Source organism: Chryseobacterium panacisoli, from assembly GCF_008274625.1.
In the GTDB taxonomy this organism is placed as follows: domain Bacteria; phylum Bacteroidota; class Bacteroidia; order Flavobacteriales; family Weeksellaceae; genus Chryseobacterium; species Chryseobacterium panacisoli.
Genome location: NZ_VTRU01000008.1, coordinates 1 through 115343 on the forward strand (window position 1 = coordinate 1; position 115343 = coordinate 115343).

113 protein-coding genes and 1 tRNA gene (1 of these 114 running past the window's edge) are annotated in these 115343 nt (G+C 36.0%); 69 read left to right on the top strand and 45 right to left on the bottom strand.

All coding sequences use genetic code 11. The annotated features are described in order from the left end of the window. The first annotated feature begins 666 nt into the window (after positions 1 to 666). The 5 genes from FW781_RS20895 (at position 667) to FW781_RS20915 (ending at position 7012) form a co-directional block, all read left to right on the top strand. Positions 667 to 1833, top strand: coding sequence for a T9SS type A sorting domain-containing protein (locus FW781_RS20895; RefSeq protein WP_149389199.1), 1167 nt, complete (start codon positions 667 to 669; stop codon positions 1831 to 1833). A 126-nt stretch (positions 1834 to 1959) separates the two neighbouring features. Then, on the top strand, positions 1960 to 4611 hold the full coding sequence (locus tag FW781_RS20900) for a 4-alpha-glucanotransferase (RefSeq protein WP_149389200.1): 2652 nt from the start codon (positions 1960 to 1962) through the stop codon (positions 4609 to 4611). Positions 4612 to 4750: 139 nt separating this feature from the next. Next, the gene (locus tag FW781_RS20905) at positions 4751 to 5737 is read left to right on the top strand and encodes a hypothetical protein (protein WP_149389201.1); all 987 of its coding nucleotides are present in this window, start codon (positions 4751 to 4753) and stop codon (positions 5735 to 5737) included. A gap of 188 nt (positions 5738 to 5925) precedes the next feature. Beyond that, positions 5926 to 6375 carry a hypothetical protein gene (locus FW781_RS20910; RefSeq protein ID WP_149389202.1) on the top strand — a complete coding sequence of 150 codons (450 nt, stop codon included), beginning with the start codon at positions 5926 to 5928 and terminating at the stop codon, positions 6373 to 6375. 127 nt (positions 6376 to 6502) lie between these two features. Continuing rightward, the gene (locus FW781_RS20915) at positions 6503 to 7012 is read left to right on the top strand and encodes a ferritin (protein ID WP_047374012.1); all 510 of its coding nucleotides are present in this window, start codon (positions 6503 to 6505) and stop codon (positions 7010 to 7012) included. Between the two features lie 70 nt (positions 7013 to 7082). Here FW781_RS20915 and FW781_RS20920 read toward each other — a convergent pair whose 3' ends face one another. Then, the gene (locus FW781_RS20920) at positions 7083 to 10223 is read right to left on the bottom strand and encodes a UvrD-helicase domain-containing protein (protein ID WP_149389203.1); all 3141 of its coding nucleotides are present in this window, start codon (positions 10221 to 10223) and stop codon (positions 7083 to 7085) included. Between the two features lie 182 nt (positions 10224 to 10405). Between FW781_RS20920 and FW781_RS20925 the strand changes: the two genes are divergently transcribed. The 4 genes from FW781_RS20925 to FW781_RS20940 all read left to right on the top strand — a co-directional run bounded on the left by FW781_RS20925 (position 10406) and on the right by FW781_RS20940 (position 13637). Next, complete coding sequence (locus tag FW781_RS20925) at positions 10406 to 11152, top strand: hypothetical protein (RefSeq protein WP_149389204.1); 747 nt, start codon at positions 10406 to 10408, stop codon at positions 11150 to 11152. Then, complete coding sequence (locus FW781_RS20930) at positions 11153 to 11971, top strand: carboxypeptidase-like regulatory domain-containing protein (protein ID WP_149389205.1); 819 nt, start codon at positions 11153 to 11155, stop codon at positions 11969 to 11971. Between the two features lie 15 nt (positions 11972 to 11986). Next, positions 11987 to 12790, top strand: coding sequence for a carboxypeptidase-like regulatory domain-containing protein (locus FW781_RS20935; protein WP_228720249.1), 804 nt, complete (start codon positions 11987 to 11989; stop codon positions 12788 to 12790). A gap of 112 nt (positions 12791 to 12902) precedes the next feature. Further along, a complete protein-coding gene (locus FW781_RS20940) occupies positions 12903 to 13637 on the top strand; it encodes an SIMPL domain-containing protein (protein WP_149389206.1) in 735 nt (244 codons plus the stop codon). A 109-nt stretch (positions 13638 to 13746) separates the two neighbouring features. Here the strand turns inward: FW781_RS20940 and FW781_RS20945 are convergent, their stop codons facing one another. The 7 genes from FW781_RS20945 to FW781_RS20975 form a co-directional block, all read right to left on the bottom strand. Beyond that, positions 13747 to 14259 (bottom strand): GNAT family N-acetyltransferase, encoded by a 513-nt coding sequence (locus FW781_RS20945; protein ID WP_149389207.1) that lies wholly within the window; start codon positions 14257 to 14259, stop codon positions 13747 to 13749. A gap of 3 nt (positions 14260 to 14262) precedes the next feature. After that, positions 14263 to 14484, bottom strand: a complete 222-nt coding sequence (locus FW781_RS20950) for a PspC family transcriptional regulator (RefSeq protein WP_149389208.1) — start codon at positions 14482 to 14484, stop codon at positions 14263 to 14265. A gap of 96 nt (positions 14485 to 14580) precedes the next feature. Further along, positions 14581 to 15837: a DUF2851 family protein gene (locus FW781_RS20955; protein ID WP_149389209.1), complete on the bottom strand. Its 1257-nt coding sequence runs from the start codon at positions 15835 to 15837 to the stop codon at positions 14581 to 14583. Between the two features lie 193 nt (positions 15838 to 16030). Then, a complete protein-coding gene (locus FW781_RS20960; RefSeq protein WP_149389210.1) occupies positions 16031 to 16474 on the bottom strand; it encodes a DoxX family protein in 444 nt (147 codons plus the stop codon). A 52-nt stretch (positions 16475 to 16526) separates the two neighbouring features. Next, complete coding sequence (locus FW781_RS20965) at positions 16527 to 17108, bottom strand: Crp/Fnr family transcriptional regulator (protein ID WP_149389211.1); 582 nt, start codon at positions 17106 to 17108, stop codon at positions 16527 to 16529. Positions 17109 to 17191: 83 nt separating this feature from the next. Then, entirely contained in the window at positions 17192 to 18340 is a 1149-nt protein-coding gene (gene bshA, locus FW781_RS20970; RefSeq protein ID WP_047382874.1) for an N-acetyl-alpha-D-glucosaminyl L-malate synthase BshA, read from the bottom strand. Positions 18341 to 18344: 4 nt separating this feature from the next. After that, positions 18345 to 20063, bottom strand: a complete 1719-nt coding sequence (locus FW781_RS20975) for a glycoside hydrolase family 3 protein (protein ID WP_149389212.1) — start codon at positions 20061 to 20063, stop codon at positions 18345 to 18347. Positions 20064 to 20179: 116 nt separating this feature from the next. Between FW781_RS20975 and FW781_RS20980 the strand changes: the two genes are divergently transcribed. After that, positions 20180 to 20728: a hypothetical protein gene (locus FW781_RS20980; protein ID WP_149389213.1), complete on the top strand. Its 549-nt coding sequence runs from the start codon at positions 20180 to 20182 to the stop codon at positions 20726 to 20728. 426 nt (positions 20729 to 21154) lie between these two features. Here the strand turns inward: FW781_RS20980 and ribA are convergent, their stop codons facing one another. The 8 genes from ribA to FW781_RS21020 form a co-directional block, all read right to left on the bottom strand. Next, positions 21155 to 21751, bottom strand: coding sequence for a GTP cyclohydrolase II (ribA, locus tag FW781_RS20985; RefSeq protein WP_034695719.1), 597 nt, complete (start codon positions 21749 to 21751; stop codon positions 21155 to 21157). Positions 21752 to 21768: 17 nt separating this feature from the next. Further along, a complete protein-coding gene (locus tag FW781_RS20990; protein WP_047373996.1) occupies positions 21769 to 22227 on the bottom strand; it encodes a hypothetical protein in 459 nt (152 codons plus the stop codon). Then, the gene (locus FW781_RS20995; RefSeq protein ID WP_149389214.1) at positions 22224 to 22838 is read right to left on the bottom strand and encodes a DUF4254 domain-containing protein; all 615 of its coding nucleotides are present in this window, start codon (positions 22836 to 22838) and stop codon (positions 22224 to 22226) included. The genes FW781_RS20990 and FW781_RS20995 overlap by 4 nt, the downstream gene beginning before the upstream one ends. 15 nt (positions 22839 to 22853) lie before the next feature. Continuing rightward, positions 22854 to 23066 (bottom strand): twin-arginine translocase TatA/TatE family subunit, encoded by a 213-nt coding sequence (locus FW781_RS21000; RefSeq protein ID WP_047373994.1) that lies wholly within the window; start codon positions 23064 to 23066, stop codon positions 22854 to 22856. 31 nt (positions 23067 to 23097) lie between these two features. Next, positions 23098 to 24660, bottom strand: a complete 1563-nt coding sequence (locus FW781_RS21005; RefSeq protein WP_149389215.1) for a murein hydrolase activator EnvC family protein — start codon at positions 24658 to 24660, stop codon at positions 23098 to 23100. After that, complete coding sequence (locus FW781_RS21010) at positions 24657 to 25508, bottom strand: DUF4292 domain-containing protein (protein WP_149389216.1); 852 nt, start codon at positions 25506 to 25508, stop codon at positions 24657 to 24659. The genes FW781_RS21005 and FW781_RS21010 overlap by 4 nt, the downstream gene beginning before the upstream one ends. Positions 25509 to 25614: 106 nt before the next feature. Continuing rightward, complete coding sequence (locus tag FW781_RS21015) at positions 25615 to 26631, bottom strand: sugar phosphate nucleotidyltransferase (protein WP_149389217.1); 1017 nt, start codon at positions 26629 to 26631, stop codon at positions 25615 to 25617. A 135-nt stretch (positions 26632 to 26766) separates the two neighbouring features. Beyond that, positions 26767 to 28221 (bottom strand): lipopolysaccharide biosynthesis protein, encoded by a 1455-nt coding sequence (locus FW781_RS21020; RefSeq protein WP_149389218.1) that lies wholly within the window; start codon positions 28219 to 28221, stop codon positions 26767 to 26769. A 100-nt stretch (positions 28222 to 28321) separates the two neighbouring features. Here FW781_RS21020 and FW781_RS21025 point away from each other — a divergent pair, with 100 nt between their 5' ends. Continuing rightward, positions 28322 to 29659, top strand: coding sequence for a dihydroorotase (locus tag FW781_RS21025; protein ID WP_149389219.1), 1338 nt, complete (start codon positions 28322 to 28324; stop codon positions 29657 to 29659). A gap of 196 nt (positions 29660 to 29855) precedes the next feature. Here FW781_RS21025 and FW781_RS21030 read toward each other — a convergent pair whose 3' ends face one another. The 3 genes from FW781_RS21030 to FW781_RS21040 form a co-directional block, all read right to left on the bottom strand. Next, positions 29856 to 32153: a GH92 family glycosyl hydrolase gene (locus FW781_RS21030; RefSeq protein ID WP_149389220.1), complete on the bottom strand. Its 2298-nt coding sequence runs from the start codon at positions 32151 to 32153 to the stop codon at positions 29856 to 29858. A gap of 77 nt (positions 32154 to 32230) precedes the next feature. Continuing rightward, positions 32231 to 32914 carry a response regulator transcription factor gene (locus tag FW781_RS21035; RefSeq protein WP_149389221.1) on the bottom strand — a complete coding sequence of 228 codons (684 nt, stop codon included), beginning with the start codon at positions 32912 to 32914 and terminating at the stop codon, positions 32231 to 32233. Positions 32915 to 32916: 2 nt separating this feature from the next. Continuing rightward, positions 32917 to 34200 carry a sensor histidine kinase gene (locus FW781_RS21040; protein WP_317133411.1) on the bottom strand — a complete coding sequence of 428 codons (1284 nt, stop codon included), beginning with the start codon at positions 34198 to 34200 and terminating at the stop codon, positions 32917 to 32919. A 137-nt stretch (positions 34201 to 34337) separates the two neighbouring features. Between FW781_RS21040 and FW781_RS21045 the strand changes: the two genes are divergently transcribed. The 9 genes from FW781_RS21045 (at position 34338) to FW781_RS21085 (ending at position 42892) form a co-directional block, all read left to right on the top strand. Further along, positions 34338 to 34748: a DUF1573 domain-containing protein gene (locus FW781_RS21045; protein WP_149389222.1), complete on the top strand. Its 411-nt coding sequence runs from the start codon at positions 34338 to 34340 to the stop codon at positions 34746 to 34748. 313 nt (positions 34749 to 35061) lie between these two features. Then, positions 35062 to 35943 carry an SDR family oxidoreductase gene (locus FW781_RS21050; protein ID WP_047382900.1) on the top strand — a complete coding sequence of 294 codons (882 nt, stop codon included), beginning with the start codon at positions 35062 to 35064 and terminating at the stop codon, positions 35941 to 35943. A gap of 85 nt (positions 35944 to 36028) precedes the next feature. Continuing rightward, positions 36029 to 37969 carry a M1 family metallopeptidase gene (locus tag FW781_RS21055; RefSeq protein WP_149389223.1) on the top strand — a complete coding sequence of 647 codons (1941 nt, stop codon included), beginning with the start codon at positions 36029 to 36031 and terminating at the stop codon, positions 37967 to 37969. A gap of 374 nt (positions 37970 to 38343) precedes the next feature. Continuing rightward, positions 38344 to 39231, top strand: coding sequence for a DUF2589 domain-containing protein (locus tag FW781_RS21060; RefSeq protein ID WP_172625775.1), 888 nt, complete (start codon positions 38344 to 38346; stop codon positions 39229 to 39231). A gap of 15 nt (positions 39232 to 39246) precedes the next feature. Continuing rightward, positions 39247 to 39945 carry a hypothetical protein gene (locus tag FW781_RS21065; protein WP_149389225.1) on the top strand — a complete coding sequence of 233 codons (699 nt, stop codon included), beginning with the start codon at positions 39247 to 39249 and terminating at the stop codon, positions 39943 to 39945. Beyond that, positions 39945 to 40523 (top strand): hypothetical protein, encoded by a 579-nt coding sequence (locus tag FW781_RS21070; RefSeq protein WP_149389226.1) that lies wholly within the window; start codon positions 39945 to 39947, stop codon positions 40521 to 40523. Before FW781_RS21065 ends, FW781_RS21070 begins: the two co-directional genes overlap by 1 nt. A 12-nt stretch (positions 40524 to 40535) precedes the next feature. Beyond that, positions 40536 to 41798 carry a S8 family peptidase gene (locus FW781_RS21075; RefSeq protein ID WP_149389227.1) on the top strand — a complete coding sequence of 421 codons (1263 nt, stop codon included), beginning with the start codon at positions 40536 to 40538 and terminating at the stop codon, positions 41796 to 41798. After that, positions 41795 to 41998 (top strand): hypothetical protein, encoded by a 204-nt coding sequence (locus FW781_RS21080; protein WP_149389228.1) that lies wholly within the window; start codon positions 41795 to 41797, stop codon positions 41996 to 41998. The genes FW781_RS21075 and FW781_RS21080 overlap by 4 nt, the downstream gene beginning before the upstream one ends. Before the next feature lie 66 nt (positions 41999 to 42064). Continuing rightward, the gene (locus tag FW781_RS21085) at positions 42065 to 42892 is read left to right on the top strand and encodes an endonuclease/exonuclease/phosphatase family protein (RefSeq protein WP_172625776.1); all 828 of its coding nucleotides are present in this window, start codon (positions 42065 to 42067) and stop codon (positions 42890 to 42892) included. A 4-nt stretch (positions 42893 to 42896) separates the two neighbouring features. On the opposite strand, the gene FW781_RS21090 is transcribed toward FW781_RS21085, so the two are convergent. Together FW781_RS21090 and FW781_RS21095 are read right to left on the bottom strand one after the other, a co-directional pair. Then, positions 42897 to 43583, bottom strand: coding sequence for a response regulator transcription factor (locus FW781_RS21090; protein ID WP_149389229.1), 687 nt, complete (start codon positions 43581 to 43583; stop codon positions 42897 to 42899). After that, positions 43573 to 44895: a sensor histidine kinase gene (locus FW781_RS21095; RefSeq protein ID WP_149389230.1), complete on the bottom strand. Its 1323-nt coding sequence runs from the start codon at positions 44893 to 44895 to the stop codon at positions 43573 to 43575. Before FW781_RS21095 ends, FW781_RS21090 begins: the two co-directional genes overlap by 11 nt. Positions 44896 to 45010: 115 nt before the next feature. On the opposite strand from FW781_RS21095, the gene FW781_RS21100 reads away from it, so the two are divergent. The 3 genes from FW781_RS21100 (at position 45011) to FW781_RS21110 (ending at position 50361) form a co-directional block, all read left to right on the top strand. Continuing rightward, complete coding sequence (locus FW781_RS21100) at positions 45011 to 45844, top strand: GLPGLI family protein (protein WP_149389231.1); 834 nt, start codon at positions 45011 to 45013, stop codon at positions 45842 to 45844. 175 nt (positions 45845 to 46019) lie between these two features. Next, on the top strand, positions 46020 to 48389 hold the full coding sequence (locus FW781_RS21105) for an outer membrane beta-barrel family protein (RefSeq protein ID WP_149389232.1): 2370 nt from the start codon (positions 46020 to 46022) through the stop codon (positions 48387 to 48389). Positions 48390 to 48495: 106 nt separating this feature from the next. Further along, positions 48496 to 50361 carry a M1 family metallopeptidase gene (locus FW781_RS21110; protein ID WP_149389233.1) on the top strand — a complete coding sequence of 622 codons (1866 nt, stop codon included), beginning with the start codon at positions 48496 to 48498 and terminating at the stop codon, positions 50359 to 50361. Between the two features lie 35 nt (positions 50362 to 50396). Here FW781_RS21110 and FW781_RS21115 read toward each other — a convergent pair whose 3' ends face one another. From FW781_RS21115 to clpB, 9 genes are all read right to left on the bottom strand, one after another. Continuing rightward, positions 50397 to 51809 (bottom strand): phosphatase PAP2 family protein, encoded by a 1413-nt coding sequence (locus FW781_RS21115; RefSeq protein ID WP_149389234.1) that lies wholly within the window; start codon positions 51807 to 51809, stop codon positions 50397 to 50399. 106 nt (positions 51810 to 51915) lie between these two features. Continuing rightward, on the bottom strand, positions 51916 to 52929 hold the full coding sequence (locus FW781_RS21120; RefSeq protein ID WP_149389235.1) for a zinc metalloprotease: 1014 nt from the start codon (positions 52927 to 52929) through the stop codon (positions 51916 to 51918). 508 nt (positions 52930 to 53437) lie between these two features. Then, a complete protein-coding gene (locus FW781_RS21125) occupies positions 53438 to 54451 on the bottom strand; it encodes a zinc metalloprotease (protein ID WP_149389236.1) in 1014 nt (337 codons plus the stop codon). Positions 54452 to 54698: 247 nt separating this feature from the next. Then, on the bottom strand, positions 54699 to 55340 hold the full coding sequence (locus tag FW781_RS21130) for a response regulator transcription factor (RefSeq protein WP_149389237.1): 642 nt from the start codon (positions 55338 to 55340) through the stop codon (positions 54699 to 54701). Next, positions 55337 to 56008, bottom strand: a complete 672-nt coding sequence (locus tag FW781_RS21135) for a sensor histidine kinase (protein ID WP_228720250.1) — start codon at positions 56006 to 56008, stop codon at positions 55337 to 55339. The genes FW781_RS21130 and FW781_RS21135 overlap by 4 nt, the downstream gene beginning before the upstream one ends. Before the next feature lie 92 nt (positions 56009 to 56100). Then, on the bottom strand, positions 56101 to 56745 hold the full coding sequence (locus FW781_RS21140) for a hypothetical protein (RefSeq protein WP_149389239.1): 645 nt from the start codon (positions 56743 to 56745) through the stop codon (positions 56101 to 56103). Between the two features lie 26 nt (positions 56746 to 56771). After that, complete coding sequence (locus FW781_RS21145) at positions 56772 to 57302, bottom strand: hypothetical protein (protein WP_149389240.1); 531 nt, start codon at positions 57300 to 57302, stop codon at positions 56772 to 56774. A 208-nt stretch (positions 57303 to 57510) separates the two neighbouring features. After that, positions 57511 to 57663 carry a hypothetical protein gene (locus FW781_RS22560; RefSeq protein WP_172625777.1) on the bottom strand — a complete coding sequence of 51 codons (153 nt, stop codon included), beginning with the start codon at positions 57661 to 57663 and terminating at the stop codon, positions 57511 to 57513. A gap of 140 nt (positions 57664 to 57803) precedes the next feature. After that, positions 57804 to 60398 carry an ATP-dependent chaperone ClpB gene (gene clpB / locus FW781_RS21150; protein WP_149389241.1) on the bottom strand — a complete coding sequence of 865 codons (2595 nt, stop codon included), beginning with the start codon at positions 60396 to 60398 and terminating at the stop codon, positions 57804 to 57806. A gap of 369 nt (positions 60399 to 60767) precedes the next feature. Between clpB and FW781_RS21155 the strand changes: the two genes are divergently transcribed. The 22 genes from FW781_RS21155 (at position 60768) to FW781_RS22570 (ending at position 78943) form a co-directional block, all read left to right on the top strand. Further along, positions 60768 to 61346: a TetR/AcrR family transcriptional regulator gene (locus tag FW781_RS21155; protein ID WP_149389242.1), complete on the top strand. Its 579-nt coding sequence runs from the start codon at positions 60768 to 60770 to the stop codon at positions 61344 to 61346. 173 nt (positions 61347 to 61519) lie between these two features. Further along, a complete protein-coding gene (locus tag FW781_RS21160; RefSeq protein ID WP_149389243.1) occupies positions 61520 to 62836 on the top strand; it encodes a phenylacetate--CoA ligase family protein in 1317 nt (438 codons plus the stop codon). Continuing rightward, the gene (locus FW781_RS21165; RefSeq protein WP_149389244.1) at positions 62836 to 63921 is read left to right on the top strand and encodes a 2Fe-2S iron-sulfur cluster-binding protein; all 1086 of its coding nucleotides are present in this window, start codon (positions 62836 to 62838) and stop codon (positions 63919 to 63921) included. Before FW781_RS21160 ends, FW781_RS21165 begins: the two co-directional genes overlap by 1 nt. Positions 63922 to 64033: 112 nt before the next feature. Further along, on the top strand, positions 64034 to 64972 hold the full coding sequence (gene paaA, locus FW781_RS21170) for a 1,2-phenylacetyl-CoA epoxidase subunit PaaA (RefSeq protein WP_149389245.1): 939 nt from the start codon (positions 64034 to 64036) through the stop codon (positions 64970 to 64972). 183 nt (positions 64973 to 65155) lie between these two features. Next, a complete protein-coding gene (paaB, locus tag FW781_RS21175) occupies positions 65156 to 65437 on the top strand; it encodes a 1,2-phenylacetyl-CoA epoxidase subunit PaaB (protein WP_039364405.1) in 282 nt (93 codons plus the stop codon). 93 nt (positions 65438 to 65530) lie between these two features. Further along, positions 65531 to 66280, top strand: coding sequence for a 1,2-phenylacetyl-CoA epoxidase subunit PaaC (paaC, locus tag FW781_RS21180; RefSeq protein ID WP_149389246.1), 750 nt, complete (start codon positions 65531 to 65533; stop codon positions 66278 to 66280). Between the two features lie 10 nt (positions 66281 to 66290). Further along, complete coding sequence (locus FW781_RS21185; RefSeq protein WP_149389247.1) at positions 66291 to 66971, top strand: hypothetical protein; 681 nt, start codon at positions 66291 to 66293, stop codon at positions 66969 to 66971. Next, entirely contained in the window at positions 66968 to 67432 is a 465-nt protein-coding gene (paaD, locus tag FW781_RS21190; RefSeq protein ID WP_172625778.1) for a 1,2-phenylacetyl-CoA epoxidase subunit PaaD, read from the top strand. The genes FW781_RS21185 and paaD overlap by 4 nt, the downstream gene beginning before the upstream one ends. A gap of 154 nt (positions 67433 to 67586) precedes the next feature. Then, positions 67587 to 68387, top strand: a complete 801-nt coding sequence (locus FW781_RS21195) for an enoyl-CoA hydratase/isomerase family protein (RefSeq protein WP_149389249.1) — start codon at positions 67587 to 67589, stop codon at positions 68385 to 68387. Positions 68388 to 68466: 79 nt separating this feature from the next. Beyond that, a complete protein-coding gene (locus FW781_RS21200; RefSeq protein ID WP_149389250.1) occupies positions 68467 to 69600 on the top strand; it encodes a 3-hydroxyacyl-CoA dehydrogenase NAD-binding domain-containing protein in 1134 nt (377 codons plus the stop codon). A gap of 1 nt (position 69601) precedes the next feature. Continuing rightward, complete coding sequence (locus FW781_RS21205) at positions 69602 to 70069, top strand: hypothetical protein (RefSeq protein ID WP_149389251.1); 468 nt, start codon at positions 69602 to 69604, stop codon at positions 70067 to 70069. A gap of 15 nt (positions 70070 to 70084) precedes the next feature. Continuing rightward, positions 70085 to 70393: a hypothetical protein gene (locus FW781_RS21210; protein ID WP_149389252.1), complete on the top strand. Its 309-nt coding sequence runs from the start codon at positions 70085 to 70087 to the stop codon at positions 70391 to 70393. 9 nt (positions 70394 to 70402) lie between these two features. After that, positions 70403 to 70816 (top strand): PaaI family thioesterase, encoded by a 414-nt coding sequence (locus FW781_RS21215; RefSeq protein ID WP_047373927.1) that lies wholly within the window; start codon positions 70403 to 70405, stop codon positions 70814 to 70816. A 31-nt stretch (positions 70817 to 70847) separates the two neighbouring features. Continuing rightward, on the top strand, positions 70848 to 71549 hold the full coding sequence (locus tag FW781_RS21220) for a DUF6624 domain-containing protein (protein WP_149389253.1): 702 nt from the start codon (positions 70848 to 70850) through the stop codon (positions 71547 to 71549). Positions 71550 to 71609: 60 nt separating this feature from the next. Next, the gene (gene pcaF, locus FW781_RS21225; protein ID WP_149389254.1) at positions 71610 to 72815 is read left to right on the top strand and encodes a 3-oxoadipyl-CoA thiolase; all 1206 of its coding nucleotides are present in this window, start codon (positions 71610 to 71612) and stop codon (positions 72813 to 72815) included. 95 nt (positions 72816 to 72910) lie between these two features. Continuing rightward, entirely contained in the window at positions 72911 to 73504 is a 594-nt protein-coding gene (locus tag FW781_RS21230) for an acyltransferase (RefSeq protein WP_077413742.1), read from the top strand. Positions 73505 to 73578: 74 nt separating this feature from the next. Further along, positions 73579 to 74148, top strand: a complete 570-nt coding sequence (locus FW781_RS21235; protein WP_149389255.1) for a transposase — start codon at positions 73579 to 73581, stop codon at positions 74146 to 74148. 37 nt (positions 74149 to 74185) lie between these two features. Continuing rightward, positions 74186 to 75013: an alpha/beta hydrolase gene (locus FW781_RS21240; protein ID WP_149389256.1), complete on the top strand. Its 828-nt coding sequence runs from the start codon at positions 74186 to 74188 to the stop codon at positions 75011 to 75013. Positions 75014 to 75076: 63 nt separating this feature from the next. After that, positions 75077 to 75298 carry a hypothetical protein gene (locus tag FW781_RS22565; RefSeq protein WP_172625779.1) on the top strand — a complete coding sequence of 74 codons (222 nt, stop codon included), beginning with the start codon at positions 75077 to 75079 and terminating at the stop codon, positions 75296 to 75298. Positions 75299 to 75306: 8 nt separating this feature from the next. Continuing rightward, complete coding sequence (paaZ, locus tag FW781_RS21245; protein ID WP_149389257.1) at positions 75307 to 77802, top strand: phenylacetic acid degradation bifunctional protein PaaZ; 2496 nt, start codon at positions 75307 to 75309, stop codon at positions 77800 to 77802. Between the two features lie 118 nt (positions 77803 to 77920). Next, positions 77921 to 78646 carry an XAC2610-related protein gene (locus tag FW781_RS21250; protein ID WP_149389258.1) on the top strand — a complete coding sequence of 242 codons (726 nt, stop codon included), beginning with the start codon at positions 77921 to 77923 and terminating at the stop codon, positions 78644 to 78646. 135 nt (positions 78647 to 78781) lie between these two features. Then, positions 78782 to 78943 carry a bacteriocin-like protein gene (locus tag FW781_RS22570; protein ID WP_156118866.1) on the top strand — a complete coding sequence of 54 codons (162 nt, stop codon included), beginning with the start codon at positions 78782 to 78784 and terminating at the stop codon, positions 78941 to 78943. A gap of 61 nt (positions 78944 to 79004) precedes the next feature. On the opposite strand, the gene FW781_RS21255 is transcribed toward FW781_RS22570, so the two are convergent. After that, positions 79005 to 79682, bottom strand: coding sequence for a CPBP family intramembrane glutamic endopeptidase (locus tag FW781_RS21255; protein WP_149389259.1), 678 nt, complete (start codon positions 79680 to 79682; stop codon positions 79005 to 79007). 233 nt (positions 79683 to 79915) lie between these two features. Here FW781_RS21255 and FW781_RS21260 point away from each other — a divergent pair, with 233 nt between their 5' ends. Together FW781_RS21260 and FW781_RS21265 are read left to right on the top strand one after the other, a co-directional pair. Then, positions 79916 to 80692 (top strand): DUF4241 domain-containing protein, encoded by a 777-nt coding sequence (locus tag FW781_RS21260; RefSeq protein WP_149389260.1) that lies wholly within the window; start codon positions 79916 to 79918, stop codon positions 80690 to 80692. Positions 80693 to 80694: 2 nt separating this feature from the next. Continuing rightward, on the top strand, positions 80695 to 81390 hold the full coding sequence (locus tag FW781_RS21265) for an SMUG2 DNA glycosylase family protein (RefSeq protein ID WP_149389261.1): 696 nt from the start codon (positions 80695 to 80697) through the stop codon (positions 81388 to 81390). Positions 81391 to 81464: 74 nt separating this feature from the next. On the opposite strand, the gene FW781_RS21270 is transcribed toward FW781_RS21265, so the two are convergent. Further along, complete coding sequence (locus FW781_RS21270; RefSeq protein WP_149389262.1) at positions 81465 to 82286, bottom strand: T9SS type A sorting domain-containing protein; 822 nt, start codon at positions 82284 to 82286, stop codon at positions 81465 to 81467. Positions 82287 to 82321: 35 nt separating this feature from the next. After that, positions 82322 to 82873: a phage tail protein gene (locus FW781_RS21275; RefSeq protein ID WP_149389263.1), complete on the bottom strand. Its 552-nt coding sequence runs from the start codon at positions 82871 to 82873 to the stop codon at positions 82322 to 82324. 253 nt (positions 82874 to 83126) lie between these two features. Between FW781_RS21275 and FW781_RS21280 the strand changes: the two genes are divergently transcribed. The 3 genes from FW781_RS21280 to FW781_RS21290 all read left to right on the top strand — a co-directional run bounded on the left by FW781_RS21280 (position 83127) and on the right by FW781_RS21290 (position 88768). After that, positions 83127 to 83891, top strand: a complete 765-nt coding sequence (locus tag FW781_RS21280; protein ID WP_149389264.1) for an enoyl-CoA hydratase/isomerase family protein — start codon at positions 83127 to 83129, stop codon at positions 83889 to 83891. Between the two features lie 408 nt (positions 83892 to 84299). Next, on the top strand, positions 84300 to 87251 hold the full coding sequence (locus FW781_RS21285) for a SusC/RagA family TonB-linked outer membrane protein (protein ID WP_228720251.1): 2952 nt from the start codon (positions 84300 to 84302) through the stop codon (positions 87249 to 87251). 11 nt (positions 87252 to 87262) lie between these two features. Beyond that, positions 87263 to 88768, top strand: a complete 1506-nt coding sequence (locus FW781_RS21290; RefSeq protein WP_149389266.1) for a RagB/SusD family nutrient uptake outer membrane protein — start codon at positions 87263 to 87265, stop codon at positions 88766 to 88768. A gap of 87 nt (positions 88769 to 88855) precedes the next feature. Here FW781_RS21290 and FW781_RS21295 read toward each other — a convergent pair whose 3' ends face one another. Beyond that, entirely contained in the window at positions 88856 to 89371 is a 516-nt protein-coding gene (locus FW781_RS21295; RefSeq protein WP_149389267.1) for a hypothetical protein, read from the bottom strand. A gap of 136 nt (positions 89372 to 89507) precedes the next feature. On the opposite strand from FW781_RS21295, the gene FW781_RS21300 reads away from it, so the two are divergent. The 12 genes from FW781_RS21300 (at position 89508) to FW781_RS21350 (ending at position 95835) form a co-directional block, all read left to right on the top strand. Then, positions 89508 to 90125, top strand: coding sequence for a hypothetical protein (locus FW781_RS21300; protein WP_149389268.1), 618 nt, complete (start codon positions 89508 to 89510; stop codon positions 90123 to 90125). Between the two features lie 4 nt (positions 90126 to 90129). Further along, positions 90130 to 90744: a hypothetical protein gene (locus FW781_RS21305; protein WP_149389269.1), complete on the top strand. Its 615-nt coding sequence runs from the start codon at positions 90130 to 90132 to the stop codon at positions 90742 to 90744. A 5-nt stretch (positions 90745 to 90749) separates the two neighbouring features. After that, entirely contained in the window at positions 90750 to 91040 is a 291-nt protein-coding gene (locus FW781_RS21310) for a winged helix-turn-helix domain-containing protein (RefSeq protein ID WP_077413729.1), read from the top strand. Positions 91041 to 91104: 64 nt separating this feature from the next. Further along, the gene (locus tag FW781_RS21315) at positions 91105 to 91395 is read left to right on the top strand and encodes a DUF3810 domain-containing protein (protein ID WP_149389270.1); all 291 of its coding nucleotides are present in this window, start codon (positions 91105 to 91107) and stop codon (positions 91393 to 91395) included. Between the two features lie 25 nt (positions 91396 to 91420). Beyond that, positions 91421 to 91720 carry a hypothetical protein gene (locus tag FW781_RS21320; RefSeq protein WP_228720252.1) on the top strand — a complete coding sequence of 100 codons (300 nt, stop codon included), beginning with the start codon at positions 91421 to 91423 and terminating at the stop codon, positions 91718 to 91720. A gap of 12 nt (positions 91721 to 91732) precedes the next feature. Beyond that, the gene (locus FW781_RS21325) at positions 91733 to 92218 is read left to right on the top strand and encodes a Coq4 family protein (RefSeq protein WP_149389271.1); all 486 of its coding nucleotides are present in this window, start codon (positions 91733 to 91735) and stop codon (positions 92216 to 92218) included. An 11-nt stretch (positions 92219 to 92229) separates the two neighbouring features. Continuing rightward, positions 92230 to 92547, top strand: a complete 318-nt coding sequence (locus FW781_RS21330) for a hypothetical protein (protein WP_149389272.1) — start codon at positions 92230 to 92232, stop codon at positions 92545 to 92547. Positions 92548 to 92584: 37 nt separating this feature from the next. Beyond that, on the top strand, positions 92585 to 92941 hold the full coding sequence (locus FW781_RS22710) for a hypothetical protein (protein WP_228720253.1): 357 nt from the start codon (positions 92585 to 92587) through the stop codon (positions 92939 to 92941). A gap of 24 nt (positions 92942 to 92965) precedes the next feature. Beyond that, positions 92966 to 93955: a DUF4153 domain-containing protein gene (locus FW781_RS21335; protein ID WP_228720254.1), complete on the top strand. Its 990-nt coding sequence runs from the start codon at positions 92966 to 92968 to the stop codon at positions 93953 to 93955. Positions 93956 to 93961: 6 nt separating this feature from the next. After that, entirely contained in the window at positions 93962 to 94648 is a 687-nt protein-coding gene (locus FW781_RS21340) for a DUF1361 domain-containing protein (RefSeq protein ID WP_149389273.1), read from the top strand. 75 nt (positions 94649 to 94723) lie between these two features. After that, positions 94724 to 95263: a hypothetical protein gene (locus FW781_RS21345; protein WP_149389274.1), complete on the top strand. Its 540-nt coding sequence runs from the start codon at positions 94724 to 94726 to the stop codon at positions 95261 to 95263. 59 nt (positions 95264 to 95322) lie between these two features. Next, complete coding sequence (locus tag FW781_RS21350) at positions 95323 to 95835, top strand: hypothetical protein (protein ID WP_047383035.1); 513 nt, start codon at positions 95323 to 95325, stop codon at positions 95833 to 95835. Positions 95836 to 95917: 82 nt separating this feature from the next. Here FW781_RS21350 and FW781_RS21355 read toward each other — a convergent pair whose 3' ends face one another. The 4 genes from FW781_RS21355 to FW781_RS21370 all read right to left on the bottom strand — a co-directional run bounded on the left by FW781_RS21355 (position 95918) and on the right by FW781_RS21370 (position 99317). Further along, the gene (locus FW781_RS21355) at positions 95918 to 97576 is read right to left on the bottom strand and encodes a S8/S53 family peptidase (protein WP_149389275.1); all 1659 of its coding nucleotides are present in this window, start codon (positions 97574 to 97576) and stop codon (positions 95918 to 95920) included. A 220-nt stretch (positions 97577 to 97796) separates the two neighbouring features. Then, positions 97797 to 98393: a hypothetical protein gene (locus tag FW781_RS21360; RefSeq protein WP_149389276.1), complete on the bottom strand. Its 597-nt coding sequence runs from the start codon at positions 98391 to 98393 to the stop codon at positions 97797 to 97799. 10 nt (positions 98394 to 98403) lie between these two features. Next, positions 98404 to 98853, bottom strand: a complete 450-nt coding sequence (dtd, locus tag FW781_RS21365; RefSeq protein WP_149389277.1) for a D-aminoacyl-tRNA deacylase — start codon at positions 98851 to 98853, stop codon at positions 98404 to 98406. 8 nt (positions 98854 to 98861) lie between these two features. Next, the gene (locus FW781_RS21370; protein WP_149389278.1) at positions 98862 to 99317 is read right to left on the bottom strand and encodes a hypothetical protein; all 456 of its coding nucleotides are present in this window, start codon (positions 99315 to 99317) and stop codon (positions 98862 to 98864) included. A 109-nt stretch (positions 99318 to 99426) separates the two neighbouring features. On the opposite strand from FW781_RS21370, the gene greA reads away from it, so the two are divergent. From greA to FW781_RS21405, 7 genes are all read left to right on the top strand, one after another. After that, positions 99427 to 99897: a transcription elongation factor GreA gene (gene greA / locus FW781_RS21375; RefSeq protein WP_047420150.1), complete on the top strand. Its 471-nt coding sequence runs from the start codon at positions 99427 to 99429 to the stop codon at positions 99895 to 99897. Between the two features lie 56 nt (positions 99898 to 99953). Further along, on the top strand, positions 99954 to 100343 hold the full coding sequence (locus tag FW781_RS21380; protein ID WP_034695857.1) for an HIT family protein: 390 nt from the start codon (positions 99954 to 99956) through the stop codon (positions 100341 to 100343). A gap of 68 nt (positions 100344 to 100411) precedes the next feature. Further along, positions 100412 to 101599, top strand: coding sequence for an ATP-dependent Clp protease ATP-binding subunit ClpX (gene clpX / locus FW781_RS21385; RefSeq protein WP_149389279.1), 1188 nt, complete (start codon positions 100412 to 100414; stop codon positions 101597 to 101599). A gap of 74 nt (positions 101600 to 101673) precedes the next feature. After that, positions 101674 to 103650: a T9SS type A sorting domain-containing protein gene (locus tag FW781_RS21390; RefSeq protein WP_149389280.1), complete on the top strand. Its 1977-nt coding sequence runs from the start codon at positions 101674 to 101676 to the stop codon at positions 103648 to 103650. A gap of 5 nt (positions 103651 to 103655) precedes the next feature. Next, positions 103656 to 103871 carry a signal peptidase gene (locus FW781_RS21395; protein WP_149389281.1) on the top strand — a complete coding sequence of 72 codons (216 nt, stop codon included), beginning with the start codon at positions 103656 to 103658 and terminating at the stop codon, positions 103869 to 103871. Between the two features lie 61 nt (positions 103872 to 103932). Then, positions 103933 to 105225 (top strand): TlpA family protein disulfide reductase, encoded by a 1293-nt coding sequence (locus tag FW781_RS21400; protein WP_149389282.1) that lies wholly within the window; start codon positions 103933 to 103935, stop codon positions 105223 to 105225. A gap of 44 nt (positions 105226 to 105269) precedes the next feature. Beyond that, positions 105270 to 105343: transfer RNA gene (locus tag FW781_RS21405), tRNA-Met, on the top strand. Between the two features lie 405 nt (positions 105344 to 105748). Here FW781_RS21405 and FW781_RS21410 read toward each other — a convergent pair. From FW781_RS21410 to FW781_RS21440, 7 genes are all read right to left on the bottom strand, one after another. Then, positions 105749 to 107047, bottom strand: coding sequence for an HlyD family secretion protein (locus tag FW781_RS21410; RefSeq protein WP_149389283.1), 1299 nt, complete (start codon positions 107045 to 107047; stop codon positions 105749 to 105751). Between the two features lie 45 nt (positions 107048 to 107092). Continuing rightward, positions 107093 to 107287 carry a bacteriocin-like protein gene (locus FW781_RS21415; RefSeq protein WP_149389284.1) on the bottom strand — a complete coding sequence of 65 codons (195 nt, stop codon included), beginning with the start codon at positions 107285 to 107287 and terminating at the stop codon, positions 107093 to 107095. Between the two features lie 60 nt (positions 107288 to 107347). Continuing rightward, positions 107348 to 109543: a peptidase domain-containing ABC transporter gene (locus tag FW781_RS21420; RefSeq protein ID WP_149389285.1), complete on the bottom strand. Its 2196-nt coding sequence runs from the start codon at positions 109541 to 109543 to the stop codon at positions 107348 to 107350. Positions 109544 to 109731: 188 nt separating this feature from the next. Continuing rightward, a complete protein-coding gene (locus tag FW781_RS21425; RefSeq protein WP_149389286.1) occupies positions 109732 to 111246 on the bottom strand; it encodes a vitamin K epoxide reductase family protein in 1515 nt (504 codons plus the stop codon). Positions 111247 to 111975: 729 nt separating this feature from the next. After that, a complete protein-coding gene (locus tag FW781_RS21430) occupies positions 111976 to 112932 on the bottom strand; it encodes a DUF3810 domain-containing protein (protein ID WP_228720255.1) in 957 nt (318 codons plus the stop codon). 94 nt (positions 112933 to 113026) lie between these two features. Beyond that, on the bottom strand, positions 113027 to 114796 hold the full coding sequence (locus tag FW781_RS21435; RefSeq protein ID WP_149389288.1) for an MFS transporter: 1770 nt from the start codon (positions 114794 to 114796) through the stop codon (positions 113027 to 113029). 40 nt (positions 114797 to 114836) lie between these two features. Then, a protein-coding gene (locus FW781_RS21440) for a lysophospholipid acyltransferase family protein (protein ID WP_172625780.1) crosses the window boundary here: on the bottom strand, positions 114837 to 115343 show its 3' portion. Its footprint extends 222 nt past the window's final position; only the last 507 of its 729 coding nucleotides appear in the window; the start codon falls outside the window, past its right edge; it ends in the stop codon at positions 114837 to 114839.

The window sequence follows — 115343 nt, forward strand, 5'->3', positions numbered from 1 at the left end:
AGGAGTCTCAACAATACCTTTTAAATTTTATAAAGATGCATCAACTCTAAGTTTGGGCTGAAGCCATATGGAAATATTGCTTTTACATGAGAACGGGCTAAAGCCCGCTCCTATTGAATAAATATTGGTTTAACCGCAGAGGACACGGATTTTCGCAGATGATCATGGAGAGCTTTTGATGAAAAAAGGATAAAATCATTTCTATTGAATATAATGAACCTGTTTTAAGCAGAACTCAAGAAAACGCAACCCGAACCCCGAATCTCGGATCCCACCACTCATAATTCATAACGCATCATTCATAATCCGTCTTGCCCCCTAGCCCCGATAGTAATGGTTACCCCGCAGCTTGCGTAGGAGAGTTGCAGGGTTGGAGAGTTGGAGAGCTTTAGCGTGAGGAGTATGAATGATAGCGGGAAAAGGCTCCTGAAAATATAACAGATCATGAGTTACTTATTACTCATCAATTATCATTTATAATTTGAACTATTAATTATTTTTTATTTATTGCGCTGATTAACAGGATGAAGGGATGACTGATAATATCCGGATATTCATTAATTTATTATCAACTTTATTCAAATACCCGGGATTTTTGTTTTTTTAACTTGAAAATTGTGTAACTTAGTATTATCAAAATGATTTACGAATCTAAAAATATATAATATGAAAAAACATTTATTCCCTCTATTTTTATTGCTATTCGGTGTGAATGCACAAGCACAGCAGGATTTCTTTGCGATTGCTGGAAAAGAGACTCAGAGTATTACTTTCAATGATTTCCGCACCATTGATGCGGCTAATGGAACTTCCGGAGAGAAAGTTTTTACAGCCGATTCTTCAGCAAAAGTATTTTCCCAAACCAGGAGAGGCATTGTAGCTGAAGATAAAAATTCTTACAGTAATTCTCAAGCCATAACCCTGGCTGCCCTGGCTTATGATTCTTCGAATAATAATCTGGTGTATATGCCTATGTTTTCGTCTAATATCTATGTTTTAAATCCACAAACTAAGGAAATTACATTGGTAGAAAATACTGTGGCAAGAGTATCGTCATGTGATATCAATTCTCATGTTACAAGAATGGCAACAGGGTATAATGGAAGTATTTATGCCATGAATAATGCGGGAACGCAGTTTCTGGAAATCAGTAAAAAAGGTGGACAATATATAGTCAATGATCTTGGAATTGTCAAGGATGATCCGTCTAACGGTAGAAATTCATTTACAGCTATGGAAACCGGATTTGGTGGAGATATGATTGCTGATGCAGATAATAATTTCTATGTTTTCGCAGCTTCAGGAAATGTTTTCAAGGTTCTGACAAAAGATTTAAAAGCCAGATTCGTAGGTAAAATTACCGGAATTCCTGAGAATTATTCTGTCAACGGGTCCGCTGTAAATGCTCTTGGAAAAGTGGTGATTGCCAGTGCAAAAGGAGCTGCCCTATATGAGGTAGATCTCACAACTTTACAAGCTAAGCAGCTTCCGGGAGAACAGGGGCTGCATATTTATGATCTGGCGAGTAAATATTTTGTGAATGATAAAGCTTCCGGCATCAAGGCTATGACGGATAATCTGGACATTTATCCTACAAAGGTAGATGAGCACTATATCAACGTTCATGCTAATAAGAATCTGAAAGGTAATATTAAACTGAATATCTTTGATATGTCCGGCAAAAATGTAATGACTCAGGAGTTGTCTGTAAAAGATGCTTCATTGGATGAGAAAGTATATCTTAAAGGATTGGTGAGTGGGGCTTATATTGTAAATATTACGGATGAATCCGGAAAAGCGATATTTAATAAGAAGATTCTCGTAACAAGATAATTGCAAAATATAAGTAAGAATATAAAGACCTTTTCAAATCAATTTGAAAAGGTTTTTTAATGATTATTTGATATTCAATAAGTTTTATTTTTCGATATTAAAATGTACTTTTATAAAAAAATATAGATGAAACTATACTTTAATGTAGGATATATTGTAAAGGCTGGAGAAAATTTGCAGTTGGTAATTGGTGAGGAAGGAACTGCAGTACATGTCCATACTATGTTTTATGCTGAGAATGGATTGTGGAAATGTGAAGTTGACAATTTCTCAAAATCAATTTCGTATCAATACCGGGTAGTCAGTGAAAAAGGCAATGTCTTAAGAGAGGAATTTGTTTCACACCATCTTAGTTTTCCTCATAATTATAAGGAGTTTATAGTTTTTGATGAATGGAATAACAAAAACTTTCCTGAAAACTATTTAAACAATAAAATTCTTTACAATAAACTGCATGATTTTGTACCCGAAAAAATAACGGTTTTAAAAAAGCATACCCATTTATTCAGAATAGAAGCTCCTATTTATAATCCGGACTGGAGAATTGTACTCTTTGGAAGCACGGCATCCTTAGGAAACTGGAGCTATGAAAAAGTTATTCACCTGCATCAGACAGATTTCGGAATGTGGGAAGCTTCTGTAGAAATTCCGGAGGATGAATTTATCCAGTTCAAATATTGTATTTACGATACCAAAGAAAACAGAGTCATTGATGTGGAAACCGGAGAAAACAGATTTACGGTTGCTAATCTATTAGATGATGTTCTGCAGATTGTTTCCAATCATTATTTTAGATTTAAGGGATATCAGATGTACCATGATGCCGGAGTTGCTGTTCCCGTATTCTCATTGAGAAGCGAAGGCGGTTTCGGTGTAGGGGAATTTGCGGATATTAAAAAATTGGCTGATTGGACAAAAGAAACGAATCTTGGTATTATTCAGATTCTTCCGATCAATGATACAACTGCGAATTATTCCTGGACAGATTCCTATCCTTATGCAGCGGTATCCGTTTATGCGCTGCATCCACAATATATATCATTAGAAAAGCTTGAATATTCTTTACCTAAAGAATTAGTTGAGTTGTATTTAGCTGAAAAAGAGAAGTTAAACACCCTGGATCTGATCGATTATGAAAAAATGATCGAAGGTAAATGGAAATATCTTACCGCCATTTTCTATGCAGAAAAAGATAAAATTTATAAAGACAGAAACTTCAAAAAATTCATCAAGGATAATGAACATTGGCTTATTCCTTATTCTGCATTCTGCGTATTGAGGGATAAATATAAAACACCCAATTTCAACGAGTGGAAAACCCACAAAAAATATATTGCAGGAAAAATCTTACAGTTCTTTACAACGAAAAACAAAGATTATGACCTCTCTATGCTTCATGCCTGGGTACAGTATCAATTGCATGTCCAGTTGAAAGATGCCGTTGATTATGCCCATAACCTGGGAATTTCGTTGAAGGGAGATCTTCCGATTGGAATTTACAGATATTCCGTAGAAGCCTGGACAGAACCGGAATTATTCGGGATGGATTTTCAGGCAGGTGCTCCACCTGATCAGTTTACAGAACTCGGACAGAACTGGGAATTTCCGACCTACAATTGGGAAGCTATGAAAGCTGATGATTACAGATGGTGGAAAAACAGGTTCAAAGCACTGGAACAGTATTTTGATGCGATGCGAATTGATCACATTCTTGGTTTCTTCAGAATATGGAGAATGCCTGTTTCTGCCGTACAGGGGATTTTAGGGTACTTTTATCCGGCTGTTCCCATCGTTGTGGAGGAATTTAAAGCATGGCAGATTCCGTTTAATTTCGAAAGGTATTGTAAGCCTTTTATCAACAATCAGGTCTTATGGGAATATTTTGGAAAAGACAGCGGAAAAGCTCTTGAATTTATGAACCGTAATGCAGACGGAACCTATGTATTAAAAGAAGAATTCGACTCCCAGAGAAAACTGGTTAATTTCTTTAAGAAGAAATCATATGGTCCGCTTGAAGAACAATTGATTTCCCTGTGTGCCAATGTTTTGTTTTTAACAGAAGAGAGAAACGGGAAAACAGTTTATCATCCAAGGTTCAATGTGTACAATACAGAGTCTTACAAACATCTTCCCGAATTGGAGCAGAAAAGTATTTATGATCTGTATCACGATTATTTCTTCAGAAGACAGGATCATCTCTGGTCTGAAAAAGCAATGGAAAAACTTCCTGTTATCCTCAATGCTACCAAAATGCTGATCTGCGGAGAAGACCTGGGGATGGTTCCTGCATGTGTGCCGGTTGTAATGGACGAATTAGCCATTATTGCTTTGAAGGTACAGAGAATGCCTTCTGAAAATATTCCGTTCTATAATCCTAAGAATGCAAACTATATGAATGTAGTGACAGCATCTTCACACGACAGCTCAACCTTGAGACAATGGTGGAAAGAAGATCCTGCTCTTACACAAAAATACTTCAACCAGCAGCTCATACAGTATGGCAAGGCCCCAGCAGATCTGAGCCCTCATCTTGCAGAGATCATTATGAAGCAGCATTTATATAACGATGCTATGCTGGCTATTTTCCCGATTCAGGAATTCCTGGCAACAGATGCAGAACTTACCAATGAGAAAATAGATAATGAAAGAATCAACAATCCTGCAGTTTTCCCACATTACTGGCGTTACAGGATGCACATAAAGCTGGAAGACCTTAAAAAGAAAGAATCTTTTAATGAAAAGATTGCTTTTTGGATAAAAGATAGTGGTAGAATGTAAATTTAACACCTGATTATCAATTAGTTAAAAATAATTTAAAAGAAGTTTGATCTTATGATTTAACTTCTTTTTTTTATTTGTATCAAAAAGATAGAATTAAGATATTCTGCTATATATTAACCAATTAACGACTATAGAGATGAAAAAAATATTTTTAGGATTAGCTTTTGGGTTGGGCGTTTTGACGTCAGCTCAGCAGTATCCGAACAATGGTTGGGGCAATGATGGTTATTATCAGAATGGAGATGGGTATTACAGCGATGAAGATGACAGAAATTATTTCCCTGACGATTATTATTACAATTATCCTCAGGATTATTATCCAAGTGATTACTATCAAAGCTATTATAACGACTACAGAGGAAGTATCATTAATATCGACTGGAACGGATTTTTCGTACAGAACAGATTAAGTCGCTGGCAGATAGATCAGATCATGAGACTTAATAATCTGTATGCAAGTTTTACAGCTTGGAATAATTTCTACCGATATAATCCGGACAGATGGTATTATGATAGATTTTATGCTATGGAAAGGATATTAGGACCAAGAGTATTTGTTGTTTTCCAAAATAACTATTACAGAGGTTCCAGTCCGATTGTATATTTCCAGAATTACAGAAGATCATACTATGTACCGAGATATACTGTAATGCCAAGATATAGAAATGTCAATATCAATATTTACAGAGTAGACAGATCAAGATTCCGTAGAATGGATAACCCTACTTTTGATATTGTCAGAAGAGACAACAGGGGTGGTAATGGTTTCAAAAATACGAGAACCTCAGAAAATTCAGGTTTCCGTGATAATAACGGAGGTTTTAGAAACAGCAATGGAGGGAATAGAGGAAGTGCTGACAATAACGGAGGTTTCAGAACTAATAACAGCGGAGGATTCAGAGGAAATTCTGATAATGGAGGAACCCGAGGAAATGCCGATAATAACGGAGGATTCAGAAGTAATAACGGAGGCGGCTTCAGAGGAAACAGTGAAGTGAGAAGAGAAGCACCTAAAAGAGAAGATAATGGCGGATTCAGAGGAAATGGAGGAAGCTCCAGACAAAGATCTGAAAGTTCTAACCGTGGTAATGGAGGCTTTAGAGGCAGCTTAGTAAAGAATTAATTTTCATATATTATATTTAAGTGGTGTGAAGGGCAGGTTTTTTATAATCTGTCCTTTTTTTGTTTGTTTGGTGATTTATTTTTGTTAAAATTTAACATTATTTATGAATTTGTTAATTTAACTTCTGTTTTAATTAATAATCAAAAAGGTATAATAACAAAATAACAATTAATTAAATTTTAAAAAAGATGAAAAAATTAGTTTTAGCAATAGCATTTATCGGAATGGGAAGTTTTGCAATGGCACAACAGACTACAACTCCACAAGACAGACAGGCAAGAGCCGTGGAAATGAAACAGAAAATGGAGCAGAAACAGCAGGAACGCCTTGCAGAAATGAAAAAAGGCCTTAATCTGAACGAGTCTCAGGTAGCGCAGATAAAGGACCTTCAGGACAAAAGAAATGCTGAAAGAAAAGCTGAGTTTGAGAAAAATAAAGGAGATAGACAGGTTAAAATGCAGGAGATGATGGCCAAGAAAGCTCAAATGGATGCTGACATGAAAAAAATTTTAAACCCTGAACAATACGATAAATGGCAGGCTGACAGAAAAGCAAAAGCAGAAAAAGTGAAGATGGCAATGAAAGAAAGAAGAATGATGAAAAAGCCTATGAATACAGGAGCTGCTGATGTAAAATAACAGCTTGTAATTTTAGTTTTTTAATGTGTTAAGGATGGATGTTTTTCCATCCTTTTTGTATTAATTTTATTTAAAACCTTTGATTTCGGGCTTTTATTCCCTATTTTTGACTATAAATTTAATACTTATGGTTAGCGAAAAAATTGCAAAATTAATTAACGAACAAATTGCCCACGAACAATACGCCGCTCAATATTATCTTTCAATGTCTGCATGGTTTTCCGGAAAAGATCTGGATGGAATTGCCAACTATTTCAGAGTACAGAGCAAAGAAGAATTAATGCACGCAGATAAAATGTTTGATTATTTGAATGATGTAGGCGGGGAAATTATCATCGGAGAAATTCCAAAACCTCCACATGAGTTCGAAAATGCAACAGATATTTTTGAAAAAGCATTGGCACATGAGAAAATAGTTACTAAAAGTATTTTCAATATTGTAAAAAATGCCAACGATGAAGGAGATTTTGCAACAACGTCATTCCTGCAGTGGTTTATCAACGAGCAGGTAGAAGAAGAAGCCAGCGCATCTCAGTACGTAACGAAAATCAAAATGGTATGCGATAACCCATCAGCACTATACCTTTTTGACCAGGAATTATCTCAGAGAGTATTTGTTCCTGCGACAACAGCTTAAGACCGAAACTTCTCAAAATATAAAACCGCTATCCAATAGAATAGCGGTTTTTATTTTTGATCTGAAAAATTTAAAGATAAATAATCTGAGTTTTAAGAACCTTTTTCCCCAGATGTTCAAGAATATTCTTATAGCCTTCTACCTGTGCTTCGTCTTTGGTTTTCTGTTCACCAGTTTTAAAATCAACGATGATATAACCTTCCTCTCCTTTTAAAATACGGTCAGGCCTGAATATATGACTTTCCCCATTTTCAGAGATCATAATGTCTTTCTCGTTGATCACTTCCCATTTTTCATCAAAGAATTCCGCATAAGTTTTCACAATCTCCTCTAATGTAAGCTGTATTTCATTTTTTTCCTCCAGCGTAATCTGGCCTTCCAGCGCATAGCCTTCCAGCACTTTTGAAATATCTTTTTCAGTATTGATCTTTGACAAAAGCTCATGAACAAATAACCCGATCCTTACCTTCTCATTTCGCACCTGGTAATTTTTAGATGGAGTAGCAATCTTAATAGAAGTACTTTTTTCGTTGACATTCTTAAGATCCTGAATATTCTGTGTTTTAAATAATGAAGTTTTATCTTTCGAGTTTTTTTTCAGCATTTCAGGATTCACTTCATACACATCAAACTCATCAGCCTGTTCCGGATTTTTTGTTTGAAGGAATTCAAGAAGCTCAAGGTTATTTGAGGTTTTATTGGCCTTCTGAATATAGAAAAACAGCTGCTCAACAGGTCTTGTGGTGGCAACATATTGCAGACATAGCCTGTCAATCATATTCTTATAAGAATTTTTGCTGTTGAAAAACAGGATTTCCTCATCATAAACTTCCAGATTCTTATTAAACTGGTTGATGTTCACGGATTTTAAGGCTTCATTTTCATTCGTATCAAACCAGTTGGTAAATTCACTATCCCGGTTTTTGTTGATCATAGGAATAAAAACAATGGGGAACTCCAGCCCTTTAGATTTGTGGATGGTCATGATCTGGATTGCATCAATGTTGTCCGAAGCCTGAATGGTGTAAGAAGAAGCTTCCTCATCCCAGTATTTCAAAAACTCTTTCGTACTGGCACCCGCATTCTGGGTAAAGTTGAAAAGCATTTCCAGGAAGTTCAGTAAAAAGTCGGTCTCTTTGTTCTCAACTGAAAATTCGTTGATGTAATATTCTATGAAATTATACAGATTAAATCTCGGAAAATTATCCTGCTTAAGCTGCAGCGAGTATTTATCCTGAATTAACTGAAGTATTTCTTCATGCCCCTCAATGTCCAGAATTTCTTTCATTTCCAAGGTGAAATCAGGCATATGAATTTTTCCCAGTGTATTCAGATGATACATCATCATAATCAGGCAATGTTTATTCTTAGGATTAAGTTCCCATCGCAGAAATTCAATCACAGCTTTTAACGTATTGGAAAGTTCCAGCGTAAGGCCTTTATCGGAAATTGTTTTAATATTCGTTTCCTCACCGCGATATTTAACTTTTAAATTTCCCAGTTTCTGAGAATAGCTGAAAATATCAAAATTTCCACGGCAAAGGATAGTGATGTCAGAAAACTTAAAGCCATTGTCCAGACATTCCTGAATATCTTTCCGCATTCTTTCTGAAGTATCGTTGTAGAACTCTTCATTTGTAAGATTGTCGATCAGGTTTACCTTTACACGCCCGTCAATTTTTGATTTTGGACTTTGTTCAGCATCTTCCCCGAAAATATTCTGATGTTCTTCCAAAAGTCCTTCAGAATGAAAACGGTACAGCTCATTGTTAAAATGTACAATATTTCTGGCACTTCTCCAGTTGTCCTTTAATACAAGAAGCTCAGCTTCCTTTGGTGAAAATTCTTTTTTGTTGATAATATCCAGCATCAGTTTACTTTCTCCGCCACGGAATCTGTAAATACTTTGCTTGGGATCACCTACCAATGTAAACGAAGTATGTTCCGTAGAAACACTATGATCTCTCAATGGAACAAAATTTTGCCACTGCAGTTCTGACGTGTCCTGAAACTCATCAAAGAAATAATGCTGAAACTGTGCGCCTACCTTTTCGTAAATAAAAGCAGAAGGTTCATTTTTAAGATTTTCGTTGATCAGGATATTGAATTTAGAAAGAAGAACAAGATCATTTTCCTCTTCAATTTTTTGAAGTTCATCCTGAATATCTTTGTTTACCTTTAAAGGCAGAAGAGCAGATAATACTTTCTCTTTCTTTTGAGTCTCAATGTACAGAAGAATCAGTTTCATTCTGTTATCAAGAAGCTGGTCAAGAATCTCAAAAATTTCAGATTCTTTATGCTTTGATTTTGAAGAGGCTCCCTTTCTGTAATTGTTGATAACAGATTCTTCCTGTGTAGTAGGAAAAGGAAAACCGGCTCTTTTCTGCTGGTAAAAATCTATAACCTTAGTAAAGAAACCTCCGATTCCGTTTTTACCCTGTGCAAAATCTTCAATATCAATATTTCTGGATTTAAATAATTCAATAGAACCGGCTGCAAGTTCTGCAGACTGTTTTTTATTGAGAACAATTTCTTTACGAAGCGTATTTTTTATATTTTCATAATTGGCATCGTCAAAACTCTTATTGCTTTTCAGATGCTCATAGTGAATATCCTTTACAAATTCTTTTGCCGAATCATAAAGATTTTTATTAAGATTAATTCTTTCATTGTTTTCAAGACTATAATCTACATAGTCCATGAAAGAATTGGAAATCGTTTCATTTTCCCCGATCTGGTCCAGCATTTTATCAACCGCTTCTATCAAAAAAGGTTCAGCTTCAATTTCAAGATTAAAATTTTTAGCCAGTCCCAATTCATAAGAAAAGCTTCTTACCAGCCTTGAATTAAAACGGTCAATAGTTCCGATATTCAATGTGGAATAATTGTGGAGAACATAATCCAGCAGTTTCTTAGAACGGTGATGAAGTTCATCAATTGTAATTTTTAGTCCCTGTTCTTCAAATGCTTTCTGAATATTTTTCAGATCTGTATTCTCTGCATAGTCTTTATCAGAGAAATTTCCTAACCATGATAAAATTCTTTCCTTCATCTCGTTGGCTGCCTTATTGGTAAAAGTCAGAGCGAGAATATTCCTGATCGACTGCTGTTGATTAGGATAGCGGAGACAGATCATCAGAAGCCTTTGTACCAGGGCATATGTTTTACCGGATCCGGCAGAAGCATTGATGACTGTGTAAGAATTTTGCATTGTAAAAAGAGAATTGAGACTGCAAGTTAGCTAAAATTTAAAAGAAACTTTAACAATTTAATCGGGCTATTTAACAGTTTGTAAGGCAAAAATCAAAAAGAAATATTAAAACGCGTTAACTGTGGTTAAACTTATGGTATACATTAAAAATAATTTTAGCTTTGCTCTATAAAAAACAGCCAGTGAAACTCAAACTATTCTTTTTTTTATCCTTTATTTTTTTTATCCATACCCATGCCCAAAGTTATATATTCGGAAAAATTACTTCTGAAAACGGTGCTGAAATGGAAGATGTGAATGTCATCAATATCCGGACTGATGAAATAGTCGTTTCCAACAGAGACGGCCATTTTATGATTTCCGGAAGACAAGGAGATGAATTACGTTTTATAAAAGCAGGATATGAAAGACTCATGAGAAAAGTTTCTCAGGAAAATGTACAGTCTCCTATGAATATAAGCCTTGTTCGCCAAACCATTCAGATTCCTGAAGTGGAAGTAAAGCAAGGCCTTACCGGAAACCTGAAAATAGATTCAAAGCTCTACAACAAGCCTAAAAAGGTTGAAAAGCTACTCAAAGATATGGACAAATATATGGCTCAGAAATCTGACCCAAGAATATTAGCAGCAAAACCCGGAGAGTTTGTACAGCCTAAAGGGCAGGGGTTCTCTATAGGAAAAGTGAAAGACAAATGGGATGATGTAGATTTGATGCAGTATATCAGAGCAAGTCTTGGAGATGATTATTTTACCAATCTTAAGATTGAAAAGCCATTGATAGACCATTTTATTTACTATGTTTTTGCAGGCGGTTTTGAAAGGAAGAAAATACTGAAGTACGGTTTCTGCAGTGATGCAGACCTGAACAGATTTCAACGTTTTGTTCTGACAAGAATTTCATCCTATCGAGCTCCACAAACTAAAAGATAGATGGATAGGATATATACCGGGAGGGTTTTATTTCTTGTGCTTTTTTGTATCGCTTCTGGATTGTGGGCACAGCAAAAGATATCGGGAAAAGTGATTACAGGAAACGAACTGGACTTAACTCCTGTGCTCATTGTCAATATTTCACAAGGTAAAAGCATGTTAAGTGATATGTCCGGGAAATTTGAAATTGAAGCAAAAGAAAACGATGAGATCAGGTTCGTCAAAGAAGGATATTACCGCGTGGATAAGAAAATTACCAGCGAAGAAATGAATTCTCCATTGAATATCATTCTCAAAAGAATGGAAATCCAGATTTCTGAAGTGAAGATTACCTACAGACCTACAGGAAATTTAGCGAAAGATAATCAGCATCTGAATGAATCCAGAAAGCTTCAGTCGTTAAAATCAGATATGGAGGAGTATATGAAAAGTCCGCTTAATCAACCTTTGCCTAATAATACTGTTTCAAAAACTTTTACAGGACATGATTATAATGCGGGGCAGGTAAACCTGTTTGGTGTATTTAATGCTGTATCAGGTTTGGTGAAGAAGGTAACAAAACCTAAAATTACCAAAGCAAACTATAATGAAACCCAGGATTTCCTTAAAAGAATAAGAAATCAGATCAACCTGAATTTTCTGAAAAAATACGGTATGGACGAGGAGCAGATAGATGCCTTTCTCCTTTATGCAGAAAAAACACGTTCACTGGCAAAAAGGTACAGGAAGGATTTTCAGATAAGTGTGGTAGAATATGAGCTTAAAACAGCATTTGCGGAATATAGTAAAACAAATAAACTGGAAGGAACTAAAGAATAATAAAAGTTGGGACATATGACTGAAAATATTGAATCATTGAGGCAGAGAAAATTTCTTCTTTTCCTTATGCTTCTGTGCAGTACTTTTATTTTTTCTCAACAGACCGTAACGGGACGGGTAGTGGATGATAGCGGGGAGAACTTAAGTAAAGTGATCATTATTAATATGTCTTCCGATAAAAAAGTATATTCTGATTCAGAGGGTGTGTTTTCTATAGAAGCCAATCCTAATGATGAACTGAGATTTGTAAAAGAAGACTTCAACAGAACATCCAGAAGAGTTCTTGCCAATGGTGTCAATTTGCCGCTGTTTATTACTCTTTATCAGATTCCGAGAGATGTGGGAGAAGTAAAGATCGTAAAAAAACTCACGGGAGATCTGGAAACAGACTCACGGATTGTGGCAAAAGTAGATAAAGGAGAACAGGTGAGAGATGCTGTGGGACTTCCGCAGCCGGTTGGAAAAATGAGAGAAAAGCCGGCCGAAGTGAAAAGCGTTCTTTTGCCAATACTCTTAGGAAATCTGAATGTTCAGGGAGTTTATGATCTGATAAGCGGTAAAGCCAGAAGACAGAAAAGACAATATAAATATGATGACCTTCAGGAACATGTTGCCTGGGTTCGGGATAGGATAGATGATGATTATTTTGTAAAAGCCGGAATTCCGGCCGACAGAATTTCAGAATTTATTCAGTTTTCATTCTTAGCGAAGCCTCAGGTACGAACGTATGTGAAAGCAAAAAATCTTTCAGGCGTAATGTTGAGGCTTGAAGAAACGGCACCTCTTTTTATAGAGAGGCTGAAACAGAATCAAAAATAGTTGTGTGAATCTTCAGGTTTTTTAATTTTTTAAATGTTAAAAAAATCTTAAAATATTGGAATGGTAATTGATACAATTTTAAGTGTAACAACAACCCAAATTCACAAGTTTTATGAATAAAAATATTTTTGCAGTAGCTATAGCCGCGCTGGGCTTTATAATCGGGCTCGGATTTTTAGGAAATGCCATTAAAAACAGAAATAAATCTGAAAATACAATTTCCGTCACAGGGCTAGGTACAAAGCAGTTTACGTCAGACCTGATCACCTGGTCCGGAAGTTTTTCTAAAAATAATGCTGATCTGAAATCGGCTTATGATGAGCTGGCGACCGACAGAAAAGTAATCAATGATTACCTGGTTTCAAAAGGGATACAACAGAAGGAGATTGTATTTTCTTCCGTGGACATCCAAAAACAGTTCAGAAGTTATAATGATGCCAACGGAAATTATGTGCAGGGAGAATTCTCTGGTTATAACCTTACCCAAAAAGTCTCTATTGAAAGTAAAGAAGTAAGCAAAATAGAAAACCTATCCAGAAATATTACGGAAATTATCAATCGCGGAATTGAATTCACTTCTTCCTCACCTGCTTATTTTTATACTAAACTGGCAACCGTGAAGCAGGAAATGATTGCCAGTGCAACAAAAGATGCCAAAGAACGTGCTGAGAAAATTGCAGAAAACTCTGGAAGTAGCTTGGGAAACCTGAAAAAAGCAACAATGGGAGTTATCCAGATTACAGCCCCCAATTCTAATGAAGACTATTCCTATGGAGGAACTTTCAATACTTCATCCAAAGAAAAAGAAGCCAGTATCACCATAAAACTTGAGTACGAAGTGAATTAGAAGAACCATTGTCTAAATTTTACAAAACCACAGAGAATTAAATGTTTAAAACTTTTGTGATTAAAAAATAAACAATAAACGCCGGAAACAATTCCGGCGTTTTATATTTTTAGTGATAAATAATATTGTAAATTTCTTTTTTTGCTTCCTCTACATTTTCAGGAGTATAATTGGCCAGCAGCCATAAATTCAAAGACTTTTTTCCTTCTCCATAACTCGGCTGAATATGCGTATCATCAATCAGACTGAAATTATTTCTCTGATAAAAAGAGTAACGTCTTGCTGCATCTTCACTCAAATCTGAAGGTTCAATTTCTAAAATAACACCCGGATAGTTTTCTGAAATATGATTGATAATATGAGAACCCAGCTTCTTACTTCTGAATGCTTCAAATACTTCAAAATGCTCTACAAAAACAAAAGTGCTAAGTTCCCACAAGATGAGGTAGCCAATAGCTTCCGATTCATGGATGACAGACATGAATTTTACATGCGGATTTGAAAATAAGCCCTCAAACTGTTCTTTATCTCTTTGTTCGTCCGGAGGAAAAGTGGTTGTATAAGAAGTATAGATGTCTTTAATTCTATGATCTTCAGCAGAAGTAATCGGTAAAAATTCCATAATTTATAAATCAAAGACACTAGGTCTTCTGGTGATGAAAATATCTTTAATCCAAAGCGTGAATGCCAATCCCAGATAGATCAGAAAGAAAAAACCCACTGTGGCAAAAGTAGAGTAAATGAAGAAAACTCTCAGTTTAGATACAGGAATTCCCAGCTTGGCACCCGTTCTTGTCAGTACACCAAACCACTCTCTTTCCATTTTATGACGGATATTACTCAGCATTTCCAGATTGTTATTTAAAAGTTTAAATCCAATACTGCAAGTTAAGGAATTTTTTTGATAAGGTTTTGTATAATACCCTCTATCTGCTACAGAGAATTATTCTTTTAAAAGTTTGAATCCAATGCCGCACGCTAAGCAATTTTTTGCTTCACAATAGTTTTTATGATGATAGATCAGGCTCTGGCTTTCCAAAGCATTGGTAATCTTCAGTCCAAGTTTTTCCCAGCCTGTAACGATGGTGTTTTTTTCGGGAGAGACGGTTCTGTACAGTTCAATAATTTCATCTGCAATCTCTTCACGATGGTATTTGTGATAAGTATATTTTAAAGGAAGAACAGTATTTAAAATAAGAAGATTAATGAAATCTTTGCTCAGTGTTTTAGGCTGTACTTTTGAAATATTTCCGAAATTAAAATGAAAATCCCAGTATTCAGAAGCTTTTATAGTTCTAAATAAATTATACAGCTGATCCCCATTCCTGGCTTCCATAATCTTAGAGAATAGATTCTGATGTTTGTATAGGTCGGCCAACTGAGACAATCTTATTGTAGGGAAATTGGGAGGTCTTAACCTTAAAAACTTAGGATGAAACTTTAGATCCGAAATCGAAAACTTGGCTTTAATGAAATCAAATTCTCTTTTCCATATTTTCATCTGTCCGTCTTTTGGATCCTCGAGCCATCCCGATATTCCGAAAAATAAAGCTTCCAGCTGAAGAGAATTCTGGCGGATTTTATTAATAATGCTGTAATCCACACTTTCAGCAATCTGCCGGAAAATATGGGCGTTTACTTTTAATCCGAATGAATAAGCAAAACTGTGAAATAGAACGGCTTCAAAATTATTTTTATAGTGAATTAAATTCTGTTCAAGTTCCAGAGATTTCTCATCTAGCTTTTTAAGGATATTCTCTTCGTGGAAGTGAACAGGTACTTTTTTTGGATCAAAGATTTTTTCACAGGGAATAAATTCATTTCCATTAATGAGCTTTTCATATTTCAAGATGATATTTTCATCGATATGATTTTTCAGTTCCAACGTTGGAACATGCTTTCCTGTAAGTTCTTGAATTTCTATGTCATGCTGAAGTACAACATGCAGAATGATGTTCTGATAATTGGGATCCTGAGAATGATTGTGGAAAATCCAGTCTGAGGAACGAACATGCAGCTCTATATTTCCTGCGAGAAGCAAACCGTTGATTTTGATTTTGGCATCCAGAAAATCGGGGCCGGCATTTTTATTCCATTTTCCGAAATGGATGATCTCAACGGAATTCCCTTCAATATCCTTGAAGTCAAAATTTTTAAAAACCTTATAGTTCCAAAGATATTGAAGTAGTTTTTCCGTCATAAGTGTGACGATAAATATAATGTAAATATTATGCTTTCGTCAGCTCCTTATTAAAGTTTTCTATAGCCGTTCTATACATTTATTGATTTATAGAAAAAAATATTTTCTAAGCGGGATTTATGGAGAATGCTGTTAAGTTTTTTTATTTTGCTGTGTATTTCTGTCCATATTCAATAGAAACATTGTTCAGCCGTTATTTTTTAGAAATCAATTGATTTGCAGAATACTTTCCACTTCCGTTTAATCCTAAAGCAATACATAATCCAATCACCAATAGATGATATTCGTAGCCTTCGCCTTTCTGGGTTCCGAACCAGTTCATAAAGAAACCATTTTCTAAATGAGCTATGAAGATAATATTAAGGAACAAGACGCCAAAAGCTACGGACCATAATCTTGAAGCCAAGCCCATAATTAAAGAGACAGATCCCCAAAATTCTGTTAGAATTACCATTACTGAAATAATCCAAGGCAGATGCATATATTCTGTCAGGTGTTCAACTTCTTTACTGAATCCGGGTCCGCCAAACCAGCCAAACATTTTTTGAGCTCCATGCGGAAACATTATTAATCCAAGTGTGAGTCTAATCACAAATCCTGTCCAATCGTCGTTGGTGTTAAAAATTTTATTTTTCATTTCATAAAATTGAGGATAACAGCCAACAAAAAAATTAAAGTAGTTGAAGAAATTACTTTTGGATCAGTTTTTTTCTGAGCATACTTAGAAATACAGGTGTGATACCAAGATATGAAGCTATATGTTTTTGTGGAATTCTCTGTAGAAATGTGGAGTGCTTCCCAATAAATTCCAGATATCGTTGTTCAGCTGTTTGTGACAGATTTTGATTAATTCTTTGTTGCTGTGATACATATGCATTCTGTATGAGCAGCCTGAAATAGCGTTCCAGTTTTGGAACTTCAAGATATAGTTTATCTAAATCTATTTTTGTGATCTGGAGGATTTCAGTATTTTCTAATGCAATAATATTATAAAAAGAAGGTGTTTCTGTTAAAAAACTTAATAAATCCCCGGTCCACCAATCTTCTATGGCAAACGTTAGGGTATGCTCAAATCCATTTTCATCAATTGAATAAGTTCTCAGGCACCCGCTGATGATAAAACTTTCTGTTCTGCAGGTTTCACCGCTCCTCAATAAGAATTCTTTCTTTTTCAGGTTTTTAGGTGTGAATAAAGAATCAATTAATTCAATTTCTTCAATATTGAGTTTTATATATTTTGAGAAATGTTCAATTAATTTATTTGACTCCACGACATCAATAGTTTAGGTATCATTAAAAAATTGCCACAAATATTTCTTAAATATTGTGGCTATTGATAATATAACGACTCTCTTTATACTTTTGAAAATTCCTTATTAAAGTTTTCTATAGTCGTTCTATACATTTTCTCATAGATCGGAAGAATGTTTTTCAAATCGAATTTTATAGCCTGATCTTTTGCGTTTTGTTTCATTTTGGTCAAAAGTTCGTCATTGCTTAACAGCTTGATGGTGTAGTTGCTCATGGCCTCCACATTTCCGATTTCAGCAAGATATCCAGTCTCACCCTGAATATTCACTTCAGGAATTCCTCCTGCATTGGAACTGATCACCGGAGTATAAGCTGCCATGGCTTCCAAAGCTGCCAAACCGAAACTTTCCTGCTCGGAAGGAAGAAGAAATACATCAGAAAGCTGTAAGATTTTATAGAGATCATTCACCTTTCCTAAAAGACGGATTTTGGAAATAAGATCCGGATTTTCTTCTAAAAACTGATTGACTTTTTCCATATCAGGACCTTCACCAATGATGATCAGTTTGGATTTTACCTTTTTCTCCACATTCTTAAAGATCTGAAGTACTTCGTCCACACGTTTTACAGGACGAAGGTTGGATACATGGATCAGGATCTTTTCATCAGGATTGGCAAATTGTGTTCTCTGGCACTCAGAGCAGTCATCAAATTCAGAATTGTCAATAAAATTGGTAATCACCTGAATTTCTTTTTTGATGTTAAAGAACTGAAGGGTATCTTTTTTCAGACTTTCAGAAACTGAAGTAATAGCATCTGACTGGTTGATGGAAAATTCTACAGCATGTTTATAACTCGGGTGCTGGCCTACAAGGGTAATATCTGTACCGTGCAGAGTCGTCACCAGTGGAATATCATTATTGTCTTCCTGAAGCATTTGCTTTGCTGTAAAAGCTGCATACGCATACGGAATGGCATAATGTGCATGAAGAAGATCCAGTTTATAAAGATTGACAACCCTGTAGATCATCGAGCTTAAGGCAATATCATAAGGCTGATACTGGAAAAGCGGATAGGTCTGAACATTTACCCTGTGGAAGAAAATATTCGGGTTGGTGATGTCTAATCTTGCTGGAAGTGCAGAACTGATGAAATGTACTTCATATCCTTTATTGGCAAGAGACATTCCTAATTCTGTTGCTACAATTCCGCTTCCTCCATATGTTGGATAGCAAAGTATGCCTATTTTCATTAGATTATTGTTGTTTTGATGTTGTATTATTTGCTGAGGTAACCGCATTAAGATCAATCCCCATTCCTGGTTTCAGCTGATCATTCACCAGTACAGGAAGTTTTCCCCATATTTTTGTTTTTCCGTTCAGAGCATCTGCTGCGGCATTCATAGAGTCATCATTGTTTTCATAAGAAACCAGAACTGTTGAAACTTTTGAAATATCAATATCCTTTAATGCGTAAGCACTTCCGAATACATTCAGTATTACATTTTGATTTTTCGTAAGATCAGAAAGCACCTGCTTAGATTCTGCTGAAATTTTATAAGGCTTATAAGCGGTAGAATTATCTTTATGGAAACCTACGATTACCGTTGATCCGGCTGGAATCGTATTAATTTCTCCCGCTTTTTTAATGATTATATTATTACCCAATCTGTTGGCAAAAGTCTGATAAGGAGCTTCTTCCAAAGGGACATAGTACATCTGCTTTCCTGTAAGAGGAAGTAATTTCTTTTCGTCTTTTAATAAAGTCAATGCATTAGAATAAAGATTCTGTACCAAAGTAATATGAGAATTATTATTCAGGTCAGTATTAATATTTTCCGGATTTTTTGGAGTGTATTGAGTCAGTCCAAGGAAATATTTTGTCAATAAGATTTTTTTCACACTTTCCTCTACTCTGGACTGAGGAATTTCTCCTTTATCAATAGCTTTCTGAATCAGTTTTTTACCTTCAGAAACGCCTTGAGAGAAAAGCATAATGTCATTTCCAGCTTTAAATGCCATAGCATCCAGTTCACCTGGTTTGTACTTATTTGCTACAGCGCCCATGTTTAAGGCATCGGTAATGATTAAACCTTTATAACCTAGTTTATCTTTCAATAATCCTGTAATGATATTTTTAGAAACAGAAGCAGGGATGCCTTTTCCTGATTCTAAGCTTGGAACATATAAATGGGCAACCATTACTCCGCCGATTCCTTTATTCATCAATGCTTTGAACGGTGCCAGTTCTATTGTATTAAGCCTTTCCATTGAGTGGGAAACTACAGGAAGGTCAAGGTGTGAGTCTGTGCTGGTATCTCCGTGTCCAGGGAAATGTTTAATCGCTGCTAAGATATTGTTGTCCTGAAGACCATTAGAATAGGATAGGGCAGAGCTGATTACATTATCTACTTCAGAACCAAAACTTCTGTTGCCAATGATTGGATTATTAGGATTGGTATTCACATCTACTACAGGTGCGAAATCCCAGTTGATTCCCATTCTATGACAGTCTTCAGCAATCTTTGCGGCCATCTGATACACGAGATTTTTATCCTGGATAGCGCCCAATGTCATTGCCCATGGAAATTTGTGAGCCGCCGCGATTCTCTGATAAAGACCCCATTCAGCATCCATACCAATCATTAAAGGAACTTTAGATTTTTGCTGAAATTCATTGACCAGATTGATTTCTCTTGCAGCATCATCCTGCATCAGAATCAGACCGCCTATTTTATCATTGGCAACAATATTTCTTACCTGGCTGATATAGTCTTCACCTTTATTGGTATAAAGTGCCACAATAAAAAGCTGTCCTAGTTTTTCATCCTGAGAAAGATTTTTATAGGTTTTGTCAACCCATTGGTGAGCCTTTTTCAAATCTTCCTTAGAAGCATTTTTAGGCTGATATTGGGCGTTCACCTTAGGACTTATCAATGCGACAATAAAGAGTGAAGTATATAATAATTTCTTCATGACTTTTTGAATAAGAACAAAAATACAATTAAAAAAATGAGGAAAACAAAGTTTTTGAGATTTTTGGTATATGATTTGAATACGCAATATAAATAATAACTAAACTTTAATAAGAAATGAAAAAAATACTTCTCTTTTTATTCCTGGGTGCTGTAAGTTTTACTGCTTATAGCTGTGATAATGATGATGACACTGTAGTACAGGGAACAGATTATGATACTATAAACCAGTCATTTGATATAAGTCCTAGTTTTACTAGGGTTGATGATAATCTTTACAGATGGACTGATGATTTTAACAGCCCATTAGTACAGTCTGATATGGTCCTTATTTATATGCAGGTTGGAACTGACGGAGGTTCTCCTATCTGGAAACTTCTTCCCTATACTCGTTATGTAGGTAATGCGAATAATGATGCTGTAGATTATATTTATGAATTCAGTAAATTTGCTGCTACTATTAATATTAATTCTAGTGCTGGATTTAGTTTAACAGCTAATCCGTCTTACTATCAGAATAAAAATTTCAGAGTTCTTATTCTTCCAGCTAACGGAACAGGTACTGGTGGCGCAAAAGCAGCTAAAGGTAGTGCAGTAGATTACAACGATTACAAGAGTGTAATTAAATATTACAATATTGACGAGTCTAAAATCAAGACTAAATAATTTAGAATATCTTTTCAGTTTTTTATAATTAAAAAAGCTCCGGGAGAAATCTCGGGGCTTTTGATTTATTACTGGTTTTATAAATGATTTTATAGGGTGCTGTAATTTGAGCAGTATCTTATAATAAGTATGGTAATTATATACAATTTTACATTAATCCTGCTATCTTATTATTATGACTCTTTCATTCTGAATGTAACGCAGTGAAATGAAGAATCCAGGCTTTACATGAGATTCTTCCTTCGTCAGAATGACAATGGTGTAAAATTATATGTATTCGCCATAAGTATAAGTAGTGTCAGGTATTGTTAAATTAAAGACGTATTTGAGCGTTTTACATGTGAAATTTGCAGTCTGAACCTAAATGACAGTATTCGCAGGTAGTAAAATAAAAAAGCTTCAGAAATTCTGAAGCTTTTGTTTTATTTAGTTATCATTGTCATCAAGAAGATGTCCAAAGAAATCTTTTTTGGTTTGCAGATATCCTTTGCTTATTTCGTTTGCAGGAATCTGTAGCGGTACTCTTGAATTAAGGTGAATATTGCTGTCTACAACATATTTTACCTTTTCAGGGTTATTCGTCAGAAGGTTGATGTCTTTTACATCCAGCAGATTAAGGATTTCAATGGCTACGCCAAAGTTTCTGTCGTCTGCAGGAAGTCCCAGTTCAAGATTGGCCTGTACGGTGTCCAACCCTTTTTCCTGTAGGGAATATGCCTTCAGCTTATTGATGATCCCGATGTTTCTTCCTTCCTGACGAAGGTAGATGATAATTCCACCGTTTTCATGGATATATTTCATTGCAGCATCTAATTGCTGGCCGCATTCACATTTTTTTGAATGGAAAACTTCTCCGGTAATACATTCTGAATGGAAACGAACATTGACAGGCTTTGAAAAATCTGTATTTTCAGCAACGATGGCCATATGAGGCATCCAGTCATTTTCGTTTTCGGAGAAAGCTATCATTCGGAAAGTACCGTGCTCTGTAGGAACATTGGCTTCCGCCTGAATTTTAATCATTGATAGTTCAATTAGTTTTAACTTCCTGGCAAAGCATCTTCAATAACAGAGATATTGGTTTTTAAACGAACCAGATATCTGTTGAGAACTTCATCGTCATCTCTGTCAAGATTCTGTCTTAGCTTTTGAATTTTTTTGTATGATTTTTCAAAGCTTTTAAGGGCTCTGCTCTTACCGGCAGAATTACTGGCATCAATAGCATATAAATAATTCTGAAGACTGTATTTCAAACTGGTAACCTCATCGTTCAACCCATTGTTTTTAAACTTGGGAAAAGTGGAGATCATATTTGAAATTTCAGAAGCATTTACATTTTCTTTAATATTGATATTAAAATTCTTCTTTGAGCCTCTGTCGGAATCAGAACCTTTGGTATCACTATAAAAATTATTTGACAACGGGGAAAGGTTTAGCTTTTCCGTTGCGCAGGAAGATGTTAATATGATAAGTACTCCAAGAAAAATTAGTCGTTTCATTTCTGTTGCCCTTTTTGATAAAGGATTGGGTTAAGACTTTCATCGTTATACATTTTCATTTGTTTGTATACTTTCATCTTAACGTTACCGTTCTCAATATCAGCAAGCAACTGATTAATAGAAGTTGACAGATCCTCTTTCTGAGTAAGCAGAACATCCAGTTTAGCCTGGCAGTTGTTTCTGTGTTCTTCAGAAGCAGATTCTCTATTCGCTTCTAACGACATATGATAAACCTTTAATGCAAGAATTGATAATCTGTCTACTGCCCAAGCGGGAGTTTCTGTATTTATTTTTGCTTCAGATTTAGGAGTTATATTTTCAAACTTAGTAAGGAACCAGCTGTCAATATATTCTACCAGATCAGTTCTTTTCTGATTGGAAGCGTCTATTGTTCTCTTGAGTTGAAGAGCTTCAGCCGGATCAATATTTTCATCTCTAATTATATCTTCCAGATGCCATTGAACGGTATCAATCCAGTTCTTTGCATACAAAATCCGTTCCAAAGTATCTTTTTCGAACGGGTTATTAATTAGAGTGTTAACGTCATCAGACACGTGATAGTCTTCAATAGCTTGATTGAAGACTTTCCATGCAGTCTCAGTAAATTTCATTAATTCTAAGGAATTTTAGTTGCTTGGAGAATTATTATCGTTCGAAGTTGGTTTTTTTTCAGAACCAGGTTTGTCTTCTTCTTTTACCGCATCTTTAAATTCCTTGATTCCTGAACCTACTCCTCTCATTAATTCCGGAATTTTCTTTCCTCCAAAAAGTAATACTAAAAGTATTGCTACGATAAGGATATGTTGCCAAGATAAGGCAAGTATTGTTAGTGTATTCATCTCGTAAAATTTTTGCAAAGTTACACTTTTTTTAATATGAAATCCAACCTAATGGATCAACTGGTGTACTTCCGTTCCATACTTGGAAATCAAGGGTATAAGCGCCATCAAAATCCTGAGCTATAGTACCTATTGCAGTTCCTGATGAAACCTGCTGTCCTTTGGAAACATTTGCATTGGATAAGTTGGAATAGATAGTAAAATATCCTCCGTGTTTGATAATTACGGTCTTGGTACCATCACTGCTTGCGACCACCGAAGATACAGTTCCCGGGAATACAGATTTAGCACGCGTACCTGAAGGCACGGAAATTTTAATACCGGTATTGTCTTCAGAGATATTTTTGAAAACCGGGTGCTGCTGTCTTCCGAAACGGTGGGTGATTTGTCCGGCTCTGTCTGCAGGATAACCAAGTCTTCCTCTGTTGTCTGCAAAGCTGTTTCCGGTAGCCGTGGAAACTCCGTAGCTAGTCATAGCTTTTGATTCAGCTGCTTTTTTATCTTCTTCTTTTCTCTTGGCAAGGGCTGCTTCTGCGGCTCTTGCGGCTGTCAATTTATCTGCAGCGTCTTTAGCTCTTGCATTGGCTTCGTCTGAGGCTTTTTTAGCCGCTATTCTTCTGGATTCATCTCTTGCATTGGCTTCAGCTTTAGCAGCATCTTCACTACGTTTTCTTTCTTCTTCAGCTCTTTTTGCTGCCAGATCTGCGGCTCTTTTAGCTTCAGCTTCAGCAAGTCTTCTTTCTCTTTCAAGGGCTTCTGCTCTTGCTTTAGCTTCCGCTTCAATTCTTGCTTTTTCTCTTTCAGCAGCTAGTTTAGCCAAACGTATTTTTTCTGCCTCTGCTTTTCTTCTTGCTTCTTCCTCTGCTTTAGCTATTCTGATTTCCTCTGCAATAATGGCTCTGATCTGTCCTTCCAATGCTTTAGACTGAACTTGTTTTTGCTTAAGCTCAGCTGTCAGTTTGGATTCGTTTTTCTTGAAATCAGTGACCAATTGCTCTTTTTGGGCTCTTTCAGCATTGATTGTTGCCAAATCCTTCTGTTGGTTTACCAGAAGATTCGCTTTCTCTTTTACAGAGTTTTGTCTTTGTGCAATTGTTTTCTTGATCAGGTTGGCTGCATTGGTAATTTCAGCTGCTTTTTTATCCTGGTAATCTGAGTATTGTTTCAGGTATTGTACTCTACGTATACCTTCTCCTAAATTCTTGGCAGAAAGTATAAAAGTTACTTTATTCTGTACGCCTTTATTTTTATAAGCATTCACCAAAACCTCAGCATAGTTTTTTCTCAGTACCGCCAGTTCTTTGTTCTGACGGTTGATTTCAAGCTGACGTAAATAGATATCATCCTCAATGAATCTTTTTTCTTTCTGGGTATTATTATAAACCTTTTCTCTTAAAACCAATTTTTGGTTCACACTAGAAAGATAGGCTATAGAAAGCTTAGATTCACTTCTGGTTTTGGCTAAATCGGAATTTATTTGTGCAATTTGTTTTTTAAGTTCGGCATTCTGCTTCTGCAGCTGTTCTTTGTTCTGTTGTCCCTGGTGCAGTCCAAACATCAAAACACCTATTAAAAAGCTAAATTTTCTAATCATTTAATCTCAATTTTCTTATAACTGGATGGTACAGAATAAGGTGTTTCCATCCTCGAAAAGTCAAATTTCGTATTTTCCATTAAGATTTGACTAGATTTTGAACCTTTTATAATTATTTTAACATTTTTTGGAAGGCGGATTCCTTCATATTCATTCCAGTCACTATAAGAAACATCAAGTTCGTCTGAAGACAGAATATCTTTTAAATTGACAGACAATAAATCGTAATTCGTATCGTATTGAAGTGCAATTTTATATTCCCTGTTTTTTTCATCAGTCGTAATTTTCTGATTGATATTAGAAACCATTTTGAAGCCTTGTGCATTTTGTGTCAGGTCAAATTGCCTGTCATTTATTTTGACAAAAGTTCTTCCCAAAAGGATTTTCTCCAAAGATTTATAATCAATGAAATTAACATTCAGTAAGTTATTAAGATAATCAAAGTCGGAATCAATATAGGTTTTGTTAATCTTATCCTGACCTTTTATTCCTTCAGGAGTAGCAATACCTCTAGCCGCATTGATGAATAATGCTCTGAGATTCATCCACACCTTTTTATCATTTTCAATATAAACAGTGGCATCCAGGGTAGGGACATAACTTCCTGTTTCTACCCGAACTTTGCTGTCGATCTTGATCTGCTCAAATTTGGGTGGAATCAATACATGTTCGAAAAAAGTGAGTTTGTCTCTCACCGGTTGGTTGGCATCTTTTGGAGCTCCATTGTCTTTATCCGCTGTTGTAGTAATACTGTCCCGTGTCTGATCTGTATCATTTTGAACCTTGGTACGGGTCTTACAGGATGATAAGACAAGAAGCAATAAAAGAAGGGGAATCCAGTTTTTCATGTATTTATCTTTAATTAAAAATACGGTGCAATATTAACGCCAAACCACACAAAACATTTTGTGTGGCCTGATGATATCTTGTTTAAATTAAATAATTTCTATTCTTTTACTTAGATAGAAAATCTAAAACGGAATAGTCTCCCAAAGAAATTTCTCTGGCCACTCCGAAATATTGTGCAGAGTTACCGATCATAGAATTGGAAAGGTTTCCGTGATTGATTCTGGTGTTTTCCTGAATCAGGGAGTTCTCAATATTAGAATTAACAACTGTTGTATTGTTTCCTAATGAAACTCCGGGTCCTACTTTTGAATTGGAGATTTTTACATTTTCACCAATAAAGCACGGCTGAATAATCAGAGAATTTTCAATCACAGCAGAAGCAGGGTGGTTCATCATCTCCACTCTTTCATATTCAAGGATTTTGCTGTTGGTTTCTACAGTGGCATTTTTGTTACCACAGTCCATCCAGTCGTTTACTTTTCCAAGGGTAAACTTAGCCCCTTTAGATCTAAGGTTTTCAAGAGCTGTTGTCAATTGATACTCACCTCCGTTTTTAATATCATTGTCCATGATATAGTTGATCTCTTCCATCAGTTTTTCAGCACTGTTGAAATAATAAATGCCAATGATGGCAAGATCTGAAACATAAGTAGTCGGTTTTTCAACAAAATCTGTGATAAAACCGTAATTATCTAATTTTACAACTCCGAAAGCAGATGGATCTTCCACGCTTTTTACCCAGATCACTCCATCAGAATTTTTGTCTAACTGGAAGTCTGCACGGAAAAGGGTATCTGCAAAAGCAATAACGATATCTCCCTGCATAGATTGCTCAGCACATTTGATGGCATGAGCAGTACCAAGAGGGTCGTTCTGATAATATATACTTCCTTTTGCTCCCAGCTTTTCAGCAATCTGAATAAGGGATCTTTCGATCTCAGGACCAAAATCTCCGATGATAAAAGCTACCTCTTCAATATTTTCTCCTGCAACTTTAGCAATATCTTCCACCAATCTCTGTACGATAGGTTTTCCTGCAATAGGAATAAGCGGTTTTGGAACTGTCAGTGTATGGGGACGTAATCTGGAACCACGTCCAGCCATAGGAACAATAATTTTCATAAATTATATAAAAAATTTTTTATAGTTATTTTAATAATTTGGCTAAAGATAATAATTAAAACCTTTGTTGGTATATGATTTATATCTTTTTAATATTTGAATAGGCTTGTTTACTATCAAAATAAAGACCAAAGTTTAAGATCTTTTGATGATTTTGGATACTATTGCTTTTTCCTTAAAGATTACCAAAGCCAGAAATAAGATGAGGAATAGGTTGCCAACAAGATAATTGGTTCTGAAATAATAGAAGGAAACCAATGAACAACCAATGGTGAAACCGAGATAAACCAATATTTTTCCTGTATTATAATGAATAGGGTACTGCTTTTGTCCCCATACATAGGAAATGATCATCATAGACATGAATGTAATGAGTGCTGCCATGGCACTTGCCCAGTATCCATACTGAGGAATGAATAAGAAATTGATAAGAATGGTAATACATGCTCCAATAACTGAGATATATAAGCCCACCCTTGTCTGGTCTGATAACTTATACCATATGGAAAGGTTAAGATAGATTCCCAAGAATAAAGCTCCAAGCATTATAAAAGGAATGATTTCGATTCCCTCATAGTAGAGCGGGTTTCTCAAGTATTTTTCCGAAATCCATTGAAGATTTACCATAAGTCCCATATAAATGATGCAGCTGCAGACAACAAAAACATCCATCAGTACAGCATAGGTCTTGTGAGAATCTTTGTTCTTGAAACTTGAAAAAAAGTAAGGTTCAATACCCAGTTGGTAGGCCTGCCTGAAGACAGTAATAAAGGTGGCAATCTTGTAAACCGCTCCATACACCCCAATCTGATGGCGTGCTTCTTCTTCAGGAAGGAGATATTTCAAGAATTGTCTGTCCAATGTCTGATTCACAATGCCTGCCAATCCTGCAATCATTACCGGCCAGGAATAGTTCATAATTCTTTTCCATAGTCCGAAATCGAATTTGGAAATGCTGAAACTGAAGAATTCCTTTCCTACAATCAAAAGAGTGATAATACTTTGGATGAGGTTAGCAACGAAGACATAGCCAACACCGAAGTCAGGATTATATTTCAATCCCAATACCCCTTCAGGGTGTTTAGGAAGCCATCTGATGAAGAATAAAACCAGTAAAAAGTAAACCAAGGAACCTGCTACTTTAGAAAACATGTATTTGAAAGGTTTGCCTTGTAACCTTAATATAGCAGATGGAATGGTAGAAAACGCATCCAATGAGAGAATGAATAAAAATATGATTAGATAATTGACCTGATCTGGGGTTTCAAAGGCTTCCGCAAGCTGGAATCTGAATACATATCCCAGAATTAGGTAAATTAATCCCATGCTGATGATACTCATTGAGCAGGTCGAAATCAATGTTTTTTTGTCAATGTTGTCCTCTTGTGCAAATCGGAAAAAAGACGTTTCCATTCCATGTGTAAGCAATACCGTAATTACCCCTGCAATAGAATACCAGTCTACAAATGGTGATGAAGCAGCCGGACCAAAGGCCTTTGTTACTATGGGTGCGATGATGAATGGGAATATACGGACCAATACGGAGCTAAGTCCATATACCGCTGTCTGCCCTAATAGTTTCTTATACAAAGTCGAAATTTTTTACAAATGTAAAACTTTAAGTATTCGTTTGGTGATTTTGAGGTGAATTAAAACATAAAATCTTAATTTTACGGGGAAATAAATTGAAATGAAAGTTCTTATAAAAAATGTAAATATCGTCAACGAAGGAAAAGTCTTTGAAAGCGATATCCTAATAGAAAATGACTTAATCTCCAGGATCGCTGCAGGTATTTCAGATGAGGCAGATCTGATTATTGACGGTTCAGGAAAGTATCTTCTTCCGGGGGTAATCGATGATCAGGTGCATTTCCGTGATCCGGGACTTACGCATAAAGGCGATATTGAAAGTGAATCAAGGGCGGCCATTGCCGGTGGAGTAACCAGCTTTATCGATCAGCCCAATACGGTGCCGAATGCTGTTACCCAGGAGCTGTTAGCAGATAAATATGAGATTGCTTCCCAAAAAGCTTATGCCAACTATGGTTTTATGATGGGAGGAACCAACGATAATCTGGAGGAGGTTTTGAAAACAAACCCAAGAAATGTTCCCGGAATCAAATTATTCTTAGGTTCATCTACAGGAAATATGTTGGTGGATAATCCGGAAACCCTGGAAAATATTTTCAGCAATACCCAAATGCTGATTGCTGTTCACTGCGAAGATGAGGCTACCATCAGAGCCAATACTCAAAAATACATGGATGAGTATGGTGAAGATATTCCTGTAAAATTCCATCACTTGATCAGAAGCGAAGAAGCATGTTATATCTCTTCTTCCAAAGCTATTGAACTTGCCGAAAAAACAGGAGCCAGACTTCACGTTTTCCACCTTTCGACAGCAAAGGAAATGGAACTTTTCAGAAATGATATTCCTTTAAAAGATAAAAAGATTACTGCTGAGGTATGTGTTCATCACCTTACTTTTACCAATGAGGATTATGAAACAAAAGGCGGACTTATCAAATGGAATCCGGCTGTAAAAACTCAAAAAGACAAAGATGCCCTTTGGGAAGCACTGTTAGATGACAGAATTGATGTTATCGCTACGGATCACGCTCCACATACTGCAGAAGAAAAAAATAATGTGTATACTAAATGTCCTTCAGGAGCACCTTTGGTGCAGCATTCCTTAGTCGTGATGCTGGAAAACTTTAAAAACGGTAAAATCTCTATAGAGAAAATCGTTGAAAAGATGTCTCACAATCCTGCCATCCTTTTCAAAGTTGAAAAAAGAGGTTTTGTAAAGGAAGGATATAAAGCGGATTTGGTTTTAGTTGATTTAAATGAAAACTGGACGGTTTCTAAAGATAATCTGCTGTACAAATGCGGTTGGAGCCCATTAGAAGGAATGAATTTCCACTCTAAAGTAACCCATACTTTTGTCAATGGACATCTTGTGTATGATAATGGTACGATTGCAGAAGAGAAATTTGGAGAGAGATTGCTTTTTGAAGCAAGAGATTAATAAGATATAATCGAAGCATGTAGTTTCAGATTAATCTGAGATTGTCGTGATAATTCAATAGGAGCGGGCTTTAGCCCGCTCTCTTTATTTTTGGTCTTCCATTGGCTTTAGCCAAAACTTATTCTTAGTTCTCGAAGATTATACAAATCTCACGTATATTTATATTTAATCAGCTGCTCGATCTGCAAAATCTTCTTTATTTTTTCGCTTTACTTCCCATATAAAAAGTAAGCTTCCCTCCATCCATAATCTCAGAATGCTTCAGCGTAAAATTCTTGATCTCCTTTCCATTCAAAAGAACCTTTTGAACATATACGTTTTTCGGGCTTTGATTGATCGCTTCAATTTCAAAAGTTTTTCCGTTTTCCAGATTCAGTATTGCCTTATCAATTGCCGGACTTCCTATTGAATAATCTTCAGAACCCGGAGCTACAGGATAAAATCCTAATGTACTTAAAATATACCAGGCACTCATTTGGCCTGCATCATCATTTCCACCCAGTCCGTCCGGTGTTGCTTTATACTGCATTTCCAGAATACGTCGGATCTGTGCCTGTGCTTTCCATGGCTGTCCTGCCCAGTTATAAAAATAAACAACATGATGCGCCGGTTCGTTTCCGTGAACATATCCACCAATGATTCCTTCCCGTGTAATATCTTCAGTGTCTGCAAAGAATTCATCAGGTAAATGCATGGTGAACAGTTCATCCAGCTTTGAGGCAAATTTTTTCTTTCCACCCATCATGGTGATCAGTTCATCAGGATTTTGCGGAACAAAAAAACTGTAGTTCCATGAATTTCCTTCAATAAAGCCTTGTCCGTGGGTGCTTAATACATCAAAATCTTTCTTAAAGCTTCCATCTGCCAGACGCGGACGCATAAATCCTATGGTTTTGTCGAAATTATTTTTCCAGTTTTCAGATCGCTTGATAAACTGATTGTAGATTTCTGTTTTGTTTAAATGTTTTGCGAGCTGAGCAATGGCCCAGTCATCATAGGCATATTCCAGCGTATTGGAAACTGAGGTTCCGCTTTTCTCGGCCGGAATATATCCAAGATCAATATACTGCCCAATGCCTTCGTAATTTTTTTTATTAGCTGTTTCTATACAGGCTTTTAATGCTTCTTCAGGATCTCCCTCATAATTTCCTTTAATAATAGCATCAGCCACTACACTTACACTGTGATAACCGCTCATACACCAGTTGTCATTGGCATAATGGGACCAGATGGGCAGCATTTTCATAGAAAACTGATTATAATGAGCCATCATAGATTTTACCATGTCACTATTTCGTTTGGGCTGAATAATATTAAAAAATGGATGAAGAGTACGGTAAGTATCCCATAGAGAGAAGGTAGTATAGTTCGTAAAGCCCTCTGCTTTATGAATATTCTGATCCAGCCCTTTATATTCTCCGTTAACATCCATATAAGTAGTTGGATTGATAAAGGTATGATACATGGCTGTATAGAAGTTGGTTTTTTCCGTATCAGAACCGCTGATGACAATCTTATTTAATTCCTTATTCCAGTTGTCCTGGGCTTGAATTTTAGCCTGATCAAAAGTTATATTTCCGGCTTCTTTTTCCAGGTTTTCCAAAGCATTGGTCTGGCTTACCGGAGAAATAGCAAGTTTTACTTCAATTGCTTCATTTTCATTGGTATCAAAATCAAAAAACATTTTCAGGTTCTTACCTGCAATCTCAGGGAAATTCTGGTTCTGGTCAAATTTTCTCCAAAATCCCTTATAAACCTGCTTCTCATCATAGTTTTTCTGGCCATAAGATTTGAAAGGTTTTGAAAACTTCATCGCAAAATAAACCGTTCTGGTTCTGGCCCAGCCATTAGTCTGGCGATACCCGGTGATGGTATTTCCGTTTTCTACACGCACGTATGTCCATACATTTTTTCCGTCATAATTATAAATACCTGCCATCAGATCCAGAATAATGTGAGACTGGTCAGACTTTGGAAAAGTATAGCGGTGGATTCCCACTCTTGGAGTGGCTGTGAGCTCTGCCAGAATATTGTGATCATCCAGTTTCACTTTGTAATATCCGGCTTCTGCTGTTTCGTTTTGGTGAGAAAATCTGCTTCTATAACCACTTTCAGGATGTGAAGCTGCTCCGGGATTCAGTTGAAGCTTTCCTACAGTAGGCATCACCAGAAAATCTCCGAGATCAGAATGTCCTGTTCCGCTGAAGTGGGTAGAACTGAACCCTACAATGGTTTTATCTTCATAGCGGTAGCCTGCGCAGTATTTATAAACCTCACCATTGTATTTTCCGTTAAGCTCATAAGAAATGGTATCTGTCTCAGGACTTAGCTGTACCGCACCAAAGGGAACTGTAGCTCCGGGATAAGTATGGCCCATCTTTTCGGTGCCAATCAGCGGATTGACGTATTGTATTAATTTTTCAAATTTTTGGGCATGAAAGTTTGCACTTAAAAATAATAGAGAAAGAAAAACAAGGGATTTGCGATTTTTCATTAATGACAATTTTTCAAAGTTTAAAATTAATTAAAATCATCATTTGCTGTTGTGTTTTAGATGAATTCGGGTATTATTTATTCTTTTTCAGAAAAACGGAAACCTATTCCGTGAAGGTTTTCTATTAAAACATTCCGTTCTTCGGAAAGCACCTTTCGCAACCGGGAAATAAATACGTCAAGACTTCGTCCCATAAAGTAGTCATCATCGCCCCAGATTGCCTTCAAAATGTCTTGTCTTTTTACAACCAGATTCTTATGGCAGATAAAATACAAAAGCAGCTCAGATTCTCTTTGGGTAAGAGTAATGCTGTTTTCTATGCCCTGCAGTGTATAGTTTTTAGGATCAAAATCATACTTTCCGACTTTATATTTTAGAGGAGAAGTATCTGTTTTTTTTGCGCGTTTCAGGAAAACTTCAATTTTCAGCATCAGTTCTTCAATACTGAATGGCTTTACCAGATAATCATCGGCACCTATTTTAAGCCCTTTGATTCTGTCTTCTTTTAATGCTTTTGCAGAAATGAAAATAATAGGAATCTCAGAATTTTTACTGCGGATCTGCTGGGCTACTTCAAATCCGTTCATGCCGGGCATCATAATATCCAGCAGACAAATATCAAAATTTTGACTGTTAAATGCTTCCAGCGCAGATTCACCGTCTGAATAGCAGCTGATATCATAATAACTCTCCAGACTGTCTTCTACCAGGAAAGCTATTGTTTTGTCATCTTCGGCATATAAAATTTTAGATTTCTCCATACTTACACATAATTATTTGAAAACGGAAAAAATAGGGTAGTCGTAATTCCTTTATCTTCATTATTATCCACAGAAATTTTCCAGTGATGCTGCTGAACGACTTTTTTTACATAGAATAATCCCAGCCCAAAACCATTCACTTCCTCGCTTCTTTTGGTGTGTACCCTGTAAAATTTTTCAAAAATATGAGGAATATTTTTAGCAGGAATACCCATTCCGTTGTCTTTGAACTTTAAATATAAGCCTTTTGAATCTTTATAAGCTGAAATTTTAATCGCGGGCTTTGTTTCACAATACTTGATGGAGTTATCCAAAAGGTTGTAGATGATGTTGGTAAAATGAAACTCATCGGCCATTACCGAAGCGCTGTTTTCAATATCTATTTCAATGCTGAGGTCTTTATTCTTGTGTTGTATACTGTCTGCAATCTCCTGAATAAAGGGAAGCAACAGTATTTTTTGAGGTTTTAATGATAATCCGGCTGCGTCATTCTTAGCAATATTCAATATTTTTTCAATATGATTATTAAGCTTGTGACTTTGATTGATAATGATGGATGTATAGGTCTGCAGTTTAGAGTTTTCCTGTACCATATCCTGTTTATTGAGTGCCTCTGAGGCTAAAAGTATCGAAGACAGCGGAGTTTTAAACTCATGAGTCATATTGTTGATAAAGTCACGCTGCAGCTCCGAAAATTTCTTCTGCTGAATAATGGTATAAATAGAATACACATACACCAGAAGGATGATGATCAGGGCAAATGTAAGAAGATACCAGAACCTTAAAGAGCTGATAAGGTAAGTTGTTTTATCAGGAAAACGGATGGAAAAATAATAGATCAGATTTTTGTGTTTCGGAAAATTAATCACTTTGTTACTGGGACTTTCCTGGTGTGAAGTCATATACTTTCCGTACACCATTTTGTCACTGTGACAGTTGTATAAAGCATACACATAATCTGTATTGATCTGGAAGCGGGTAAATTCTGTTTTCAGATAATATTCCAGAACTACAGGATGAAATTCATTATTAATATTAACTACATAATAATCATTGGCAATATTCTGTACAGGATTTTCGGTATAGGATGTTTTCCCTCCGGAGAGTTTTTCTGCAACTTCCATTAAGGCAATATTGACCTTCTGATTGAATTTTTTATCTTCAAGATTATAAGCCTGACGGGTCCACAGCAGCTGTGCTATTAAAATCCCGATAATAGCAACAAATCCCAGCGTTATTATAATATTGAGCCTTTTTATTTTCATTTCCTGAACAATATTATCCAAAAATATCTATTTATCTTTTATTATTAACAACTCGTTAACAAATGTTTGACAGCGGTTAACAAGTTGTAATCACGGTCTGTTTTACATTTGCTATACCGAAAGAAAATAATCAGTTTCAAATATTAAAATTTATACTCATGAAAAAATTAAAAATTACAGCTCTGTTAGCAGTGTTAGCTTTCTCTCCGTTTTATGCGAATGTACTTACTGCAGATACTCCCTCTATTGTAAAAATGGTAGCAGATGCAATTAAATGGAAATCAGAATCTATAGATGTAGGAAATATTCCTCAGGGAAAACCAAAATTGATCAGATTTGAATTTACCAATACAAGTTCAAAACCAATCATTATTCAGAATGTAGCCCCTTCGTGTGGATGTACTACAGCTGATTATACAAAAACGCCTATCCAGCCAGGAAAAAAAGGATTTGTAGAAGCTAGCTATAACGCAGCGGCAGCAGGTCCGTTTATGAAGACTGTAAACGTTACTACAAGTGACAGTAAAACTCCTAAGACGCTTTCTTTCAAAGGAGTAGTGGCTTCTTAATATTCATTTTTTTTAAAGATAAAAATAGTCTGGTAAGTAATTATCAGGCTATTTTCTTTTTAAAACTATAAAAAAGTTGTGTAAGCCACACAAAACTACAAAAGTCACAAAACTGAGGTGTACTTATTATGGATAAAGTTTGGTTCTAAAAAAAATAAGTGTTTAAAACTCTTGTGCCTTTTGTGGTTAAAAAACCATTAATGTAAAAGTTTAGACGGCTTCTATATAAAGAATAATTATTTGTAGCATTATTTATCAATCTATTTTAAAGGATTGCATTTTAATATTTATTATTTTTAAGAAAAAATATTTTATGAGTCTATATACACAACCTATGCTGCGCGAAGGTGCACTAAAAGATAAAGTAGCAATTGTAACAGGAGGCGGAAGCGGTCTTGGAAAAGCAATGACTAAATACTTTCTTGAACTGGGCGCTAAAGTAGTGATTACTTCCAGAAATCTGGAAAAATTACAAACTACAGCAAAGGAACTGGAAGACGAAACAGGCGGTAAAGTTCTTTGCGTAGCTTGTGATGTAAGAAACTGGGATGAGGTGGAAGCAATGAAAGAAGCTACCTTAAAAGAATTCGGGAAGATTGATATTTTATTAAATAACGCTGCCGGAAATTTTATTTCTCCAACAGAAAAACTGACTCATTCCGCTTTTGATTCTATTCTGGATATTGTTTTAAAAGGAACAAAAAACTGTACACTTTCCGTAGGAAAACACTGGATAGATTCTAAAACCCCAGGGACTGTACTGAATATTGTCACAACATACGCATGGACAGGTTCTGCTTATGTAGTCCCGTCTGCCTGTGCAAAAGCAGGAGTTTTGGCGATGACCAGATCACTGGCTGTAGAATGGGCAAAATATGGAATCCGTTTCAATGCGATTGCTCCAGGGCCTTTCCCTACAAAAGGAGCTTGGGACAGACTTCTTCCGGGAGATCTTCAGGAGAAATTCGATATGAAGAAAAAAGTTCCGTTGAGAAGAGTAGGAGAACACCAGGAGCTTGCCAATCTTGCTGCTTATCTGGTTTCTGATTATTCAGCGTATATGAATGGTGAAGTAGTAACGATTGATGGAGGAGAATGGCTTCAGGGAGCCGGAGAATTTAATATGCTTGAAGAAATTCCTCGTGAAATGTGGGATGCTTTAGAAGCCATGATTAAAGCAAAAAAATCAAATTAAATTAAACTTATATTAAAAAAGCTCCCGGATGTGTAACAATTCCGGGAGTTTTTTTTACCTATACAGTAAAATAATACCTTTTCAAATGAATTTTAAACTTCCAACCCTTGTTTCCACTGTTGCTGTTATCCTGTTTTCAGGCTCTTTACACGCGCAGGAAACCAAAAAATATGATTATGTAGAAGCATTTAAACCGTTTTTCTATCCGCAGACAGGTACAGCAACCCGTTCTGCAAGTGGACAGCCGGGACATGCGTATTGGCAGAATTCAGCAGATTATCATTTGAACGTCAGCCTGAATGAAGATAAAAAAGAGATTACCGGCACAGCAGAAATTACCTATACCAACAACAGCCCGGACAAATTGGGTTTTCTTTGGCTGCAGCTTGATCAGAATTTGTTTGCTAAAGATTCCAGAGGAAATGGAGTGGTTCCACTTTCGGGAAGCAGAAATGGAGCTCATGGTGAAGAATTCAATGGAGGATATAAAATTAAATCAGTAAAGCTTGACGGTAAAAAAGAAGTACAATATACCATTACCGATACAAGAATGCAGATTGATCTTCCCAAAGAACTGAAAGCTAATGGAGGGGTGGCCAAAATAGAAATTGAATACTCCTTTGTCTCTCCTGATTATGGGTCAGACAGAATGGGAATACAGGATACTAAAAACGGTAAAATTTTTACCATGGCACAATGGTATCCAAGAATGTGTGTCTATGATGATGTTCTGGGATGGAACACACTTCCTTATATTGGAGCTTCGGAGTTTTATTTGGAATATGGGAATATTACAGCCAATATTACGGTTCCTGCCAATCATTATGTAGTAGCATCCGGAGAGCTTCTGAATGAGAAAGAAGTATACAGCAAAGAAGAAATCAACAGATGGAATGAGGCAAGAAACAGTGATAAAACAGTGATGATTCGTCCTGAATCTGAAATCGGTAAAAATAAAGCTTCCGGTACAAAAACCTGGAAGTATAAAATTACACAGGCCAGAGATTTTGCCTGGGCTTCTTCTGCCGGATTTATTTTAGATGCTGCAAGAATTAACCTGCCTAGTGGAAAAAAATCATTGGCTATTTCGGCTTATCCTGCAGAAAGTGCTGGTGAAAAAGCTTGGGGAAGATCTACAGAATATACAAAGGCTGCTATAGAACATTATTCAAAAAAATGGTATGAATACACATATCCGGCAGCTACCAATGTAGCAGGAAATGAAGGCGGAATGGAATACCCGGGAATCGTTTTTTGTCATATGGATTCCAAAGGAGAAGATCTTTGGGGCGTTACAGATCATGAGTTTGGGCACAACTGGTTTCCTATGATCGTTGGATCTAATGAGAGGTTATTTGCCTGGATGGATGAAGGTTTTAATACGTTCATTAACGGACTTTCAACTGAAGCTTTTAATAAAGGTGAATATTATCGTAAACCGAACCTGGCACGTTCAGGAACATATTTGTTAACAGACAGTCTGGAACCTGTAATGGTAGGACCGGATAATATGAAAGAAAGAAGTATTGGTGCTTTGGCTTACTATAAGCCGGGAACAGGATTAGATGTTTTAAGAGAAACTATTCTCGGACCTGAAAAATTTGATAAAGCATTCAGAACATATATTGACCGTTGGGCTTTTAAACATCCTACACCATGGGACTTCTTCCATACCATGGAAAATGTTTCAGGAGAAGAACTGAACTGGTTCTGGAGAGGATGGTTCTTTAATAAATGGAAAATTGATCAGGCCGTTAAAAATGTAAAATACATTAATGGTGACTTTAAAAACGGAGTTCAGATTACCGTTGAAAACCTTGGCCAGCTGCCGATGCCTACAACTGTTCAGCTGAAATTCAAAGATGGAACGGCGCAAACAGAGAAAATTCCTGTTGAGGTTTGGAAAAGAAATGCAGAATGGACATTCAAAGTAGATTCTACAAAAGAAATAGATGAGGTGAAGTTGGATCCGAATTCAGTAGTTCCTGATGTCAATCTGGAAAACAATAGCAAAAAACCGGCATAGAAATATTGGATTTATATCTGTAATTTAGATGTAACGCAAAGATCTGACATCCGATGTTTAATTTTTAAGGGAGCAAAGATGGAATCAATGAAATTGATTCTTTCTAAGCGTAAGCATATTCATGTAGCTTCATCAGCAACTTTGGTGCTTTCTTGGCCTACTTAAAAATTAAGAAGAATTCATATAGCCTTTGCGTTTATGACAGATAAACAGCCACAAAATATACCTGTTACAAAAGCCTGAGCTTACCATCGTAAGCTCAGGCTTTTATTTTTTAGGGTGTTTTTCCGGGGTAAGTAGAGGTGTTCTCCTGCAATATTGTGATGGCCAGTGATATAATTTTGTCCTACAATATTAATCAAAACAAAAACAACATGGAAACATTAAAATCAGTGCTTGAAGCAAGCCACGCCAAAAAAACAAAAAATGAGTTAATCGACCTCTTGTCAGGAGTTGAAAAAGTTCTTACTCCGGCAGTCTATGAAAAAGTATCAGGAATTGAGATTTCAGAATTAAACACATTGACCAACAAAGAATTGCTGAATATCGTTGAAGACTTCAAAAAGAATTACGATGCAAAGTGGGAAAAATCATTTTCAGGAGTATCTTCAGAGATCATGAAGCTTATTGCGGGTAAAATAGCTGCTGATGAAGAGATCTTCAAAACTTCAGACGCTGCCAGTGCGGATTTTGCTGCTGAATTGGGAAGTATTGACTTTGCTACCATCATTGGCGGTCCTTTGGATGCTTGTGTAAAAGCGCAGTCTAACGCTTCTATTGCCACCGTTAATTTCATCAATGAAGTAGGTTTCGAGCTTACGGATCCTAACAACCCGAATAGCGCGAAAAAACTGAGAATGGCGGAATTCAAATACACGAAAAACATTCCCAACCCGGATTTTGATCCGGATAAACCGGTAGATAATACCAATCCTAAAACAATTCCAGATCCGGTAGAACTTACCGTTCCTTTCATTGCATTGCTCAATGTTCCAAGTTTCAGAATTGAAACGTGTGAAGTAGATTTCAATGTTAAGCTTAACTCTACCTACACAAAAGATGTAAGTGATGAATTTGGAATCAATGCAGGAGTTTCTGGTGGATGGGGACCTGTAAAATTCAAAGTGGATGTGTCTTATAAAAGAACTTCCAGTACGGGAATCAAAGTGGAAAAAGAATATTCTTTGGGTGTAAAAGTACGTGCAACCAATGACGAAATGCCTGCAGGATTAGAAAAAGTTCTTGGACTTCTTTCACAATAATAAATTTTACGAAAGATGATAAAATTATCAGATTACCTGGATTATCTCAACAACGAGATAATTCAGGCTCGTAAAAAAGCAGACGAAAATGCGGTTCTTATTGCAAAAGAATATGCCCGTCATGAATATCTTAAATATTTTAAGGTTCCACGATATGCGCTGCCCAGTGTAAAGATGGATATTCCGATCAAGATTACAGATATAGATTCAGACTCCAAATATAATTTCAAACTAAATCAGGATCAGTTTGTTACAGAAATGAATGAGAGAATCCGTCTGGTGAATAAAGAGAAAAAACTGAATATTTCTGAAATCAGTATAAGACAGCTCCAGACCGAAGAGTTCAAAACGCTGTTCAGTAAACTGGAAAAAAACGATCAGAAATTTGGGAAACTTCCGGCCAATGAAGTCCTGAAGCTGGATCTTAGAAATAAAGTACAGCTTCTTAATACCGGAATCTTTCGGCCTCAGAATGGAACAACAGAGGAAGAAACTGATGAGTTGAAAGAAATTTTTTTAAAGGTTCTGCTGAACAAATATACGTTGGTCAATGCAAAGCTGAATAATATTTACATAGATCCCAATACCAGTGCAGCGGAAGATAAAGATAAGCTGTTCATCAATCTTCATGTAGAAATGGAGGAAGAGGGAATCAGGATTGTGTCTTACAAAGATAAAGACGGTAACGAAATAGAACAGATAACTTTTGAGTAATGCAGGAACTTATTCACTTTACAGTACAGAAAATTAAGGAACTTCTGGAGCACTTCAATGAAGTTCAGGGTTTATACCTGTCAAAATCATTTGACTTTGACGCCCGGTTTGATGTGTTCCTTAATGAGATTCTGGAATATTTCCGTACCAAAGGAAACACCAGCCACGAATCTGAAGTGTTGAAGATTATGAATATGATTGCAACAGTCAAGAGAGGGTTTAATCCCATAAAAATGGAGAAAATTGTAACCGGAAGACGAGAACTTCTCGGGGGATTTTCATTCAATGGGATGGAAGGGATTTATGATATTCTGATGGAAATATATACTAAGGAAAACAAAAAACTTGATGATGCAGAAGAACTTATTTCAGGGATCATTGTCTCGTTATACCAAAATGGGATTTTGGATGATGAAAAGCTGAAAGAAATGAATTCTGTCCCCAAAATTGAAAGTTTCTGGAACTCACTGGTTGAGCAGAACACTGCCATATCCGGGATTAATAAAAAACTCAGACTATCCATTATTCCTGAGGATATTTTTCTTATTCTGGAAAAGGTATTTCTGAAATTAATTTAAAAAAATATCATTATGGAAACCGGAAGATATATCGTTCTGCTGCAGGATCAGCAGAAAACGGCACTTAAAAAAATAGAGAAAGAGCTGGAAGTGAATATTACTTCTTCAGAACTTCTTTCCAAAGAAAACCGTTCTTATGAAATCATTGATGAGGACAACGGTGTACTTTACAAAAACCTGGGAATTCTTGTGGTGGAAAATATGGATGAAGATCAGTTGAAAAGTGCCGTGAAAAATGAATCAAATCCTATTATTTATTACGAAAAAGAAAGGGAATTTTTTCCTGCAGATGAATTGCAGCTGATTAGTGAACTTAAAAAACAATCTGCCGGACTCGCAGAAAAAATTTCAGAACTTGAAAAATACATCACCAGTAAACCTTTACCTCAGCAGTCATTTGTTGAAATGGAATGGGGATTAAAAGCGATTGGATTGGAAAATACCCTCTATACAGGAAAAGGAATTGATGTCTGCATTCTGGATACAGGTCTTGAAACTTCCCATCCCGATTTTTCCTCAGAAGAAATTGAAGGAAAATCTTTCATAGATGGGCAAGACTGGAACAGAGATCCCAACGGACATGGTACACACTGCGCAGGAGTTGCTACAGGAAATATCAGAAGTGACAATGGAAACCGTTATGGAATCGCCAGAGACTGCAATCTCAAAATAGCGAAAGTACTTGCAGATAACGGAAGAGGTACTACCAGCAGTGTGATAGACGCTATAGACTGGGCAATTACGAAAAAATTCAGAATACTGTCTCTTTCGCTGGCATCTCCGGTGAAACTGGATGATCAGCCTTCTGTTCTATTTGAAACCATTGGAGAGCGGGCACTGGAAAATAACTGTCTTATAATAGCGGCCGCAGGAAATGACAGCAACAGGCCGCAGATTCCGCAACCTGTTTCAATGCCGGCCAACTCAAAATCTATTATGGCGGTTGGAGCTGTTGACAGTCAAATGAAGATCGCCAGATTTTCAAACGCAGGTATTAACCCATCTACAGGAGGGAGTATCAATGTCTGTGCACCTGGTGTAGATATTATAAGTGCCTATCCTAAAAACGCAAAGAACAAAAAGAATTTATATTACAGCATGAGTGGTACAAGTATGGCAGCACCCCATGTTTCAGGGCTTGCAGCTTTATACATGGAACAGTTTCCGGGTAAATCAGCAAAAGAAATCTGGGAGCTTATTGAGAACAAAGCAAGGCCTATTGAAGGCCTAAAATACAGAGATATAGGAAACGGTTTAATACAAGTATACATATGATTACTTATTTGGCAGTTGTAAAGAAAGATATAAATGTTAAAAAGCTGGAAACTCTTCTTAAAAGCAAAGGGATTAAACTGGCGGCTCACTATAAAACCATAGGCGTTGTAAAACTTGAAAGTAACAGACCGGTTTCAGAATCTGAATTTCAGGAATATTTTATATCTATAGAAGAAGAAAAAGATAATTTAACAATATAATCACATCAATAAAGCTTTTCTGTCACAGAGAAGTTTTATTTTTGTCTCTTACTGATAAAATAACATATGAATTTCAGATTTTCAATGGTGTTTCTAATGCTTTTTGCATTAGGATTTTCACAGGACCTTACCGTAATGAGTTTCAATATCAGACTGAGTGTAGAGTCAGATAAAGATAATGCCTGGCCAAAAAGAAAGCAGGATGTTGCAGATTTACTTACCTATTATCATCCTGATTATTTCGGAGTACAGGAAGCACTTCCGGAACAGATGAAAGATATTAAAACAGGATTAAAGAACTATGATTACATAGGAGTAGGAAGAGACGATGGCAAAGAAAAGGGAGAGTTTTCTGCTATTTTTTATGATACCAACAAACTTGGAGTCGTAAAATCAGGGACATTCTGGCTGTCTGAAACTCCGGAAAAACCTTCAAAAGGATGGGATGCCGCACTGAACAGAATCTGTACCTATGCTGTATTTAAAGATAAAAAATCAAAGAAAGAATTTTTGGCGATGAATCTTCATTTCGATCATGTAGGAAATGTAGCAAGGGTAAAATCTTCAGAACTCATTCTGAAAAAAATAAAAGAACTGAATCCAAAGAATCTTCCGGTAGCGTTAAGCGGAGATTTTAATCTGACAGATGATTCGGAACCCATTAAAATTCTTTCACAGAATATGAAAGACACTTTCTATCATTCCGAAACTAAACATTACGGTCCGGTAGGAACTTTCACGGGCTTCAATGTAAATGAAGTTCCAAAAGACAGAATCGATTATATTTTTACACAAGGTTTCAAAATAAGATCTCACCGACATATCAATGACAGAAGAGAAAATCTTTTGTATCCTTCAGACCATTTCCCGGTGATTGTAAACCTTTCCCTATAAAAAATCAGTTGGTTGGAAAATCGACTTCAAATCCAATTCCTCTCAGGGATTGGATTTTTATTTCAGGATCACTGTTGAAATATTTACGGAGTCTGCTGATGAATACATCAAGACTTCTCCCGGTAAAGTAATCATTCGTTTCCCAGAGATTATCCAGAATATTATCCCTTGTAATGATAGTACGATTATGCTTCAGAAGATACAGCAGCAGTTCCTGTTCCCGTATAGTTAGCCGGTTGTTTCCGTTAGGATGTGACAGCAGCAGTTTGGTGGTATCCAATGAAAATGCTCCGATTTTTATTTGATTTTCTGTAGTGGCCGGAAGAGTTCTCTTCAGAATGTTTTTAATTCGTAGAACAAGTTCTTCAGGATCACAGGGTTTGGGGATATAATCATCGGCACCTATTTTCAAGCCGGTAAGCCGGTCTATTTTTTGATTTTTAGCTGTTAAAAATAACAATGGAAAATTACTTTTTTCCTTGATGATCATTTTAGCCAGTGAAAAGCCGTCTATATTGGGCATCATCACATCCAGAATTCCTATCTGAAAAGGAAAATCATTATGAAGTAACGGCGCAACATCTTCAGGGTTCTGAAACCAGCTGACTTCAAAATTTTCCAATTCAAGATACTGCTTCAGGATCATTCCGAAATCCGGATCGTCTTCTGCCAGAAGGATTTTAGTTTTCATAAGGAATTGATATTTTAAAAGTACTACCCAAATTAAGCTGGCTGGATACCTCTGTTTTGCCACCATAATTGGCAATGATTTTTTTTACGAAATAAAGTCCCAGTCCAAGCCCTTTACTGTTATGAATATTGTTATTCTGTATTCTGTAGAATTTTTCAAAAATGTTATTCAGTTCTTTCGTTTCCATGCCCTGGCCGTTGTCAGAAACTTCGATTTCCAATTGTTGGGAGCTGTTACTGATATTTATTTTTACAACAGATGCCCCATATTTAACACTGTTTTCACAAAGGTTTTTAATGACTGTTTCCATCAGGTTTCTATCATAAGGAAGCTTCTGAGAGATGGTGTTTTCAAGGTTAAAATCAATACCAGGATAAGTAACTGCGAGATCCTGAATAAAAAAGTTCCAGTCCTCAGGCTGTATTTCAATCATTTCATCTGGTGTTTCATCTTTATGAAGCTGAAACATCAGACTTTCAAGCCGGGAAATCTGACGGTCAATAAGAGGAAGTGTTTCCGGATTCCATTCTTTTTTTAATGCTTTGGAAGCTATTTTTAAAGTAGCAATCGGAGTTTTAAACTCATGTGAAATGTTATCCACAATGGTGTGGAGAACTTCTACCTGCTTCTGCTGCTGGATCAGATTTCTGATTGTGAAAATATAAAGCAGAAGAACTCCGGAAAGAAGTATAACACAACAAATGATCAGTAAAGTAAGCTCTTTGAAAACAATACTTTTTATATTTTTAATCTCGAAATCTGTCTGGGTTTTGACAAGAAAGGTATTTCTTTTTTCAACCTGACCTATATCCGAATCATCTCTTTTGGTGGTTGAGGTTTCCCAGCTTCCATTACTTGCAATACGCGGATTTCTGATCTTATCTTTTGTTTCAAAAATAACAATAGGTTCAGTGATCACTTTAGTGCTGTCCGGAAGATGAACAATAGAAAGGTATCTTATTCTTGCAGAAATTTCATACCCGTCTTTTTGGTTGCGGCTGTCGATATAATGAATCAGCCTTTCTCTGGCGGACTTTCTGTTTTCTATGAAATAATTTAAAAAATCCTTTTTATTGATTTCCTTATTATGATATTGTATAATGATTTCCTGAAGAGAATCATCATTCCTTTCTTTGGCTTCTTGGATATCCTCAAGATTGTCTGTGTAATTGGTAAGCCCATCATTCACAGATCTGTAAATATCCCTTTCTTTTACCTGATAGGTCTTGTACATAAAGTAAACCTGGATTCCCAGTAAAAGTAGGAACAAAGCTGCAAAAACCGAAATCAGAATTTTACTCTTGGCTATCATTAAAACAAAGATAAAACTTTAACATTTTACTGAAATAGTATTTTGGTCATTAACCTTTTATTAACCTGGAAATTAGTGTGTTTTTTGGTAATTTTAGAAAATTAATAACCATTTAATGAAAAAGATACTTATTCTTCTTATTCTGATGCTTGGGATGCACATTAATGCCCAAACCCATCGCTTTATATATGAACTTCAGTACAGATTTGAACCTAACGGGACCAATTATGATAAAGAAGAAATGGTGTTGGATATCAATCCTGATGAAGTGAAGTTTTATGAATTTGAATTTTTAGCAAGTGACTCTCTGAATATTCTTCACGGAGGAATTTCTTCCCAACATACCAGCCAGTCCGGACAATCTATTATCCGAAAAAGAAATTCCAATAAAAATAAAAACTTTGTTCAAATCATGATGATGCCTTATTATTATGTTTTTGAAACCGAAGATAATATTCAGTGGAAAATAGAGACTGATACTAAAAAGATCAATAATTATAATTTACAAAAAGCAACTGCTGTATTTGGAGGAAGAAGCTGGACCGCTTGGTTTACGCCGGATATCAACATTCCTGAAGGGCCTTATAAATTCAGAGGATTGCCGGGATTGGTTCTGTATGTGGAAGATGATAAGAAAGATTTTATATATTCTTTCTCCCGAAATAAAAATCTGCCAAAAACATACGATACAAAAAGCTTTCTCGAAAGACATTATTCACTGGATCCTATTGTCATCGACTTAAAGAAATGGATAAAACTGAACCTGGAGTTTTATAATGATCCATATGCCAGAATGAGAACCGAATTTCAACCGGACTGGAATGTCCGCATTAATGGACAGCAAATCAAAAGTAAAGAGGAGTTTGCGGGTTTAACTAAACAAACGCAAATAGACATCAAAAAATATTATAATCCGATTGAACTGGATAAAGCGATTCCTTATCCTTAAAAAATATACTCTATTGATTTTAAACCTGAATTACCGAATTCAGGTTTTCTTATTTTAAAGAAAAGACATTAACCTATCATTAACCCATCATTAACCGAAATTCTCCTTTTCAATATAGAATTTTGTACCCATAGAACAGAACAGAAGTTTTGTTTGAAAGGATAAAAAAATAGCCATGTATAAAATTCTTTTTTTTCTGTGTTTTCCAGTCTTAATTCTTGCCCAGAAACAAAAACTTGGAGGAACAGTTACGAACACTGAAAATGAAAAGCTTTCATCGGTAATAGTAGAACTGTATAATTCTCAGAATGAATTAATCAAAGAATTAAAAACAGATGAGAACGGGAAGTTTATACTGGAGGACATCGCAGAACAGAATGTAAAACTGGTTGTTAAAAATCAGGGATACTCTTTATTTGAGACAAAGCTTGATCTGAAAGAATCTGAACTTCTGAATATTATCCTTAAAAAAGAATCTCAGGAAATAGAAGGAGTTGTAATGACGAAACGTAAGCCTTTGGTGAAAAGAAAAGTAGACCGCCTGGAATTTAATGTGGAAAACAGCAATATTTCATCACTCAATGCCTGGGAAATTCTAAAGAATACACCAAGTGTTACCATCAATAATAGTGTGTTGAGCGTAAAAGGAAGCACCGGAATTCTGGTGACTATTAATGATAAAAAAGTAATGCTGACAGGAGATGAACTCAAAAACCTTCTGGAAAATACGCAGGGAGATGATGTGAAGTCAGTAGAAGTGATTACCAATCCGCCTGCAAAATATGAGGCCTCCGGAAGTGCAGTCCTGAATATCATTCTGAAAAAGAATAAAATTGAAGGCTACCGCGGGATTCTCTCATCCAAATATGTACAGACACAATATGCGAAAGGCGTTTTTGGTCTTTCCCAATATTATAAAAAAGATAAACTTTCCATTATGGGAAGCTATTATAGAGGGCTCGGAACGTACTACCGGGAAGGAACAGACTATGTCAACTATCCGGAAAGCCAGACCCGATGGATCAGTACGATGAACAGGAAGGATAAAAACTATAACCAGAATACCCTGAATTTTAATGCGGAATATGAATTGGACAGTCTGACCAATGTAAGCCTCAACTACTCAGGGTATTTTTCTCCAAAATCCTTCGGAACCTATAATGTTCCTACACTCATCTATAATAATCAGGATATCGCAGAGTCTAATTACACCACGATCAACGATCACCGCTCACGTTCCATTAATAACTCTGTAAGTTTTCAGATAGACAGAAAGCTGAATAAGAAAAGCAGTCTTTCATGGATCAACTATTTTACCGGAAACAACGCAGATAAATACCAGAATGTAATCACTGATCTGAACTTTGCAGGCCAGCCTTCAAAAGAAGATAACTTTCTTACAAAGAACAAGGCCGATGTTCAGCTGTATTCCACCCAATTCGATTATCAATGGAAAAATGATAAACTGGAGCTGGAGTCCGGGGCAAAATATAGTTTTGTAAAGACCACCAGTACACTTGATTTTTCTGATAACGAAGATGGAATACTGCAATACCGTCCGGAAAAGAGCAGTATCTTTGATTATAAAGAACATAATTTCGCCCTGTATTCTTCATTAGCCTACAATATTGGAAAATGGAATTTCAAAGGAGGACTCCGGGCAGAGATGACAGATCTTGAAGGCGTGGTCTCTGAACCTTATGAATTGAATAAAAGCAATTACTGGAAATTCTTTCCCACTTTCTACGCACAATATACCACAGAAAATAAACAGGAATTCGGTTTCTCTTATGGTAAAAGAATCAGCAGGCCTTCCTATTCATGGTTGAATCCTGCAAAGTCTTATTATAATCTGTTTTCATATTATCAGGGTGATCCAAAGCTAAAAGCAACCATCACTCATAATCTTAATCTTACCTATTCCTGGAAAGACTGGAATCTGGATCTGTATTACCGGAAAGAAATATATCCGTCTATGGAAATTTCATATCAGGAACCAAGCACCAACAGCCTCATTTATTACTTTACCAATATTGAAAAAGGAGAAGCTTTCGGATTGAGTCTGTACAAAAACTTTCAGGTCAAACCATGGTGGAATATCATCATGTCTGAAAACCTTGAACACAATGAAAATTATTTCAAAGGGACTGACGGAATGCTGTATAAAAATAAAGTCTGGAACTGGGTATCCAATATCTCAACAAGTTTTACTCTTGATAAAAACAGCGATTGGAAAATGGAAATGGGACACCGTTACTATTCTCCCGGAATACAGGGGACTTTTACGATTTCTGCTGTCTGGTCAGCCTATTTTGTAATGAACAGAAAGTTCTTGAATAAAAAACTGGAGGCAAGTCTTATATTCACTGATATTTTCAGAACAACAGGCCAGAAAGTAAGTACAAAATACGCCAATCAGGATAATTATTTTCTCGACTATACGGATGCTCAGGGCATTTCCTTTTCACTGAAATTCAACTTTGGAAATCAGTCTGTGAAAAATGCAAAAACAATAAAGAAAACTGCCGAACAAGATAGGCTGTAGAATAATATGGTGTAAAAATCATTACAATAAGATATTATTATAAAAGAAATAATCTCCTGATGTCACATTTTCGCTATTTTTGATACCTATCTTTAAAAAGGTCATTATGAAGAAAATTTTTTCCGGAATGCTGATGGTTGTTTCCTTACTGCAATTGTCTGCACAGGAACTGTATATGCCAAGGAATATTAAAAAAGCGTATGAAAATGGGACCCGTGATATCTCCGGAGCACCAGGTAAAAACTATTGGCAGAATAAAGGAGTATATAATGTGGATGTAAAGGTGGATGCCAATACAAAAATGGTTTCCGGAAAAGAAACAATTGTCTATACGAACAATAGCCCGGATAGTCTGAATGAGCTGGCCATTCGTTTTGTGAATAACCTTCATAAACCACAGTCGCCAAGATCAGGATTTGTGTCTAAAGATTTTCTGTCCTCAGGACTTAAGATCAAATCTTTCGTTGTAAACGGTGAAAAATATGATGTCAACAGTGACGATTGGAGTACGGTTGAAAAAGTAAAATTAAAAACGGCTTTAAAATCTAAATCAAAATCTGAAGTAAAAATTGAATGGGAATATCTGCTTTCTGTGCAAAGTGGGAGAGAAGGACAGATAGATCCTGAAACATTCTATGTAGCCTATTCTTTTCCAAGAATTTCCGTGTATGATGATTATAACGGATGGGATATGCTTCCACACTCAGACCGACAGGAGTTTTATAACGACTTCAATGACTATAGTTTTGCCATCACTGCACCAAAAAATTTTGTAGTCTGGGCAACAGGAGATTTCCTGAATCCGGAAGCTGTACTGCAGCCGGAATATTTAAAAAGATATAAAGCTTCACTAAAAAGCGATAAAGTAATACATGTTGCCACAGAACAGGAAATGAAGTCGGGTAAAGTAACCAAACCCAATAAATGGAATGTCTGGAAGTTTAAAGCCAGCCATATCACAGATTTCTGTTTTGCAATGAGCAACCATTATGTATGGGATGCAGCAAGTGTTCAGCTGAAATCAAAAAGAGCAAGTGTTCAGGCAGGTTATAAAAATGGTGCTAAAGATTTTGAACACTATGTAGACTGGATGCGTTATAATCTTGATTGGTTCTCTAAAAACTGGCCGGGAGTAGAATATCCTTATAACGTAATGACTGCTATTCAGGGTTATGCAGACATGGAATATCCAATGATGATCAACGATACCAGTATTCCTGATGATCTTCAGGATGCAAGGCTGACAGCGGACCATGAAATTGCTCACACCTATTTCCCTTTTTATATGGGAATCAACGAGACGAGATATGCATTTATGGATGAAGGCTGGGCAACTACCCTTGAATATCTTATAGGAATTGATGAAAATGGAGAAGCAGCAGCCAAAGAATTTTATAAAAACTTCCGCGTCAAAAGATGGATCAATGATCCGTCTGCAGAACAGGATCAACCGGTTATTACCATGAGTACACAGGTGAGTGGTTCTGGATACGGAAACAATTCTTATGTAAAAGCTTCTTTGTCTTATCTGGCTCTTAAAGATTATTTAGGAGACGAACTGTTCAAAAAAGCATTACATCATTATATGGATAACTGGAATGGAAAGCATCCGGTTCCATGGGATTACTTCAACTCTATGAATACAGGATCAGGAAAAAATCTGAACTGGTTCTTTCAAAATTGGTTTTATACCAATAATTATATCGATTTAAAAGTAACAGGGTCATCTCAGATTAATGATATGCTTACAATAAATGTAGCAAATGTAGGTGGGTTTGCCATTCCTTTTGATGCTCTATTGACGTATGAAGACGGAACTACAGAGAAACTGCATTTCTCTCCTTCTGTTTGGGAAAAAGATCAGAAATTGACTGATCTTGTGATTCCTATTAAGAAGAAAGTAAAATCCGTAAAACTGGATGGAGATTTATTTATGGATTATACTCCGGAAAATAATCAAAAAAACTTATAAAGTAAAAGCCTTCAGATTCTGAAGGCTTTCGTATTCTAAAAATAGGCAGTCAATCTTAACCCTAATGTAATATAATTGATTTTTTCTTTAGCAATCAGGTGGTTGAGTTCCTGGTCCAGCTCAGCACTTTCCTTGATCTCATCGCTGAAGTAATACCGGATCGTAGAGTTGATCTGATTGTAATCTGTATAGAAAGTGAGTCCCAATCCCGGATTAAACTTGTAGGTCATAGCAGCCCCTGTATTCCAGCGAAAAGCAGGCTTGGGCTTATATCGGGCTATCTGAAGTTCGTGATTCGGAGCATCTACATCGCTTCCTTTTACAAATACTTTTCCACTGGCAGTAGCTGCATAGCCTCCGGTTACCTTTAAAGTAAGCTGCCATTTATCTGAGAATTCATGAGAAAAATAAGGTCCGATGCCTGCTGCCAGGAAGCCCAGGGATTGTGTTTTAATCTCATGATCTCCAAAATCCTGCCCGTCATCAAATGTTATTCTTTGAGATTTAATAGGGAAGCTGCTGAAGGTTACATCGGCACCCACACCCCATTTTTTTGAAAAGAAATAAGCACCTTCCAATCCGCCCTCAAAACCGATTTGTTTTTTATCATCCAGTTCAGATTCCCTCAGGAAATTGGTTGTACCCAATGCGGTACCCATCTTCAGGGAAAGGAAAGACGGATAATCGTTTCCCTCTATTCTGGATAAGATACTTAAATTATCTCCTTTATTCTTATAAATTTTATCAATAAAAAAATACCCGAGTTCTGTTGATATAATTCCGATACCAGCTCCGGCAAGAATATCCGGAACCCAGTGTCTGTTATTTAGATTTCGGCCAAGCCCTGTAATAGCGGCAGAACCATATCCTGCAATACTGTAGGCTGGGTTTACCATACCATATTCTTTGTGCAGAAAACTTGCATTGGTAAAAGCCATTGCAGCGTGTCCTGATGGGAATGAATTGTTTTTGGATCCATCCGGACGCTCAACTTTTGCAGTATATTTAATAGAATTGACTAAAATAGCCATGATAGCTAAGCTTGTACCATAAGATAAAGTTGCTCGCCCAAGATTATTCCTTCCTTTTACGCCTGCTAATTTTAATCCATAAACAGCAACCGCAGGAGCGTATTGAAGATAATCATCATATTTAACTTTGAAGTTGGGAAGGTATCGGTTTCTTACCTCGCGGATATTCTCCTTTTCTCCCCATGTAGAAGCCGCAGCCGTAAAAAGAAGAGCAGGAGCCACTGATTTTTTCACCCATTCCCTTTTGAAAAAAGGAGTTTTCTCCCGAAATATACAACCAGAAGAGTTGATAAGTACAATGTCTTCTCTGAGATTTCTGGATGGGACAGTATCCTGTGTTTTAATTTGGGTAGTATCTTGTGCTTTTATACAGTAAAGATGCAATAGTATTCCTGATGCTAATGCCAGTTTTTTCATCGTAGTGGTGCTGAAATTTAAGTTGTATAAAATTATTAAAAAAATCTATCCCAAAAATTGAGATAGACTATTTTAATAATTTTATAATATTTCAACTATGTGTTGATTATCTTAAGCCAGATCTTGGTCCGGATGCTGCTACTACAGCCTGCATTCTTGTTTTTTGATTAGCAGAGAACATAACCATAGATTTATCATCTACGTAATCCATATAATTCATAAACATCTGAGAACGGCTTACCCCTCCACAAACTCTGTTTAGAGGATAGGTAGGATTTCCGTAGTTAGGGCCAGGAGATGTAGGCGTGTCATTAGAGTAATCTGTTTGGCACCCTGTATCAGATGATCCCCAAAGGTGTGGTAAGTTTAGATAGTGTCCTACTTCATGTGTTACTGTTCTTCCTAGGTTGAACGGAGCAGAAGCACCTGTTTTTCCTATATACTGATATCCTATAACAAGGCCATCATACCATTGTCCCGCATTTTCCGGGTAATAAGCATAGCCTAAAGTTCCAGGTTGGTTATTCTCGTCAAGTATTGAATTTACAACCCATATGTTCATATTTTTATTTACATCGGTAGCATCAATACCACCAGTGCTTGCCTTTTTCATTTGCTCAAGATCAGATCTCCAGCCTGTTTTTGTACTCTGTTTACGGTTGGTAGCCACTAGTTTGAAACGGATTTTTACATCGCCTGCTGCTGAAGGCTGAAATGCCGAAGGAATTTTATTAATGTCAGAATTGGTAGCACCATAATCAGCATTCAGTACGGCAATTTGTTCTGCGATCCTTGCATCGGAAACATTTTGAGCGGAAGTGTTGTAAATTACATTGAAGACTACCGGAATCTCAACAGTTCCATCTGCCAGCACTTTTCCCAATTTAAGGTTTTCAGTAAATTTTTCAGTACCGAATTCAATGTCAGCCATTTTTTGCTTTAATGCAGGGTTTTTCAGAAGCATTGCTTGTCTTATTCCCTCTGAAGGGCAGCTTCTTTTAAGAGCGCTTGGAGCGGAGGTTTCCTGATCCAGCGGCGTTTCATTTTGATTACTTAAGTTGTCGGTGTTACACGCCGACATAAAGCCCAGAACAAGGGCTCCCAATAGGATTTTTTTCATATCGTTATAATATAATTTGGTTGAGGTTGTGAAATTATATTATTTGAAATTGATATGCAAATAATTTTGTAAAATATTTAACAAATGTTTATTTAATGAGTGTTTTGGTTGTGTTTATCGTAACTTAATATGAGTTTTATTGAGTTTTAATTAATTTAAATGATTTGTTTTATATTTCACGCTTAAGTGTGTTTTTGGATGTAAATAATTTTATACTCTATATGATTTGTAGGATATTTTTCGTAAAAAAATTAAGCAATTAAATACCTTAAAAAATATAATTAAAGTCATATGTTTCTTGTATTATTCTTATTTTAAGTCTTTTTTACTGAATTATTTATTTTTAAATGAAATAATGTAAGGTTATTTCAGGTTTTTTTATGTGAATAATTTGCCTGAGCTAATACATAGAACAGAATTCCAGGATTTAATCCAGAAAAAGATATAAAAAAATCTATCCCGTTTTGTGGGATAGATTTTAAATTATAAGTGAAAAAATATGTTTTAATTAATATACTCTCAACCCGGATCTTGCTCCAGAAGAAGCAGTCACAGATTGCATTTTTGTCTTTTGTCCTGCAGTAAACATATAGAGTGAATTATCATCAGAATAATCCATGTAATTCATAAACATGACAGATCTTTTTACTCCATAGCAAGTATTGTAAAGAGGATAAGTCGGTTTTCCTGTGTTGGCTGTTGTTTGGGTAGGTGTATCTGCAATCAAATCATCACCACAATTGGTATCTCCCCAAATATGTCTAAGACCTAGATAATGACCAACTTCGTGAGTGGCAGTTCTTCCAAGATTAAATGGAGCAGAAGCACCTGTTTTTCCAACATAAGGAGCAGCAAGTACCACACCGTCTTTCCATGTTCCGGCATCTTCAGGGAAAGTGGCGTATCCAAGAATATCTCCAAGTGGATCTGGCATATTTCCAACGATCCAAATATTGAAATAGTTTGTAGAGTTAGTAGCGTCAATACCTCCTGTAGATGCTTTTTTCATGGTATTATTTATTCTGTCTGTTTTACTCCATGATGTTTTGGTAGTCGTTTTTCTTATGGTATTTACCAGTCTGAATCTTATTTTTGCATCCCCGGCTTTTACCCCCTGAAATTCTGTAGGTATTAATGATGCATCACTGTTTGTTCCTCCATAGTCAGCATTTAAAACAGCAATTTGTTCCGCGATTCTTGCATCAGATACATTCTGTGCAGCCGTCTTATAAATTACATTTACAACTACCGGAATTTCAACAGTTCCATCTGCAAGAACTTTTCCTAAGGCAAGATTGGTGGAGAATTTTTTTGCATTAGCTTCAATTTCATCTACCTTTTGTCTGAGTGCGGGATCTTTTTGTAGTGCTTCTTGTCTCATTTCTTCTGATGGACAAATTCTTTTTGATGCTAATGAAGAAATTTCCTGTTCAGCTTGTACTTCATTTTGATTGGAAATGTTGTCATTGTTACAGGCCGTCACTAAGCCGAGCATGAGAGCTCCAAATAATAGTTTTTTCATATCAAATCATTTTGGTTGAGGATGTGAAAATATATTATTTGAAATTAATATGCAAATATTTCTTCAATTTGTTTATTGAATCAATATGTATTGTGTTATTTTATTGATTTTAATTTATAATTATGTTGAATGTTTTAAATTTTAATCAATTTCGTATTGTTTGTTGGTGCGTTTTATAGTTTTATGTTTTTTCGAGAATAAATTTCGTTTAAACTTTTTTTAAAAAGAATTTTTTTGTGGTGAAAGTTTAGTTTGCAAAGCCATTTTTAATAGCAAAAACAGCGAGCCCAACACGGGTTTTCAAATCCAGCTTTTCACAAAGCTGATCGCGATAGCTTTCAACGGTTCTCGGGCTGCAGCACATTCTGTCTGCAATTTCCTTATAGCTGAGTTCTGTTACGGTATATTTAAGGAATTCTTTTTCTCTGTCGGAAATTCTTACGGCAATTTCAGCTTCGGTTTCTTTATTAAGGTTAGAGAAAATAATTTTAGAAGCCCAATCCGGATAAAAGAAGCCGTCACTGTTCAATCGGGTAAGTGCTGTTTCCAGATCTCTTGGATGGGTATTTTTTAGAAGGTAGCCTTTTGCGCCGCTTTTGATCATCTTGATCACGCTATTGTCGTCACCCTGCATACTAAGCGCCATGATTTTAATAGCGGGATGATTTTTTGTAAGCCAGGCAGCGGTTTCAAAACCATCCATAATAGGCATACTGATGTCCAAAAGAATGATATCCGGAATGGTGTTTCCTTCTTCAATTTTTTGAATGAGGTCTTTTCCGTTTTCACATACATAGATAACTTCAAACTCGTTGAAATTACCAATAATGCCTTCCAGGGCTTTTGCAATAAGTATATGGTCGTCAACAATTACAATAGATTTCTTCATGACTGTTTTTTTAAGATAATATTGATTCGGGTTCCTGTATTTTCCTGACTTTCCATATGGAAATTTGCTCCTATAATTTCAGCTCTGTTTTTCATATTAGTAAGACCTATTCCGTTGGATTTAATCTGTGAAGTATCAAACCCAATTCCGTCATCACGAATATCAAGTTCCCAAAGGATATCTTCGGAAGTATTCAAATTGATAAAAATATTTTTACAACGGGAATGTTTTATGCTGTTCTGAATAAATTCCTGCGTGATTCTGAGCAGCATATTTTTGTGAACAAAACCTAAATCCAGATGTTTAAAATTATGCTCAAAGCTGACAATACACTTTTTAAAAGAATTGGTATTGTCTACTTCTTCCTGTATCAAAGTTACAATTTCCTTCTGGTTGATGTTATCATCTGTCAATGTTTTTGACAAGCTACGAAGGTCCTGAAGAGATTGGTTAATGATTTGTGAAACCTGGTCTATTCTTTCGCTGGCTTCCGGAACTTTGTTCTCATACAGCATCTGCTGAACATACAGGCTTACAAGAGTGAGTTTTTGACCAATATTATCATGCAGTTCTCTTCCTATCTGCTGCATAGTAGCCTGCTGGATTTCCAATTGGGTAGACAAAAGTTCTCTCTGATGAAGTTCATTTTTCATCTCGATTTCATTCATATATTCTCTTTTTCGTTGTCTGTAACTTCGGATATAGATTAATACAGCTGTTATAAACATCACAAAGAGTATGTTAAATAGAATGATAACTATTAAGAGCTCTGTTTTCCCCATATAAATGAACTTGCAAATAAGATATACATCACTGAAACTGAGATCAGGAAATAACTAAAATATATATCCCAAATTTCCTTGTATTTTACCAGAAGTGATAGAAATGCCATGAAAGGTAATGTTCCTATATATGATAGCGTAATTCCAAGATTAATATAAAACATTTTGTTTTTATTGAAATTGAGAATCTCTTGTGAAGTAATTTGTTTGTAATACTCCATAATTACCAAAAGCATCAAAATAAGACAGCCAAAAGTATAGTTGAAAGCAAATACAATTTTGCTTTTGGAAAAATATAATTCATTAGGAATAAATGAAAGCAGATATAAAAGGGATATTACCCAAAATAATTTGGGCTTTGCTAAAGATTTTGCAGCATATAGCCAGTAAAAAAATATGAACTGGATTGGCATTAAAAGATAGTTATAGTACTGAGCTTTGGTAAAATGAACAAAACTTCCCCACTTGCCATAAGCTTCCCCAAGAAAAATAAATACCAGATAAAATACAAAAAGTTTCCAATGTTGTTCTTTTAAACGGTTATAATGGAAAATTGCTATGACTGCAGCAAGCCCTTCAGCCCAAAGCAGACTTTTTTGTGCAAATTCCTGGAATTCTGTCATACAGTTCTAATATGATATATTTACAATTAAAAAGACTGACCTAAAGGAGCTTTTGGTGGAACAAGTATTCCGTTATTTTCTCCAAGACTTGTATCATCATCTTCTCCCGTGCCTTTGGCAGATTTATTGGCTAATGCAAAAGATTTTCCTTCAGCACTTTGAAATGGATTGAAGTCATAATCAATAAGTTCTCCTGTTTCGTCCGCTTTTTTCAATGTTGGGACCATCACGAGAGTGTGTCTTCCTGCGTATTCTATCGGAACAGGATGTGAATCCATCATAGACCAGTTTTCTGTTTTTGGATAAGTAGCATAATAAAATCTGATTCCTAGGTCTTCTTCAGAAGCTGTCGGGTTAACTTTGGCTGCCTCTTCTTCAATCTTTGCAATGAAATTTTTTAATTTCGGAAGGTCAAACCAGATGGAATGAGCATCTTCTATTCCTAAAGCGTTGTTAATAGCACTTAGATGATTCTGACGGTAATTGTCAATCAGAGCCTGGATAAGACTATTTGACATTGTTCCGGGTTGCATTGGATTGTTTGATTCTGTATTCATAGCTTAGCAATATTTTACGGATGAAATTCAATTAATATGCAAATTTCGGAAAAAATATGCTAGAAAAGACATTAGTTAGTAGGGAATTATACGTTATTTTTACCGTGTATTTACGGATTGTATGTTAAGGTATTGCAATTTAGATAGGATGTAAACGTAGATTCATTCCATAAAAAAGCGGAGAAGTATGCTTCTCCGCTTTTTCTTTTTAAATACATGGATACTTTTTCCTGTCTTTACAAATGTTTCCGGCGGTACAGCAAAGATTGGCGGGGCAGTTCATGTTTTCGTCACACATAATGATGGCTGCGATAAGGCCGCCGTCAATTTTCTTTAAATCTTTTCTTTTTAGCTTTTTCATAATGATTTTGTTATTAGTTGATTGGTGTGGTAAATATAAAAATATATCACATAATAAGGATAAAATAAAGAAAAAAATAAGTGCCGCAGATTATTCTACGGCACTTATTCACAAAAATAATGTATATGAAAAAAACTATTTTATTGTTCAGTGGGTCTGAAAACTAAACCTGTTTCTACAAAGTAATCCAGAGTAATTCTGTCTCCGTCGTTTACATTTCCTGCAAGAATTTCTTTGGAAAGTTTGTTTAATACCTCCTGTTGGATCACTCTTTTCAGTGGTCTTGCTCCGAAAGCAGGGTCATAACCTTTCTCCATCAGATAATCTACCGCATCCTGGGTGAAAGTCATAATGATGTTTCTTTTAGATAACATTTCATTGAATCCTCTCAACTGATACTGAACGATTTTTCCGATTTCCTTTTTTCTTAAAGGCTGGAACAGTACAATTTCATCAATTCTGTTCAGGAATTCCGGGCGCAGGGTTTGTTTTAAAAGATCAAAAACTTCATCTTTTGTTTTGTCCACAATTTCATCCTGATTTTCCTCCGTAAGATTTTCAAAATTTTCCTGAATAAGGTGTGAGCCTAAATTTGAGGTCATAATGATGATTGAATTTTTGAAATTTACCACACGACCTTTGTTATCAGTAAGACGTCCGTCGTCCAAAACCTGAAGTAAGGTGTTGAAAACATCCGGATGTGCTTTTTCAATCTCATCCAAAAGCACTACAGAATACGGTCTTCTTCTTACAGCTTCAGTCAATTGTCCGCCTTCATCATATCCTACATATCCCGGAGGAGCTCCTACCAACCTTGAAACACTGTGACGTTCCTGATATTCACTCATATCAATTCTCGTCATGTTGTTTTCATCATCGAATAAGAATTCTGCTAATGCCTTTGCAAGTTCGGTTTTACCAACTCCGGTTGTTCCCAGGAATAAGAAAGATCCGATAGGTTTTTTATCATCGCTCAATCCAGCTCTGTTTCTTCTGATAGCATCAGCAACTGCCTGAATCGCTTCATCCTGTCCAACCACCCTGTGGTGCAGTTCAGATTCCAGATTTAATAGCTTATCTCTTTCAGATTGTAATAATTTAGTTACAGGAATACCCGTCCATTTAGCAATTACTTCAGAGATGTTTTCTGCAGTAACTTCTTCTTTGATCAGCTCATTCTGATGGTTCTGCATTTCGAGTTCCATCTTTGTAAATTCTTCTTCTTTTTCACGAAGTTTTCCGTATTGGATCTCCGCTACTTTTGCATAATCTCCGGATCTGGAAGCTCTTTCTGCTTCATGTTTCAGAGATTCAATATCCTTTTTGATCTGGGTAAGATCTTCACTTTTCTGTTTTTCTTTCAGCCATTTGGCGTTGATCTCATTTCTCTGTTCGGAAATTTTAGCAATATCCTCTTTCAGATGATCAATTTTGGTCTGGTTGCCTTCCCTTGAAATAGCTGCCAATTCAATTTCCAGCTGCATCAATCTTCTGTCCAGAACATCCAGTTCTTCCGGCTTGGAATTGATTTCCATTCTAAGTTTGGCAGAAGCTTCATCAATAAGGTCGATTGCTTTATCTGGTAAGAAACGGTCTGAAATATATCTTTGAGACATTTCCACAGCAGCAATAATCGCTTCGTCTTTGATTCTTACTTTGTGGTGAGCCTCATATTTATCTTTAATACCACGAAGGATTGAAATAGCAGATTCTGTATCCGGTTCTTCCACCATTACTTTCTGGAAACGTCTTTCCAACGCTTTATCTTTTTCAAAATACTTTTGATACTCGTTTAAAGTTGTGGCTCCAATTGCTCTCAATTCACCTCTTGCTAAAGCAGGTTTTAAAATGTTGGCAGCATCCATCGCTCCTTCGCCGCCGCCGGCACCCACCAATGTGTGGATTTCGTCGATGAAAAGTATAATCTGCCCGTCAGATTTGATGACTTCATTCACAACGGATTTCAGACGCTCTTCAAATTCACCTTTGTATTTGGCTCCGGCGATCAAAGCTCCCATATCCAACGAGAATAACGTTTTGTCCATCAGGTTTTCAGGAACATCACCGTTGATAATTCTGTGGGCGATTCCTTCAGCAATGGCCGTTTTACCTACACCCGGCTCTCCAATAAGGATTGGGTTGTTTTTTGTTCTTCTGGAAAGGATCTGTAAAACCCTTCTGATTTCCTCATCACGCCCGATTACGGGATCCAGCTTTCCTTCTGCTGCTAACTCATTGAAGTTTTTAGCATATTTATTTAAGGACTGGTATGTTTCTTCTGAACTTGCAGAAGTTGCTTTACTTCCTTTTCTTAATTCTTTGATAGCACCTTCCAGCAGATTTTTGGTTACCCCCATATCTTTCAGCATTTTGGACACTTCAGAGCTGGTTTCCAAAAGAGATAGCCATAAATGTTCAATCGTTACATATTCGTCACCCATTTTCTTAGCGATATTGGGTGCATCCAGCAATACTTTATTGGCAGATTGTGAAAGATAAATGTTTCCTCCCTGTACTTTTGGAAGTTTTTCAAGATTTTCACGGTTGCGCTCTCTTACTAAATTGGCATCTGCTTCAGATTTCTTAAGTAGGAAAGGCGATATATTTTCATCCACCTGGAAGATTCCTTCAAGGAGATGTTGAGGTTCGATACTTTGGTTGCCCAATTCCATAGCAATCTGTTGTGCTGCCTGGATGGCTTCCTGTGATTTTACTGTATATTGGTTCAAGTTCATATTTTATATATTTTTGGTAATGATTTGTTCAAAGTTTAGTTTTTAAAAACATCAAGAAACCAAATTTTGAGGCTCAGTTTCTTAATGCATCAATTATTTAATCATTTAATCGATAGCTATATCGCAAAAAGCGTTCAATTATTAAATTTACAAAAAAATAGGACAAATTTTCCGGATATTGTATTTTTAACGGAAAATTAACTTGACAAAATTTCCGATTTCGTAATTATTTCTTTGAAATCCATGAACAAATAGTCATAATTAAGTAAAATAATCCAACGGAGACACAGAAGCTGAAGAGTCTTTTTGCTTTTTATGATCAAAAAAAGAGCAGTTTGAATCAGAATAATTACTTTTGCATTTTACCAGATGGAACTAAAAGAAAAACAGAGAAAAATATTAGACGTAGCAGTAGAGCTTTTCAAAGAGAAAGGGTATATGGGAAGCTCGGTAAGAGACCTGGCTACAAAACTCAATATCAAAGCAGCATCGCTGTATGCACATATCCGTTCAAAGGAAGAAATTTTGGAATGGATCTGTTTTGGCATTGCTCAGGAATTTTTCGATGAGCTTCAGGAAGTAAAGAATCAGGATATCACTCCAAGAGAAAAACTAAATCTGTTACTGGATAAGCACCTGTCTGTTGTTCTTAAAAACCGTGACGTCACTCATATTTATTCCAATGAATGGAGACATCTGGAAGAAAGGCTTCCCGAATTTGTAGAGCTTAGGAAAAATTATCAGCAGGAAGTTGAAAAACTGATTTCGGAGATCTACACTGCGGAAAACTGGGAGCTGAAATCACCATCATTTACAACAAGATTTATTCTTCATACGTTAAACAATTCTTATTTCTGGTTCAAAAGAAGCAGTGATTCTACTGATGAAATCACTGATGAAATCAGAGATAAAATTCTTTTCGGTTTATTGGGAAATCAAAGGTCATAGCTTTTGACAGAAAGGAATTGTCAGTATATTTTATCCAGTACTTTTTACAAAAATAGACAGCTCAGCTTGCGTTTTGTTATTTAGAATCATTCAAAATATGACAAAAGTCATAAAAATTTTGCCAGCTTATAAAATCTTTTTAAATTTACACCTAACAAATGTTAGTTAGTTTTATGGATTTTGCAGTTGAATATCTGGAGCTGGGTCAGTTGAGACAGCTTCAATCCGACCGGTTGATAAGTTTGATCAGCTATTTGGGAGAGAAATCGGAATTTTATAAAAAGAAATTTGATGAATTACAAATATCTCCACAGGATATAAGGTCGATTGAAGATATCAGGAAACTTCCTATTACTTACAAACAGGATTTAAGAGATAACTATCCATTTGGTTTATTTACCGTTCCTAAAAATGAGCTTCAGCGTATTCACTGCTCAAGCGGAACAACAGGAAAGCCAACGGTAGTAGGATATACCAAAGAAGATGTAGATCTTTTCAGTGAAGTGGTGGCCAGATCTTTACAGGCTGCAGGAGCGAAACCCGGAATGCAGCTGCACAATGCTTATGGTTATGGTATTTTCACGGGAGGATTAGGGCTTCATTACGGTGCAGAAAAACTGGGGATGAGTGTTCTTCCTATTTCGGGAGGAATGACAGCAAGACAGGTAGATCTGATTATAGATTTTAAGCCGGAAGTGATTTGCTGCTCTCCATCATATGCTTTGACTATTGCAGATGAATTTGCAAAAAGAGGGATTTCTGCAGAGGAGATCAGTCTCCAATATGCTGTGCTGGGTTCAGAACCATGGACGGAAATTATCAGAGGGCACATTGAAGAAAGATTAGGGGTTCATGCAACCAATATCTACGGGTTGAGCGAAATTATCGGTCCTGGTGTTTCAATGGAGGATTTTGAAGAAAAAGGAGGTTCTTATATCTGGGAAGATCATTTTTACCCTGAAATTTTAGATCCGGTTACCAAACAGCCGGTTCCTTTCGGAGAAGAAGGTGTACTGGTGATTACAACATTAACGAAAAAAGCAATGCCACTTCTTCGTTACTGGACTAATGATATTACAAGCCTTTACTATGATGAAAATGCCAAAAGAACGATGGTAAAAATGAAACCCATTGTAGGAAGAGCAGATGATATGCTGATCGTAAGAGGGGTAAATGTCTATCCAAGCCAGATTGAAGAAGCTTTCTCTTATGTAGAAGGAGTAGTACCTAATTATTATTTAACGCCTATCGAAAAGGAACATATGTGTATCGCTTTGGATATTGATGTTGAAATTGATGATGAGCTGGTAAAGACACAGAAAATAGAAGCAAATACCGATGATTATTTTAATTTTGTCGGGAACTTTGGAAAAAACATAGAAAACGAAATAAAAAAACGGGTAGGAATCACCACGAAAGTGAAAGTTCATGCCCAGGACAGCCTGCCGAAGTGCGAAGGTGGAAAAATTAATAGAATACTTAAAAAATAATGAATTCATTTTATAAACTTAAAACAGTTAAAGTTCAGAAAGACACTTCCGAAGCAGTCAGTGTAGCGGTGGAGATCCCTGAAGAACTGAAAGATAAGTTCAGGTTCAAACAAGGGCAGTATCTGAATTTCCGAATGATGATCAACGGAAATGAGGAAAGACGTTCTTACTCTATCTGTAATGCTCCGAGTGAAAAAAGCAATACACTGGAAGTATTGGTAAAATTGCTTGAAGGCGGAAAAGTATCAGGCTATTTCAATGAGCATCTTCACATGGATGAAATTCTGGAAGTAATGCCTCCGATGGGTGGTTTTAATACTTCTTATCATCCTACGAATGTAAAGACTTACGTTGGTTTGGCTGCAGGAAGCGGAATCACTCCTGTTTTATCCAATATTAAAGAAAGTCTTTATCAGGAGCCCAACAGTAATGCTTATCTGTTTTACAGCAACAGAAGTATGAATCATATTTTAAGAAAAGCTGAAATTGACAGACTGGTTGAACATTTCAATGGCAGACTGAAGGTAATTTACCTGGTAAGCCGTGAAAAACATGAAGATCCTGTTTTTGAAGGAAGAATTTCTTCTGAAAAATTAGAACAGTTATTTGAAAGATATACAGATATTGACATAAGGGAAGCTACTTATTTCATTTGCGGACCTGCTGAAATGATCAAAGGGATTGCAGACTATCTGAAGAAAGATAAAAAAGTACCTGCTATCCAGGTGTTATTTGAATATTTTACCGCTCCTGATGAGGAAAATACGGAGGAAATGAGCGATGAATTCAAGGCCATTGCCAATATTGAAAGTATGGTAACGGTAATTATCGATGATGATGAATATTCGTTCCACCTTAATTCTAAAAAAGAGAGTATCTTAGATAAAGCATTGAAAGACAATCTTCCTGTGCCTTTTGCATGTAAAGGAGGAGTGTGCTGTACGTGTAAAGCGGAAGTCCTGGAAGGAGAAGTTTTTATGGAGAAAAACTATGCGCTTACCGAAGAAGAAGTAGCCAGAGGCTTCGTTCTTACCTGTCAATGTCACCCGACAACGAATGTGGTGATGCTTAATTATGATGTTTAATTCAATTTGAAAATATGCTGATTTGGAAATTTGAAAATGGGTAATACTTATTCTCAGTTTCTCAAAATAATTTTCAAATTAACTAATTCTCAAATTCTCAAATTAAAAGATTATGGACTTAGAAAAATTTGTACAATACGTACATGACGAAAATAAAGTAGAACCAAAAGATGTAATGCCAGATGATTACAGAAAACTATTGGTTCGTCAGATTTCACAGCACGCCCATTCTGAAATTGTAGGAATGCTGCCGGAAGCCAACTGGATTTCAAGAGCACCTTCATTGAGAAGAAAAATGGCTCTTTTGGCTAAAGTTCAGGATGAAGCAGGCCATGGCTTATATCTTTATTCTGCAACAGAAACTTTAGGAGACGGAAGCATCAGAGCAGACAGAGACGCTACCTATGATGATATGCTGGAAGGGAAAGCAAAATATTCAAGTATTTTCAACTATCCTACTTTGAGCTGGGCAGATATAGGAGCTATCGGCTGGCTGGTAGATGGTGCAGCCATTATGAACCAGGTAATGCTGATGGGGAATTCTTATGGTCCTTATTCCAGAGCAATGGTGAAAATCTGTAAAGAAGAATCTTTCCACCAAAGACAGGGATATGAAATTCTAATGGCATTATGCCGTGGTACCAAACAACAGAAAGAAATGGCTCAGGCTTCATTGAATCGTTTCTGGTGGCCGGCTTTAATGATGTTCGGACCTAATGATGACAGCTCGCCAAACTCTAAAATCTCTATGAATTACAGAGTAAAAAGAGAAAGTAATGACAGCCTTCGTCAGAGGTTTATTGACGTTACCGTTTCTCAGGCTGAATTCTTAGGATTAACTGTTCCGGATAAAGACCTGAAATGGAATGAAGAAAGACAGCATTATGATTTCGGAGAACTTCCTTGGGATGAATTTATGGAAATCTTAAAAGGAAACGGACCTTGCAATAAAAAGCGTATTGAAACCAAGAGAAAAGCGCAAAGAGAAAACTCTTGGGTGAAAGAAGCGGCGATAGCTTTTGCAGAGAAACAACAAAAAGAAGTACTATAATATTTGATTTAAACCATTAAGATTTTGTTTAGGAATTAAGTTAATTAAGAAAATCATTTTTGATTTTAAATTAAAGCGAAGCTAAACTTATTATTCTTAATAACTTAATTGTCCTTAATGGTTCAAAAATTAAAATTTAAAATAATTCAAAATCTAAAATTTAGATAAAAATAAAATTTGACTATGGCAAATTTAGATATGTGGGAAGTGTTTATTCAGACTAAACCGGGATTGTCTCACAAACACGTTGGAATTGTACAGGCACCAACAGCAGAAATGGCTTTGCAGAATGCAAGAGACGTTTATACAAGAAGAAAAGAAGGAACTTCTGTTTGGGTAGTTCCAAGTAAATATATTGTGACTTCAGAAGGGGTAGATAAAGAAGCTTTCTTTGATCCGGCTGATGACAAACTATACCGTCACCCAACGTTTTACGATATTCCAAACGATGTAAAAAATATGTAATAAGACTTTCGGGATATAGACAGATAGATAAAAGACCTTAAGGTTTACCCGTCTATCCATCTATCATCTATCCATCTTTAAATTGATTAAACAATGAACCCATTATATAATTATTTATTAAAACTCGCAGACGACAGTTTCATTATGGGGCAGCGTTTGTCTGCATGGTGCGGTGAAGGTCCTTATCTGGAGGAAGATATTGCATTGACAAACATTGCGTTGGATGAGCTGGGGCAGGCTAATAACTTTTATGTTTACGCTTCAAGAGTAATAGACAACGGAAAAAGTGAAGACGATATCGCATTTTTAAGATACGAACACGAATATGTAAACGCACACTGGACAGAACTTCCAAACGAAGATTATGCTCAGACCATTCTGAAAGTGTACGTTTTTGCAGTGTATCAGAAACTGATGTATGAGGCATTGTCCAGCTCTGCAGATGAAGAACTTTCAGCTATTGCTCAGAAATCATTAAAAGAAGTAAGATATCATTATACTCATGCTGCATCATGGATGAAAATTTTCGCCCAAGGGACAGAAGAAAGTAAATTCCGTGTGGTAAAAGCCATTGAAGATATCTGGGAATATACAAAAGGACTTTTTGCTAAAACAGAAGGTGAAGATGATCTTATTGCTTTGAATATCGTTCCGAATGCAGATGAATTATACAAAGAATTCGTTGCTATTACGGAAAAAGATTTCCAGGACTTTGGATTGGAATATCCTGTAAATCCTTTTATGCAGCCAAAATCAAGAACAGGATACCATACAGAATATTTCGGATTTATCCTTTGTGAGCTTCAGTATATGCAGAGAGCATATCCTGGGTGTACGTGGTAATGAAAAACCTATGAAGAGGTTCGTTATTTTTTTATTATTTAGTTTAATGGTCACATCTTGTTCAAAGGAACAGGGAAAAACGAAAGTAATTAAAAATATCTCAGATTTAAATGAACTGTTTCATTTAAAAAACTATAAGACTCAGGTGAGAATGAAAGTTAATGATTCTATAGATCATATAACGGCTCAATGGCATAATTTCACTTTAGCAGGCGATTTTGATACTAAAATGAATAATAGAACAGGAATCTGGACTTTGAAAAATAAATTGGATTCTAAGGAGGTTCTGATTGATTATATTATTTTTAGTAAGGGTGATGCCTTTAAAAATCAAATTATTTTTAAAGAACACAATAAAATTGATTCTTCTAAAAGTAAATTTTATATAGCAAAAGAAAAATCCTTTAAACATATACTACTAAAATTTTTTTCACCTAAAATAGAGGAGGAAGTTTCAAAAGAAGCAAAAATTGGATATAGAATATTAAGGGGTTCAAAAGTTCTAAAAGATGATTCTTTAACTTACAAAAACAAAAAGGATGGAATTTATCTTACTAATATAAAATTTGACTTTCAAAAGGGAGATAAGCTTGCAGGTGCTTTTAGTGAATTTGTAATGGCAAAAAATCCTAAAAGTAAGGATAGTCTTATAATGGGAAATAATTCAATATATTTTATAGAAAGATTTTGAAAAACCTTTTAGATTTATTAAAAACAATTCCCGATCCGGAAATTCCGGTTATTGATATTGTGGAATTAGGAATTGTAAGAGATGCACAGATCACAGGTGAAAATACATGTGAAGTCATCATTACGCCTACTTATTCTGCCTGTCCTGCTATGTTTACCATTGAAGAGGATATTATCAAAATGATGAAAGAAAACGGCTGGGATGCAAAAGTAGTGACCAAGATGTTTCCGATCTGGACCACAGACTGGTTAACGGATGAAGCGAGAGAAAAACTCCGTGTCTACGGAATCACACCTCCCGAAAAAGGAGCAGACGAACATCACATCGGAAAACCGAAAAAATGTCCGCGCTGTGGTTCTGAGCACACTAAACAGATCAGCAGATTTGGGTCTACCTTATGTAAGGCATCTTATCAATGTTTAGACTGTCTGGAGCCATTTGATTATTTTAAATGTCATTAAGTGTAACAATAGATTGATGTGCCCAATTTATCAATAGAATTGACGGATATGCAGAGCATAACGATGCTATTGTTAGATTGTTAAAATCTTAGGTTGTTACATGAATTTATATTGTTAAATTAGTGCATTGTTAAATAATAAATTAATAAAAACTATGTATACACAACTTGATATTGAAACGCATTTTGACGGGAAGCTTAAAATTGCATATCTAAATCAACCGGAAACAATGAATGCTCTTACAAAGCCTTCATTATCAGATCTTAAAGATTTTGTTAAAGAATGCAATGAAGACGAAACTGTAAGATGTGTTGCCATTTCCGGAAGAGGAAGAGCGTTTTGCTCAGGTCAGAATCTGGATGAAGCATTTGTGGTAGGTACAGAACACCACGATCATGACATCATCAGAAAAATTGTGGTAGACTATTATAACCCTTTAGTGTTAGAAGTTACCCGTTGCAAAAAACCGGTTATTGCTTTAGTAAACGGTCCTGCAGTAGGAGCTGGAGCGATGTTGGCTTTAATCTCTGACTTCGTTTTAGCGAATGAAAAAGCATATTTTGCTCAGGCATTTTCAAATATCGGTTTAATTCCTGATACAGGAGGAACGTACTTCTTACCGAAGCTTCTAGGGAGACAATTGGCCAATTATTTAGCATTTACAGGTAAAAAATTATCTGCAGAAGAATCTAAAGCTCATGGTCTTGTCGCTGAAGTTTTCACTGAAGAAGAATTCGTTCCAAAATCTATGGAAATTCTTGAAAGAATGGCGAATATGCCTACAGCTGCTCTTAAGCTTACAAAAAAAGCTTTTGCCAATTCTTATACCAACACTTTGAAAGAACAGCTTGAGCTGGAAGGAGATCTTCAGCAGGAAGCTGCAGGCACAGAAGACTTCATTGAAGGAGTCAATGCCTTTTTACAGAAAAGAAAACCTAATTATAAAGGAAAATAAATAATAGAAATTAGATTTTAGAAGTTAGATGTTAGTCAATAATCTAACTTCTAATTTCTAGCTTCTAACATCTAAAAAAATGAAAAATATTGGAATTATCGGTGCCGGAACGATGGGAATCGGCATTGCACAAGTAGCCGCAACGAACGGATGCAAAGTTTGGGTGTATGACGCCAACGCAAAACAAGTAGAAACGGCAACTGTAGGTCTGGAAAAAACGTTAACCAAATTGGTTGATAAACAAAAAATTTCGGCAGAGAAAATGACTGAAATTTTAGCAAATATTTCCATTGCTACAGAATTGAAGGATTTCAAAGATTGTGAACTCATCATTGAAGCCATCATAGAAAACAAAGATATCAAAACCAAAGTGTTTACAGAACTTGAAAACTATGTTTCAGAAAGCTGTATACTGAGTTCCAATACCTCATCAATTTCTATCACCTCTCTTGGTGCAGAACTAAAGAAACCGGAGCGTTTCATCGGAATTCACTTTTTCAATCCGGCTCCGTTGATGCCTTTAGTGGAAGTTATTCCATCCTTATTAACAGAAAAAACTTTAGCAGAAAAAATATACAACCTCATAAAAGAATGGGGGAAGACTCCTGTTATTGCGAAAGATATTCCAGGGTTCATAGTCAACAGAATTGCCAGACCTTACTATGGGGAAGGGCTGAGAATTGTTGAAGAAAATATCGCTACACCGGAACAGGTGGATGACGCAATGAAAACGCTGGGGAACTTCAAAATGGGACCTTTTGAATTAATGGATCTTATCGGAGTTGATGTAAACTTCGCTGTAACAACAACTGTTTATAAAGACTACTTCTACGATCCGAAATATAAGCCATCTCTATTGCAGCAAAGAATGTCTGAAGCAAAACTTCACGGCAGAAAAACAGGAAAAGGTTTCTACGATTATAACGAAGGAGCAGAAAATCCTGTTGCCCAGAAAGATGATGCTTTATATCAGCAGATTTTTTTAAGAATCATTTCCATGCTGATCAACGAAGCGGTTGAAGCCAAAAGATTAGGCGTTGCCAATGACGAAGATATTGAACTGGCAATGCAGAAAGGTGTCAATTATCCAAAAGGATTATTAGGCTGGGGCAAAGAAATCGGATATGCAAAAATCTCTGAAACCCTTCAGAGTCTTTATGAAGAATATCAGGAAGAAAGATACAGGCAGAGTCCTTTGCTGAAGAAAATGTAATATGAAATATTTTCCTGAAAGATATGATGAAATAAAATCTTTAAACTCTGTTGAAAAGATTTTATCAAATATAAATAGCAATAGTGAGAAAAGTTACTCTCTCACAATGAAACGCTCTAATAAATTTTTAAGAGGATATACAGAAAAAAAATTTTTTAAAGTAATAAGTGCTGAAGTACCATTAGGAGTTTTGTGTGTTTTTGAAGGTCAATTATTTCAAAAGGAACATGAGACAATAATAAAGTTGAATTCAAAATTTCATAGAACTTTTAGAATATTATTATATGTGTGGGGTATTCTTCCAGTTTTTGCGATAATTATTAATTGTTTTCAAATTGGGGCAATAGCATTAGCATTATTATTGCCAATTGCTATGTTTTATACAATAATCTATTTTATAATTAAATTTTATTTCAAGAAATCTTATAAAAATGGAATTAAAGATTTGAAAATGGTTATTAATGAATGAAGTTAAGATAATATAATGAATATAGATGAATTCAGAGCTGAGCTGGAAACCAGACTTTTAATTGAGAAACAGTATTTAACTCAGGAAGCTTCTTCTGTAAATGCTGAGGAAAGGCTTGAGCTGTTAGGAAAGTTTAATGAAAAATATAAGGAGTTGATCAAAAGATTAGCTATTGAAAATGGAATTGATTTAAATGAATCATATCCCTCTGAAAATACATCAGACTCAGAAAATCTTACATATGAGCAAATCATTCTGGGTAAAACGATGAGTGTTTATGACAGATTATCCGATGAGCTGTATGAAGAAATAACAAACATATAATTAACAGAAATGAATCCAAGACAAGTAGCAGATTATATGTTCAATCAGGATTATTTTTCCCAATGGATGAATATCAAGATGATTGAAGTAAAAGAAAATTACTGTTTAATAGAAATGCCCATCAAAAAAGACATGATTAACGGGCTTAAAACTGTTCATGGCGGCGTTACCTTTGCTTTTGCAGACTCAGCGCTTGCATTTTCTTCCAACAATACCGGAGATGCAGCTGTAGCACTGAATTGTATCATCAATTTTACCAAAGCGGGAAAAGAAGGTGATGTTTTCAGAGCAGAAAGTGTGTTGGTGAATGACACGAGAAAAACAGCCGTGTATGACATTCAGATTACCAATCAAAACCAGGAGCTGATTGCAAAATTTGTAGGAACAGTCTACAAAATCGGAAAGAAAGTAACCGACTTATAAAAAACTAAAACCAGACACCAGATTAAACAAAATGAGAAAGATAATTGCATTGCTTTTCGGGATTTCAACCCTTCTGATGAATGCACAGCAGAAAGTGAACGAAACTCTGAAAAAAGAACTTGATGACATCATGAAGGTGGATCAGGGATATAGAATGCTTTTTGACTCTGAAATAACTCCAGAGAAAAAGAAGCAAATATTGAAGGATCTGAATATTGACAGTGAAGAGTTTGAAAAGAAAAGATGGGAGTTGGTCGCTGAGCATGATACTCTGAATATAAAGAGAATAGAACGTATTATTTCTCAATACGGTTATCCGGGAAAAACACTGGTGGGTGAGCCTGCCAATCATGCTGCCTGGTATGTGATTCAGCATTCAACCAAAATTGCAAAATATTTTCCACTCATCAAAGAAGCCGGGGAAAAGAAGGAAATTCCTTTTACGTGGGTTGCCATGATGGAAGACCGATACCTGATGAATGAAAACAGAGAGCAGATCTATGGAACACAGGGAAAAGGCGAATTGACAAAAGATACAGACGGAACACCAGTCTTCGTGAATTTTGTATGGCCAGTCAAAGATCTTAAGAACGTTAATAAAAGAAGAAAAAAAGCAGGGTTTGATACCTCCTTTGAAGAAAACGTCAAAAGAATGTTCGGACCGGATTTCAAATATGAACCCTATACTTTAGAAAAGGTTTTAGAACTAAGAAATAAAAACAAATACAAATAAATAAAAAAGCTAGTGTGTAACTGTAAAAGTTACCCATTATCCTATTTTCAAAATAAAATTATGAACAACGTATACATCATAGACTATGTCAGAACTCCCATTTCAAAATTACAGGGAGGATTATCAGAAGTAAGAGCTGATGATTTAGCTGCAATTGTGATCAAAGAAGTGGTTGCAAGAAACCCTCAGGTTCCTGTGGAGGAAATTGAAGATGTTATTTTTGGATGTGCCAATCAGGCGGGAGAAGATAACAGAAACGTTGCAAGAATGGGACTTTTACTGGCAGGTCTTCCTTACAAAATCGGTGGAGAAACTGTCAACAGACTGTGTGCTTCAGGAATGTCTGCTGTAGCAAATGCATTCCGCTCCATTGCTGCAGGAGAAGGAGAAATTTATATTGCAGGAGGAGTAGAACATATGACGCGCTCTCCTTATGTGATGTCAAAACCAAGTGCTGCTTTCGGAAGAGACAGCCAGATGTTTGATACCACTTTCGGATGGCGTTTCATCAACCCTAAAATGAAAGAATTATACGGGGTTGACGGAATGGGGGAAACCGCAGAAAACTTAGCAGATATCCATCAGATCAGCAGAGAAGATCAGGATAAATTTGCTCTTTGGTCTCAGCAGAAAGCGACAAAAGCACAGGAAAGCGGCAGACTGGCAGAAGAAATTGTAAAAGTTGAAATTCCACAGAGAAAAGGGGATCCTGTTGTTTTCGAAAAAGATGAATTCATTAAGCCTGCTTCATCTATGGAAGGCTTGGCAAAACTTCGTCCGGCTTTCAGAAAAGAAGGAACAGTAACTGCTGGTAATGCTTCAGGAATGAATGATGGTGCAGCAGCTTTAATTTTAGCAAGCGAAGAAGCCGTAAAAAAATATGGTTTAAAACCAAAAGCAAAAATTCTGGGATCATCTGTAGCAGGTGTTGAACCAAGAATCATGGGAATTGGTCCTGTAGAAGCTGCTCAAAAAGTATTGAAAAGATTAAATCTTTCTCTTGAAGATATGGATATCATCGAACTCAACGAAGCATTCGCGGCACAGGCTCTTGCTGTAACGAGAAGCTTAGGTTTAAAAGATGATGATTCAAGAATAAACCCGAACGGAGGCGCTATTGCGATTGGTCATCCACTGGGAGTTTCCGGAGCCAGAATTGTAGGTTCTGCTGCAATAGAACTTCAGAAACAGGATAAAAAATATGCATTGTGTACCCTTTGTATCGGTGTCGGACAGGGATATGCAATGGTTATTGAAAAAGTATAATTAATTTGAAAGTGAGTTAATTTGAGAATTTGAAAATGTTTAAAGACATTATTAATTTTCAAATTATCCCATTCTCAGATTTTCAAATTAAAAATATGAACATCTACTCATACCACGGGATTCGTCCCATTATAAAACCCTCTGCTTATATTCATCCGCAGGCAGTCATTATTGGGAATGTAGAAATAGGAGAAGAGGTATATATCGGTCCCAATGCGGTAATCCGTGGTGACTGGGGGAAAATTATCATTAAAGATGGAGCCAACGTACAGGAAAATTGTACCCTTCATGTTTTCCCGAATATAGAAACCATTTTAGAAGAGTCCGCACATATCGGACATGGAGCAATCATTCATTCAGGTCACATTGGAAAAAACTGTCTGATTGGAATGAACTCTGTTGTGATGGACAAAGCCTATATCGGTGATGAAAGTATTGTCGGAGCATTAGCTTTTGTACCGGCTAATTTCAGATGTGAACCAAGGAAACTGATCGTTGGAAGCCCTGCAAAAATTATCCGTGATGTTTCCGACGAAATGATTCATTGGAAAACAGAAGGAACAAAACTGTATCAGGAGCTGGCAAGAGAAGGAAAAGAAGCTATTCTGCCTTGTGAGCCTTTTACAGAATATGTTCAGCAGATTCCAACGAAAATTGTTGATTACAGTATTTGGGATGACATAAAATAGTTGTCTAAACCTTATAGGTTTTTAAAACCTATAAGGTTTGAACTCACTAAAATAAACACAAAAATGGAGCATAAATGGTTAGTAATACAGAAAGTTTTGAGTGTGGATATGTCTATCACATATATTCGCACGCTAATGGAAAAGATTTGATTTTCCGCGAAGATGAAAATTATCAGTATTTTTTGAATAAACTATTGAAGTATATCATTCCTGTTGCGGATATTTATGCTTACTGCTTATTACCTAATCATTTCCATTTACTGTTGAGATTTAAAGAAGTGAATGAGAATGAACATAAGTATCTTATGAAGCCTTTTAGTAATTTATTGAATGCTTATGCTAAAGCTTATAATAAAAGATACAAAAGGAAAGGTGCTCTTTTTCTTGATTTTTTGAAACGTAAAAAAGTTAATCATGAAAAGTATCTTGCCAAGCTGGTTCATTATATTCATAATAATCCGGTAAATCATGGCTTTGTAAATGATATTAGCCAATGGAAATATACATCATATAATTCCTATACCAATTTATCTAAACCTAGTCAGTTGGAGAGGATGCAGTTGATGGAATATTTTGATACAACGGAAAATTTTATAAAATATCATATTTCTAATGTAGAATATGATTTTATAGATTTAGAATAAGAGGTTGTAATAGCTCAATTATAAGATAAAATTAAATATGATTAAAAAAATTGCACTTGTATGCAGCATGATGTTGGCGATGAATGGTGTGGTATCAGCACAGACAGTTACCACAAAACCGCTTACAATTGGAGAAGTGAGGACGATCAAGTCCAAAACGTTAAATGAAGACAGAACGTTGAATATTTATCTTCCACAAGGTTATGATAAAACAAAATCATACCCTGTGATCTATCTGTTGGATGGAAGTATAAATGAAGATTTTATTCACGTGACAGGATTAGTACAATTCTTTAATCAGATGTATTCCATGCCGGAAACCATCGTGGTAGGAGTTGCTAATGTAGACAGAAAAAGGGATTTTACTTTTCATACGGATTTAAAAGACTTGCAGAAAGACTATCCTACAACAGGACATTCTGATAAGTTTATTGCTTTCCTGGAAAAAGAATTAAAACCTTATGTAGAAAGTCAGTTCAAAACAACAGACAAGTATCTTTTTGGTCAATCTTTAGGAGGACTTTTGGCAACAGAAATCCTTTTGAAAAAACCGGAAATGTTCAATAATTACTTTATCATCAGTCCAAGTCTGTGGTGGGATGACGAAAGTCTTCTGAAGCAGGCGGGAACATTACTTTCAAAATCTCCGGATACTAAAAAGTTTGTGTATGTGTCTGTAGGAAAAGGAGAGCATCCGGTGATGATAAAAGATGCTGAAGCTTTCTACGATGTTTTGAAAAAAGCAGGAAAGAAAAACTGGACATTAGAATATAAAATGATGGAAACAGACAATCATGCAACCATTCTTCACAGAAGTTTATATGAAGGATTGGTGAAAATGTTTCCTTATCAGGAACCGAAATAAATAAGTTCTCATTGATAAACATTCTGAAGAAATATTGGGTCAATATTGATTTTTATAATCATTATGAATGCTCTAGGGCTTTATCTTGCAAAAGAGTCAATTGGTATTTCAGATGCTTTGGAACATGTTGAATCAGATGAGGTAATTGCCAAATTAAAACAGAAAGATAATTTCTATACGTTTTTTGTTGAAATTGTCATCATTTTAGACTGCTGGCTGGTACTTTTTATCCCTTATCTGATTATTAGCAATTTTATTAAAAAGAATAATTTAAGTAAAAAGTAAAAAACTATATGGAAAAGTTAAAAAACTATATCTACGGAGAATGGGTAGAAGGTACCGGAAACGGAGTTCCTTTGTACAATGCCGTTACAGGAGAGCAGGTAGCTGTTTCTGATACAGAAGGGCTTAATTTTGAGCAGGCTCTTGACTATGGAAGAACAGTAGGATATAAAAACCTTTCTTCAATGACCTTCTACGACCGTGGAGAAATGTTGAAAAAAGTAGCACTTTACCTGCTGGAAAGAAAGAAAAAATATTACGACTTATCATATAAAACAGGAGCTACACATGTGGATTCATGGGTGGATATTGAAGGTGGTTTCGGAACTTTCTTTACCTACTCCGGATTGGCAAAAAGAATGTTACCCAATACTTCATTTTGGGTAGATGGAGATACTCAGAAAATTTCAGCTAACGGAACTTTCTTGGGAACTCATATTTTAACGCCTAGCGAAGGTGTTTCTGTACAGATCAATGCCTATAACTTTCCAGTGTGGGGGATGTTGGAAAAACTATCTACTTCCTTATTGGCAGGTGTTCCTTCTATCGTGAAACCATCTCCTTTCGGATCTTATCTCACCAATGCGGTATTTCAGGATATGATTGAAAGTGGAGTATTGCCTGAAGGTGCCGTGCAATTAGTCTGTGGAGAACCAGGGAATATTCTGGATTATGTACAGGATGGAGACTCTGTATTATTCACAGGTTCAGCCCACACGGGTAGAAAATTGAAATCAATGCCTTCTATCGCTGGTAATGCTGTTCGTTTCAACATGGAAGCAGATTCCCTGAACTGTTCTATCCTTGGACTGGAAGCAAAACCGGGAACTCCTGAATTCGATTTATTCATCAAAGAAGTTCGTAACGAAATGACTACGAAAGCAGGACAGAAATGTACCGCGATCAGAAGAATTATCGTTCCGGAACATTTAATCGGTGACGTTCAGAATGCTTTATCGAAAGCTTTGGATCAAACTAAAATCGGAAACCCATTAAGCAGAGAAACCAAAATGGGATCTTTGGTGGGAAGACAGCAGTACGAAGAAGTTTTAAGAAAAGTAAATATTTTAAAATCAGAAACAGAACTTGTCTATGACGGAAAGCACGAGCTGGTAGATGCCGATTATGAAAATGGTGCATTTATGAGCCCGAAACTATTCCTGAATGACAAGCCTTTTGAAAAAAATATCTCTCACGATGTAGAAGCTTTCGGGCCGGTATCTACATTGATGCCATATAAAGATGCTGAAGAAGCAGCTGCACTGGCAAAAAGAGGAAAAGGAAGTTTGGTAGGTTCAATCATTTCTCATGACGAGAATTTTATCGCAGAAACTTCATGGAAAATGGCTTCCCAACACGGAAGAATCTTTGTACTGAACAGAGATAACGCCAAAGAAAGTACAGGCCACGGTTCTCCGCTTCCTACATTAATGCACGGAGGTCCTGGTAGAGCAGGAGGTGGTGAAGAAATGGGTGGACTAAGCGGTCTTCATTTCTTCTTACAGAAAACAGCCATTCAGGGATCACCGGATGTACTGAAAGCAATTACCAAGATCTACCAGCAGGGCGCAGAGAAAAAATTCTCAGACAAACATCCTTTCCAAAAGTATTTTGAGGAAGTTGAAGTAGGAGACTCTTTGGAAACCGCAGGAAGAACAGTTACCGATGCAGATATCGTTAACTTCTCCAATGTTTCATGGGATCATTTCTATGCACATACTGATGCAACAAGTTTATCAGGAACCATCTTCGATAAGACGGTAGCTCACGGATATTTCATCCTTTCAGCAGCGGCAGGATTATTCGTTTCCGGGAAAAAAGGACCTGTTATTGCCAATTACGGATTGGAAGACTGTAGTTTCTTCAAGCCTGTATATGCCGGAGATACCATTACTGTTTATTTAACAGCAAAAGAGAAAATCAACAGAGGCGTAAAAGGCAGAAACATCCCTTCCGGTGTCGTAAAATGGCTGGTTGAAGTGGTAAACCAAAGAGATGAGGTAGTTTGCGTAGCAACGATCTTAACATTGGTTGCAAAACAATCTCCTTTCATCGATCTGAATGTGAAAAATGTTCAGAAAATGTTGAATGGATTAACGGAAAGTACTCCTGCGCTTTGGGGGAAAATGTCTCCACAGCAGATGATAGAACATCTTGAGCAGGCTCTTCTGGTAAGTTTTGGTGAACCTGAAGCAGAGAAGTGTTTTACTCCTGAAGAACATCTTGAAAAATGGCAGGATTCCCTTTACAATCATAGGGCAATGCCAAAAGAATTTACAGCGCCGTTCCTTCCGCAGGATGGCTCACTTCCGGAACTAACACACAAAAATATGGAGGCAGCAAAACTCTCATTCATGGATAATCTGAAGAAATTTGTGATCTATTACAAAGAAAATCCACAGGCAGAACACATGAATTATGTATTCGGAAAACTGAATAAAGAAATGTGGGAACTGATGCACAAAAAGCATTTTACTCATCACTTCCAACAGTTTGGATTGATTTAATTCAAAATAAAATATAAATTTATAGTCCCTTCCAGTGTAAACTAAAAGGGACTTTTTAATACTTCATGTCAAGGTTTTAAACCTTAACATGGTAAGAGAATCAGGAATATTTTTAATCATGAAATCTTTAAAAATCTCTTTAAGCATTGCTTTTTGGACTTTCTCAATTTTATTTCTCTTTTCCTGTTCGGGAAATCATAAACCAGATAAAGATGGCTATTATTCTGAAGAAAAATTTGTTGATAGCCTCAATGTGGGAAGAAAAGGTAAAACTAAAGTTGAGTTTGAAAAATTTAGGCATGGTAAGAATGGTGATGTATTTGTAACCTTGAATGTTTACGATCTAAAAGAGATTTGGGTGGAAACTAAAGGTTCAATGTTTCATACCTGGGAATTAAAGAATAGTTTTAGATTTATCAAAGATGGAATAACCGGTTTAGATGTTCAGATAAGTGACTTTAATAATGATGGCTTCAATGATATGACTTATCAAAGTGGAATAGCCGGAAGAGGAGGAAATGTTATTATGACCTTATTTTTATATAAACCGGAAAATAAAGATTTTATCCACATCAGAAATTCAGAGAATTATCCGAATCTGAGTTTTAATTCAAAACTAAATTGTATCAATTCTGTAATTTTAACAGGTTCTACCACAACCGCATTTCTAAAAATTAAAAAAGATTCTCTGGATGAATTTGCACGAGTAGATGTTTCTGATAAAATAGTGGTGGAAGAAAAAGATTCTACAGGCAAATTTAAAATTATTGAAGAAAAACTATTCAAAGGAAATGATGATGATTTTTATAAAATTTTTAGAAACTACAAGCCTTTAGAATATTGACAGGCTTATTTTCTATAGAGAAGGATGTTCATTATTTCAGTTAGTTATATATTTTTTTTGCTTAAAAATACCTAACTTTAATAGGCGAAATCCGAAAAGCATATAGAGTAGGAGATAACATCAAAACTGACCACTATGAAAAACTTAAAAAAACTTTCAAGACATGAGTTGAGATCTCTTAAAGGATCCGGGCCAAACTGGTCTTGTGTCCTTAACCCTTGTCCTCCCGGAAGCTGTTGCCTTCCTGGAAGATGGCCTGATATTGCCAGAGCATGTTATATATGTGCCGATTCTTAGATTTTTTTAAACTTAAAACAATACATAAAGCTGCATTTCCCTGTGATTTGTAGCTTTGTTTTTATAATGTCTTTTTAAGCTTAAAATATCTATACATTAAAAGAGGCAAAGCAAATATCTGAAACAAAAAAACAAGCAGTGAGGGAATTCCTTCTAAATGGCTTTCATTAGCTTTCATGAAGAGCTGTTTGCCTAGTGGCCCGTTCGAGAATATAACAATATTACACAAATTCCAGCCAAGATGGAGGCCTATAGGAAGGTACAGAGATTTTGTCTTAGCAAAAGATATTGCCAGCATCCAACCAAAGATGGCGGTCATTACAAAAATAATTCCCATCTGAAAAGGATTTCCGAATGCATTATAAGAAAACCAGTGATAGATGCCAAAACAGATCGAGGAAAAGATACAGGCTTTTGTGTTTCCCCATTTTTCAATAGCAAGATACAGTAATGCACCTCTGAAAAGTAATTCTTCAAACAATACAGATTTTACAACCCACCATAAGCTCATTAACGCTGCAGAAAATGTGAAGTGCTTATTCAGAATCCAGACATTATTGATAAATGCTGTTGTCATAATGTGGTAAAGACTGCAAATAGCCGCAGCAAAAAGAAAACCAATACTCCAATGAATCAATCTAGTTGGATTAGGCTTAACTCCTAAAACAGAAAGATCCTTTTTTGCTATAAACTTCAGAAAAAGCCAGGAAATGATAAGCTCAATGATAATTCCAATCATGGGTTAAAAGTTTTAGTTGGATGAAATTGTTATTTCATTGAAAACGAATATAATAAAAAAATAAATATGAATTAAAACTTAAGAATGGGATTATAAATTAGGATGATTCAATTTCTTTTTGATCAATAATTTATCGAAGTGAATGATTAATTTTTAATAGATTCATAGTGTTAACTTCTTCTTTCTCTTATAAAAAGTACTAATTTTAAAATTCAATCATAAAATCAAGAGCAATGAATGAAAACTGGATGCAAAAATGGGAAGAAGTGAAAAATATGCTGGTTTGTCCTACAGATCTGGAAGCGTATTTTACTTCTGATGAAATTCTGGGAAAGAAATTAGAGACGATGGAAATCGGAAATGTTTCTCTTCCTTCCGGAAAAGTGGTGGTAAGAGATCCATTGGTTTCTTTAAATGCAAATCAGTCACCTTATTTTATTCAGACTCCCAAGGGGAATTTCCCTGTGACTATTGCTGTGGTAAAATCTGAAGATTGGGGTGACAGGTATGCTGTTGTAAAAGTTGAATTTACCAAAAAAAAGCCTGTTGTTTACAGAGAAGCATTAGTAGGGATCGAAGAATTGGAAGGGGTAACCGAAGATGATTTTTTTGGTTTCGAGGTGGATGCTGGTTTAGGGTGTATTACTGATAAGGAAGTACTTCCTTTTGTAGATAAATTTGTGGATGGAATAGCTGCCGACAATGTTTATGATGATTATTTCGCTGAGCTTTTCTCACAAAGCTATAAAGATCATCCCAATAATCAGAGGGAAGCAGGTGACTGGATCAATTGGACGGTTCCGGGTACCAGTTATCAGATTCCGATGTTTGCAAGTGGTTTTGGCGACGGTAGCTATCCTGTTTACTTTGCTTATGACGACAATGAAGAAATATGTGGTTTATACATTCAGTTTATTGATATTGAATTGGCTTTAAGTGATGAGGATGAGGATGAGGATGAGGATGAGGATGAGGATGAACCTGACAATTTTATTTTTCTTAAAAACTAAATATGCACAAAACTTTTGCAGACCACGTCATTGAATTCAATAAAAACCTTAGTTATAAAGGAAGCCTTCCTGAAGGTTTTGAAATCTTGAATCCCTATCTGGATAATCCTGAAACATTAACGGTGATGCAAAAGTTTTATCACAAATATTATAATGATTACGCCCGGAGAAAATTCATCATTGGAATCAATCCCAGCCGTCACGGTGCTGGAGTAACGGGAGTTCCGTTTACCGATACCAAAAGGCTTGAAAGCATTTGTGGAATAAAAATGGAATCTGCCCATACGCATGAAGTTTCTTCTGTTTTCATGTATGATATGATTGAAGACTATGGCGGAGCAAATGTTTTTTACGAAGAAATGTATATTAATTCTCCATTTCCGCTGGCTATTGTAAGAAAAACAAAAAGCGGATGGCTTAATGCCAATTACTATGATGATAAAAAATTGTTTGAAGCTGTAAAAGACTTTATGATTGAATCTTTGAAGAAACATATCAGTCTTAATCTTGATACATCGGAGGTATTTGTTCTGGGTAAAAAAAATGCTGACTTTATTTCAAAGCTAAACAAAGAAGCTAAACTGTTTGATACTATGACTGTTCTGGAACATCCCAGATATATCCAGCAGTACAAATTAAAAGAAAAACAGCTGTATATAGACAAGTATATTCTGGCATTGAAAAAACAAAACCCTTAATAAAAACATAAGGGTTTTGTCATTCATGAATTAGAATCTTTGTGGGATATAGAACTTGTGAACTTTCTTACTATTTAGTTTTTAATAACTTTGGTTGATTCTGTTGCTGTTTTGATGATATAAACTCCTTTTGGAAGCTCTGAAATATTGATTTCATTATTTCCCTTCTGAGTTTGTACTGTTTTCAGCGTTTTACCATCCAGACTGTAGATTTTAGCTTCACTGGCTTTTTCTGTTGTGATAGAAAGAGGTCCGTTGGTTGGGTTAGGATAAACAGTCAAGTCTTTTTTAATGCTTTTAGCTTCTGAAGTACCCAATACCAGATTGCTGTCTTTTACCCAGGTGAAAGCATCCAAACCTACATATCTGAAGGCTCCGTTCGCAGTGATCTGCAGTTCGTCAATCACAATGTTTGAGTAATTCTGACCGTTTAAGTTCGTAAGATCAATCAGGGTATATCCGTTTGTTGTCCCTAAGCTTGTAGCAAATCCGGTAGTCTTTGTTTGGGTAAATTTTGTTACTCCGCTTAATTTTCCGGTTATAGTCAGATTTCCTGATACATTGAGGTCCAGATTTAATGCAGAAAGATACATCCAGAACCGGTTTACTTTAAACAGATTAGAAGTCGTTTTAATACTGAAAGAGGGAGGAGACTGGGTGTCATTGGAATTATCAATGTATCTATTGTCATTAGCTGTTCCACTCCATCCTGTTCCCGGGTAATTTCCCTGAACGTCAAAAACACTTACATGTGAAATGATATTGAAAATGACTCCATTGTCGGTGAAGCTTGTACTTCCGTGCGATTCCGTTTCAAATTGTTCTGTACTGGTCTGCCCGAATGAGATAATTGAAATGAGCAGACTACAAATTGTTAAAAAAGTAGTGCTTTTCATGATTTTTTATTTTAAATATTAGGTTATTGTGGATATTAATCTCTTGGAGGGTAAATACCTTCAACGCAGATGATATAATTTAAACCCAGATAGGGAGGCATATTATTCACTGGTAAATTTTGTCCTATAAAGGCAATGCTTTGTCCGTTAATCACGGTGTCGGGATTAGAATCATTTACATAGCTGGGTACCACGTTGAAATCTCTTCCTACCTGTGTTCCTGAGATCGCAATAGATGATGTTGCAGTAGGTGTTGATGAGTTGGCGTTCTTATTCGCTACTTTCAACTGGAATCCACCTCCGATGCTTGGAAGATTTGAGGCTAAGAGCGTATTCTGTGTAGTACCGGATACCACTCCCAAAGGATAAAACTGGTTGGCATTTACATTTCCTGCTCCTAAAGCCATACGCCCTTTTAAGTTAGGTAATGCAAAAGTAGTAATGCCATCTCCCCCGTAAGTTGTTCCTAAAATAGAGAATAAGGCTGAATTTCTTGAAATAGCTATTAAACTTCCGTCGCAAAACATCCAGCCTCTAGGTGCGAAATTTCCTGCAAATAATTTTACAATTCCTATGTACTCTTCCATGATAATGATATTTAGTTTTTAAATTTCTTACTCTGTTATGGGCTTTTCAGATTCCGCCTTTGGTTATTATTCCAAGCCAAAGGAACGATTAATAAGAGGGGAGTACTAGAGTAGAAAATACCAAATTATAGATTCCGTATTTCTACGTAAAGGGAATCTTATAAAAGATATATCTGTAATGGAAATTATTATCTTTAAGTTTCTCTGAAAGAGCTGTATTTTGTATTTTTGTAAGAATCCAATAAAAATAAAAATGAGCGAATTTGTAGCATCAGAAATTAAAAATAATATTGCCGAGATTAGTTTCGGGACACCCAAAAGTAACTCTCTTCCGGGAGCAATTTTAGAAAAACTGGCAGAAACCATTCTTGAAGAAGGCGCGAAAGATGAGGTGAAAGCTATCTTAGTAAAAAGTGCAGGTGAAAAAGCTTTCTGCGCAGGAGCAAGTTTTGATGAGCTTTTAGCCATTGAAGAACTGGAAGCTTCCACACAATTTTTTGGTGGTTTTGCAAAAGTATTGAATGCTATGAGAAACTGTGGAAAGATCGTAGTGGTAAGAGTTCAGGGAAAAACAACCGGTGGAGGAGTTGGAATTGCTTGTGGGGCAGATTATTGTTTTGCAACAAAAGACTCAGCTTTAGCACTTACTGAGATCAATCTTGGAATCGGACCTTTTGTTATCGGACCTTATGTAGAAAGGAAAATCGGGAAGTCACAATTCTCTGCTATGGCTATTGATGCCGATTTCAGATCTGCGGAGTGGGCTGAGCAGCATAATGTCTACCATTCAGTATCAGATTCTATTCAGGAGATGGATGAGAAACTTGAGAAATTTTTACAGACTTTATCGTCAAGAAGCAGTGATGCTTTAGCATTAATTAAAAAAGTTTCTTGGGAAGGAACAGATCATTTCAATGAATTAATGCCTGCGAGAATTCACATGAGTGCAAGTCTAATTCTGGAAGATTCTGCTAAGAAAAATATTGAGTCTATTAAAGAAAGGCTGAGAGTAAAGTAATTTTCACTCTTAATTGTTAAGAAATAGTTGGATTTTTAATCCATACACAATCCGGAGAAACATTTGTTTTTCCGGATTTTTTATTATTTGAAGATAATCATATTGAAAGCAATTTTTTATTACTGATTAATTGATTTATCTTCATGTTTTTGCTTTTAGTTGTATTTATTTTGTAATTAAAAAGTGTTTTTAGTTATTAATTGGTATTGATTTAACTATTTTTGGGTGTTTTGGTTCTTTTTAAAAATCTTATTTAACCAAATTTTAACATATATTTTTAATAAATAGTCAAAATTTAATTAAAATTTTCAATTAATTAAATTTTGTTAATTAAAATGTTAATTTCTTTGAGTTTTTAATAGTTTTTATTATATATATTTGCTTTCATACTGTTAAAATATGTTAAATATGAAAATGAAATTAATATTGAGCACTGCTGTGCTGTTCTTTGTAGGAGGACATCTGGTGGAAGCTCAGAAAACAAAACGTGACACAATACCCCAGGATACCAAGATTGATGAAATCGTTGTGGTGGCTTATGGAAGCCAGAAAAGGGAGACTATGGTAGGTTCCAATACCGAAGTAAAGGCCAAACAATTTGCAGACCGGCCTATAACCAGCATCGGACAGGCTTTAGACGGGGCCAGCGCCGGGGTTAAAGTAAGTACCGGTACAGGACAGCCAGGAAGTTCGCCAAGTATTCAAATCCGTGGAATAGGTTCTTATGGTATTACAACAAATCCTTTATACGTAGTGGATGGGACCATATATACCGGTTCTCTTGCTGCTATCAATCCCAATGATATTGCTTCATTCAATATCCTGAAAGATGCTGCCTCTACCTCGTTGTATGGTTCTGCAGCCGCCAATGGAGTTGTTTTGATTACTACAAAATCAGGTAGAAAAGGAAAAGATGCTTTCAACTTCAGTATGAGTACCGGAGCGGTAGGAAGATCAATCCCGGAATATGACAGAGTAAATGTTTACCAATATTATCCGCTTATCTGGGAGTCAATAAGGAATGGCAGAATGACTTCAATACCTGGTACAACTATAGCTGATGCGAATGCTTATGCTACAGCACAGTTGATTTCCGGAGTTTTGAAGACCAATGTTTTTAATGTTCCTGATAATCAGTTGGTGGTCAATGGTGTTTTAAATCCTGATGCTAAACTTAAATATACAGATTTAGACTGGCAAAAGCCTTTGATGAATACAGGATTCAGACAGAATTATGAATTGAATTACAGCGGAGGAAGTAATACAACGACATACTTTTCTTCAGTAGGATATACCAATGAAACAGGATATCTTATCAAATCAGATTTTGAAAGATTTACAGCAAGATTGAAAGTAGATTCACAGGTTAAAAGCTGGTTGAAATTAGGAACAAGCATCAGTGGAGTGTCTTCTAATGGAAACAATTCCGTGGAAGGTGTGGATAATAATTCCGCTTATATCAACCCATACAGATGGACAAGAACGATGGGGCCTATTTACAGTCCTTATGCTCATGATCCTAATACATTTGCAACCCTTTATGACAGTGCAGGGAACATCGTATATGATCCGGGAAGTGCCAGAGGTGCTGATGCAGCGGCGGGAAGAAACGTAATTCAGGAAACGCTTTTAAATAAAGATCTTTCTAAAAATTACTACATCATTTCCAGGGCTTATGCTGAAATTAAAGTAGATCCTTACCTTACTTTGTCTACCAATGCAGGATATGACATCAGAAATAACAGAAGAAGTACCTATGGAAATAAAATTATCGGAGATGCAGCTCCGGGAGGTTCTGCAGAGAAGTATAGCTTTACAGAGCAGACTTTTACCTGGAATCAGCTCTTAAACTATAAAAGAAAATTCGGAGATCATAATTTTGAATTCCTTTTAGGACATGAAAACTATAAATTCATGTATGAATATCTGTACGGATATAAAAAAGGCCAGATTGTTGACGATAATGATGAGTTAATCAATTTTGTAACACCTGCAACACTTACTTCCCGTACAGACAATTATAGAAAAGAAGGGGTATTTTCAAGATTAAATTATGATTACAAATCAAAATATTTACTTTCAGGATCTATCCGTTGGGATGGTTCATCCAGATTTGCCAAAGATGTAAGATGGGATTCATTCTGGTCTGTTGGTGCAGGATGGAGATTAAAAGGAGAAGAGTTTTTAAGTAATTCTAATCTTATCAGTGAACTGAAATTGAGAGGCTCATATGGTGAAGTTGGAAATGACAGAACAGACAGTTATTATATGTACAAAAGTACTTATACCTTAGGATATAATAATGCTCAGGAACCTGGAATTTTATTTGGCTTTCTAGCAGATCCTAGCATAACCTGGGAGGCTAACAAGCAAACTGATGTAGGGATTGATTTTGGCTTTTTAAATAACAGAATTACAGGATCTGTAGAATACTATAACAGAGTTACTGGAGATCTGATCTTCCCGGTTCCTCTTCCGGTTTCTGCAGGTGTTCCGGATAATACGATCAGCAGAAATGTGGGAACAATGTATAACCGTGGATTTGAATTCAGTATTAATGCGGACGTTATTAAAACCCAGAATTTCACATGGAATATCAATGCGAATGCATCAACACTTAAAAATCAGGTTACAGAACTTACTGATGGGATCACGGAAATTATCAATGGAACAAAGAAAGTTTCTGTAGGACATTCAATATATGATTATTGGTTAAGACAGTGGTATGGAGTAGATCCGGCGGATGGTTCACCTTTATTCCTGGTTGCTGATGCATTTGCTAATACAACAGCGGCTGATATCAGAACGGTGAATGGCCAAAAAGTTACCACCAATTTTAATAAAGCAAAGTATGATTATTCCGGGACTGCAATTCCTGATTTGTTTGGAAGTTTTGGAACAGCGATTACTTATAAGCAATGGTCATTGTCGGCAATGTTTACTTATCAGTTAGGCGGAAAAACCTATGACTCTAATTATGCGGCATTAATGTCTGCTTACTCACAAGGAGGAGCTTTAAGTACAGATATTCTGGATAGATGGACTACTCCGGGGCAGATCACAGATGTGCCTGCATTGAACTCGTCAACATATACAAGTTCAAATGCCGGTAATTCTTCAAGATGGCTGGTGAGCTCAGATTTTATAACATTCAGACAGGCTACCTTAAGCTATAACTTCACCCCTGAAACTTTATCTCAACTTGGAGTATCAGGATTAAGAATTCTTGTTTCTGGTGAAAATTTATGGAGTAAAACAGCCAGAAAAGGATTGGAGCCAGCTCAGGCAGCCAACGGTACTGCATCAAACAGATATACTCCGGCGAGAGTGGTAACGATAGGATTTAATGTGTCATTTTAAATAATTAAGTAATGAAAAATATCAAAAAACAATATATAAAATGGGCTGTTGTTCTTTCAGTCTTTACAGGAATGGTTTCATGTGAAAGTGATTATCTTGAAACAGATCCTACGACTGCAGCCTCTGAAGAAGCGGCTTACTCAAGTGCAGCGAACCTTATGGCGATTGTAAACGGAATGCATAGAGATATGTACTCAAGACAAAATGATAGTCAGGGCCAGAATGGTCAGGGAGGTATCATGATTATGATGGATGCCTTGGCTGATGATCTTGTATTTCCATCTACAGGAAACGGCTGGTATGTATCAACAGTAAGATGGCAGGATCAGGTGAATGAAAGTGGGTCCAATGATTTTTACCCTTACCAGTTTTACTATGCGTTGATCAGAAATGCAAATTTAGTTATTGCTAATGGTCCTTCAGTTCCTGCACCAACTGCTGCTGATGCTGCTACTATTAAAACAGCAATTGGTGAAGCATATGCTTTCAGAGCTTTCTGTTATTATATGCTGGTTCAGATTTATGGTAAAAGATATGTGCCGGGTGCTAACAATACTCAACTTGGGGTTCCTATCAGGCTAGTGGCGAATGAAATACCTTTAGCAAGAAACACAGTTGAAGAGGTGTATACCCAGATCAACAAAGATCTTAATGAAGCAGCGACGAGACTTGCAGGAGTTACCAGAGCTACAAAATCACATTTCAATGACAAAGTGGTTTTAGGATTAAGAGCCAGAATTGCATTGACGCAAGGAAATTATGCTGCTGCTGTAACGGCTGCTCAGTCTGCCCGTGCAGGGTTTCCATTGATGGATAATGCTACTTATACTGCCGGCTTTAATAATTTGGCAGGTGTTGGTGAGTGGATGTGGGGAGCTACAATCATAGCAGATCAGGGAGATACATTTTCGAATTTTGGAGCTTATATGTCAAGAAACTTTAACTCAACCAATATTCGTCAGGCTCCTAAAGCAATTAATAGTAAATTATTCTTGTCATTCCCTTCTACAGATATTAGAACTAAGAATTTTGATCCGACAGGAGCGCATACTGGACTGGGATTGCCTTCAACATATTCTAAATTCCCATACACAGGACAGAAGTTTCTTGCGGCAAGTCAGGCAGACAGCAGAGTAGATGTGCCTTATATGAGAGCTGCAGAAATGTATCTTATTGAAGCGGAAGCTTTGGCCAGATCTGGAGACGAAGCTGGTTCTAAAGCAGTTTTCAATGTATTTGCGAAAAACAGAAACACTTCTTATACGGGAGCCACTACAACAGGGGCTGCTTATATCACAGAAATTCTTGACAGCAGAAGGCTGGAATTCTGGGGTGAAGGTTTTAGGTTCTTAGATCTTAAGAGATTGAATCTTGGTTTAGACAGAACAGGAGCAAATCATTCTTCTGTGGTTACTAATAACGTTATGACAGTTGCCAATACAGATTTACGTTGGGAATTCCTGATTCCAAGAACTGAGATCAATGCCAATCCATTGATTGTTCAAAACCCACTATAAAAACAACAAATTTTAATATATTCTGAGAACCTCGCTTTTGGGCGGGGTTTTCTTTTTAATAAAACGAAAATCAGTCGCTGCAGTGCATCATGATTTCCTGATAGAAAGTGCTGTTTTGCTGTACTTCAAATAAATGACAACGACTTTTGTTCCGGTCTTATATTGAGAATAATCTTCAGGATTCACCAGGATTCTTATCTTCTCATTTTTTGCCGGGCCGGCAAAGGTAAGGTACTCACCATATTCTGTTGTGTCTGAGCCAATAACAATGCTTGATAATTTGCTTTTGCCATTGGTTTTATCTTTTTTCCAGTTACGGCGGTCATATCCGGTTACAAGAAGAGATATTAAATATGCAAAACCAAACAGGGCAAATCCCGCTCCTGCAAACAGGATATAATCATAATATTTGAATTCACTGAATGTATCATTAATGCAAAAAGCAATGAAGGCCATCACAAAAAGTGAACAGCCGCCCAGGATGACAGGCATTACTCGGGTGAGTTTTCTTTGCTCTTCCTCAATTTTTTTTACTTCCTCATCAGTCAGAGGAATGTGTTCCTCCAATTGTACCTGTAGAGAGTCTATCGGAATTTCTGACATATTAAGTCAATTAAATTATATTTTCTTAAAGTTAAGAATTGCCGAAATGGGATATGAAAAAAAGATTAATAAAATTTAAAATAAATAATTGGCAGATTCAAAATAAATTATAACTTTGTAATTCAAAGTTCTTTTTATGGAGGCAAAAAACTATCACGAAGATTTATCTCATATCCGTTCCATGATGGAGCGGTCTTCCAGATTCATTTCTTTAAGTGGGTTATCCGGAGTTGTTGCCGGATTAACGGCAATTATTGGGGCTATATATGTGTATTTTGTTTTTCAGAGGGAAGGAATCAGTTATTTTGATGGAGACACAAATATTCTCGGTCCGGCTTTGGTGAAAGAGCTTGTGCTGATTGGCATCATAATTCTGATTGTTGCCATCCTCAGTGGTTATATTTTTACCGCCAATAAAAGCAAAAAGAAAGGCTTGAAGATCTGGGATGCTACTACAAAACGACTTTTGATTACCTTTGCAGTTCCCTTAGTGGCAGGAGGGATTTTTTGTCTGGCTCTTCTTTATCATCACCTTTTTGTTTTCATAGCTCCGGCTACTCTGATCTTTTATGGATTGGCTCTGGTGGCTGCAGAAAGATATACCTTAACGGATGTGAAATATCTGGGATATTTTGAGATTGTCTTAGGACTTATTTCTTTATTTATTTTAGGCTGGGGATTAGTATTCTGGGCAATTGGTTTTGGAGTTTTGCATATTGTGTATGGATTGATTATGCATAAGAAGTATAAATAATAAAGTGAATAGATTTTTCAAATATCTTCTGATAATCTTTTCTGTAATTGGAGGAGTATTTTTGATTGGTTCTATTGTAACGGTTTTAATGATTGGTTGTGCCTTTGGAAGTTTTGATAAAAGTTATTCGGTGTCTGAATTAAAGGACGAATATTATTCAAAAGAAACTGAAATTAAAGATTTAATAAATTATTATAACAAAATCAAACCTAAAAATTATTCTGTAGATATAGAATTTAAAAATGATAAAATACTTGAAAGATTAAGGATAACATCTAAAGATTCATCCAATGTGATTTATCAAGACTGGAATGTAAATTCTAATGTTTTATTTACAGAAAAGCTTAAAGATTTAACAGGGTGGAATAAAAGCCAGGTTGCAGTTTTAAAAAATAAATTAGATAAAGCAAACTGTATTTCTGTAGAAGATGGAGAACCTTTAAAAATAGGTTTTAAAAGGAGTGGCTTGGGAATGTTTTCTTTTAATGTTTTTCAAGAAATAAATACGGACCGAAGTAAATATAATGACGGTTGTGAATATATATTGGTAAACAGAGATATAGCTTTTCAATATGGAGGAGGAGCGGTTGGAGGTCAATGTTTTCCGGATAAAAATTAAAAATTATGATCAAAATAAATCAACTCAATAAAGAATTCGAAAGCCGTGTAAGACTGGGCATCATGTCCGTTCTTATGGTCAACGACTGGGTTGATTTTTCAGAAATGAAGGCTTTATTGGAAATTACTGATGGAAATCTTGCCAGTCACAGCAATGCGTTGGAGAAAGCAGGATATATTGAAGTAAAAAAAGAATTTGTCGGGAAGAAGCCCAAAACCTCTTATCGTGTTACACAGAGTGGAAGACAAGCATTTACCGAACATTTGGATGCTCTTGAAAAATTATTGGGACGATAGTCCTATATTTTTTTGAAAATTAACTTTGAATTGCAAAGTACTTTATAATTTAAATTTTAATAAAATGATAACACAAAAACAAAAAACAGTCACAATTTATGCCCTTCCATTGGTTTTACTGTGTATTCCATTGTTGGGAAATTTACTTTCTAAAGAAGTAAACTGGTCAGCTTCAGATTTTCTCATAGCAGGAGCATTACTCTTTACAACAGCTTTTTTGATCAACATGGTCAGAAATAAAATTAAAAAACAAAGTCAGAAAGTTTTGATCTGCATTTTCATTTTGCTGGCTCTTGCACTGATCTGGATCGAATTGGCGGTAGGGGTTTTCGGAAGCCCATTTGCCGGAAGTTAACTTGTTTGATTACTAATTTTAAATAATGATGAAAGATTCAGAAATAATAGATCTAGGCAAGGCTATATTCGGAGTGTTTTTTTCAGTGGGAACTCTTTGTCTTTTAGGAGCACTCGTTACAAAGGATGATTGGTTTGCTGGGGCAGGCTACTTGTTAATCATTTTTGGAGTTCCGGTCAACTTATTATGCATACTGGGGTTTTTGACATATGGTGTTATAAATACATCAAAATTCAAAGAATGTATGATAGCCATTGGTATCCTTTTGATCAATATACCCATTGCAATTTTTTATACAGCTATAGGACTTAATAGTCTACATTAAAATAAATACACTATGAAAAAAATACGCGTTCAGTTTCTGCTTTTTGTGTACGACAAAACTCAAAAATTATACAGAAAATACTTTAAAAAGAAAAAAAGACAATGGCAGTTCAATGAAAAACAGCTGCTGGAATTTCAGGAAGATTCTCTGGGGAGAAAACTTGGTGAATTTTACAGAAAACACGGGTTTTCAATGATTCCCAAAATGGAAAACCACGATGTACACCACCTGATAACCGGTTGTGGAACCAACTTCGAGGATGAAATTGCCATGCAGTATCTGCTCTTAGGAAATGGTAAACTCAATGCCCATCTTCTGGCAGCAATCGTATTAGGAACAATTATCCTGCCTGAATATGTGAAAATTTATATCAAGGCCTATAAAAAGGGACAAAATATGCGTGCTTTCTATCATTGGGATTTTGAGGAGCTGTTGAGCCAGAAGTATGAACATGTAATGGATTTTATTCAACAGAAAGAAACCGTTGTTCTTCATTAAAACGAATGACCATGAAGAAAATAAAATTCAGTCCGCTTGGGAAAAGATCATTCATCATTTCTTTTCTACTGGGAACACTTCTACTGGCTGCATTTTGGTTGATAAGAGCAGAGTTTTTTATTGAGCTGGGCTTTTATTATGTATTGGTTACCGCTGTGATTAATATGTTTATTCTTCTGCATGAGCTTATTATCTATCTTACCGATGTTTCAGATCAGAAAGCATCCGGCAATTCAGTTTTACTTTTACTTGTCAATATTCCGATAACAGTCTTGTATCTCTATATATTGACGCAGTTTAGCTGGCTCGATGAGGTTCTCAAAATCTAACTCTTTTAATTTTTTAATTTTTCAATCTTTAAATATCATGAAAACACATCACTATATATTTCTTACCGCCATCCTGTTTGTCATTGTCTTCTACGATCAGGATATGGGACTGAACCTTGGAATTCTGGGAATCATTTATGCCGTATTAACCCTGTTTAAGACTCCGGAGAAAAATAAAACAAGAACCCTGTATATTCTTTTTGTAACAAGCATTTTATCCAGTATTGCATTTGCGTGGTATGGAGATTTCCCTTCCTTTATTGCGGTGGTCAGTTCGCTGCTTTTGCTGGGATATAAATCAAAGAACAGAAGGCTGAAAATTCTCTTTTTGATTCCGGTTTTTATTGTGAATTGCTGCACTTCATTCTGCCGTTTTTTCAGTTTTGATGAATAGCTTCCCAAAAAGAATGTTCCCGGATTGTGGCAAAAGACATTCGCTTTCATTGTCATTCCGTTGGTGCTGGTTTCCGTTTTCTTTGGAATTTATTCTGCTGGAAGTGATCATTTTGCTGCCCTTTTCACAGATTATGAACTGGATATTAATCTGTGGCAGGTATTCTGTCTCTTTGTATTGGGCTTTTTTATTGCCTTCAATTACTGGAACTACGCTGTGGAAAAACTCATCTACAAAAACAACCACTTTTTGGATAATGAGTTTCAAAAAGATTCCCGGATACCGAAGGCTACCTATTCCTTTCTTGATCTCAGTGCCGAAAGAATGAGTGGAGTCATCTCTTTTGTTCTGCTGAATATTTTACTGATCTTCTTTATTATTACTTACAATTACGAACAGTTTTATGAAACAGTAAAAACACCCGTTCAGCTTTCAGAAGAAACCCATGAAAGGGTGAATGCCGTCATCATATCTATCATAATGGCTATTCTGGTTATCATGTTTTATTTTAAGTCAGGATTTAATTTTGATCCGAAAGCGGGATTATTGAAAATCTTAGCCAAAATCTGGATTTTCCTCAATGCAATCCTAGTCATGTCAGCCGCTGTTAAAAATTATGAGTACATTGTTAATTATGCATTCACTTATAAAAGATTAGGGGTTTTTGCTTTCCTGCTTTTATCAATGATTGGCCTGGCTTTGACCTTTATTAAAATTCAAAAGAAGAAAAGAAACATATTCCTTGTCAACACAATGGTTTGGTACTTCTATGGAACCATTTTAGTGTGCAGTTCCTTCAATTGGGGAGGCTTTATTACTTCCCAGAACATGAAAAGAAAAGATTTTGCTGTCAACTATCATTTAACTTCTGTCAATTTCAGCGAAAAAGCCTTGTTGAAATATGCAGATGAAAAAAATGATCAGAAACTTAAAAAGACCTTGCAGACGAAAGTGAAAAAAGAAACCTCCAAAACATTCCTTTCAAAGATTATTTACTATCAAACCATTCAATAAAAGGTTATGAAAAAGCTTGTTGCCTCTTCACGGTTTAAAATCAATATGCTGCTGATATTGATGACTGTATTCTGTTTCAGTCTCTCTGCCTTCAGATATTATATAAGTGATACAAAGGTGTTTTTGTTTCTCAACTGGAATCTTTTTCTGGCATGGATTCCTTTATTATTAAGTTCTTTTATTCTGGCTTTTAATATCAGAAGTAAAATCTCACTGATCTTTATTATTATCGTCTGGATTTTGTTCTTCCCCAATTCCCCCTATATTCTCACAGACCTCTTTCATCTGAGAGCGAGAAATTCAGTACCGGTATGGTATGACCTGATTGTTATTCTTTCCTATGCCTGGACGGGACTGATCTGTGGATTTATAAGTCTTCATGATATTGAAAAAAGCCTTTCCGGATATGGTAAAAGAAGCAGCATCAACGGAGTAATTGTATTATTTCTTTTCATGAGCAGTTTTGGAGTTTATCTGGGGAGATTTCTGAGATGGAACAGCTGGGATGTACTCAATAATCCCTTTGGTCTGTTCTCTGATATTGTAGTACGGTTTATTTATCCGCTGGAATATACCAAGACGTGGGGTGTTACTGTTTTGATGGGGATCATGCTCAATTTTATGTATTTTACCTTTAAATGGGTTGAAACAAATAATGAACGAGAATTGAAGCCGGAAAATAAATTATTATAGCAGGATTGGAACAGTTTTAGCATTTAATAGAGCTCACCAGAATGATATGTTGGTACATTCTTAAACTTAATTATTATGAAAAAAAGCTTATTGTTGATTCCATTGATTATTATTTCATGTAAAAAAGAACCTGCCGTGACAAACGCTCAGGATAAGGATTCTGCAGCCGTTACGGAAATGCCGGATTCTGTTGTAAAAGCAGATTCTGCAGCATTGAGAAAAAGAGATTCAATTATTAACAATGCTCCGGCTACCAAAGAAGTTTTGCGTAAAGGCGTAATGAGATCTGAAAAAGAGGGGCAGATCATAAGAACAGCTGATGCTACCCAGCTTCCTTTCACTTTGGGAGAAGAATTTAAAAAAGATGATCAGGAACTGATCTTAAAACTGACGCATTACGACCGCCCGAATATCAAAGCAAAAATTTCAACCAAAGAGAAAGAGTTCAATATCCGTTTCAATCAGATCAAGCTTCCTAACGGAGACTACGACGGGCCTTTCGGAAGAGAAATCACTTATGATACTCCTGGGAAAGGTGAAGTATGGCTGATTATCGGGAAAAGTAATATGGCTTCCGGAAATACCAAGGGAAGTTTTACCATAAGTGTGGAATAAGACCCAATCAATTTGGTACAATTTCTGCAAACTAACCTTAAAGCTTAAAATTTAAAATTATGAAAAATATAGTTCTAACAGCAATGGCCGCTTCAGCTGTACTCGTAAGTTGCGGAACCGTACAGTCGCTGGTTCAGAATACATTTCCATACACAACGAATGTTTTAGTTTCTACAGGCGTTCCTGCAGATAAAGAAGTTTCTTCCACTGCAACGGCTACCAATGTACAGACATGGTTCGGAGGAAATAACAATGCAAAGATTAAAGACGTGAGAATTTCAGATGCCAAAATTTCTGTGGCTTCCCCTTCAGGAGGAAATCTGAGTGCATTCAAAACCGTTAAAATATATGTTTCATCCAACGGAACAGGAGAACGATTGATTGCATCGCGCTCCAATATATCTACCAACTCTTCCAGCCTGAATCTGGATCTGAATGATACAGGATTCCTGGATGAAATTGTAAAAAGCTCAGGATTGACAGTAAGAACCGTCTATGAACTGAAGAACCAAACTTCTTCAGATATGAACATTAAAGTAGCCCTGAATTTCAGCAGCGTTCCTGCGAAATAACCGGACAAAAATTGATAATAAAAACCCTCTTCCAGTATTCTGAAAGAGGGTTTAATGTGAAGTAAAATGTATAAAAATCTTATTATAGTTTTGTGAATTTCTCAACAACTCTTCTTGGGCCTTCATTGATATTAATGATATATTGACCTGTCGGAAGTTGTGAAATATCAATTTTTTCATTAGACAAAACAGAACTTTTAATTACTGTTCGTCCCTGAAGATTGATGATTTCAAAATCCAGTTTTTTGTTTTCTGTACTTTGAATGGCAATAGTACTGCTGGATGGATTAGGGTAGATTTTAACCTCCAGTGCAGATAATGTTTTTACCGGGGTTGCGAATTTACTTTCCAATTGTAGTATCGCATTTTTTACATTAGGAAGAGGACCGATCTTCTGACCAGTTACAGTTCCTCCCTGAGGAATTCCTGTAGAAATCAAGAGGTTTTTCATAGCAGATGGTGTCAGGTTTTGACCCGTAGTCTGACGATAGAAAGACTGAATTAAAATAGCTGCAGAAGATACTACAGGCGTTGCAGAGCTTGTACCGCTAAAATAATTATAAGTCCTGTTGTTATCATTGTCATATTTGGCATAAGAACCATAGCCTGCAGCAAGAACGCTGCTTCCCCAACCCTGAACATCCACTCTGTTTCCATACGTACTGAAGCTTAATTTTGAATGGGTGGTATTGGGAGATCCGGCTCCTACAATGATAGCACCGCTATTTCCTCTGGCAAGATAAGTGGCATAAAAAGGATCATCCAGATTCTGATTTCCGTTACCCGCAGCTGCAATGATAATAATTCCTGAATCAGTAGCTGCTTTCGTAAGATCCCAGATTACTTTATCATACTCTGCAGGACAATACTGGCCGTCTTTTCCTCCGGTCTGCATTTCATACAGAATAATATCGCCTGCCTGGGAAGCATTGATAGATCTGCTCACCGCAGATGCTCTGTTGTATCCCACAGTGGTCCATTCCATATATCCTTTTATTTCAGAAGTACTGTAGGCAGCTCCTGTAAGCCCGATATTATCTTTTATTGAACCTAAAATACTTACCACTGCAGTTCCGTGGTCACGGTAGTTGTTATTGGCTAATCCCGCATTAGGAGAATATCCCGGTTCAAGCTGTATAGAATTTTGGTTAGTCAGCATTTCATGAGTCTTATAAAAACCATATTCAACATCCCTTACACGAATATTCTGCCCGGTAATTCCTCTTGACCAGGCATATTTTGCATTGATTCCCGGATTATCATTCAGATAAGTCTGAATGCTTTCCAGATCAGGAGTTGCTACAAAAGCGTTTACCAAAGGAGGTTCAATAGGGTCCGCACTCATTACAGATACATATTCTATTTCAGGGAACCTTTCAAGACGGTGAATGATTTTCTGAGTGATTTCTTCGTTGTGAAGAGGCAGATCAGCCTTATAAATTCTTTTTAGTTTTTCTACAGATTCTGAGGAGTTTCCAATAGCTTTGCTGCTTCTGGCCATTTCATCAAGCTTGTTGTCTGTAAAATCCAGATCGTACTTGAATGAAATATTATTTTCTCTTGAAAATCTCTCCAGATCAGCATTTCTGCTGAATGCAGTTTTTTCTGAATTGATGCCTTTTGAAAAGCATACGTAAATAATTGAATTTTGATCCTGATTTAGTTTGGCCTGACTGTCCTGACCAAAAGACAGGGAGGAGCAGAACGCAAATAATGCGAAAAGGTTGATTTTTGTTTTCATACGATTTTGTTAAATGGTTGTAAATCAGTTTTGATTTAGATCAAAAATAATAATAAAATAAAAACAAATCACGTTTTTGTGAATTTATTTTTTTGTTTTTTTATTTATTCTTTATGCATAAAGGCTTTCATCAATTTTTTATGGAAAATATACTGTGTATGATTACAAAAAACCATCCAGGATCACTGAATGGTTTTGTTGAGGTGTATAGGTTTGATTTTTAAAAGTCATCAAACCAGTTTAATTTGTTCTTATGGTAGATTACTTTCTGCTTATTCAGGATCCGGTATTCAATATCAATACTGTCCTGATTGGCATTAATGAGTTTTGCTTCCTGGATCGGCAGGCTTTTATCATTTAAATAAGTCTCATTAGATGGCTGTACTGTTTTTTCTATGATATCTGAATAAGGAATTCTTGAGACTTGTTTTTCAAAAATGCCTTCTCTCTTGTAAATCGTAATAAGAGGTTGGTAAAGAGCTCCCGGACGGCCTCTTTCTATTCTGTAAGTATCATCCAGCTGAATTCTTTGCTCACAGCCAATGGTGGAGAAATAATGAATAATTCCAAAAAACGGGATCAGCATGGGTAAAATGCTGAGAACGATCCCTGATATCAAAAGACCAAAATATACTTTTATCACTTTTTTCTTCCAAAACCTGATAATGATAAAAATGGTCATCAACAGCCAGAGCCAGTTGATCATTTTATCAATGTAATATCCTGCAAAGCTATAGTTATTAAGGCTTAAAACAAATCCAAACAGAAAAACTAAAGTCACTGCCAGATAAGTAATGCCTATATTTTTGTTACTCATTTTCTATACTTTAGCTTTTGGTAACTGAGTCCATTACAATAGTGACAGGTCCGTCGTTGATCAGGGATACCTTCATATCCGCTCCGAAGATTCCGCTTTCTGTTTTTAATCCGGATTGAGAAATTTCGTCTTTAAAATAATCAAAAAGAGGAATGGCCTTATCAGGTTTTGCTGCTTTTATGAAAGACGGGCGATTGCCTTTTTTATAATCTGCAATTAATGTAAATTGGCTGATGCAAAGGATTTCTCCTGAAATGTCCTTCACAGAAAGATTAAGTTTACCCTCTTCATCTCCAAAGATTCTTAGGTTTAAAACCTTCTGTACAAGCCAGTCTGCATCTGTTTTTTCATCATTTTCGTCCACACCTACCAGCAGCATTATTCCTTTGCCGATTTCACCAACAATTTTTCCGTCTACCTTTACACTGGCTTCAGAGACTCTTTGTATAACGATCTTCATTTTATATTCTAATAGTAAACAGTTAAAGTTTTACTTGGAGCATCATAATTGGAAGGATAGGTTTTAGGCGGCAGGGAGGTTTTAGCTCCGGATTCCGGCTGTCCCGTGCTTAAGATCCATCTTGTGTTATCCTGAGGGCAAATGATAGCAATATTATCCTTTACCTCAAGGGTTGTATTATTATCAGGACATATGTGGGGAGCATTTCTGTCGTATACCTTAAATCCGTTTGCTGTTCGGACAATAATCAGTCCTCTTGTTCCGGATTGCTGTTCATTCACATAAATCCAGCCATTGATATTGTTCAAAGCATAGTAGGCAGGCAGGTTTAGATTAAGAGATACATTAATGGGGGTATTGGGGAAACAGCTTACTGTATCTTCTCTGCTTCCGCAAGAGTTTATGGTTAAGTTACTGAAAATCAATATACTGAAAATGGATAAGATTGAAAAAGTTTTTTTCATTTCAATTTAAATTTTTATATATTTGTAAAAATTAAACGATTACAACACGAAAACATTGTCCGGCAAATGTCGGATTATTTTTTTATACTAAAACTAAATTTTGAAAATTATGGCAAGCTATGTAACTAAGGAGGGCCTAGAGAAAATGAAAGCTGAGCTGGAACAGTTGGAAACTGTAGAGAGACCAAAAATCACTCAGCAGATCGCGGAAGCAAGAGACAAAGGAGATTTGTCTGAAAATGCGGAATACGATGCGGCTAAAGAGGCTCAGGGGATGCTTGAAATGAGAATTTCCAAGCTGAAAGACGTTATCTCTACTTCTAAAATTATAGACGAAAGCCAATTAGATACTTCAAAAGTTTCCATCTTAACAACAGTGAAACTTAAAAATAATGCTACCAAGCAAGAGCAGGTATTTACATTGGTACCGGATAACGAAAGTGACCTGAAGACAGGAAGGATTTCTGTAAACACTCCAATTGCAAAAGGTCTGTTGGGGAAAGCTGTTGGCGAAACTGCCGAAATTACTTTACCGAACGGAAACAAACTGTCTTTTGAAGTATTAGACATTTCTTTATAGTCTGATACAGTTTCTATTTCTAAACTTCAAAATATCCAACCCTAACTTCTGATAAAATGAGCACTATATTTACAAAGATCATCAATGGTGAGATTCCCTCTTATAAGATTGCAGAAAATGAAAACTTTATAGCATTCTTAGATGCAATGCCTTTGGTGAAAGGACATACTTTAGTAGTTCCGAAAAAAGAAGTGGATCTGATTTTTGATCTTGAAAGTGAAGAATACAAAAACCTTTGGGGATTTGCCCAAGAGGTAGCCAAGAAGATCAAAACTGCAATTCCATGTGTAAGAGTAGGAGTAGCGGTAGTAGGACTTGAAGTTCCTCATGCACACATCCATCTGATTCCTTTAAATAAGATGGAAGACATGAATTTTAGAAATGAAAGATTAAAATTAACGAACGAAGAATATACGGAGATTCAACACTCAATTATTAATTCTTAACAACCAGAAAATCGTAAAAAAGTAATTTTTTACGATTTTCTTTAACATATACATATATATTATATCATATGAACTCAAACCAATGTTCTTTCTGTGGCAGAAAAAGAAATGAAGTACAGATGCTGATTTCTGGCCAGAATGGTTTTATTTGTGAAAATTGTATAGAGCAGGCGCACGCTATTGTAAAAGACGGTGCATCCAAAACAGGATATTCACCTGCCGACAGTATGGCTGAACTTAAAAAGCCAAAAGAGATCAAAGAATTTCTTGATCAGTATGTAATTGGTCAGGATCAGGCAAAAAAACAGCTTTCTATTGCTGTATATAATCATTATAAGAGATTGCTCCACGCTCAGGACGAAAACAGAGAAGTGGAACTTGAAAAGTCGAACATCATCATGATCGGGGAGACAGGAACAGGGAAAACGCTGCTGGCAAAAACGATCGCCAGAGAACTGAATGTTCCTTTCTGTATTGTAGACGCCACTATTTTAACAGAAGCAGGATATGTAGGAGAGGATGTTGAAAGTATTCTGTCCCGCCTTCTGATGGTAGCAGATTATGATGTGGAAAAAGCTGAAAAAGGAATTGTTTTCATCGATGAGATTGATAAGATTGCAAGAAAATCAGACAACCCAAGTATCACAAGAGATGTTTCCGGAGAAGGAGTGCAACAGGGATTACTGAAACTGCTGGAAGGGAGTATCGTCAATGTTCCGCCGCAGGGAGGTAGAAAACATCCGGATCAGAAATATATTCAGGTGAATACTCAGAACATTTTGTTTATTGCCGGTGGTGCTTTTGACGGAATTAAAGAGATTATCGAAAGAAGAATGAACAAGCAGGCGATAGGGTTCAGTTCTGAGAAAATCAATAAAACAGACGAAGACGAATATATATTAACAAATATTAATGCAATTGATCTTCGTACTTTCGGATTAATTCCGGAACTTTTAGGAAGATTTCCAATCATCACTTACCTCGATAAACTCACGAAAGAGACTCTGGTAAGAATTATGAAAGAGCCAAAAAATTCAATTGTGAATCAATTTGTGGAACTTTTCAAGATGGATGGTACAGATTTGGTAATAACAGATGGTGCAATTGAAAGAATCGTAGAGGAAACTATTGAAAAAGGATTAGGCGCAAGAGGGTTGAGAGGTACTACCGAAAAAGTTCTAGAAGACTATATGTTTTCAATAGGAGAGGACAAAGAGATCATCTTGACAGAAGATAATGTTTTGATTAATAGATAAAATATTTTTTTTTTAAGAAAAATAATAATACCTTTGCGGGTGAAGATTGTATTAACACACAAATAATTTATACAATGAGAAAAAGTTTATTTGCTATAGGTCTTTTAGCAATTAGTTATTCTGTTCAGGCGCAGATACTATGTCATGTTGACACTAATGCTAATATGTATGTGAGCGAAGGCACCCTAGTTTATAGCGGTGGAGGTGTACAGACAAAAGGTAATGGTCTTTTGGACGTTCATGGAAATATCATGGTTGTAGGATCTGGTACTGATAGTTTTAAGACTATTGATGCTGCCGGTGCTGATAAGACAGATGGTGGAAATATCATCTTAAGACTTAATACTCCTGCTTCTTTTGCGACTTCCACGTATGGTCAGCTGTACATTGACGGATTATCCCAATCCAATATTTCAGGTGTTGTCACCAAAGAATACAGAACTACAAGTAACGGTAGCGGTAATTATTTCCAGCAAGTTGCTTTGCCTTTCTCTGGTAAAGCTTTCAATTCATTATCTGCTGAAGTTGGTAAAACTTTCAATACTGGAAGATATGACAATCCAATTCTTAAGTGGGATAATGCTAATGCTGTTTCAATTACCACTTTGAATCTAGCTCCTACCTCAACTACTTGGGATCCTTCAGGTTATTATATGCTTAAGGTTAAAAATAATGACTGGAATCCAAGTGCTCCTGCAACAGGAAGCGTATTCAATATTAACGGAAAACCATATGCGCCATATGCTGGGACTGTATCTTTACAGAATGCAGGAAAATCCAACATAGGAGCATCTAACGTTGTATTCGGAACTAATGGTAATGCTCTAAACCAATACAATGAGAAGTACAATACTTATCTTGATGATAGTTTTGAGTTTACTACGAACGCATGGTCTGGAACATTCGGTCAGAATTTTTACCAGTTCGGAAACCCTTTCCTTACCAATTTAGATTTAGCTAACATTGGATATACTGAAAGTGTTACAGGATCTGATGGGAATGCTGTGAAAAATATCTGGGGTATTGAATATGACCCAGGTACAATTGTTACACTTCCTAACGGTTCTACTTATGCTACAGGTTCTCAGGTGGTTACTTTTATCCCTACCGGTGACGGAGTTGCTCCGGCAATTGGTGATGTGGATAAAATGGTAATCAAACCTATGCAGTCATTTAAAATGAAGTTAAGAGACAATACAGCTCAGACTTTAAATTTTAATACACTGAGAAGATTCAAATCTACTGCAAGAGCAGCAGGTATCAACTACGATGTAACAGCAGCTAAAACAGGTAGTGGTAAAACAACCAATACTGTAAAACAGCTTGGTGTAATCGGTCTTGATGCTAATGGAAAAGAACTTTCCAGAACATATTATGTTGTTTCTCCAGCATTAACATCCGGTCACCAGATTTCTGCAGCAACTTCTGTGCAGGCTTCAGCTGGTAAAAATATCATCGGTACTTTTGAAGAATCATTGAATGGTGGGTATGATAATAATTATACTAACTATTGGTTATATATTAACGAAGCTAATGAAAGTAACTTCCAGGGTAAAAATGTTAAGTTAGTTAACTACTACCTGGATCAGGTGAAATCTTATAAATTCGAGATCAGAGAAAATGCAGAGCTAATCCCTGCTGGTGTACACCAATTATCTTCAGGAATCGGGTTCTATTATAAAGCCGAAAACGGAAATTTAATAGAAGCTAAACAAGGAGATGTTGTAGCGGTAACAAATGAGGAAGCTAATTTGTATTATGGAGAACCAAGTAATATTACTTTAGCAGTAGATAAAAATACAGCTACTGCGTCAAGAACACTTGTTGTGTATGATCCATCTATTACAAATTACATTGTAAGATTCGATCCAAAATGGAAAAAAGCAGATATTCAAGTTTATGATATGAGCGGTAAACTGGTAATCTCTAAAAAAGCGGTTGATGCATCCAGAGATTTTGTAATCGAGCTTGATGGCTCAGTTAAAAATTCATACGTTGTAAAAATCGTTTCTGATAAGGGAGAAACTGTTAACACTAAAATCTTAAAATAAGCCACATGAAAACTATTAATAAACTAGTATTAGCTCTTTTTCTTTTTGCTGTAACTTTAGCAAATGCAGCCCCACCACAACCAGCGCCAACAGGAACTGGAAACGGAGGGAATGGTACCGGAGCACCTGCACCCATTGATATGTACGTATATGTACTTGGTATTGTAGCAATCGCATTTATTGTTTACTTTACAAAAAAGTATAAGAGCGTAAAAGCATAAAATTTTATTAAAATAATATTAAACTCTCTGATTAATCAGAGAGTTTTTTTATTTTTACTCTATGAAAAAGATTTATACGCTATCCGCAGTTTTGGCTGCACTTGCTCTGCAGGCTCAATTTACAGTTACCATTCAGACTCCGGCAGACTTTAAAGATCAAGACGCTATTCTATATACATTAAACGGTTCAAAAGATATTATTGTTACCAAAGAAAAAAGTAAGAATAGCACATGGACATTTAAATACCCAAGCAGTTATATGGGAATGATGAAAGTCTATTTCCCGGGCTCTAATAATACCGTAAGCTTTATTTCTGAAAATAAAAATGTCAACTTTAAACTGGATATCCAGAATAATAAAGTTAAAGATGTTATTTATCTGGATGAAGCAAATAACCTGATGAGTAAACAGCAGGAAGGTTCACAAAAGAAAGAAGTTATTTTGCCGGCTTTAACACAGATTAAAGAGTATTATAAAGATAATACAGACTTTGGAAAAGCATTGAAAATAGAAATCGATAGACTTTCCGGTACTTCCAGTTCTATTGATGCGGCTCAGCATCCGTTTATTACTTATTATAATACGAATTACAGTAAATTTATTTCTCCTTCACAAGATGCTACCAAAAAAGTAGATCAGGAGGAAATCATCAACTTTCTGGACAAGTCAAATGATATGCTGGAAACTTCATCATTATTAAGACCAGTGTTAGTATCTTATCTGAACTCCGGAGGAAATACCAATGTCGTTGCTTCTGTTGATAAGCTGTTAGACCGATTAAAAGTGGAAACTCCAAGAGGACAGACTGTTTTATCAGAACTGATCGATATTTTTGATGTATATGAGATGGATGAGTACAAAAGCAAATATTTGTCACTTGCCAAAAATCTTAAGTGTACCATCACTGACAGACTTGCTTCTACATTGAAATCGAATGCTAACATTGAAATGGGAGCTGCTTTTCCTAACTATAAGTTCCAGTCACCTGTAAATACTACCGCAAAGTCATTATACGATATAAAGGCTGATAAAAAGGTTATTGTATTTTGGTCATCCACATGCTCACACTGTGAAAGTGAACTTCCTAAACTTCTGGAAAAATACAATGATCTGAAATCAAAAAATATTCAGGTTGTAGGATTTTCTTTAGATGTTGACAAAAATTCTTATACTAAAAAGATTGCTGCATTTCCTTGGGTGAATGACTCTGAATTGAGAGGATGGAACAGCAGTTACACGGATATGTACAATATTCATGCAACTCCGACCTATTTTATTTTAGATGCTAACAATAAGATTATCAATAAACCAGATCATGTTGGAGATGTTTTAGAATATTTTAAGGTAAAATAATTTTGGAGGTAAAGAAATATTTTCTATATTTGCACCACCAAAAAGGCGAGGTAGCTCAGTTGGTTAGAGCGCAGGATTCATAACCCTGAGGTCACGGGTTCAATTCCCGTCTTCGCTACAAAAAACCGCAATCATTGATTTAATGATTGCGGTTTTATTTTTTAGAATAACTGCAAATTTATCTTTCCATTTCTTCCCAACCTTTTCATTTTCTAAAATTATCGTCTTTCAATAGACAATTAAGGGAAATGTCGAGTTTTCGATCTTGTCATATTTTTATGGGAATGTTTATAGAGAAGGTTATTGTTTTCCTTGTATTTGCTTTCTTACAGCCTTTTTTCGACTGATCTGTTTATTTATGATATCTCAACTCTCTTCGCGGAATAAAGCCTTTCAATCAATGAGCAGTACTACTTGATTTTTTGTAAAATATCCTTGAATGCAGGCTAATCCAAAATATCATTATAAAAGAAGCCGTTTTACAATCTGTAAAACGGCTTTTATTTTTTATCTAAGTTCTTTATCAGACCTGATATCCAAGCAACTTTCTGATTTGATAGAAGAATCTTTCAATCAATCGAAGATCCTGTGTTACGATCTCTGCGCTTCCTCTAAGTTCTTTATCGAATGTAAGCGTTTTGTTGTAGCTTGTTTTTAATCCTTTGGGTAAAATAACATCTACATAATAATTTCCTTTATCATCGGGAATAAGAGAAATATTCTGCACTTTTCCTTCGATGATACCATATTCCTGAAACCGGTAGTTATCTAGCTTGATCAGTACTTTTTCACCTGGAATTATTTTTCCTGAGTTGGTGGTAGGAACAGACATTCTGCCTACCAGCTGCTCTTTATTTTTAGGGAGAATAGAAAGAATAGGCTCACCCGATTTTACAAACTGATTTTCGCCAAAAAACTGCTGGAAACTGGCTACACCATCTGTAGATGATATAACAAGATAATTCAGTTCCCATTGTTTCAGTGATTTTCTCAATTGCTCAAGAAGCTGCAACGTTTGTGAAGAGTAGGTAATTCTGTCTTTTTCTGTGTTAATGGCAGTTCCGCTTTTCGTTTTATTAAGATTGGAGATCCCTTCATCCATTTGTGATATGGAGATTTTAAGATTTTCAAGATTTTGCTGGGCCTGAAGATATTTGATCTTTTCATTTTCAAGTTCCATAGCAGAAATAACTCCCTGGTTGAAAAGTTCCTGAGACCTGTTGAAGTTTTTCTTAGTCAGATCATATTTTATTGATTCGAGGTTTTTCTGTTGTTTTAAGGTCGCAATTCTTATACGGTATTCAGAAATACTCTGATTGGCTGCAAGGTCTTCCGGAGCATAAGGCCGTAATCTTGTAAAAAGAGCTTCATCCTGAAATCCTTTTGCAAAACTGTTGTATTCGCCCTGTAATTCTCCCAATTTGAACCTTGAAGCCTGGGCAAGAGGGAAGCTATATAAATTATCAGGAGTAATAGAATCTATCAGTTTTTTAAGCTCTAAAATATCCTTATAATTGGCTGCTGACTGCATGACCATCAGAACATCATTCTTTTTAACTTCCTGATGATCTTTTATGAATATTTTTTCAATTTTGGAACTTGTCCTTGCTTCGATCTTCTCCGGAGGATTCTGCGAAGTTACAATAATAGGTGCCGGTACAAATTCCGGATATTTTATAATGTAACTCATCAAGAGAATCATCAGGAGAATAATAAATATAACGGTATTCCCCCAGCGGATCATCCAATGCGGGGGCTGGGTAAGAATATCCTGTACGCTTTCTGAGCGGAGTTCAATATTGTCTAAAACGTCTTCTTTCATTTTTCTAAGATAAAATCTCCCCCAATATTTCAGGGGGAATATAATTTAACCAAATGGGCAATTCCCGTCATACCATTCCGGTGCTGAAGTATCTGCGTCCGGAGGGCATTCGAAATGATGTCTGTGGCATGGTACCCAAATTCCCAGGCACCAAGACCCGCAACAGTTGTTGCCTGGTAAGACAACACCACCGCTGACAGCTGTCAGTTCTTTTCTCGAAAGTTTTTTGAGATTTTTCATGATTAATATTAGTTTTTGTTTTTCCTACTCTATATGCTTTTCGGTTCCGCTATAGGTTTGCTAGCTTCCTAATTCAAGCTGGTTTCTTACAAGTCTGTAATATTCTCCTCTTAAATCTACAAGGTCTGCATGGCTGCCTTCTTCTACAACTTTCCCCTGATCCAGTACAATGATTTTATCTGCATGTCTTACTGTAGAAAGTCTGTGGGCAATAACCACTGCTGTCTTCCCTTTGAAGAACTGCTCAAGGTTTTCCATGATTACTTTCTCATTATTGGCATCCAATGCTGATGTTGCTTCATCAAACAAAATATACTCAGGAGATTTATAAACAGCTCTTGCAATGAAGAGTCTCTGTTTCTGGCCACCGCTGACACCAACACCCTCATTCCCGATTTTCGTATTATAACTTAATGGAAGGCTTTCAATAAATTCTTTAATGTTGGCAATTTCTACAGCACGTCTCAGTTTTTGTTTGTCAATATGATCTTCACCTACAGCAATGTTATTGGCAATCGTATCGTTGAATACATAGCCTTCCTGCATTACTACTCCGCAATGATCTCTCCAGTATCTTGGCGAAATATTCTTCATATTGGTACTTCCGATTCTGATTTCACCCTGGTCAGGATCATAAAACTTCATTAACAGTTTCAACAGGGTTGTTTTTCCGCTTCCACTGGCTCCCACAATAGCTGTAGTCTGCTGATAAGGGATCGTAAGGGTCAAATTTTCAAAAACCGGAACATCAGAACCAATATAACGGAATGACATATCTTTGATCTCAATGTCTTTCTTTGGAACATCTGTGACGTACTGCTCATTTTTATCCTCCTCATCATCTTTATCATGAATTTCCCCTAATCTTTCAAGGGAAATCTTAGCATCCTGAGTCTGCTTGATAAAGTCGATAAGCTGAAGAAGAGGGCTGTTTAGCTGTCCAATAATATATTGTACAGAAAGCATCATCCCTAACGTAAGGTTTCCGCTTAAAACCAGCTTTGCAGAAAGGAAACTTACCAGAATATCTTTCATCTGGTTGATAAAGTTACCTCCAACAGACTGCCATTGTTCTAATGAAAGAGATTTTATTCTGATTTTAAACAGTTTTACCTGAAGGAATTCCCAGTCCCATCGTTTCTGTTTTTCAGCATTATGCATTTTAATTTCCTGCATACCGTTGATAAGCTCAATCACTTTACTTTGTTCCTGAGAGACCTGAGAGAACCTTTTGTAATCAAGCTCCTTTCTCTTTTTCAGGAAGAAACTGATCCAGCCAATATACAATACCGCCCCAACAAGGTAAACAATGAATAATCTGTAATCATAAAACAGCAGAACAATACTGAAGATAATAAGATTCACCAGTGAGAACAAAGTGTTTAATGATGAGCTGGTAAGCAGCTGCTCGATTCTGTGGTGGTCATTTATCCTCTGCATGATATCTCCGGTCATTCTCGTATCAAAGAAACTTATCGGAAGTCGCATGAGTTTGATAAAGAAATCGGAGATGATGGAAATATTAATTCTTGCTGAAAGATGGAGAAGAATCCAGCTTCGTATGGTTTCAATTCCCATTCTTCCAAGGAATAACATAATCTGTGCAAGTAAAACCACATAGATAAAATTAATATCCTGGTTCTGGATCCCGACGTCTACAATACTTTGGGTAAGAAAAGGGAATATCAGGGATAATAAACTTCCTCCCAGAAGCCCTATGGCCAGCTGGATGACAAGTGTTTTGTATTTAAGGAGATATTTGGAAAGAAACGTAAAGCTGGCCTTACTTTCTTCAGCATCAAATTCGGTCTGGAAAAATGCAGGAGTTGTTTCAAGAATCAGAACAATTCCTTCTTCTGTATTTTCGTTTGCATTTTCTCCGATCCAGGATTTGATAAACTCTTCTCTTGTATACGTGATCAGTCCATAGCTGGGATCCGAAATATATACTTTGTTCTTTTTGTCAATTTTGTATACAACAACAAAATGGTTTTTATTCCAGTGTGCTACACAAGGAAAAGGAACCTCTTCTGTGAGGGTATTGAAATCTATCTGGACTCCCATTGACCGGAATCCAAGATTTTCTGCCGCATCGCTTAGCCCAAGAAGGCTGCTTCCCTCACGTGTTGTTTCGGAAAGATTACGAATCTGCTGCAGGGATATACTTTTACCATAATACTTACTTACGATCCTGAGACATGTAGGGCCGCAGTCTTTGGTATCTGGTTGCTTATAAAAAGGAAACTTTTTTTTCAAAACTACTACTCATTATAAAATGCCGCCAGCGGGTGACGACATTTACTTTAATTCAATTATATTTCAATGAAATGGTAAACCACAAATAGTCCCATTTATCAATGTTTTTCTGCTCTTTTACACCTTATCAGATGTTATTTTTGTTTTTCCTAAGATAGTGAAATTTTCAAATGGATGGTATTTATTTACTAAATCTCATCATCTTCTATTAATTCATCAATAAAAAACAAAATATCTTCGCGATCATACTTGTCAGGGAATTGGTATCCGTTGATGATAAAGATTGGGGTGAAGTTTAATCCTGCATTACTGTTTTCAGCAGACATCTCTACTAATGGATTCAGGTTTTCCGATGTTGTATTTCCTCCGGAAAGGGCATTTATTTTGCTTTCGTCCTTAGTTTCAAACCATTCTTCTACAGCGTGCAGAAATTCCTTCTCAGGCTTGTTATGGTAGATATGAGTTAAGTCTGAAATAAGCTGTGTGTATTTTTCTGGAGCTCTTTCGGGGCTGTAATTGAATCTCATCTGTAAAGAGATATTATCAGGGTATTTTTCCAAAAGGCCTTCTGCCAGCTTATGAGCATCTTTACAGAAACCACAATATGGATTGGATATGATAGAAATACGAAGTTTAGCATCTCTTTTCCCGACAGCAAAAGTCTCAGTATCCTGGAATTCAATTTTGGGATTCTGTTCCATCTGGTTTTTGAACAGCTCATAATTTCTTTTGAATCTAAGGTTTTTCGCATTAGATTTTTGGAGAGCCTCTTTTTGTTCAAGAAGTGTATTGAAGTAAATAACAGCAGAGAATACCAGAGCCCATAAAATGACAGTTAATAAAAGTGTTCCTATACTGAAAGACAGGTTTTCGAAAAATAAACTGCTTACAACTATTTGTGCTGCAAGGATTGAAATAATCAAAAGACATACTCTGCAAAACGTTTTTTCTACAAAAGCCTGAATGTATAGAGAATACCCTATTGCAAGTACAGAAACAAAGGTGAATCCTTTTACTATATAAGCTGTAGCCGGTAAAAATAATCCCAGCACGGTAAGTCCTGCAAAATAGATCAGGGAAAAGTCTGCAAATTTTAACCCTAAGATACTGGTCTTATCCTGCTTTATAATTTTATCACATGAGTTGACTGTCTGGCTGGCAGCTGTACCTCCGCCACCACATATACTTCCGATTACGGTAGATGTATTCCCGAATTTCTGATTGAAGATTTCCAGTGAAATATAGACTCCAGCCAGGGAAAGAAGATTGAATAGGGCTTCATAAATAGTCTGGCTTATAAATGAATAGGCGAGAACAGCCGCGAAAATTAAATAAAGAACCGGTTTAAAATTGAAGGCCAGTTTATTTTCTGTCTTTTCTGCCTTTTCAAACAACAGTACAAAATCAGTTGATTTGGTATAAAGTTCTTCTTTACCGAAGGTTTTTGCTTTTTCTGAATATACTGAATAATTGCTTCCTGACTTTTTTACGAGTGAAAATGAATTTTCAACAATAGCAATAAATTCTTCCGGAAGTTCGTCCCAATATTCTTTGTCAAGTTCATAAGCGTCATTTTTCACCCCCATAAAGTTGAGCGTGTCACTGAAAGCCAGTGCAGATGGATAATTGGGATGTGAGTTGAACTGGAAAATGAATTCCTGTTTATCGAGTTTTAGGTGGTTAATTAGTCTGTCAAAAATCATGTTAATATTTTTATCTAAAATACACAGATGTTTTAAATATACAAAAAATTTTTTCTTTTATTAGTGAGATATAAGCGACTGTTGGTAGATTAGATTTGACTTTCAATATTTTATTTCACAAAATAGGACTCCAAACTGAATCCTGAAATATGATATTTATAATAAAATTCTGCGGTTTATAACTGTTTTAGGGTAGAAGTATTATTTGATACAACATAAGTTTTGGCTCAGACTACTGAATTTTTCAAATGGTATAGTTTACATTAAATTCCTGCGGAAAGCAAGAGGACAGATTAGAATAATAAAGGCTATTATTTTTAATCAAAAATCTTGAAATTTTTGGTATAAAAATATTAGAAATATATATGAAATAAAGCGGATAACTCCATTTTTTAAAACTACAAAAACCGGGTAAAAATAGAATGTTTTTTATTTAAACAAATGTTTGATTTTGTAAATATTTAATAGGTTATATGGGGTTGGGTGGTGTTTTTTGTATTAAATAGCACTTTTAATTATGATCTGTAAGGTCGTAGTATGAACTCAAAAAAACTTAAAAAATCATAAAGTTTTCATAAAGTTTTAAAAAAGGATAGAAATGTTTTTGTATTTATAAAATATGTCGTACTTTTACATCGCCTTGAATGAGGGAACAAGTCAAGGTAATAAATTTTTTTTCATCATTTGTGTTTTTAGAATCGTATCGCCTGATACGATTCTTTTTTTTATTTATTTTTCATAGTTTAAAAGAAGATCTATAAAGTAGGAATAGGTGACAGAACCTTCCTGTTGATTGCTTTTCAGGAAGAGGTTGTTGGTGTACCCAAAAAAATCATCCAGCCAGCCCTGATGACTGAGCACAAAATTCTTTTCATGCATCCGGTCTCTTTTCATCGCAGGAGAATATTGATGAAGAACATTCTTTACGAACTCAGGATCTTCCTCTACAATAAACCTTAAAAGGCTTTTTAAAGTAAAAAACTCAGTACTGTATCTCAACTCAGGATTACTGGAATGAACGCCTATTAAATATCCCACAAAATTAGCCTCCTGCTCTCTGGCGAAACCCAGCTGATGAGAAGTTTCATGCGCCGTTGTGAAAGGGATGAATGTATGAGGCAGTTCAGAATTATATTGAGCTTCTGCAGTGAAGGGGTTGTAATACCCCAAAATGCCCGTAAAGCTCATTACATTTTTGAATAAACTTGGTTTGATATCCAAAATCTGAGGGGCTTTTTTATTCGAGATATAAGAAGGCAGTTTTGACTGTTGACGCAGGATTTCCTGTTGTATAGAATCAAGATTTGTAATGATGAATATTCCTTTACTATCTTCCCGGACAGACTGTCTGGTTACCCTACATTTTTCAAGGTAAGAAAGAGCCAATTGTTTGGCCCTTTTCACATCAGGTTCTTTCTGGCTTGAAAGCTTCTTGATAATAGGAGTCTGGAAATACAGCATTCCCCAAAAAGCCTGATAGATAAAGTAGAAAATATTGATGATAATCAGAATTTTAAGCATAGAGCCATGTCTTCGCTGTTTCCTGAATAGGCTGATGCAATAATACAAAAGGAAAACACCCAATACAATATATATAAGATCCCCTATAGAAAATGGAATCCAGCTGAACAATGCCTGGTGCGTTTCTTTCTGAAGTTCAAAAAAGCTTTCAAAAAACGAGATCATCACTCCGGATTTTGAGCAGACATAAAACAAAAGAAATTGGGCAAGTAATACACCTGCCCAAAACCTTTTCTTTTTATATATATGTAGTTTATTTTTAGTGTGCACCTTCGGATTCTAAAACATCAACATTAATTCCCTGTCTAAATAAAGATTTTTTTGCCAGATATGCAAATAAAGTAATGTACACAAAGCAAAACACAGGAATAATGTATGAACTGTGAATACCAATAATATCAGAAAGTTTTCCCTGAAGTGGAGGAATAATACCTCCTCCCAAGATCATCATAACCAAGAATGCGGAACCTTGTGCTGTATATTTTCCTAACCCTGTTATAGCTAAGGTGAAAATTGACGGCCACATGATACTGCAGGCGAGTCCTCCAGAAAGGAATGCATAGATAGCAAAATTGCCAGTAGTAAGTAATCCCGTGATCATAGCAGCTGTTCCAAATAAACCGAAGATAATCAATGTTACAGCAGGCTTATTTTTGCTTATTAAGAATAATATAACTTGGATAGCAACACAGATCGCATAGAAATAAAGGTGTGACATATCCTTTTGTGCAAGCGTATTGATCCCGATTATAACCAAAAATGCAATAAAGGGGACTACAATTGTCGCTATGGTTTGTTGAGTCTTATTTAAGTTAAAAACAGCAATTGCACCAGTCCATCTTCCAATCATTAAGCTTCCCCAATACATAGAAATATATGGAGCAAGGTCTGAAGACTGATGTCCACCAAATTCTTTCATGCTTAAAAGTTCCCCTAGGTTACTTCCTATGGCAACTTCCACTCCTACATAAGAAAGAATTGCAATCATTCCAAGAACAAGCTGTGGATATCTCATTGCTCCCCAACCCTCAGAGTTTTTCTTTGCACTCGTATTAGCGAATACAAGACAGATGATCACAGAAAGTAATGCTCCTCCTAGATAGATCATTCTCTTTTTTTCCAATGGGTGCTTTATGGTTTCAAGCTCTGTCTTTTTATTGGTAATCTGTGTACTGAACTCTGCAATTTTTACAGCATCAGTTTCTTCTTTTATACTTTTATCAAGAACAGATATTTCATTCCCTATTCTTTCGATGTTTTTAGCCTCTTCAGAATTATAGCTGCTAAATACAGGGATAAAGAATAGAATAACAAGTATTGTCATTGCAACCAATGTTTTTCTTGCTTTTCCAGCTTTTTCCATAGGCTCAGTAGAAATACCGTCTGGAAGCTTTTTAGAAAAATAAAAGATTCCTGCTGCAATTAAAAATAGGGCTCCTACGGCTGTATAAAGCAGAATGACCTTATCAAGGGCCAAATGCTTGATCTGGTCATCGTCTACCGTAGCAGTAGTTCCAAAAAGAGCTAGTCCTACAATAATGGGCCCGATGGATGTTCCGAAAGAATTGATACCGCCTGCAAGGTTCTGTCTACTGGCTCCGGTTTTAGGATCTCCCAGTAGCACCGCAAATGGATTGGCGGCAGTCTGTTGTATTGAAAAACCTAATGCTACTACAAAAAGGCCTATAAGCATTCCGTAATACACATTACTTTTTACAGCAATAATCATAATTGCGGCCCCAATGGCAGAAAGGAGAAGTCCATAAACAATACTCTTTTTGTAACCCCATTTGCCAATAATGTCAAATCCTTTTATAGTACTGAATATGAAGAGCAGTAAGGCTCCCAGAAAATAAGCAGTATAAAAAGCAAAATCTATTAATTGAGACTGAAACTGGTCAAGAGAGAAATAGTTTTTACAGAAAGGGATGAAAATACTATTGCCGGCAGCAATAAACCCCCAGAAAAAAAATACAAGTACAAGTGTGTAAAGTGCCGGGTAATTAGTCGGTTGGTTGGTCTTTGACATATTTTATTGAAAATTTCGCAAACAAATATAGCTAATTCTTTTAAATAGAATGCTCTGTTAAAGTTTTTTTAATAACTTGGTAAGCCTCTGCCTTTAAGTCTTTTGGCGAATTGGTAGGCTCAATGATTCCATTAAAATACACCTTTACTCTTCCGGGATAGCCTTTTGAGTTTTCAAAAGGGAACATTTCCTTGAGTCCGATAAAGGTATAAACAGCGATAGGAGACTTATGTTTTGAGGACAGGATAAATGCTCCGTCTTTAAAATCATCCAGGATTATAGAAGTATCGTCCGGTACGCCGCCTTCAGGAAAAATAGCAATGCTGTTGCCTTCCTCCATCTTTTCAGCGCATCTCCGGTATACATCCGCACGGCTTTTTGCACTCGTTCTGTCTACCATTACACATATCCTTTTATAAATAGTCCCGAAAATAGGAATCTTTACCAGTTCTTTTTTCCCTACAAAACATATCGGATGATCCGGAAATAGAATGCAGGTAAGCATAATATCCATAATGGATGTATGATTGGAGATAAAAACATAAGG

What these genes read in the sequence shown, in the direction of transcription:
- FW781_RS21430 (WP_228720255.1), bottom strand. Translation starts at nt 112,932, where the DNA reads ATGATCTCGTTTTTTGAAAGCTTTTTTGAACTTCAGAAAGAAACGCAC.
- FW781_RS21255 (WP_149389259.1), bottom strand. Translation starts at nt 79,682, where the DNA reads ATGATTGGAATTATCATTGAGCTTATCATTTCCTGGCTTTTTCTGAAG.
- FW781_RS21410 (WP_149389283.1), bottom strand. Translation starts at nt 107,047, where the DNA reads ATGAAAGAAGACGTTTTAGACAATATTGAACTCCGCTCAGAAAGCGTA.
- FW781_RS21350 (WP_047383035.1), top strand. Translation starts at nt 95,323, where the DNA reads ATGAAAAATATAGTTCTAACAGCAATGGCCGCTTCAGCTGTACTCGTA.
- clpX (WP_149389279.1), top strand. Translation starts at nt 100,412, where the DNA reads ATGAACTCAAACCAATGTTCTTTCTGTGGCAGAAAAAGAAATGAAGTA.
- FW781_RS21090 (WP_149389229.1), bottom strand. Translation starts at nt 43,583, where the DNA reads ATGAAAACTAAAATCCTTCTGGCAGAAGACGATCCGGATTTCGGAATG.
- FW781_RS21250 (WP_149389258.1), top strand. Translation starts at nt 77,921, where the DNA reads ATGAAATCTTTAAAAATCTCTTTAAGCATTGCTTTTTGGACTTTCTCA.
- FW781_RS21185 (WP_149389247.1), top strand. Translation starts at nt 66,291, where the DNA reads ATGAAGAGGTTCGTTATTTTTTTATTATTTAGTTTAATGGTCACATCT.
- FW781_RS21145 (WP_149389240.1), bottom strand. Translation starts at nt 57,302, where the DNA reads ATGAATACAGAATCAAACAATCCAATGCAACCCGGAACAATGTCAAAT.
- FW781_RS21415 (WP_149389284.1), bottom strand. Translation starts at nt 107,287, where the DNA reads ATGAAAAATCTCAAAAAACTTTCGAGAAAAGAACTGACAGCTGTCAGC.
- FW781_RS21195 (WP_149389249.1), top strand. Translation starts at nt 67,587, where the DNA reads ATGTATACACAACTTGATATTGAAACGCATTTTGACGGGAAGCTTAAA.
- paaC (WP_149389246.1), top strand. Translation starts at nt 65,531, where the DNA reads ATGAACCCATTATATAATTATTTATTAAAACTCGCAGACGACAGTTTC.
- ribA (WP_034695719.1), bottom strand. Translation starts at nt 21,751, where the DNA reads ATGATTAAAATTCAGGCGGAAGCCAATGTTCCTACAGAGCACGGTACT.
- FW781_RS21205 (WP_149389251.1), top strand. Translation starts at nt 69,602, where the DNA reads ATGAAATATTTTCCTGAAAGATATGATGAAATAAAATCTTTAAACTCT.
- FW781_RS21130 (WP_149389237.1), bottom strand. Translation starts at nt 55,340, where the DNA reads ATGAAGAAATCTATTGTAATTGTTGACGACCATATACTTATTGCAAAA.
- FW781_RS21330 (WP_149389272.1), top strand. Translation starts at nt 92,230, where the DNA reads ATGAAGAAAATAAAATTCAGTCCGCTTGGGAAAAGATCATTCATCATT.
- FW781_RS20975 (WP_149389212.1), bottom strand. Translation starts at nt 20,063, where the DNA reads ATGAAGAAATTATTATATACTTCACTCTTTATTGTCGCATTGATAAGT.
- FW781_RS21045 (WP_149389222.1), top strand. Translation starts at nt 34,338, where the DNA reads ATGAAAAAATTAAAAATTACAGCTCTGTTAGCAGTGTTAGCTTTCTCT.
- clpB (WP_149389241.1), bottom strand. Translation starts at nt 60,398, where the DNA reads ATGAACTTGAACCAATATACAGTAAAATCACAGGAAGCCATCCAGGCA.
- FW781_RS20900 (WP_149389200.1), top strand. Translation starts at nt 1,960, where the DNA reads ATGAAACTATACTTTAATGTAGGATATATTGTAAAGGCTGGAGAAAAT.
- FW781_RS21050 (WP_047382900.1), top strand. Translation starts at nt 35,062, where the DNA reads ATGAGTCTATATACACAACCTATGCTGCGCGAAGGTGCACTAAAAGAT.
- FW781_RS21200 (WP_149389250.1), top strand. Translation starts at nt 68,467, where the DNA reads ATGAAAAATATTGGAATTATCGGTGCCGGAACGATGGGAATCGGCATT.
- FW781_RS21395 (WP_149389281.1), top strand. Translation starts at nt 103,656, where the DNA reads ATGAAAACTATTAATAAACTAGTATTAGCTCTTTTTCTTTTTGCTGTA.
- FW781_RS21290 (WP_149389266.1), top strand. Translation starts at nt 87,263, where the DNA reads ATGAAAAATATCAAAAAACAATATATAAAATGGGCTGTTGTTCTTTCA.
- FW781_RS21425 (WP_149389286.1), bottom strand. Translation starts at nt 111,246, where the DNA reads ATGATTTTTGACAGACTAATTAACCACCTAAAACTCGATAAACAGGAA.
- FW781_RS21340 (WP_149389273.1), top strand. Translation starts at nt 93,962, where the DNA reads ATGAAAAAGCTTGTTGCCTCTTCACGGTTTAAAATCAATATGCTGCTG.
- FW781_RS21435 (WP_149389288.1), bottom strand. Translation starts at nt 114,796, where the DNA reads ATGTCAAAGACCAACCAACCGACTAATTACCCGGCACTTTACACACTT.
- FW781_RS21235 (WP_149389255.1), top strand. Translation starts at nt 73,579, where the DNA reads ATGGTTAGTAATACAGAAAGTTTTGAGTGTGGATATGTCTATCACATA.
- FW781_RS21380 (WP_034695857.1), top strand. Translation starts at nt 99,954, where the DNA reads ATGAGCACTATATTTACAAAGATCATCAATGGTGAGATTCCCTCTTAT.
- FW781_RS20930 (WP_149389205.1), top strand. Translation starts at nt 11,153, where the DNA reads ATGGATAGGATATATACCGGGAGGGTTTTATTTCTTGTGCTTTTTTGT.
- FW781_RS21080 (WP_149389228.1), top strand. Translation starts at nt 41,795, where the DNA reads ATGATTACTTATTTGGCAGTTGTAAAGAAAGATATAAATGTTAAAAAG.
- FW781_RS21060 (WP_172625775.1), top strand. Translation starts at nt 38,344, where the DNA reads ATGGAAACATTAAAATCAGTGCTTGAAGCAAGCCACGCCAAAAAAACA.
- FW781_RS21160 (WP_149389243.1), top strand. Translation starts at nt 61,520, where the DNA reads ATGGATTTTGCAGTTGAATATCTGGAGCTGGGTCAGTTGAGACAGCTT.
- dtd (WP_149389277.1), bottom strand. Translation starts at nt 98,853, where the DNA reads ATGAAGATCGTTATACAAAGAGTCTCTGAAGCCAGTGTAAAGGTAGAC.
- FW781_RS22565 (WP_172625779.1), top strand. Translation starts at nt 75,077, where the DNA reads ATGAATGCTCTAGGGCTTTATCTTGCAAAAGAGTCAATTGGTATTTCA.
- FW781_RS20935 (WP_228720249.1), top strand. Translation starts at nt 11,987, where the DNA reads ATGACTGAAAATATTGAATCATTGAGGCAGAGAAAATTTCTTCTTTTC.
- FW781_RS20905 (WP_149389201.1), top strand. Translation starts at nt 4,751, where the DNA reads ATGAAAAAAATATTTTTAGGATTAGCTTTTGGGTTGGGCGTTTTGACG.
- FW781_RS21260 (WP_149389260.1), top strand. Translation starts at nt 79,916, where the DNA reads ATGAATGAAAACTGGATGCAAAAATGGGAAGAAGTGAAAAATATGCTG.
- FW781_RS21220 (WP_149389253.1), top strand. Translation starts at nt 70,848, where the DNA reads ATGAGAAAGATAATTGCATTGCTTTTCGGGATTTCAACCCTTCTGATG.
- FW781_RS21000 (WP_047373994.1), bottom strand. Translation starts at nt 23,066, where the DNA reads ATGAATACACTAACAATACTTGCCTTATCTTGGCAACATATCCTTATC.
- FW781_RS21155 (WP_149389242.1), top strand. Translation starts at nt 60,768, where the DNA reads ATGGAACTAAAAGAAAAACAGAGAAAAATATTAGACGTAGCAGTAGAG.
- FW781_RS20895 (WP_149389199.1), top strand. Translation starts at nt 667, where the DNA reads ATGAAAAAACATTTATTCCCTCTATTTTTATTGCTATTCGGTGTGAAT.
- FW781_RS20945 (WP_149389207.1), bottom strand. Translation starts at nt 14,259, where the DNA reads ATGGAATTTTTACCGATTACTTCTGCTGAAGATCATAGAATTAAAGAC.
- FW781_RS21345 (WP_149389274.1), top strand. Translation starts at nt 94,724, where the DNA reads ATGAAAAAAAGCTTATTGTTGATTCCATTGATTATTATTTCATGTAAA.
- FW781_RS21115 (WP_149389234.1), bottom strand. Translation starts at nt 51,809, where the DNA reads ATGAAAAAACTGGCATTAGCATCAGGAATACTATTGCATCTTTACTGT.
- FW781_RS21005 (WP_149389215.1), bottom strand. Translation starts at nt 24,660, where the DNA reads ATGATTAGAAAATTTAGCTTTTTAATAGGTGTTTTGATGTTTGGACTG.
- bshA (WP_047382874.1), bottom strand. Translation starts at nt 18,340, where the DNA reads ATGAAAATAGGCATACTTTGCTATCCAACATATGGAGGAAGCGGAATT.
- FW781_RS21370 (WP_149389278.1), bottom strand. Translation starts at nt 99,317, where the DNA reads ATGAAAAAAACTTTTTCAATCTTATCCATTTTCAGTATATTGATTTTC.
- FW781_RS21285 (WP_228720251.1), top strand. Translation starts at nt 84,300, where the DNA reads ATGAAAATGAAATTAATATTGAGCACTGCTGTGCTGTTCTTTGTAGGA.
- FW781_RS21320 (WP_228720252.1), top strand. Translation starts at nt 91,421, where the DNA reads ATGATGAAAGATTCAGAAATAATAGATCTAGGCAAGGCTATATTCGGA.
- FW781_RS21015 (WP_149389217.1), bottom strand. Translation starts at nt 26,631, where the DNA reads ATGAAAATTATTGTTCCTATGGCTGGACGTGGTTCCAGATTACGTCCC.
- FW781_RS20920 (WP_149389203.1), bottom strand. Translation starts at nt 10,223, where the DNA reads ATGCAAAATTCTTACACAGTCATCAATGCTTCTGCCGGATCCGGTAAA.
- pcaF (WP_149389254.1), top strand. Translation starts at nt 71,610, where the DNA reads ATGAACAACGTATACATCATAGACTATGTCAGAACTCCCATTTCAAAA.
- FW781_RS20940 (WP_149389206.1), top strand. Translation starts at nt 12,903, where the DNA reads ATGAATAAAAATATTTTTGCAGTAGCTATAGCCGCGCTGGGCTTTATA.
- FW781_RS21070 (WP_149389226.1), top strand. Translation starts at nt 39,945, where the DNA reads ATGCAGGAACTTATTCACTTTACAGTACAGAAAATTAAGGAACTTCTG.
- FW781_RS21135 (WP_228720250.1), bottom strand. Translation starts at nt 56,008, where the DNA reads ATGAATGAAATCGAGATGAAAAATGAACTTCATCAGAGAGAACTTTTG.
- FW781_RS20955 (WP_149389209.1), bottom strand. Translation starts at nt 15,837, where the DNA reads ATGACGGAAAAACTACTTCAATATCTTTGGAACTATAAGGTTTTTAAA.
- FW781_RS21315 (WP_149389270.1), top strand. Translation starts at nt 91,105, where the DNA reads ATGATAACACAAAAACAAAAAACAGTCACAATTTATGCCCTTCCATTG.
- FW781_RS21215 (WP_047373927.1), top strand. Translation starts at nt 70,403, where the DNA reads ATGAATCCAAGACAAGTAGCAGATTATATGTTCAATCAGGATTATTTT.
- FW781_RS21055 (WP_149389223.1), top strand. Translation starts at nt 36,029, where the DNA reads ATGAATTTTAAACTTCCAACCCTTGTTTCCACTGTTGCTGTTATCCTG.
- FW781_RS21325 (WP_149389271.1), top strand. Translation starts at nt 91,733, where the DNA reads ATGAAAAAAATACGCGTTCAGTTTCTGCTTTTTGTGTACGACAAAACT.
- FW781_RS21265 (WP_149389261.1), top strand. Translation starts at nt 80,695, where the DNA reads ATGCACAAAACTTTTGCAGACCACGTCATTGAATTCAATAAAAACCTT.
- FW781_RS21390 (WP_149389280.1), top strand. Translation starts at nt 101,674, where the DNA reads ATGAGAAAAAGTTTATTTGCTATAGGTCTTTTAGCAATTAGTTATTCT.
- FW781_RS21275 (WP_149389263.1), bottom strand. Translation starts at nt 82,873, where the DNA reads ATGGAAGAGTACATAGGAATTGTAAAATTATTTGCAGGAAATTTCGCA.
- FW781_RS21085 (WP_172625776.1), top strand. Translation starts at nt 42,065, where the DNA reads ATGAATTTCAGATTTTCAATGGTGTTTCTAATGCTTTTTGCATTAGGA.
- FW781_RS21400 (WP_149389282.1), top strand. Translation starts at nt 103,933, where the DNA reads ATGAAAAAGATTTATACGCTATCCGCAGTTTTGGCTGCACTTGCTCTG.
- FW781_RS21240 (WP_149389256.1), top strand. Translation starts at nt 74,186, where the DNA reads ATGATTAAAAAAATTGCACTTGTATGCAGCATGATGTTGGCGATGAAT.
- FW781_RS20980 (WP_149389213.1), top strand. Translation starts at nt 20,180, where the DNA reads ATGAAAAAAATACTTCTCTTTTTATTCCTGGGTGCTGTAAGTTTTACT.
- FW781_RS20915 (WP_047374012.1), top strand. Translation starts at nt 6,503, where the DNA reads ATGGTTAGCGAAAAAATTGCAAAATTAATTAACGAACAAATTGCCCAC.
- FW781_RS21360 (WP_149389276.1), bottom strand. Translation starts at nt 98,393, where the DNA reads ATGAGTAACAAAAATATAGGCATTACTTATCTGGCAGTGACTTTAGTT.
- FW781_RS21355 (WP_149389275.1), bottom strand. Translation starts at nt 97,576, where the DNA reads ATGAAAACAAAAATCAACCTTTTCGCATTATTTGCGTTCTGCTCCTCC.
- greA (WP_047420150.1), top strand. Translation starts at nt 99,427, where the DNA reads ATGGCAAGCTATGTAACTAAGGAGGGCCTAGAGAAAATGAAAGCTGAG.
- FW781_RS20910 (WP_149389202.1), top strand. Translation starts at nt 5,926, where the DNA reads ATGAAAAAATTAGTTTTAGCAATAGCATTTATCGGAATGGGAAGTTTT.
- FW781_RS20950 (WP_149389208.1), bottom strand. Translation starts at nt 14,484, where the DNA reads ATGCTGAGTAATATCCGTCATAAAATGGAAAGAGAGTGGTTTGGTGTA.
- FW781_RS22710 (WP_228720253.1), top strand. Translation starts at nt 92,585, where the DNA reads ATGAAAACACATCACTATATATTTCTTACCGCCATCCTGTTTGTCATT.
- paaZ (WP_149389257.1), top strand. Translation starts at nt 75,307, where the DNA reads ATGGAAAAGTTAAAAAACTATATCTACGGAGAATGGGTAGAAGGTACC.
- FW781_RS21300 (WP_149389268.1), top strand. Translation starts at nt 89,508, where the DNA reads ATGGAGGCAAAAAACTATCACGAAGATTTATCTCATATCCGTTCCATG.
- FW781_RS21010 (WP_149389216.1), bottom strand. Translation starts at nt 25,508, where the DNA reads ATGAAAAACTGGATTCCCCTTCTTTTATTGCTTCTTGTCTTATCATCC.
- FW781_RS21025 (WP_149389219.1), top strand. Translation starts at nt 28,322, where the DNA reads ATGAAAGTTCTTATAAAAAATGTAAATATCGTCAACGAAGGAAAAGTC.
- FW781_RS21035 (WP_149389221.1), bottom strand. Translation starts at nt 32,914, where the DNA reads ATGGAGAAATCTAAAATTTTATATGCCGAAGATGACAAAACAATAGCT.
- FW781_RS21270 (WP_149389262.1), bottom strand. Translation starts at nt 82,286, where the DNA reads ATGAAAAGCACTACTTTTTTAACAATTTGTAGTCTGCTCATTTCAATT.
- FW781_RS20960 (WP_149389210.1), bottom strand. Translation starts at nt 16,474, where the DNA reads ATGAAAAATAAAATTTTTAACACCAACGACGATTGGACAGGATTTGTG.
- FW781_RS21140 (WP_149389239.1), bottom strand. Translation starts at nt 56,745, where the DNA reads ATGACAGAATTCCAGGAATTTGCACAAAAAAGTCTGCTTTGGGCTGAA.
- FW781_RS21095 (WP_149389230.1), bottom strand. Translation starts at nt 44,895, where the DNA reads ATGATAGCCAAGAGTAAAATTCTGATTTCGGTTTTTGCAGCTTTGTTC.
- paaA (WP_149389245.1), top strand. Translation starts at nt 64,034, where the DNA reads ATGGACTTAGAAAAATTTGTACAATACGTACATGACGAAAATAAAGTA.
- FW781_RS21120 (WP_149389235.1), bottom strand. Translation starts at nt 52,929, where the DNA reads ATGAAAAAAATCCTATTGGGAGCCCTTGTTCTGGGCTTTATGTCGGCG.
- FW781_RS21105 (WP_149389232.1), top strand. Translation starts at nt 46,020, where the DNA reads ATGTATAAAATTCTTTTTTTTCTGTGTTTTCCAGTCTTAATTCTTGCC.
- FW781_RS21030 (WP_149389220.1), bottom strand. Translation starts at nt 32,153, where the DNA reads ATGAAAAATCGCAAATCCCTTGTTTTTCTTTCTCTATTATTTTTAAGT.
- FW781_RS21100 (WP_149389231.1), top strand. Translation starts at nt 45,011, where the DNA reads ATGAAAAAGATACTTATTCTTCTTATTCTGATGCTTGGGATGCACATT.
- FW781_RS22570 (WP_156118866.1), top strand. Translation starts at nt 78,782, where the DNA reads ATGAAAAACTTAAAAAAACTTTCAAGACATGAGTTGAGATCTCTTAAA.
- FW781_RS21230 (WP_077413742.1), top strand. Translation starts at nt 72,911, where the DNA reads ATGAACATCTACTCATACCACGGGATTCGTCCCATTATAAAACCCTCT.
- FW781_RS21280 (WP_149389264.1), top strand. Translation starts at nt 83,127, where the DNA reads ATGAGCGAATTTGTAGCATCAGAAATTAAAAATAATATTGCCGAGATT.
- FW781_RS21110 (WP_149389233.1), top strand. Translation starts at nt 48,496, where the DNA reads ATGAAGAAAATTTTTTCCGGAATGCTGATGGTTGTTTCCTTACTGCAA.
- FW781_RS21310 (WP_077413729.1), top strand. Translation starts at nt 90,750, where the DNA reads ATGATCAAAATAAATCAACTCAATAAAGAATTCGAAAGCCGTGTAAGA.
- FW781_RS21125 (WP_149389236.1), bottom strand. Translation starts at nt 54,451, where the DNA reads ATGAAAAAACTATTATTTGGAGCTCTCATGCTCGGCTTAGTGACGGCC.
- FW781_RS21075 (WP_149389227.1), top strand. Translation starts at nt 40,536, where the DNA reads ATGGAAACCGGAAGATATATCGTTCTGCTGCAGGATCAGCAGAAAACG.
- FW781_RS20990 (WP_047373996.1), bottom strand. Translation starts at nt 22,227, where the DNA reads ATGAAACGACTAATTTTTCTTGGAGTACTTATCATATTAACATCTTCC.
- paaB (WP_039364405.1), top strand. Translation starts at nt 65,156, where the DNA reads ATGGCAAATTTAGATATGTGGGAAGTGTTTATTCAGACTAAACCGGGA.
- FW781_RS21165 (WP_149389244.1), top strand. Translation starts at nt 62,836, where the DNA reads ATGAATTCATTTTATAAACTTAAAACAGTTAAAGTTCAGAAAGACACT.
- FW781_RS21065 (WP_149389225.1), top strand. Translation starts at nt 39,247, where the DNA reads ATGATAAAATTATCAGATTACCTGGATTATCTCAACAACGAGATAATT.
- FW781_RS21295 (WP_149389267.1), bottom strand. Translation starts at nt 89,371, where the DNA reads ATGTCAGAAATTCCGATAGACTCTCTACAGGTACAATTGGAGGAACAC.
- FW781_RS20995 (WP_149389214.1), bottom strand. Translation starts at nt 22,838, where the DNA reads ATGAAATTTACTGAGACTGCATGGAAAGTCTTCAATCAAGCTATTGAA.
- FW781_RS22560 (WP_172625777.1), bottom strand. Translation starts at nt 57,663, where the DNA reads ATGAAAAAGCTAAAAAGAAAAGATTTAAAGAAAATTGACGGCGGCCTT.
- FW781_RS21210 (WP_149389252.1), top strand. Translation starts at nt 70,085, where the DNA reads ATGAATATAGATGAATTCAGAGCTGAGCTGGAAACCAGACTTTTAATT.